Genomic DNA, 115,343 nt, shown 5'->3' on the forward strand with positions numbered 1-115,343 from the left:
AGCTATTTTATACCGAGTTTTTAGGAGCAACTGCATGGACATTTACTTTGACTTTATAAAAGCAATTTATGTACCGTGACCAGTAGGGTAAGTAAGCGGTGATGTTCATTAATGAACATCATTTTTATTAAAGTGTTCGGAACCGCACATGCTGTAATCAATAGGTTTTGATGAAAACCTTATTTAATACAGCATTAAGCTATTATTCTTTACTTTTAAAGCAGGTGGTATAGTAATTGGTCTGCATCTCTAAATTAACTTTATGTTTTCGAACTATTTGAAGATCGCTTTACGTGTTTTTTGGCGTAATAAATTTTATGTTTTTCTAAATATTATTGGTTTAGGATTTGCTATTGCCTGTTGCATCTTGTCCTATCTCAATTATAATTATCGAGAGAACTTTGATTTAAATCATGATCAAACGGCGCATATTTATCGACTAAATACGATTCGGTCGGTAGATGGCAGTCGGCAAATTTGGGGAGTAGTCCCGCAGCCAATAACAGATGTTATGAAAAGTGAAGCATTCACTTTTAAGCAAATAGCCCGTTTTAGTAAAGCTTCCATGGTCGTAAAAATAGGTGAGGAGACGTTCGATGAGCAGATTCATTATGCGGACAAATCACTGTTTGAGTTTTTCAATCTTCCGTTAAAATATGGTAATCTTTCTGGTTTTGATCAATCAAATCAATTGGTTATCAGTGAAACGCTTGCTGATAAGTACTTTGCAAACGTAATTCCTATCGGGAAATCCATTACATTGATCGGCACTGATGGTATCCCTAATGTATACACGATTTCGGCTGTTTCAAAAAACATACCGGGTAATTCAAGTATTCGGTTTGATATTCTTACCTCATTTGAAAATGGTTTGATGAATAATAAGCAGGGGCTGGATGACTGGAAAAATCCAAATCTTATTACAACTTTTGTTCAATTGAAGGATTCGAATGATGCTGGTACTGCAGTCAGCACATTAAATCATTATGTGACTGTCCATAACCGAAACCGAAGTGAGTGGCCAATAGCTGGTTTTACTCTACAACCTTTTTCCGAGTTGGCGCTCAGTTCTGATATTGATATGTCCGGATATGTTTATGGCAGTCAATTGACCGCCAACCCACGCGGCGTATTGGTCATAGTACCCGCAATTATGTCACTGTTTATTTTATTGATTACGTGTTTTAATTTTACAAATATTTCAATTGCATTTGCCAGTAGGCGTTTAAAGGAGATCGGTATACGAAAAGTAATGGGCGGGATGAGACGGCAATTGATCATTCAGTTCCTTACTGAAAACATTGTTCTTTGTATATTTTCAGCCGTATTAGCGTTTTTGTTTGTCACGATATTACTTCCAACCGCTAATCAGCTCACTGAACTTGACCTTTCTCCTGATTATGGGCGTGACTATGGCTTTTGGATATTCTTGTTAAGCATACCGCTAGTCTGTGCGATCCTTTCAGGGTTGTATCCTGCTGTTTATGTAAGCTCCTTTCAACCGGTGTTGATCCTTAAAGGTAAAACGGCTTTGTCAACCTCAAATCGTTTTACTCGCTTTTTATTAATTGCACAGTTCAGTTTGTCTTGTTTTGCGCTGGTGGTCGGTATTGTGATGTCTCAGAATGCTTCATTTCAGAAAAAAGCTGATTTTGGCTATGCTATTCACGAAGTGTCGGTTGTCGCCCTTAATAGTCCTCAGGAGTTCCAGGTGTTTAAGGAAGCAATTTTGCAGTATCCCGAGATCAAAAGTGTTGGCGGAACCGTTGAGCAGATCGGTGACGGTACTTACACGCAAAATGCTAAAACAGAAAAAAATGAAATTGCCACACAGGTAGCAAATATCGGAGGCGAAGCTTATCTGAATACTATGGGAATTACCTTAGTGGAAGGAAGATCTTTTTACAATACCGGTGCTGATGCTGATGCGTCGATTATAGTTAATGAAACTTTTGTGCAAAGGATGCAGCTTAAGCAACCGATTAATCAACAAGTTACGCTGGATAGTACCGAATACACAATTGTGGGTGTAGTGCGTGATTATAAGGAATATGGTCTGCACGGTTTAGTTCCTCCTTGTGTATTGCATATGGCTAAACCCGAAGATTTTAAATTTATGGCAATCCGTGCAGATCGGGATAAATTGTTGGAAGTGACAAAATTTTTGAAAGCAACATGGTCGAAGCTTATGCCGAACACTCCATATCGAGGTTATCTGCAGTCAGACTTGATTGAGAAGGAAATTCGTATGACGGAGGCATTTAAGGCTATTGCGTTTTTTTTAGCGATGATAACTTTATTATTGTCTGCGTCGGGTTTATTTGCGCAAATATCACTTAACATTGATAAACGGAGTAAAGAAATAGGTGTCCGGAAAGTGTTGGGGGCGTCGATTATGCAAATCGTTGGTCTGGTTAGCAGGGAATTTGCACGAATCCTCTTGATTTCATTTATTATAGGAAGCATGTTGGGATACCTTTTTACAAGTAAATTTATTTTTCAGGTTATCTATCAATATCACCCGATTGCAGGGCCATTGCCCTATATTGGAACTTTGCTTATTTTAGTTATTTGTTGTACTGCTATTATTGGAACTAGGGTATTCAGCGCTGCTCGAACAAATCCTGTTGATAGATTGCGGGCAGAATAAAAACAATAAGAAGTGAATAGAGAGCAGCAGCTTTTATTGGTAATTGGTTCTCCTAGTTTTGATGTATGCTGAAATCTATTTTTATTTTATTAGTTATGATAACTAATTATTTAGCTGATATTTGAGTATAAAAGAATCAGCGATGGAAATAGTAGAATTCACCAAAGTAGAACACCAATTGATGCAGGTGCTGTGGAAATTAGAGAAAGCATATTAGGGGTAATTCTAAAAAAGTGATTGATGGTAATTTTACCCATCAATCACTTTTTTCTATTACTTTTGACAATGCAGATTATTATATAAGTACCCTTCTTCTTCTGTAAAATATCCTGCCATGCTGCATTCATTTCGTTTCTTAGAACATCACTACAATGCAGTTGAGAGGGTATAACTTTTCCATTGTTCAACATCATGTTTGATGATATCCATTTTTTTGTAGACAACGTCATAGGCATCACTACCTAAGAACAAATGCACCGGTGGGTTTTCTTTCTTGCTTATCGCGATCAATACATCGGCCGCTTTTTCGGGATCATTGGGCTGGTTACCATCAATGTCATTCAAGTGTGCTTGTTCAGACTGGCGGGCTGCTTCGTAATCTGCTATGGTATGCTGCGGTGTTTTGACCGATCCTTTAGCAAGGAAATCGGTGCGAAAATATCCGGGATATACAACTGTTGCTTTTATTCCGAAACCTTTTACTTCTTCAGCTAAACTTTCTGTTAAACCTGCAACAGCAAATTTAGTGGCACAGTAAATACCCCAACCTGCAAATCCACCTGAATAACCACCTATTGAAGCGATATTGAAAATATGTCCCGATTTATTTTGACGTAAGTGAGGCATTACGTTTCGAATGATATTCAAGGTGCCAAAGACATTGATGTCAAAATTGCTTCTTGATTCCTCGTCCGTTAGTTCTTCTATGGTGCCTATCTGTCCAAAGCCCGCATTGTTGACAACAACATCCAGTTGCCCAAAATGTGCGATACTTGTTGCAATTGCTTTTTTTACATCCTCGTTATCGGATAAGTTTACTTCTATCGGAAGGAATAGATCCGATATAGCGCCGATTTCTTTGATTAATGGCTGTGTATTCCGTGAGGTTGCAATAACCCGAAATCCTTCTTGTAGTAATTTTTTTACTAATGATAAGCCTAAACCTTTCGAGGCTCCTGTTACTAACCATACTTTTTGTGTTTCCATCGTTGTGATTTTTATGATAACACAAATGTAGGGCGACGATGAGGGAAGGGATAACGAAAAGCTAACAATACCTTACGAAATTCTAACATTTCGAAATTGGGTCGGATTAATAGCTAAGTGTTTTTTGAAAAAATTATTGAAATGGGTCACCTCGGTAAAACCTAATGCAAATGCAATTTCAGAAACGTTCCAATCGGTTTGGATTAAAAGAACTTTAGCCTCTTGGAGCAATCGTTCGGCAATGATTTGAGTTGGCGTTTTATGTGTGATTTCTTTTACTGCTCTGCTCAAATGATTGACATGTACAGCCAATTGACCTGCAAAATCTGATGCGGAACGGAAGTGAACTCTTTGTCTTGCATCTTCAATGGGAAATTGCCTTTCCAGTAATTCTAAAAATAAAATAGCAATACGATGTGAGGCATTGATTTCCTGTTTTTCAATCTTTTTTGCGGGTTGCATTTTTAAGGTCTGATGCAAAATTTCAAATACCAGATTCCGCAATGCATCGTACTTGTGCACATAATAGGAATCGATCTCTTCGAACATACTCAGGTAAATATGTTTTATCTTTTCGGTTTGTTCGTCGCTCAGTTCAAAAATAGGGGTTCCATTGGGCTGGAAGACTTCATAATTTCTTAGGTTACCAAAATGATGAAAAAATGAAGGTGTAAATACACAGAAAAAACCGGACTGCTCGTCATCGAGAGATTCCCAATTATAGGGAATCTGAGGATTGGCAAATAGTAGTGCCTGTTTTTTTATCTCGATTTCCTTATCGGCATAATAAATTTTGTTTTTACCAATGATCAAGCTGATTTTATAATAGTCTTTTCTGCTATATGGAACTGGTTTCGCATGGGTACCAACAAAATCATCAAGCCTGAATACATTGAAATGGCCAATCTCTTTTCGGATATTGTCAGGCACCCAATTGAGTTTGGTTTTATAAAAATCTTCGATTGATTGTGTCTTTTCCATTTTTCAAAGTTACAAAAAACAAACATACAGTTTTGTGCTTGTCTTTCGGTAATCATCTTAATGCAAGTAGCCCTCAGAAGGTTACTCTATTCTGAGGGCTATTGAATTAATGTATGGTTACCCGTGACGTTAAAATATAATTTCTTTTAATAAACCGATACTTCTGCCATGGCGGCATTTTGGGTGAAGTCAAATGCGGATTTGAAAACAAGTTTAAAATAACGGAAGGATTGGGTTGATGGTAAGTCAATGTTTTGTGGCACACTATTTTCCTGCAGGGTAAATGTTCCTAAATTGGTCCAGTTTGTGTTGTTCTGACTCACCTGAATTTCAATTTCTCTTACTTTACGAGAACCATTTCTTTGGGTCAGCGTAAAGCCAGAAACCGTTTTGCTGCTCTTCATATCTACTGTAATAAAATAGGGATATGTTTCGGGATTGCTGGACCAGCGTGAATGCCAGAATGTATTGGCATTGCCATCAATTATATTCGCTGCTCTTCCATTTTCTGCACCGGTTTCCTGATTGGTGTAATCGATCACAAGCCACTTATTTTCCCAATTAGGATCATCGGTCTTAGTCGTAAGATCCTCAGTAGGTGTTGGTAAATTGAGATTCTGTATTTCTGTGTATACTGATTCATCGACTTTAAGCCCCCATTTGCGGAAAAAAGCGGTTAGATTTTTACCTGAAATTGTACATGCTTTTAACATAAAATAGCGCATCTTCTGTGCTCTTGTCGTCACATTAGGTTGCTCTATTCTGGTTTCTTTGTGCAAAGTTTGATAAAAAGTATCTCCAAATGCTAACCAGAGTTGCTGGAACATGGCTAAGCGCGCAAATACACTTGTACTTGATGCATTAAAATCTTTTTCAGCATAAGGAATGATGAGATAGTCCATGACCTCTGTCCATACGTTATCACGGGTCAGCCTCGAGTTTTGAGCGCCCATTTTTCGTTCCGCAGCCAAAGAATAAATGTTAACGGTGGTTTCACCTAATTCTTCCCATGTCCAGGCGGACTGCTGATGCATATGTCCCAGTTCATGCCACGGACCCCAGCCGTCATTTCTAGCACCGGTTACTGTGAGCAGTGTATTCATTGTGGAGGTGTAGTAAGCAGTCCGATACCAGGTGGCAACCATGAAATAGTCTGCATTATCGGTTTCGGTCATTAATATTTTATGGATATTCTCATCATGCTGTGCCGCTGAACCGTCTATACCACTGATCGCATATTCTGCTTTGACAATTTCATCGTATGTCTGCATGAGCTGTTCTTGATTTTCCAATCTGTGGTCTAAGGCCTTTGCGCGGGAAGCTACTAACATGGTCTCTTCGCTTTCTAATAGCACATCGGGTGCTTCAGTCCAGGTATTCAGCATGACCTGCCACTGTGCATTGGTTGTTTTTCCCAGTATGTAATGTGGGACAGGTTTATGACCTGCTCTGAATTCTATGCGGGCTTTACCGCTCGGTAAACTGTTGTCATTCGCATTATAACGTATATATAATAAGCCCCCGTACTGATCTGCCTGTATGGTATTGAGGCCCTGTGTCAGCGGAACAACTGTCGGATTCCATTTGTCTTTATAGCGTGAATAGGTTCCTATTAATAAGGTCGGAAGGCCGGTGCCATCTTCCAGCTGGTCTACGTAAATGGATAAAGTGCCACTTGGTGCTACGTAAAACCCGGTAGCGGTAAAATCTGATGCGGGAAATGATTGCCCAAGCCTTTTAGATTCTTTGACTCCCGAGGGCAGTTCATTGAAAACCTGGATGGTATCGTAGCTGATCGCTAAACTATCAAGCGGGATTGTTTCGATAGGAGCTATCGTTTTTTGACAGGCTGAAAGGGTGGCGATGAACGCTATCAGCCCTAATTTGAATGTGTTTTTTATCATAATTAAAGTTTAAAATTTATGTAATTGATCTGTAATCCATGCTGATATCTCCCCATATCTTTCTCGCAAGATCTAAAAAAGGGGCGTTTCTTTTTGAAAAACGCCCCTGATCGCCACTTATAATCTACCTAATTTTCGTTTATTCTCACCTTATTTCAAATAGGATGTTTATCCAGCTTATATCTTAATATTTAAGATCTAATTTAATAAATATTTATGGATAAGATATTTTTTATTTTGTTTTTAATATAATTACCTTGAAAAGTTTGTCAGATCTTTCTTCTCGCATATCTTCTTTTGTAACAGTGTAGTTAAGTTTGTAGCATGAAGTGACTAAAACCTTGATCCGGTTTGAAGCTCAGTGCGATGTGGACAAATTTCTAAGTTTGAATATAAACTCCCGAGGGATGCAGTACCTCGGGAGTTTTATTTGATATACCTATGGGGTTAAGGGTATAATGGTACTGTAGATCATCTTTCCTTCGTGATCGATGCACTGCGCCTGTAATTGTTGTTGATTTAGAGCGAAGTACATGAACCCATAAGTTGAAGCTTCAAACTGGCTATAACTTAAACCTTTTTTGACAGGGGTTACTTCAGATCCGCTTCCAGAGATGAACTGATGGAAACAATTGTCCTGTACTTTTAAGTGTTGCATGGAATGTTCATGTCCAGACAAATACAACGGAATACGATGTTTTTCTAACAGGGGTTTCAAGACCTTTCTCACGGCTAATGTGTCATAATTTTCTGTGCGGGGACCTGCTGTATAGACCGGATGATGACCAACGACGATCTTCCATTTTGCTTTAGAAGATTGCAGTAGATGGTCTAACCACTGCAGTTGTTTTTCTGGTTGCTGCCCCGCGACATGTGGCCCATATTCGCTATTCTGATAGAATTCTGGTATCAAGGGATTCGTATCTATAAAAGCGATCAGGACTTCATCGTTATCCTTGATTTTAAATGTTTTGCTGTAATAGCGCGCTGGCATCTTCCATCGACGGCTGATGTTGCTGTAGCGTACTTGGGCATCGGGATCGGATTTATAATCATGGTTGCCCAATATGGGATACCAGTCCCACTGTAAGGCGAAATCGGTGTAAATATTTTCAAATGAATAATGCCATAAGGGGTCGTGTTCGCTGACAACTCCTGATGGGTAAAAATTATCACCTGTTGAGATAATAAAATCATTTGGATGCTCGGTCGCCCATTTCCCCATCTGCTGTGCCACCTGGACTTGATGATCGGCACCATTACGCCCCCAGTCACCGATCGCTAAAAAATGCAGCTCGTACTCGTCTTTTAGTGAAGATCGGCTGTTGATATCTTCACTTTCTATTCTTTGATTTGCGCCAATGGCTAAAGTCGCTAAAGGTCCGACAGAAAGCCCCGTAGCCACAGCTGTTCCTAATGTACTTTTTACAAATTCTCTTCTTTTCATTCTCAACTGTGCTTAATATCCGCTATTCTGTTTCCATTTTGTGTTGACTTCCATGATCGGTCTGGGGATCGGAAATATCCGGCGAAAGCGTTCGGATAATCCTGCGCTGTATAAGGATTTGAATCCCCAGTCTTCTTCAAATTTTCCATAACGGATCAGGTCATTTCTTCGCCATGATTCATCTGAAAATTCTCGTGCGCGTTCGTCCAATATCGCTGCTAACGTTGGTTGGGCTGTTAAAGCAGGTGCGTTGACATAAGCACGTATCTGATTCATCAGCGACATCGGTGTTTCGCCATTTGTAGGTGCCGCTCCTCGGAGGATGGCTTCGGCTTTCATTAACAAAATGTCGGCATAACGGAAGATGGGTACATCATTGCTTTGGTTTCTATTGTTTGCCGCTGTCACGTTTACATCCATGTAAAATTTAACCGATCGGTAACCCATTGACCGGCCTTTTTGATCATTTCCTGCATTGAGGGTCGGACCTCCATCGGGACGAAGTTTGATTTCTTTTGTTGTTTCCATATGCCAGTCAAACGTTACGTTTGCATCACTGCCTGTGTAGTCCTGGTCGATACCTTTTTTAGAAGTTTTGATTAATAGCGGACGGTTTAAATCTGGCGCATAGTCCGACCAATAGTACTGTAGTCCACCCATGTAAGCCGCATTTCTGTCGTCACCTTGGAGGTTGAATTTGGCTAAGAAAGTAGGTAATACCCGAAATGTACCGCCCACACTTTGTGGCAATTTGGCAAATTGATTTTGTCCGCTGCGGTGTATCCAAAAACGTGCATATGTCATGCCTTGCTGTTTTTCGCGGTCGAAAGGCATGGCAAAGATGAAATCTTTGACCTGAGGACCATTGTCGGGGCGGAATTTTTCCATGAACTTGTGGCTGCTCAGGTTAAATTGACCTGAAGCAATAATATCATCACACATTGCAACGACTTGTGCTAGTTTTTCATTGGGCATATTGGGGGTGTAGGAAGCTACATCGGTAGCGGTATAAACCGACCAGTTGAGGTATAGTTTAGCGAGTAGCGCATCGGCCATATAACGTGTTGCTTTGCCATATGTGGCGGGAGAAACTTCTTTGGGTAAACGATCTCTGACGGCTAGTAATTCACTGGAGATGAAGTTGGCGATTTCGGCTCTTGAGGAGCGATCCGGAATCTGGTCAATCTTTCCTGTGATCAGTGGTGTTCCTCCAAAATTATCCATCAGGATAAAATAAAAATAAGCTCTCATGGCGCGCATAGGTGCAGCCTTATCGCTTTCATTGTCTCCAAAAATAGCCAATACATTATTGGATAGATTGATGCCTGACATGGCGGCATTCCAGACATCTGGAAGAATGGCATTGTCGGGAGTCCAGTTGTGAACATGAAGTTCGCGGAATCTACCGCCGTCATAGTAATCTGTGCCTAATGCAAGACTGACAGCTTCGTCTGATGATAAAGTTTGTGTCATCCAATGGTTGTAGCCCAGTGCACTTCGGTATGCGGCATAAACGTCAGCTGAAATGGCCTCAGCAGCTTTATCCGTGGTTGGAAATTCAGTGTACTGTGATTTGATATCCACATCAAGATCGGTGCAAGCAACTAATGTTGCCGCAAATGTAGTTAAGGTAAATAGGCGGATATATTGTTTTGATTTCATGATTTGTTTTGCTGATTATAGGTTGAAGTTTAGACCGAATAAAATGGTACGGGTACGTGGATAAGTCTGCCTGTTGTCAACACCAGGTGTAAGGCCACCAAGATCTACCTCGGGGTCTACTCCTTTGTAATTCGTGAGCACAAAGACATTGTTCATCGAAGCGTATAGCTTTACATTTTTCAACTGACCACCAATATTGCGGATGTTGTAAGAAAGGCCCAAATTGGCTAAGCGGAGATAATTCCCACTTTCCAAGTAACGGTCTGATAAATAATGTGCGTTGATATCTGTTGCTTTCTCTGTGTCGATTACACTGGCCAATAGATTTTTCTGACCGGCATTGCCTACGACATTGGAGTGTCGGGCGCGAGTCGCATTCATGACCTTATGACCAAATACACCCTGGAACATACCGGTTAAAGCAAAGTTTTTGTAGGTTACGGTATTGTTCCAGCCTAAAGTCAGTTTTGGCTGTGCGCTTCCCGTTACGGCACGGTCTTTATTGGTAGGAGTAATGGTGGTTTCACCTGTACGTTCCTTCGTTTGCGCATCGCGTACATAAAAAGTCGAGATACCGGCATCATTATAACCTGCCCATTCCCAGGTATAAAACTGACCAATAGGTGCACCTTCTTGTAGGCGTTGCTGAAAAGCATTACTTTGACCGGCGCCACCCAAGTCTGCTAAATCCACGTAGTCGGTTGAAAATTCCTGATTCGTAATACGGGTGACCACATTTTTATTGTGCGAGGCCACAATCCCTGTGTTCCAGCTGAAATGTGTCGTTTTTACGGGGACAGCATTTAGGGTCAGTTCAATTCCTTTGTTGTTGATCTCACCGACATTGGCTGTTAGTGAGCGGTACAGATATTTGGTTGTGGACACGGCATAGTCGTAGATAAGATCGGTGGTATTTTTATCGTAATATTCCAAGGTTCCGCTTAATCTATTTTTCAGGAATGCGAAGTCGATACCCAGGTTAAGCATCCCAGTGCGTTCCCAGCGTAGATTGGGATTTGAATTACGAAGTGCAGCCAGAGTACGGAGATCGTTTCCGAAAGCATCGGTGTAGAAACTCGAGGTGGCACCATAGACCTGTCTAGCGGTAAACACATCGAAACCTAATGAATTGCCACTGACGCCATATCCGGCACGCAGTTTTAGATCATCAAAGAAATTCATATCGCGAATAAATGGTTCTTCCGATAGTCTCCATGCTCCTGAAATAGAAGGGAAGGTGGCCCATCGGTTGTTTGCACCAAATGCCGAAGATCCATCACGCCTTACTGTCGCCTGAAAAAGGTATTTATTGTTGTAAGCATAATTTACACGTCCGTAAACAGAGATCATACGCAATGTTGAAAGGTAATAATTGCCAAATCCCAAAATATCGACAACATTGGCCATGCCGGGATTATAATAGCTTAAACCATCATCGTAATAGTCTGAAGTTGTCAGTTGAAACCCATCGTCATTGTTGTTTTCTTCCCACGAATAACCGGCAAGTGCTGAAAACTTATGGACATTTCCAAATGTTCGATCGAAGCTTAGATTCATTTCCATGATCTTTCTTTCGTCTTCTACTGCTGCGCGGATCGATTTTCCATTTTGATTACGTGCTGCCATGGATAAACTCGAGTAGTACTGTGCGTTGTTATACTGGCGGTTTTGCAGGGACAGGTCGATGTTGTAGGTTAGGCTCGGTAATATTTTATATCCAAGTTTGGCATGTCCCTGTATCATTTTGGTTTTGGTATAATTGGTATTCTCCTCTATTAATGATAGCGGATTCACATATTGCGAACGGTCTGTTTTTTCAAACCAAGCACCAGATTCTGTCCGGACAGGGGATACTGGCAAGTAGTAATACATCGCGTCGTATACGCTTAAACCATCGCCAAGGGCAAGGACATCATTTTGTTTAGTAATACTGGTATTGATATTGAAAGAAGCCGTAAGCCGCTTATCCAGCGCGCTTGTTTGTACAAATCCGCGTGCGATCTGACGGCCCAGGTCTGTTCCTTTGATAATACCGTTGTTTTTAAACGTATTGAGACTGGCACTGTATTGTGTTGTTTCGGTTCCACCGATCAAAGAGACATTGTGATTATTGGAAATACCCGTTCGCTCTACCTCTCGTTGCCAATCGGTATCTGCTCCTAGGTCATCGGTCGGTTCCATCGCGAATTTGTTAGCCGCAATATAATTTCGGTACTGTTCACCGTTCATCATTTCATAGCGTTTTGCGATCTTGTCTATCGCTAAATAACCGTTGTAGCTAATGCTTGCCTGTCCTGCTTTACCGCGTTTGGTTGTAACGATAATGACCCCATTTGCGGCTTTTGAACCGTATATCGCTGTTGCTGATGCATCGCGTAACACATCGATCGATTGGATATCGTCTGGTGCTACTAGTGCGAGTGATGCTCCGGGTACGCCATCGATCACATAGTAGGGTTCCATCGCTTCGCCGCTTCTCAAAGTAGAAGCACCTCTTAGACTGACGGATGGGGTTGCATTAGGATTACTGTTGTTGGTTGATATGGTCAGGCCCGGAACCTTTCCCTGAAGCATCTGAGCAGGGGAGGTCATAACACCGACATTCATGTCTTCAGCTTTGACTGTTGTGATGGAACTGGTGAGGTCTTTTCGAGCGATACGTCCATATCCGATAACGACTTCATCGAGTGTTGTGGACATGGGAATAAGTTTGACGCTTAAGGCTAATGGCCTTCCGGGTTGCACACTGTAGCCCGAGAGCGTATCTGGCTGATAACCTACCGAAGAAAATATAAACTGATAAGGACCTCCTTCTGGCAGGTTGTGAAAAGAGAAAAGTCCTTTTTCGGAAGAGCTCGTCGTGAATGTTTTCCCCGATTCCCGATTTAGGGCTTTGACGCTGACGCCAGATAAAAACTTTCCATTTTCATCTTGTGTTGCTCCTTTTACTTGATCCTGTTGCGCCTGTGCGTAGGATAGCCCCGTCGCAAATAGTGCAAAGAATAACACGCTTTTTCTGAATTGGTTCTGTTTGTTAAACATGATTTTAAATAGTGATTGATTTTATGGATTTATAGTTGATCGTTGCTGTATTCATTTTGACGATAGATGGTATAAGAACCATCCGTTTCTTGTACATAGCGCAGGTTATTAATCAGACAGATGACTGCAAGTACGTCTTGTAACTGTTCAAGTTGCGGGTTTATACTGCCAGTGTATTGGATTTTGGAAATGTCCTGTTTGCCTATTTTTATAGGCGTGTTATAAGTCGTGCTGAGGGCAGTAAAAACCTCCGACAAAGGTATATTGTTTAGTTCAAGCAAGCCGTTGGGCTTGTTCTGACTCGGGGACTTGCTCGTACTTGCTTCTTTTTTTACAGTACCGCTGTGATGCGCTACGAGATGCATGTTTGCATCAAAAGACAGGGACTCACCTGCATTTTTTAGGAAAATATTTTTAAATGTAGGAATGGCCATTATAGATGCAACAACAATCTTTCCGGTGTGTAATTGCACAGCTATATATTTTGAGCTGCTGCGCGAATCAATGGTAAAGGATGTACCTAAGGCGGTCGTTTTTGTTGCACTGGCGTATACGCTAAATGGGCGGGAACCATCTTTGTATACCGAGAAATAAGCTTTTCCATTTAAATAGATCTCCCGGCTGTGATCTGTGAAGTACTGCGGGTAACGTATGGTACTCTGCGCAAATAGTTTGACAGTAGATCGGTCGGGCAGGGTATACGTTTGGATTGAGTTTTGGTTATTGGTTACTGAAACCCAGCTCGTATCTTTTTTGAGATCTGTTTTTTCCTTCCGCTCAACTAAAGTTGGACTGTTGTTATCAAAAGCTGGTTTTATCCATAGCCACATGCCCAACGATACGAGTAGCAATGCTGCAGCTGCCGCGTAATAGCTAAATCGCTTGAGGTAAATGTTGTTATTCTTCTTTTCCTGTTTTTGTTTACTTTCCGTGCTAATTTCGTCATGAATATAATACGCCATTTTAGTCGATGGGATAAACTGGTCAGCATCTCCCAGATGTGATTCCCATTCTTGATCGGGAAATATATCATCAATTATGGATGGATCTTTCCATAGTTGCTTCCGTATGTATTGCTTGTCAAGACGATTTTGCTGCTTGCCTGTTTTGTTTTTTCTGAACCTCATAATAGCATTACGTGGTTCAAGGGGATATCCCTAGCGACTTAACAATTATTTAATTTAGGAATTAGCAGGGGGAAGAGCTTTTTGATAGCTATGTGTCTTGTTGTCAGTGTGATGTGTTGTAAGGAAGCGAATTTATTTTTTAATCGATCGCTCGGATATTATTTTATAGCATAATGGAATAAAGATGCTGCTTGAGTTGCATCAAGGCTTTACCAATATGGTGTTCGACCGTTTTTGGAGAAATGGAGTAGAGTTGTGCGATTTCTTTATGTGTTAACCCTTGTTTCCGACTCAGTTCAAATACCAGGCGACGCATTTTAGGCATATTTTCGATATCCTGCTCCATGATCTTCAAGAGATCTTTACTTTCAATCGCAGTAATTAAGCTGTCCGTGAATGGGGTATTTGCCGATTCGCCTTCATATTTAAAACGGTTGGACTCTTTTCGGAGCAGATCGATCATGACTTGTCTGGCCATTCCAAAAATTTGGATATGAATTTCTAGATGATCATTTAATTGCTTACGTTGCTTCCATAGTTTAATGAACGTGAGTTGGGTTACTTCTTCAGAAATGTATTCAGAACGCGTTTTCAGTATAATAAAGCTATAAATCTGCTGGTGATATTGTTCATAGATCTGATTAAAAACTTTATGGTTATCTTCTTTTATCGCTTTAATATGTTCCATACTTGAACAAAGTTAAAATGTCCGAGCTGATTAATGATTAAGCGAATATTATGATTATGTAAACAATCTATCCATTTAATCTTGAGCTATAGGAGTAATCCGTGGTTTTGTGAAATGTCTTGTTGTATACCATAATGGGAGTGAGGATTTTTTTTCTGATCAACTGTATGTTTCAAAATATGTTTATCGCTATTTGCGTATTCTTCTAATTAGATATGGAAAGCGGCTTCATCCTGATATGATATTACGGCAGGTACATGCCTATTATTGGGATGAGCGAAGTTATTATTTAGCTCTAAAACTTTTTTAAGTTCCTTATTAATGTATTATCTTTGAACTTTATGAAAAGAGTACTTTTATATTTCTTATCTACGCTCATGCTTATTCAGGCATGCTGGGGTATAATGATTATAAGTGCTTTTTATATCAATCGTGATTATATAGCGCAATATCTTTGTGAAAATAGAGATGCTCCTCTATTGCATTGTCAGGGTACCTGTGTCTTGATGAAGAAAATGAAAAAAGCACGTGAGGATGAAAGGAAAAATACGGAAAATAAAATAAAGGAATCGCATGTATTTGTTGTAGCACCGGTTGCTGTGCACGCTTTCCCTTCGTATCAAAACAATGCTTTTGTAAAAGCAAATTTTGATATGCGAAAATCACACTATACTTTTGATCGTGTTCATCGTATTTTGCGTCCACCTAGTTGTTAATACCCTCATCGAGTCTTTCTGACTAATAATCTCGCTATCTCTGTTTGAAATAAACCGATAGCTAGGCCCCCTTATTTATTTTGCATTTCTCGTGTTTGATAGTCAATATTCATGACTGCAGCATGCTAATATTTATACCGTTTTTAATGCGCGTTAAATTATCGATACTCCTTGTCTTGGCCATTTTCATACAAGCGACTAGCTGTACCTGGATCTGTGTTGGTTTTGAGCTCAATCGCGAATATATTACAACAGCATTGTGTATAAACAGATTTACTCCTGCAGTGACCTGTAGTGGATTCTGTTATATCGATAAGCAGGTGGAAAAGGAAAGGGAACAACAGGATCCTGCTCCTAAAGCGAAGCAGATCGATCTGAGTGTTTATCTTCCGCTGACCTGTTTTTTAGTGAAGTCTGACGATGATTTTACTGATTTGCGATGCTCCGACGTGTTTTTCCGACGCTATCTCATTTTGGAGGGAACGGATAGCCTTATTTTCAAGCCACCCATTTTGTTTTTTGTTTAGTCGGTTATCTCACTTTACAATTACATTATTTATGGTTATTAAAACAGAAAATATCAATACATTCACATTAAACACTATTGATCCCGATCATATTGGGTTAGTTGTCTTCGATCTTAAAGACGACTACAGCTGTTTACAGCATTTGCATTTGACAAATCGAAGATCATTTTATACGGTCATCTATTTGATATCTGGAACTATGCAGCTCTCTATCGAGGGTTATTTGAGTAAACTGGAATGTCAGCAGGTTATCTCTTTCGGTCCTGGTACAGAACTGCAGTTCCCAATTGAAAAAGAGCAAAAAGAAGGTTGGATCGTTCTATTTGAAAAACCTTTTGTCACAGCACGTTACACTGATCATGTCCTGCATCATTTTAACTTTTTAAAGAAGCAAAAGGTGGAGCCGCAGCATGTTCCATTTTCGGAAGGGCTGGGCTTGTCTATGATTTTGGAAACGATGCAGCGAGAATATGCGTATAAGCATCCGGATGCGAAGGATATATTGCGTTCATATCTCCATATATTTTTAGGAACACTGGGTAGAAGTATCTTTCCTGAAGCTATTGTCGGTGTTAAAAACGAAAAGGAAGAGAAGGTTCTTTCTTTTGAGCGCCTTATTAGCGAGCAATATGCGAAGGAGCGTTTACCTTCTTTCTATGCTGATCGGTTATTTATTACGACCAATTATCTCAATCGCTTATGTCAGGAAAGACGCGGTAAATCTGCGGGTCAATTAATCCGTCAATATGTGTTGCTGGAAGCAGAAAACCTACTGATTCATTCCGGCAAGAATATTTCGGAGATATCTTTTGAGCTGGGATTTGAAAATGTATCTTATTTTATCACATTTTTCAAAAAGAAATTTGGCATTAGTCCAGATGGATTTAGAAAAAAGAATAGTAAGATGTCAAGATCGTAAGATCCTGTTTTAATCGCTTACAATTCCTCAATACACGCTGAAGTTGTATTGAGGAATATTTTGCGCTATCGTGATAAAGGTTGCTGCTTCCTTTATTGATGCTATTGGTTGCAGTTTATTTTTCCTTGATAGAGGAGCTGTAAATGACTATTTGGAATCTTCCTGTCTGAGGTATTCCAGAATTGCTACTGCTTCTTGGGTTTGCAGTCCTAACGCGGTCATTGTTCCGACGTAAGATTTACTGAGTAATTGCGCATCAGGGTCCTCCGCTAACATCTTATCGGGATTCAAGATCATGTTCATCATCCATTCTGGCGTTCTTTTTTTTGTGACGCCATAAAGAGCTGGACCTATTTTATCTTCCTTGATTTCATGACACATCGTGCACTTAACAATGAATAATTTATTGCCTTCATCGGCTAATTTTTGATCGAATGGTTTGTGCTCAAAACTTGTGATGCTCCCAATACCTTTGTTTCCTTGTTTTAGAAAGTCTGTTATCGGTGTTACAGTTGTTTTTTCTTCCGTTTCAGATTCTCCAATTTTAGTCTTGGAGTCGTTGGTGTTGTTGGTCTGACAGGCGATCATACCCAATGTGCAGCAGGATAGGAGCATGAAAAGTGTACTGATAAATTTCATAAGTTATTGTTTTTAGTAATTGCTACAGTTTTTTAATAATATTTTTTTGTGTTAAAAGCTGAAGGACAAATGAGTTAAAAACCGATTGCCAGCTTCAACACGCCCTCCTGCAAGATTTTGATTTAAGGGAGATTGATAATTTCCACCAAATGATATTTTCCCCATATTGACTTCTACACCCACTATACCGGTCGTGGAATTTCCTCCAGATTGTGCGACATCATATTTGCCAAATACGACATCCTGTGGCTGTGTTTCATAGGTGATGCCGGCATTTGGCGCTATGCGTACTTTATTCTTCACATTAAATTTATAGTACGCGAGTGCATTGGCTGTAAATTTATTAGCATACCTGTAATCGTATTTGTTTTCCGTATTCAGTTTATAGGTTGTATTGACATTCACGCCCAGATCCATGAGCCTTACATCATAGGCGAGATTGAACATAAAATCTGTACTGGCAGTTCCTAGTTGGAAATTGTTTGGCGAGTCCTGTGCGGCATTACTGCGTTCGCCGGCATCATACCTTCCAGTGGGGGCTTTGACACCAGCACCTATCCATAGGGAGTGGACGAGCATTTTATTGGATGCGGTGCCTTTTGCCTCTTCAAATATTTTGTAATAGCCCATCGCTACGACATCACCCATTCCATTTTTTTTTCCTTGTTCTCCACTGCCCTTTATGTTGCGCGTATTGAAGTTATAGGGCAAAATTGCCATGACTCGCCAACGCTGACCAATATTCCATGCTCCCCACATTTCCATGCTTTGATAAGTTTCATCGGCGGTAATTGGAGTCCGGTTGCCGGTAGGACCTAAGTGAGAAAGCAGTGATTTATGCTGATATCTTAGCCCTATAAACCGCTTGTTGAAATCGGGGAGGATGCCGATGTAATAACTACCTACGCCACATCCACAGATGTCACAGGCTTTTGATAAGGGGATCATTAGGCCACATGCCATGACGGTTAATAAGGTGTAAATTATTGCTTTACTTTTTCGATTATCGTTATTCATTTGTGTCTTATTTTATGATATTATTCATTAAAATGTATGGTTTAATTGGCTAAGGAACTTGCCTAATTCACAACAAATCCTGATTTTATTTCTGGTTCTGCCAGTAGTTTATTTGTGAGAAAATCACGGTCATCCAATGTTTTTAGAAAAGCGATAAGATTATCCTTCTGCTCTTCTGTCATTTTTATGCCCAGTGAGCCGTCAGCCTGTCTAAAAATAGGATCGAGGGTTGGAGAGTCGACCATGCCTGTACGATAATGTTCAATGACCCGGTTTAAGGTCAGGAAACGCCCATCGTGCATGTAAGGGGCGGTATAGGAAATGTTGCGAAGGCTAGGCACTTTGAATTTATATCGGTCAGCGGCATTTAACGTGACGGAATCACGACCCGTGTCATTTACTCTATTGGGTGCAAGCCCATTATTCCGGTAGCTTCTGTCGGTGAATAAAGGTTCGCTGTGGCATGAGGAACAATTTTTCTGATAGAACAGATAGCCTTTTTCTTCCTGTTTGGTAAAGGCATAACCTGCTTCTTTGCGCATCACATGATCGTATTTACTGTTACTGCTTACAGCCATGAGCATGTATTGCGATAGGGCTTTGAAAAAACGAGCATCTGTTATTTCATCTGTTCCAAATGCTTTTTTAAACAGTGTTGGGTAGTCGGGATGTGCTCTTAATTTTTTGAGCACGTTGGGCACTGTTTCATCCATTTCAACAGGGTTTGTGATCGCGTTTACTGCTGCGAGATCTAAATCAAATACGCCTCCGTCCCAAAAGAATTCTTTTTGCCAGGCCATGTTCATAATAGGCATGGGATTGCGTATGCCTAGCCGATCGTCAATACCATGGCTCACATCGTGACCATGATGGGTGAATGCAGCAGACTGGATGTGGCAACTGCCACAGGCGATGGTATTATTACGGGATAAGCGCGGTTCGAAAAAGAGGCGTTTACCTAGTTCAAATCCATCTTTTGTGATCGCGTTTCTAGTAAAATTATAAACTGGCTCCGGAAAATTATTTGGTTTTACAAAGCCTGTGAAGAGTTCCGGTAGTGCATCTTCACCTTTCTTGCATGCCCATACGAGGACTACAATTCCAATTAGTACGAATATTTTTTTCATCTTTTATAATTCGTCTTCACTCTTTACAAAATTTTCAGTGTGATCATGTGTGAAAAAATGTGGGAAATTATTGGCAATATTGACACTATATTCACTGAACATGACATTGGGATGCTCGACGATGCTGAATGTATGGGGGCCATTGAATATTTTCATGATATCAACAAACAGGTGGACATTACTGCGCAAGCCTGCTCTCACCTGCGCTATGCCCGCAGTTTTAAGATCTACGGTAATTGTCTTGATATTGTTCAAGGTAGGGGCATTGTATCCTCCAAACCCACCGATATGGTATTTGAACTGTTTATTTCCAGTGGGATCTCCCTGTTGATTGTCGGAGATCAAATCGCAGTAACCTTCCATCTTAAAGAAGATATAACCGCTGTTCCATCCCCAGTACATACCTCCACCTTCGTGTCCTTCTTCTGGATTAAAGGACAATACACCAGTCCGCTTTTCGACTGGCATTGTATTTCGTAAACTGTCCACTCCAATGATAAATTCGACTTTTTCATAGTTTCCTTCGGGTACTTTTACTTTCGTAAATCGTGTGGTACGATCTGCTGCATTCACTAAGAAATAACTGTCATCCTGAGGTACTGTATAGCTGCTGCCATCTGCTTTATAGAGTTTGATGTTGCTGATGAAGTATTGTAGTAATTTAATTCTAAAGGATTCTCCCTTTGCATTTTTATAAACCCGGGGTTCGAAGCCTAAAGTTTCTTCACCTACAATGTTGTCAAATTCGATGGAAAACTGCCCGGTCTTTTCGGCATCGGGAGCTGGTGCATCTTTTTTACTGCAGGCAGTTATAAGGGCGATGATGAGTAACATCATCGCTGTAAGTACGATTTTATTGTTTATGTTATTTTTTTCTGTTTTCATTTTTATTCGGATTAGAAAAATTGGTTTCATTTAAAAATATCTCATCTGTAAGTGCCTCCAAGAAGGATTTTATATCGTTCATTTCCCCATCGCTCATTGCTATGCCAGGATTTTCATTTTGATCGTAAAGAAGTCGGTCTGTGACAGGACTATGCTTAATGCCGGATCTATAGTGCTGCAACACCTGATCAAGCGATGTAAATCTTCCATCGTGCATATATGGGGCAGAGCGTGTTATGTTTCTCAGTGTTGGTGTCTTAAAGGCTCCGAGATCTCCTGGATTAAAAGATATGCGATAACGTCCGCGATGTATCCATTCGTTCGAGTCATCGGTAAAGTCATCGTCAATACCATTATTATGGAAAGCATTGTCTGTGAACAGTTCACCACGATGGCATCCACCACATTTTTGTATGACGAGATGCATGCCACGTTGTTCACTTGCTGTGAGCGCCTGCATATTTTGTCCACTTCGATAACTGTCATAACGTGAACTGGCCGATATTAAGGTTCGCTGGAATTGCGCCAATGCTTTTGCTGCACCCTGTGCTGATGGTTTCTCATTAAAAGCTTGCTGAAATAAGTTGACGTAAAGTTCACTAGCCATCAAGCGGTTGGCCAAAGTGGCTAAGGACATTCCCATTTCATCGGCATGTGTAAGCGGTCCAAAGGCCTGTGATTCCAAATTTTTGGCTCCACCGTCCCAGAAAAATCCTTGGTCTGCCCATGCCAAGTTGATTAAAGTCGGGGAGTGTCTCTCCAGCTTCTTTCCAGATACACCAGCCGCAGTAAGGGCCACTCCATCTGCAAATGCTCGTTCTTGATGATGACAGCTTGCACAACTGACCTGCATATTTGCAGATAACAAAGGGTCATAAAACAACTGACGACCTAAATGTACTCCTTCGACTGTGAGTGGATTATCAGGCATTTCGATTGGTCTGGGGAAATGTGGCGGAATTTTTAATAACAAAGGGGTAGGAGCTTGGTCATTTTCCAGGGTGCCCTGTTGCTCTTTTTGACAAGATATCATCAATACACTCACTACAAAGCAAATGATGGCTCCTATTTGTGATCCTTTGTTTTTATTCATCTTATTTCTTGGTTGCGGTAGCAGTTGTGCTTTTTAAAGTGATAGCCTTTGTCAGCAAATTGTTTTTTAGCTGTGTCATCAGCTCTTTTTGGGAAGCACTGATCAACCTGTTGGACCAAGGGTTTTCAATGTCGATTACTTTTTTAACATCCATTTCTAGGTTGATATTGGTCGTCATTTGAGCATTAATCGTGATTGCTTTGTCTAGCTTGATCTCTTTTTCAGCATAGAGATCATTGGAAGCGAAGTCCCAAAAGAATGTTTGTAAAGCCGGAGCTTCTGGAGATGCTTTTACCCAGGTCATTTTTCCATTTAAGACAAAGAATTTGTAACTGGTGAGCCACATCCAGCTTTCAAAAGCCATACCATTGAGAGCGGATAATTCTCCAGCGCGCAAGGTCAGATTGTCGTTGTATTTTGAATCAACTCCGATAGCAAATTTTACTGCCGTATATTCACCGGCGGGTATCGCTGCGATTTTAATCTCCTCTCTTTTATTTGCAGGATATTTCTTACCGAAGGATCCGTCCTGTACTGGAATTTCAACATTTTCCTCGATGAGATAGTAGGATTCGGGCACTTTAAATTCTTCACCAGCAACATTGACTAAACGAACGTTGCTCACCCAATAGCGCAGTTGATTAAATTCATATTTAAAGTCGAATTGTCCTGTGGTATTGGTGAATTTATAATCATATGCTTTGTTCAATTCGAAGTCAGCATCACCATATCGGGCATCAAATATTAAAGTGGTACTACCTGATGCTGCATCAATGTTAGGTTGAACGACTGTTTCTTTTTCACAAGCTGTTAATAAAAAGATGCACGAGAGGAGACTGCATACTCCTTGTTTTAAATAGTTTTTCATTTTCTTTGATTATTTTTTTGAATAGGATTGCTCTTTATTTTATCTTGATCGGGTAAATTAGGCTATCCTGAGCTACGGATTCTCCATTTTTAAGGAGCTTTACTTTTACGGTCCATTCGCCAGGCATCGTGAAATTGACTATTCCAGAATAGCGTCCGTTACCTTTATTTACCGCATTTTCATTCTCTGAAGAACCGTGTTTCATTGCGGGCATAAATGTTTCTACGGCTATGGTATAGTCATTAAGCTCTGTGAAGTTTTCCCTGTCCATTTTATGTAAGGCAAATTCGATCTTGTGTTTTCCTGCCGGCAGTTCAGGAGGAAGTAAACAGGATACAAATACTCGATCATCTGTTGCTGTACCAGTAGGTATTGTGCGTGGTATAGTAGTTTGTTGGACAGGTAGCGCAAAAGTTAGTGTATCCGTTTTATCTTTGCCTTTGAGAAAGGTTTTAAATAACCAGCCTTTGCCCATATCTTTCATGTTGGCCATGATAAATACCACATCCGCTTGATAAATACCTCTACCCTTGTTTACGAGAGGGGAATAAGGACCGCTATGTGCCATCATACCCATATCCATCTTAATTTCATAGTCCACTGCTAGATCCGATACCGGATTTCCTTTTCCATCTTCAAACTTCAGGTATAGGCTTTCAAATTTATTGGTCAGACTATCCGGGGTCCAGAGCGATACCTGATGTCCTTCAAAGGTTGTATCTGCTAGCATGATCATCTTAGATAGATCGGAATTATCAGTAACACTCTGATTTTCTATCTGAGATGGATTGGGTTTTGTGGCGTTATTACAGCTGTATACGGTTGTCAGTCCCAGAAATATGAGTGTGTTTAGTTTTATTGTATGCATATTTATTGATGTTATTTTAATCGGTTAACGTTTGTCTAATAATAGCTGAATGTCTTGTATTGCAACTTTGACTGAGTCCATTTCAATACCACTGTATACACCTCGCACATGACCTTTTCCATCTACGAGTGTAAATACTCCACTATGGTCAAAGCCCCCTGGCGATTCAGGGCTTTCTGTTGCGAATGAAAAATAACCTGCAGCTCCCGCGATATCATATACTGTTGATTTTGGGCCATTAACAAATTTCCACAAGTCTGGTGCACCCAATTTTTGTGCATAAGTTTTCAGAACCGACGGTGTATCATGATCGGGATCGATGGTATGAGATATAATAGCGAAGCGTGGTTCATGCTGAAAATGCTTAGCCACCTCCAGCATGTTTTTTGACATGATCGGACAAATGGTCGGACAGCGGGTGAAAAAGAAATCGGCAAGGTATATTTTACCAGTTAAATCTTCGTTGCTGATCCAGTTACTATCTTGATCGACAAAGCGAAATTCAGGTATATGATGGTATAGGGTATCCATTTGTGTAATACCATCTTTTGAAGTGGAAATAATTTCTTGCTCTCCTAAAATAGGCAGTTCTCTATTTTGGTTAGCTGATGTGCATCCTACTACACCCATGAACAGCGCAATAGATACACAGCCAAGAAGTGTATGTTTATATTTTGATAACATTTATCTTCGTGTTATGACTAATGATTTTGTATATGGCTAATCTGTGCAAGAGCTATTGCTCAAAATGAATACGATACAGCGTATCTATTCAAAATAATGAATAGCGTGTACTGGATAGCCTATATAGGTATCAATTAATGTGAAAAATGAAAAGACTCAAATGACAGATGATGTCACTTGTTTTTTTGCAACTAGATGGAAAAGAGGGGTGGGTGGAAGATTGTTTCTGCAAAAAGGAAAGTATAGCTCATATCTTGTGGATAGTGCTTGGTAATACGTCGTGAAATGCGGTTATTTTTCGGAAATTCGAAGGTGTCAAGATGATGAATAGAAGCTAACTGTTCTAAGTTAACGGTTGCTTGTTTTGCTTCTTTTTCAGCCTGCTTCTTCAGTTTTTTCATGAGTACGCATTGCCCGTTGCAGTGTAGAAGCGGTTTATCAATGTTCTGACAGGATTTAAGGTATTCGATCCTGTTTAATTTGTAATCAACGAGCATACCTATTTTGCTAAACGTCTGGAATAAGAACGTCATCAAGAGTATGGATATGGTCAATTGTTTCAAATCTGTAAATTTTAAACAAATATACCGGCCTTTTACAGATTGTAATTATGTTTTTCGTGCACATTGTATTGTGTTTCGGGACATCGTTCGGTTGTGGTAACCGTTATTCTGTAAAACTATTTTGAAATCGACCGTAAGTGCGATGTGATTTGTTAAGTGTTCTGTGAAGTATGACATATTATCAAATACATTGTTTGGGGTTTGCACCGTGTTGGTGATCTTTGACTAAAGAATACTGGGATTGAATGAAAATCCTACTGTTGTGCAGATGTTCATTAAGTGACATTTGAGGTATTTATTGTCCTAGATCAGGTAGTATGCCTGCAAACTTTGCTTTGTTCGAATTGTTATCTCTGTCTATTGTCATCCATGTTTACTTAAAGGATTTTTAAAATGGAAAATAAACGGAATATACTCATGATATTGAGCTCCCATGATAGAATGGATGGGACAGATAGTAAAACTGGGGTATGGTTAGGTGAAATGACAGACCCTTATTATAAATTTGAAGAGGCCGGATATCAAGTTCTTTTGGCCAGTCCATTGGGAGGTGAACCACCTCTTGATCCGATGAGTAAGTTAACCGAACACTTGACTAGTGATAACCGTAAGTTTCTGGATGATGAAAATGCACAGCAAAGATTTAAGAATACCGTTCAATTGGAAAGCGTTCAATCTTCTGCCTTTGATGGTGTTTTTATTCCAGGGGGGCACGGTCCTTTATGGGATCTGGCTCGACATCCTGAGGTGTCACGTTTACTGGCGGACTTTATCAAAGAGCATAAACCGATCGGGGCTGTGTGTCATGGTCCTGCGGCTTTAGTCGCCCTTGCACAAACAGATCCTGATTTCTTGGTTGGTAGGCACGTGACTGCTTTTACTAATATGGAGGAAAATCTCGTAATGCGAAGTGATTATATCCCTTTTAAATTAGAATCCAGATTAAAAGAATTGGGAGCTTCATTCAGTTCGGCTCCGGTACCTTTTGTACCGCATGTGGTGCGCGATGGAAACTTGGTTACCGGGCAGAACCCACTATCCGCTGGTCCAACAGCGACGAAATTGATTGAAGTGCTTCAAGAGATAAGTCCTAAAGATATTTAATCGTAAAGAAATGATAAGATTAGGGATGAAAGGGATGCTGTGTCAGTTAGAACGTTATTATCCTGTAGTTTTTTTTCAATGCAGTAATTGTATCACGGGTAATACAGAAACTGCTTTTACTTAAACAATTACTTGAAGAAAAATATTCCGCGGCCGCTGAAGCCAAAGATATTTTTATTCTCTAAATTTTGGGAGCTTTTATTTTTTCAATACTTAAAGTTCTAAAGGTTCAATCGCGGTGATTGAACCTTTTTTATGAAAATAATAGCGAACATTGTTTCATATATTTATTCGTTCCCCTAACTTTTTTTACATAAAGCTTCGTTAATTTTATTAAAATTATCAATGTTGTCCCCGCAGTTTTAATGAAAAATTCTGTCGTAAATCAATATAATAACTTTCATTCAAGCTTTTCTAGAGCGTTTTAATCGCATCTTATTGTTTTGGAAAGTGCTTATGCTCTTAATTGATATTTTAAAATAGTTAGCTTCTGAAAATTAGGTAAAGAAGTGCTACAGCAGGGAAGATGAATATGCCCAATATGACAGAACTGATGGGTTTTGCAAAATTCAATGTGTATCCGTGTATACTCGAGCGTGTTTTTGGTACTAATAGACGAGGGTCTGAAGGGTTATAATAGAATACACCGAACTTATAATTTTTTAAATTATCCATTGTTTGTAATTAATGATTTATAATTATGCGTGATAAAGCCTTTAAGTACAGCCCTAAACCCGCTTTTGGTTTCATACTAAAGGTAATATATTTCAAGGTTAATTTCAAATTTTGTTGCATTTTAATAGATTATGGCCATTGTAGAAGTAGACTTTTGTGCAAAACGGCAGAAGATATACTTTCATAAATACTCTTTTAAAATGAGGTGATAATGTAAGGGAATTTTCATAGTATGAATATGGGTCATTGATTAGATTGTTCGATTGTGAACAGGTAGTGTCCGATTATGGTTAACCTGTTGTTCTTATTATTCTTCAATAATCTGGTAATGAGTGAAATATGTTTTTGGTAGAATAGTTGGCATTGAGATTCATGAAAAATATAAATTAAAAATGATTATTCAATTTATTGACTCTACTCTTGGAAAAATCGCTAATCATGCATTGATTATTTTATTCAGTTTGTTGTTCATGCTAGCATATGATCAGCAGGAAAAAACGATAGCGAGCACAAAACTTGATGAAGGAGTTGAAATACTTAATTTTTTCTTGAGGGGCACTTATGGATCTGATCCCAGTTCTGAAGCTTCTCGAAATATTGATCGAATTGTTGAGGATGATGCATCTTATGAGAATCAAGACCTGATAAGCTTTTTTTCGCAAATAAGGGAGGGAAATAGCATTGACTATAATGCTGTGATGAGCCTAAAAATATATTATGATTATGATTTAAATTTAAAAATAGTTTATAACGATGGATCGTCTGAAGCACAATGGAATAATTATAACGCGATCAAGTATTTAAAGTTATTGCAGTATTTCATGGTAGGTGCGTTTTACTGAAAGTGATATAGTTGTGGCGTTATTGTGATATATTGAAGATGTTACGATCAACGATGCATTACTTTTTGTAGATATTGTTGAATTCAAGTTAGTAATAATTGATCATCTATCGATTTTGTTTTTTGTATCTTACAAGTTATAAAAATAAACTTTTTGTGTTGTTAACGTGCAGGAGCAGGTTGGTACGGGACAGTTATTGTATCAATAATGGTTATATTTGGTCTGTTTGCATACTATTTGGAACCCGTTTTATCTACGTCTAATTATAATTTGCTAGCATAATCTTTTTGAGGTTGATGTCTTGGAACGCGCGTTCCTATAGCTAATCTGAAAAATTGATAAATCTAAGCCAATGATGCATACAAGTCATACGCATATTGAAAAGATGAATAACAATAAATCAAGAATGAAAAATATACTATTGCTGGTGGGCTTATGTGCTTCCTGCAATCTTTATGGTCAGAAAAAGGGAGCTAACTTTGAACCTATCGCACTTCAATGCGAGCATCTGGTCAATCCATTGGCTATTGATGTGGAGCAACCCAGATTTACCTGGATGCTGAAAGACGATCGGCATGGGGCTAAGCAAGTGGCCTATCAAGTTGTAGTGGGAACTGACTCATTGTCAATCGTCAATAATAAAGGAAATATCTGGGATACTGGCAAACTGATGAAAGACAATATTCTTGTCCGTTATGCAGGTAAAGATCTTCATGCACTGACACGATATTTCTGGAAAGTTACAGTATGGGATAAGGATGGAAGACCAAGTAGTTCGGGCGTTGCTTCTTTTGAAACGGGCATGATGTCAAGGTTCAACTGGAAAGGTGCATGGATTAGTGATCATGCCAACGAAAATGATAAACCCGCACCATATTTTCGTAAAAAGTTTACAACGAATAAAACGGTTAAGTATGCTCGGGCTTACATTGCGGCAGCAGGTCTTTATGAGCTTTCCTTAAATGGAGCTAAAGTTGGGAAAAACGTCCTCGATCCTATGTATACGCGCTTTGATAAAAGGCTGTTGTATGTTGTCCATGATGTGACTGCGCAGATTAAAAGTGGAAATAATGCAATCGGAGTGGTACTTGGAAATGGTTGGTACAACCATCAGTCACTTGCTGTATGGGATTTCAACAATGCGCCGTGGCGCACCCGTCCTACATTTTGCATGGATTTACGTATTGTATATACCGACGGGACGGAAGAGACAATCTCATCAGAGCGCGATTGGAAAACTTCTTCAGGACCGATTATATTCAATAGCATCTACACCGGTGAACATTATGATGCGAGATTGGAGCAGAAAGGATGGGATGAAGCGGATTTTGATGATTCAAAATGGAATGGTGTGCGGTATCGCAGTGCACCTGCTGATTTGATTGTGGCGCAGCAGACGGTTCCAATTCGTATGGTAAATACTTTTACCCCAAAAAGCGTTAAAAGAATAGATGATAAAACCTACGTTTTTGACCTGGGGCAGAATATGTCAGGCATCACTAGAGTGAAAGCCAGTGGGACAGCAGGAACGGTATTAAAGATTAAACACGGGGAACGATTACATCAAGATGGGCGCCTGGATCAGTCTAATATTGATGTTTATTTTAGAGGTGACAAAGAGACTGATCCTTTTCAAACGGATATTTTAATACTGAGTGGCAAAAAGCAAGATGAGTTCATGCCAAAGTTTAACTATAAGGGGTTCCGTTACGTAGAGGTGTCCAGTAGTGAACCATTGGACTTAAAAGATCTGCATATTACATCGTATTTTGTCCATAGTGATGTGGCTGCAAAGGGTGAGGTTAAGACGTCGTCAAAGTTGGTCAATGATCTTTGGAAGGTTACTAATAATGCGTATTTATCCAATCTGATGGGGTATCCTACGGATTGTCCGCAAAGGGAAAAGAATGGCTGGACAGGTGATGGCCATCTGGCAATCGAAACAGCATTTTATAATTTTGATGGAATTACTGTCTATGAAAAATGGATTGCCGATCACCGTGACGAACAACAGCCCAATGGTGTTTTACCAGATATTATTCCAACAGGTGGCTGGGGATATGGTGATGCAAACGGGCTGGACTGGACCAGTACAATCGCAATTATTCCATGGCAGGTATATATGTTTTATGGCGATAACAGGCTTTTGGAAGATTCCTACCAGAATATTAAGAATTATGTCGATTATGTGGACCGTATCAGTCCGGAAGCATTGACTACTTTTGGGCGTGGAGACTGGGTACCTGTTAAGTCTACTTCAAATTTAGAATTGACATCGTCCATCTATTTCTATGTGGATGCGACAATTCTAAGTGCTGCCGCGAAAATGTTTGGAAAACAGGATGACTATGAGAAATATGATCGCTTAAGTAAGAAAATCAAAAAGGCGATCAATGAAAAGTTTCTGAATGTTTCTACAGGAATTTATGGAAGTGGAACGCAGACTGAATTGAGCATGGCCCTGCACTGGGATGTTGTTCCTGAAGATGTGAAAACAAAGGTCGCTTTTAATCTGAATAAAAAAGTTGAGGAATCCGGTTTTCATCTAGATGTTGGTGTTTTGGGAGCAAAGGCATTGTTGAATGCGCTCAAAAACAATGGTTATGAGGAGTCCGCTTATAAAGTAGCTGTTCAAGATTCTTATCCATCTTGGGGATGGTGGGTCGTTAACGGAGCTACTACGTTACTGGAGAATTGGGATCTTGATGCTAAGCGAGATATATCGGATAACCATATGATGTTTGGGGAAATAGGGGGCTGGTTTTTTAAATCTTTGGGTGGGATTTTACCAGATCCTGAACAGCCTGGATTTAAACATATTCTGCTGAAGCCCATATTTCCGAAAACATTGGATCATTCCGAGATTACACATGCTTCGCCGTATGGTGATATTGTATCTAAATGGAAAAAGAATAAGAATATTGTTACTTATGATGTAACAGTTCCGGCCAATGCAACAGCGACCTTTTTTCCTCCTAGTAATGCTAAAGAAAAGCAATCTATGGCGCTTGAGGCAGGTAAACACCGCATAAAAGTACAGCTATTATAGACAGAGATGCACCGGATGTTACTTTTTTGCTTTTAATCTATATCCGGATACTTGTACTGTTACTAGCAATTATGACCGATTTGATTATTCCAAACGTTATTGAAGTTATGAGCACAGTATGGCGGAGTTGTTGTCGAAAGGTATGTGATTACTTATCGTTTTGGAAGTTCTAAACTGTTCTGTCATTCAGAATAAATACGCTTATCTATGATTTGGTAAGCGTATTTATTATAGTAGTTTTTTAAATTTGCGGAGCTATTTAAAAAATGTGTAGTTAACAGGTTTGAAAATGAATACTTCATTGCCCACATTTCCGCTTGAATAGCCATGAAGTGTAGGCGTCATCTTCATTTCAAAAGATTGCTTTCTTTAATGATTCTTCTGATTTCCTGTTCAAAATGATAGGCAATATCAAAATTTTCATTCCCTACATTTTCCATTATGATAACACTGGTTTTTGTTTTTGGATAGTATAAATTAACCGCCGTAAAACCTTCTGATGGGTGAAATCCTGTATGGCCAATTTCAGCAATACTGTCTTTATCATTTATTCGCAAACCATAGCCGTAACCAATAGGATTTTTACTGAAAAGCTGATGTGTGTTGGTTATAACATAACTTGTCATCACTTTGTAGGTGGTAGGTTTTAGAACTTTTCCCTGATGTAAACATGCGTTCCATTTTGCAAGATCGGGTGCAGTAACAATTAAGTGACTGCCAAAAGTATGGCTAGCATCAAAACTTAATTGTTCGTTGCGTCTAAAAGTTCTGTCTTGTAGCACGGTATGTCCTTTTGTTAGTAATTGGCTATTGATTTCATTTGGATAATAGCTATCGTTCATGTGACAATTTTTAAATAGCGCTGTCACTAAAGCTTCAAAACTTTTCCCACTTTGCTTTTCAAGAACAAGTCCCGCAACATAATAACCCACATTAGAATAATTGAATGAAGATCCTGGTTTAAATTTCAATGGTTTGTCTATATCGTCGCTGTATAATCCTGAAGTGTTGTTGAGCAGTTGATGGACGGTGACGGTATCCGCCCAAGTATATTTCAAATCAGGCAAATATTTACGAATAGGTTTTTTCAAATCAATTTTCCCCTTTTCTACTTGCTGTAAAATAAGTGCTGCGGTAAATTGTTTGGCTATGGACATGGTAGAAAACTTGTCGTCCATTTTTAAGGGGATCTCTTTGCTGAAATCAGCTCGTCCATATGCTTTTGCATATTTTGTTATTCCATTTTGTTCAATGTAAACTACTCCATTAAAATCTCGTGGACTTTTAGTTAGCAGTAAACTATCAATTTTTGTTGAATAGATGTCTTTTAATTGTGCTGATGAATGGCAACTTGTCAATAGAACTGTTGTTGCAAGAAATATTAGTTTTAAAATTGGCTTCATTTAGCTTCGGGATATAAATATCAAAGTCTAGTTTTTAATGTCGGTCGATAATAGGTACTGAACGCGAATCAGTTCTAAAAAAATGGTTCTAGTATGCTCTTGATGTTATGATTAATAGTTGCGCTCTTTGTTTTGCTTGTGATCATCAATGGTGTAATTGTCTAATAATTACCTTTTAAGATCTTGTTGATCAATGCCATTGACAGTCTTGCCAGTCTGTTAACATATGAAAGAGTAAACCAACCGCAATAATTCGAGTTTTCGGAAAAAAGAGTAAGATAAAGTATACTGCAATTGCATAATAGGAGTGAAGTGGATGAAAGCCTATACTGCAACGATCTGGTGCGAATATTGGAGTCGCTAACAAATGATCGAGATCAACCAGCATTGTAGCAATCATGATTAACCAGGCACGTTTCCATTGTTTTCTAAAAAACACATAAGAAAGTAATCCTGGAGCTAAAAAATGTAAGGTATAATGAATGAATGTCTGTAGGTAATGTAATGTCTCAATATTCATTTAATAAACAAAATAAAGTGATAGATGTAGTTTTTCGGCCTCTCTAATTTCTGCAAATATAAGGATCAAAAAGTGAAATATTGAAGGAAATCACATCCCGATTAATGGTCTTTTTTATTGGAAGAAAGACTGCCAAAGATGACGTTTGATCTTTCAGCTTGTCGGATTTTTATTGAAGTGATCAGTGGAATTGTCGTCCTCATTAATCGTTTCTTGTATAAATTTTGGAAAGTATCGCTATTTGGCGCAATTGCAATTCAGGTTGATGTCCATATTTTCACCTATAAATTCCCTGTATTCACCGAGTTTTTCCTGAGCTTAGTCTAAATGTCATCGTGTTCGATTGATTTACAAACTATTTTTGAATCAATAAAAGAACGACTAACCATCAATATAAAATAAAGACATTATGAAAACTTTAGCAAACACATTCGTAGCAGTAGCCTTGATCGTAGTATCGACTTTCACTATGGCAACCGCAAAACCAAAAGTACCGAATAAAAAAACAGTTGTCAATCTATCGACAGCAGCGCTAGCTATCGACCATTACGTAGCGATTATGACTGCGGGTGAATCAGCAGGGCTGGAAAAACTTTTTACTTCAGATTTCACCCAAAAGATAAACGCAAAAGAAGGGCGGACCAATAGTCGTTCAGAAGTCGTCTCATTCTTAAAAAAACAAAAAGGAGATCAACTGAACTGTAAAACGAGTACCATAATCGTAGAGAATTCCGCTGATTATAAAGTAGCGAGAATAACAATGCAATTTGAAGGATTTACTAAGAATGATCTTGTAACTTTGGTCAATGACGGCGGTAACTGGAAAGTCTCCCAATCGATTACTACATATCAGTAATTCATTTGCAAATCATAAAGGAATTCAGTGTTCAATTTTTACTTTTAGCCAAGATAAATATGATGATTATAAAACCGCTCTCCCTTACAATTATTCTCGGAATGTTGGTAGGAACTGCTTCTGCACAGACCCACATGACGATTCAGGAAGGTATTTCCAAGGTCGAAGCTGGATTAATCCCACCAGTCCGTTTTGAGGGCGAAGCTTCTTGGGATATCGTTTCCCGGATGCAGTTTTATAACGTTCCAGGGGTGAGTATAGCTGTTATCAAAGACTCAAAAGTTATTTGGAGTAAAACGTATGGCTATGCAGATCTTGATTCTAAAACGCCAGTAACTTCAAAAACACTTTTCCAGGTAGCTTCGATGAGTAAGCCTGTAAGCGCTTATGCGGCTTTGAAAGCCGTGGAAGAGGGAAAGTTAGACCCTGATAGTAATGTTAATGTATATCTGAAGTCATGGAAAGTTTCTGAAAATGAATGGACTAAATCGAAAAAAGTTACACTAAAAAATATTGTGAGCCATACTGCTGGTTTTACAGTAAGTGGATTTCCTGGTTATAAGGTAAGTGATCCTCTTCCTACTGCTGCTCAAGTGTTGAATGGCGTAAAACCTTCCAATACCCCTGCAGTTTTTGTGGATAAGCTTCCAGGGGCTAATTTTCGATATTCAGGTGGTGGATATACGGTGATGCAACAGATGCTTTCGGACCTCGAGGGGAAAGATTTTACGACTATTATGCGTGAAAAAGTGCTTCTCCCTCTTGCTATGCACAACAGCAGTTTTGCACAGCCACTTCCAGCAGCACAAGCACAGTTCACAGCTACAGCCTATGGTGTCGATGGACGTAAAGTGGAGGGACGATACCATATTTATCCGGAGCAGGCTGCTGCGGGTCTGTGGTCTACGGCCGAAGATTATGCTAAGTTTGTCATCGATATTCAAAATACACTTAGTGGCAAAAGCAGTAGGGTAATTTCCAAAAAAATGGCAGAAGAATTTACGAGTCCGTTTATTGAACCTTTTATAGGTTTGGGCATTTTTCTAGAAAATTACAACGGAGAGGTTTATGTGACCCATGGTGGTTGGAATGAGGGGTTTAGTAGTAGCTTTATTGGAAGTAAAACAAGCGGTGACGGAGTTGTGATTCTTACAAACACCAACAAACCCCTGTTTATCAATGAGCTCGTGAGATCCGTTGCATTAGTCTACCATTGGCCCAATTATATTGCACCAACTAATCAAATTCTGCCGTTAAGTCAGCATGATTTAAATGCTCATTTAGGGAGCTACAAGTTTGAAAAATATGGTTTTATCAAAGTCTATAAAGAAAATGGTAAACTGATGACAGTTCGCAATGTGGATGCTCCGGTGGAACTTATCAAAGTTGGAGAAAATACATTCGCTATGCGAGACTGGAATTTCAAGGTGAGTTTTGATATGGATTCAAGTTCTGGTAAAAAAGAACTTGTACAGACTTTAGCTGATAAAACTGTTCGATCTAAAAGTCCTCAGATCGGCAGCGATGAAATTATACCCTTAGCATTAATTTTAGAAGGTCATTTTGAAAAAGGTGTAAAGGCATATCAAAAGGCAAAACAAGAGGATAGCCAACATGAGCAGCTTTCAGAAGGCTTTCTGAATGGTACAGGATATGAACTGCTCCATCAGAAAAAAAATGCTCAGGCTATTGCTGTTTTTAGCATCAACACGATCTTGTATCCAGAGAGTGAAAATGTCTACGATAGTTTAGCTGAGGCTTATCTCAAAGACGGACAGAAAGGAAAAGCAAAGCAGAACTACCGAAAAGTACTTGAAATCAATACTAAAAATGAAAAAGCCCGTAAAATCTTAGAAACGTTATAATCTTGAATGCCATAGTCAGGAAATTAAATTTAAGACTATGGCATTTAAACCTGTTTTTATGATTATGGTCTTAACGTGTAAGTAACTATATTTTCTATGTTTACGTGTTTGTTGTTATAAGTCTGGTTTTCAAATACAAAATTTAGCTTTTTCAATATTGCTACAGAATTGCTATTATCTGATGAAGGAAATGCCGTAATTACTGCTGCCTTCAAATTATTGAAAGTGAATCTAATAACGGCCTGTAAAGCCTCTTTCATATAGCCCTTTCCCTGAAATTCTGGTAACATTTCATAACCAATCTCGACCATATCAGATTCATGATCAAAGTTCCAGCAACAGACCGAACCGATTAAAGTATCATTGTTACTTAAGGTGATCACCCAGTACAGACATTCTTTCTTTTTTACCATTCCATTGATTCTTTCAATGTAATTGACTGCCTGTTTTAAAGTCGTCGCATTGTCCCGGCCAACAAAATTGTTTGTAACTGGATCGGAATGTAGTTTATGAATGAAGTTATAATTCTTCCTGAGTATTTTTTTTAATGTTAACCGTTCTGTATGCAGCGTTGGAAAATCTGTAAAATTTAAGTTCAGCATATGTTCTGTTGAAATGATTAAAAAGGGCTTTTTAGAATTTCTTATTTAATACATGTATTGGAAAACTTTTTTTTATGATAAAATCAAACGTTATTATTTTTTGTGCTACTTATGAAATACCAAGAGCTTTCATTTTTATTAAAAATTCTTCTTGAGAAATCTCTCCAGAACCAAATCTGTGTTGCAAGAGCAGCTTATTTTCATTTTCAGTCATAGGTCTTTTATATAGATCTTCTACTCGTGCTTTTTCATTTAATAATGGTGTAGTTATGTGCTGTAATTTGGCAAAAGCCTCATAATATCGAACCCCTAATATTCTTTGAGATTTTGCATCGAAATGAAGCTGATCTTCATTTGCAGTCAAATTTTTGGCTGTTACATAATAACAATGTGCGTGTGATTGTGCATACTTTAACAATTCTTCATTGACTTTGGGGTAGCTTGTAAAATATTGGCCATAAAGCCCGTTTGTTAAGAAGTTTCCAATCTCACCAATAATCAAAGGCAGATGCGGAGCGTCCAATTGTGAGCGTAATTCAGCTATTATTTTTTCAAATTTATCACTATAATGTGCCGCAGTGTGGGCAAAACTATCGTTCTCGCCCTGATGCCAGAGTATGCCTGCTAATTGGCTGCTGCGCATCGCTAACTTGGCTTGCGCAACTGCATGATCAAAAAGTGCACCCCCAATAGACCAGTCATCTAGGCTTGTGCCGCCATCTGCACAGGGGATGAGTCCAATTTCAAGTTCTATGTTGTGCGCTTGCCATGAGGCTGCGAATGAAGAACTAAGGCCAACCCCTGCGGTAGAGCGGTCATTATGGATAGGTTCAAACATGATCTGCCACCTGCCATTCCGTAAAACTTTAATATTTTCATTTAATATCTGAGGTACATCATTTACGTAACCTCGGCCTGCCATATTTGATTGGCCAATGAGTAAAAAAGACTGTATCATTTGACTGTATTCAATTATTCCTTATTATTATATCAAACCTATAGGAAAAATACGACATAAATGTAATAGCGATGAATTTTTTAATCGATAAAGATGGTAAAGTAATTGCAAGGAACTGAACTGATGCATGTATTGGAAAAGGTTTTGAAAGTAAAATAAAAGGTGCGGAATATATTATCCCGCACCTCGTTAATTGTTTACATCGTATTAATAGTTCTCACTTATTAATACCTGACTTGCAATGCGATCTCACCTAAATCAGCTAGGTCGGTCTGAGTTGTAAATACAACGCGACCTTTTTTAGACAGTACTTCCCAAGCGATATTGCTAACAATATCATCTATGGCATCTTCTTGGTTCGCATCATCAACGAGATCAAATGTTCTTTCGTCTGTCATGACTACAGGCTGCGAAAAATCATTATTAATAATTAGAAGTTCCCCGCGACCATCCAGGGAAGCTTGATAGATTTCTTGCAAATCCGTCAGTACTTTACCTGTTCCTACGGCTTCTTTCATCTGACTGATGGCGTCGGTACGTTGCTGTTTTTGTAATGTTTCAATAATCTCCCAAGATTGCTTTACAATTTCATGAGGAGCAACGTGGTTATAATTTATTGGAGCATGTCCAATATAGGCCGCTGGTATATCAGCTACTTCTTGTAATTTGACATAATTATCTTCTGTACTGATGACCACACAAGCCAATCCGGTATCGTGATGCAGTTTTACGAATGCCTTATCGACGGTATTTAAATATTCACGCACCATATTATCTACTTTCCGGGCATTACTGGCTTGATCTGCGTTGGCCACCTGAAGCGTATTCTCCGGAAAGGGAAAGTCATCATTCTTTATTTCAGTAACTATGCTATCATTTACGGCTTCATAAATTTGTACACCACTTTGTGATAGTAACATCAGCAAATAGTTTGTACTTCTATTATAGGATTTGATAAGTGAGCGAACAGCGAATCTTTCGGAGATATGTACGCCTTCACGACTTGTTTCCCATGCTGATTTTATTATTTCTTCGGTATCATTAGAGAGAAAAATATGGAGACTGTCCAGATTATAATTGAGATCGATCTGCGTAGTTATCGTTTGTATTTTTTCCAATAGGGGGGCTATTGTTTTTTTATCAAACGTTGTTGTTAATCTATCTTCGGCTTCTTTAAGTAAATTCTTCAAGGAAACTGCATCTGTGAGGTTATCCGGGTGAGTACGATGCGTATTCAGCGAGATGGTTACACAAGGATTACTTTTTACATTGGCGATTTTCTGTAATTGTTCTTTTAATATCATAACTTTTACATTTTATTTATCAGAAATTTAATTTGAAACTGATAATTGTTGAGTGTTTTGTTAAGATAGTTAAAAAATGTTTAATATCAAAGAAATCAGGGTACAATAATCACATTTCAAAGCTTGAAATTCTATTATCAAACTATCTGAAAATAGCATTTTTATGTGTTCCAGGCCAATTACATCATGGACTATAGAGCTTCATACAGCCATGCATGCAGGATATGGATTCTGTGTGGTTGGTCTTATTGATGTAGCAACTGATAAAGCATTGTTTTTGAGGGTGTAGGAAATGTGGGAAATACAATTGATATATTTCAATTTGCTATTTTTTTTGCTTTTTTGGAATAAAATATGGTTCTTTATGTATTAAATGTCTTTAAGACAAATAAACTAGAATGATGCACACCCTTTGTATTATCGCTCGATCAACCAAATTAACCAACAAATTTTAAACAATTATGACTAACACATCAAGAAGAAAATTTATTAAGAACTCGACAGCTGTCGTTACAATAGCTGGTCTAACTTCTATATTTCCTAAGCTATATGCTTCAGTGGGTGCAACGCAAAAAATTCGTGTTGGTGCCATTGGTATTAATGGTATGGGATGGTCCGATTTGAATGCGATCCTTAAACATCCAGATGTTGTCTGTACAGCACTTTGTGATGTGGACAACACTGTTTTACAGAAGCGGATAAAAGAGCTTGAAGGAAGAGGTATTTCGGTAAAAGGTTTTAACAACTACCGTGATTTATTAAAAAGTAAAGATGTGGATGTCGTGGTTATCGGTACGCCTGATCATTGGCATTGTTTACAGATGATAGAAGCTTGCCAGGCGAGGAAAGATGTTTATGTTGAGAAACCATTGGGTAATTCGATCGCTGAATGCAGGGCGATGGTGGATGCAGTAAAGAAAAGTAAATCCATTGTTCAGGTAGGGCAGTGGCAACGCAGTCAACAACATTTTCGAGATGCAGTGGCATTTGTGCATTCCGGAAAGCTGGGTAAGATCCGCTTGGTAAAAGCTTGGGCATACCAAGGTTGGATGAAAAGTATTCCTGTTAAACCTGATGGGCCGGTTCCAGCAGGTGTGAATTATGACTTGTGGTTGGGTCCTGCAAAGAAACATCCTTTTAATCCGAATAGATTTCATTTTGATTTTAGGTGGTATTGGGATTATGCTGGTGGCTTAATGACAGATTGGGGTGTTCATATGCTTGATTATGCACTGCTAGGGATGAAGGCGACTAAACCGATTTCAATTATGGCATCTGGAGGGAAGTTTGCTTATCCTCAAGATGCAGCCGAAACTCCAGATACGTTAACCACGGTATATGAGTTTGAGGGTTTTAATGTGCAATGGGAGCATGCTACAGGTATTGACGGTGGTCCTTATGGAAAGGATCATGGCGTGGCTTTTATTGGAAACAATGGTACTTTAGTGCTTAACCGAAGCGGTTGGGAGGTCATTCCTGAAAAGGGGCGCATGGATGGCATTGCTTTTCAGCGTTCAGTTGATGACGGTTTGAATCTGCATGCGGTTAATTTTATTGAAGCAGTGAAAAGCAGAGATTCATCGACTTTGAACTGTCCTGTGGAGGATGGGGCTGCAATCGCGATATTTTCGCAAATGGGGAACATTGCCTATCGTACGGGAAAGAAGATTTATTGGAACCAAGAAACCTGGTCTTTTGGTACTGAAGATGCAGATAAATTAATATCGGCATCTTACCATAATGGTTATAAGCTACCTACAATTTAAAATATTATGATCAATATATTTTTGTAATGCCAGCATACAGTGCTGATAACAGTAAGATGTTGTATGCATTTGAATCTATTAAATGGGGGGCATTGAACATGAAATTAGGGACCAGGTACTTCCGGCTTTAACTAAACCATATTTTTCGATGTGGTAAATAGATTAGAATGTTTATAATTGTTACTTGGCAATAGAACGCGAGATGTTGATGGCTCTATAAAAAAAGTTTTATAATTATCCTACTAGTGTGTTTATGTTAAACTTTTGTGATATAAATTTAACTATAAATTTTATTGATTGTCAATTTGTTATCATGTTTAAAAGGTGTTGATTAGGTCTTTAGAATATTAATTTTATATCTATATATTTGTGTCAAAATTGTTGGAAATATGAAAAAAAAGGTTGTGCTTATTCAGGATGATGAAGATATCCTTGAAATCATGGATGAAGTTTTGACGGATGAAGGCTTTGATGTTACTTCATCATTAACAACCGAACCCATTGAAAATATCGACAAGATCGAACCCGATGTTGTGGTAGTAGATGAGCATATTCGGGGAGGGAAGAAAGGTACGAAAGTGATAGAAGAGTTGAAAAGTGATCCAGAAACAGAGGATTTATCGGCCGTGCTTACTTCAACATCATATGATTTGCCTCAAACAGCAAAAGATTGTAAAGCTGATGATTATATCGAAAAACCGTTTGATCTGGATCATATGGTTGATGTTGTCAAAAATAATTCTTAACGGCGGAAAATTTAAAGTTTGTTCCTGACATCATTTTATATACAACTGATTTGAACGTTTTATTGTAAACATATTAATCTGTTGAAATTTAAGTAAGTTCAAATGGCTTATGATAGAAAAAGGAGATACAAATAGTATCTCCTTTTTCTATTTCAGGGGTATACTCCAAACTGAAAGGTTTTTATCATTTTCCATCAAAATAACTTTCTTATTTCTTAAATCGTGTCTTGTTACTAAGCTTGTGGACGTTAGGTAAAATTGTACTGCTAATAAATGGGCAAGGGATGCGATTTTAAAATCTATATAAACCTTTTACGTTTATTTAATAATATAAGTTCATCGAATTTTAGTAAATCATTTTACGATCTGAAAGTACAATACAATAAGGGAAAAAAGGGAATTTCCTATCTGACCAAGTTGTGCTCTTAATGATTGTATAGCTCTTTGGTGTAGCTTATAAGTACCTTTTATTGAAATTTCCAAAATTTCGGCAATTTCTTCAAATGAAAGCTGTTTCACATATTTTAGGTACAGCATTTCCTTTTGTTTTGGGGTAAGATGACGGAAAGCGTCTTTCAACTGTTTATGAATTTCCAATCGTTCTTCTTCACGAATAATGGTAGATTCTATAGGTAAATCCAATTGAAATGAATAATGCTCTTCGTCAATAGGCTCATGTAGGTACTGTTTGGAGTCGCGCTGACTATTTAGGAGAAGGTTACGCAAGGCCCGGTGCAGATAACTGCGTGGGTGCTTAATATCCTGAAGTGACTTTCTGTTTTCCCATAATTTAAAAAACAGGTTTTGGATGATATCTTTAATAACCTCATGATTGTCTGTAAAGCGTAAACCATACAGAAATAAACTGTTGAAATAATTCTCATAGATCACTTTAAATGATGTACGGTTTCCCGCACAGAAATTATTCCACTCATGATTATCGTGTTCTAGTAGTTTCATTAAAAATAGATGCTTAAGCTTCTTTTATCAGCCAACCAAATATAAGAATTTATATGATTTCGATCTGTTATCTGATGTGTTGAATTATTTTTGCTTGATAATCAGTGTGATATGTTTTTTTTAATGATTGGGTGGGGTAAAGTTTGAGATCTTGTGTCTTTTAATAGTACGATGTACAAATAGTGAGAAGAACCTAAATGACTTAAATGAAACTACCTGAAGAAGATGAGCTTTTGCATGATTTGTATGAAAATCAGGAATTCTGTAAACTATTAGCACGTTCCGAATTTGTCGAACAAGATGAATGGGAGCAATGGTTTGCCGAACGGCTAGCGTATAGACCTGTTTCTTACTTAGCTAGAACTTTGTATGAGCTGCAGTATTTTGAGCAATCCGTGTTTAATGGCGATGCGTATGCATCAGAGGTTTGGTCGGCCGTCGATGACTTTGTTGAATATTCGGATTCACCCGTATCTCGAACTTCATTCTTGAAGCGGATGGTTAGCAGTTGGATTCCATATGCAGCAATGATCTTCGCTATATTATCGCTTTCGATATGGTTTAATATGCCTTTGGATTATAAATCTGTTGATACTATTGCAATCGTTTCTGCAATTGACCAACGTTCTGTATCACTTCCGGATGGCAGTCGGGTCATCTTAAATAAGGGTAGTCAGATTAAATATCGCGAAGATGAACAGGGAAGACATCTTGAGCTTGAGGGAGAAGCTTATCTACATGTTGCAAAAAAAATAAAAGATAAAGTTCGGGTACCGTTTACAGTTAAAGGAGATGGATTTGAGGTGAAAGTTCTTGGAACGCGTTTCAACATGATCAATAATAAACATGTCAAGTTAATTGCTCTGGATGAAGGTCGTGTATCAGTTAATCAGTTTGATAAAAAGGTCATCATGGCACCTGGACAAGTGGTCAAAAGTGAAGGAAATGAATTGAAATTGGTGCCGATTAAAGCGGTTCTCATGAATGCTTGGCATACGGGCGTGTTGCAATTGAATAATACGAGCCTGCATGAAATTGTAACCTGGTTAGAAATCACACAAGGCGTAGATATTGTAAATAATCTACCAAAGGAAATACAGGGCTTCACGATGAGCGGCGAGATTGATGTTCGGGACCAGGAAAATCTTTACCGCTCTATAAGCAGTATTTATAACATTGAAATTGTTAAGGAAAATGACCAAATAATCTTTAAAAAAAATAATCAATAAAACCATAAATCTCAAAATCAAATTATGAACCGCAACTGGACCAAACAATTCGTCTTGATGTGGCCTGGCCTTCTTGTGCTTAGTCCGCATACAGCCCGTGCTGCAGGCATTTTTAGTGAAACGAATATAATCGTCATCAGTGAACAGCTTAATAATAGCGGCAAAGTCAGTACGATGAAGTTAGATGAGCTTTTATCCCTGATTTCAAAACGGGAAAAAATCTATTTTGTATATGCTGATCAGGTGCTTAAAAATCAATCAATAGAAAATTTTGACAGTGCTTCGATAAGATTGAAAGATCTTCATATTTTATTAGCTCGCATAAATCTGAAAGCTGAAAAAATTTCTAGCAATCAGTATATAATAGCGTCAAAAGCAACATCAAAACGGCATATTGTCAATAAAGAGGTTGAGTTGCTTAAAACGTCACAAGAGAAGAAGGTAAAGGGCGTGGTGAAAGATGGTCAAGGAGGCACACTTGCTGGTGTAACGATTAAGAAAATGGATAGTGAAGTTGCGACGCATTCGGATGAATCGGGGACATTCGAAATTAATGCTGCTGAAGGGGATAAATTACAGATTAGTTTCATCGGTTATGAAACACAGGTGGTGACGATTCTTCAGAGTGGAAATCTGACGATTACATTACAGAGTGTTGTTAATAATCTGGACGAAGTTGTTGTTGTGGGATATGGTACACAGAAGAAATCGGATCTTACTGGATCGGTTGGTGTGGTAAATGTTGGAAAAGCATTAAAATCTAAACCCGTCACGAATGTACAGGAGTTGTTGGCTGGAACTGTCCCGGGGCTCAATATAAGTAAAGGAAGTGGAGCAGTCGGTAGTGGTGCTACCATTAATATTCGGGGGACATCCACTATTGGAGGAAGTTCTGGCGCACTGATTTTGATTGATGGTGTGCCAGGAAATATCAATACGCTCAATCCTAATGATATCGAAAGTGTTTCTGTATTGAAAGACGCCGCTTCGGCATCGATATATGGCTCTCGTGCCGCGAATGGGGTGATCCTGATTACGACCAAAAGTGGTCAGGAGTTGGATAAATTAAGGATAGAACTGAATAGTTCAGTAGGTATACAATCGCCACAATTTCAGATTGATTTTGTAGGCTCTGAAGATTTTATGAAGCTGTGGGATCAAGCTTTGGTTAATGATGGTAAGACACCTCTTTATGGCCAGAAAGGATTGGAAGATCTTAAAAATGGAAAATATGCAGATGTAAAATGGTACGAAGAGATTTATAAACGTAATACTTTGATCACCAATAACTATCTGGCTTTTTCCGGGAATACAGAAAAAATGAAATATAGATTTTCGGCATCGCACGATTATCAGAATGGGACGCTACCGAATAATAATTACAACCGTGTGATCCTTAAACCCGATATGACATTTAAACTTTCGGATAAATTAACTGCGCGAGCTAATATTCAATATACAGAAACTTATATCAATACACCCCAGGGAGGAGTTGAATCCTGGCAAAGTCAAGCTACGCGTATAGCACCGATAAATTTTATCAAAAATTCATTTGGTCAGTATGGAACAGGTTCTGCTATTGCGAATAATCCAATTGCGGGTGTACAGGAAGCTGGTTATAATAAACAAAAGTATAAGGAGCTGATGGGCATTTTTGAAGTGGTATTTAGACCGATTCAAGATCTCGAGTTTAAAGGGAATTTTTCACGTTATACCTATGATAATTGGAGTAAAGATCGGGTCTTGACTTATAATCTTTACAATGATAAGGGGGAGGTCGCTTCTGTGCAGAATAGAATAACAGGCTTGACGGAAGGAGTGAGTAATAACTACCGAAATATGCTCCAATTTACAGTAGATTATAACAAGAAAGTTGGTGATCATTCCATCAAATTGTTAGGTGGATTCTCACAGGAATATTTTAATACATCAGACTTTTCCGCATTTAGAGAGAATCTCCCTTTTGGAGAAGTCGATGTGCTTAACAGTGGTAGTCAAATAAATATGAGATCTGCTGGACAGGCTAAAGATGTAGCCATTCAATCGTTATTTGGACGTTTAAATTATGATTATAAAGGTCGCTATCTTTTGCAGGCAAATATAAGAGGTGATGGTTCATCACGATTTGCTAAAGGTTATCGTTGGGGTATTTTTCCCTCTTTTTCAGCCGGATGGAATATCCATAAGGAAGATTTTTTTCATTGGGATTTAATTTCCTCTTTAAAATTAAGAGGTTCTTGGGGAATATTGGGTGATGCAGAAAAGGTGGGTAACTATGCAACTGCTGCTGTGTTGGCCTATGAGCCTGCGATGTACGGGTTTAATGGTTTGGTTGTCCCGGGGGCATGGAACAATGTGTCGATCAATCCCAATATCAGTTGGGAAGAATCGAAACAGACTAATTTTGGTCTGGATCTGGGAATCGCCAAGACAATCAATTTCAGTATTGATTATTTCATAAATAATAGGGATAAGATCTTGTATGCTCCTCCAGTACCTTCAGAATTTGGTTTAACAGGACCGTTAGACAACCTGTTGAAACTGAAGAGCTCTGGTTTAGAAGTTTTGGTTGGATACAAGGATCACAAAAATGATTGGAACTGGGCCGTGGACTTTAATACTTCTTTTTCCAAGAATAAAGTCCGGGATTTAGCAGGAACAGGACCTTGGATTGGTTCCTCAACCTATACCGAGGTCGGGCATACCTTCAATCTTCCTTATGGATATCAAGCTATCGGACTGTTTCAATCTGAAGATGAAATTCAGAACAGCGCATCGCAGGGGACAAATGTTTTTCCAGGGAACATCCGTTATCAAGATCAAAATCATGATGGCGTAATCAATGGGGAGGATCGTGTGATTTTGCGGGACAAGCCCAGTATTCGATTTGGTATGAATATCAGTTTGGGATGGAGAAATTTGGATATGATGGCTAATTTTTATGGAACACTACAAAATGTACGTTACATCAGCGGTTATGAAGGCTGGGCATTTTTTCTAACACAGAATGCAAGGCCTATGCATCTGGATAATTGGACAACAACGAATACCGATGCGAGTTATCCAAGATTGTCCTTACAAAATACTTCTAACGATCAGCAGTATTCTGACTATTGGTTAAGAAAGGCCGACTATCTCAAGATTCAGAATGTGCAGGTGGGATATACGTTTCCGAAACGTCTTATGGATAATTGGAAACTCAACGGACTTCGGTTATTTCTGTCGGGACAGAATCTGGCAACGATCACTGCATATCCTGGGTTTGATCCAGAGGGAAGTTATTATCCTCTATCCAGAACGTTTTCATTTGGTGTTAATCTTAACTTTTAAAAAAGGATGAAATGCTTGTCCGTATAACATGAAAACAAGTACTGCAGGCTGTTTCATTGCCTTTAAAAATATACTATCATGAAATTTAATTTTATAAGCAAAATAATAATCTGTGCATCTATTCCGGTGCTTTTTAGCAACTGTGAAAAGTTTTTGGATAGAGATCCATTATCTGAGGCTGCAGAAAAAAACTTTTGGAAAACAGAAAATGATGCCCTGGTGGGGCTTAATGCAGTATATACAGCATTACCTGGAGAACGGGACTTTTGGCGTGATTGTCAAAGCGATAACTCTGTTATGACCAATGCTTGGGGTGAAGGTGGCCTCGGGTATATCAGTATGGGTAATCATAATGCGGCGACTGCTTACGTTCAGGAGGAGTGGAGATATGATGATATTCGGAAATGTCTTTATTATTTGCAACAGTTAAGTAAAATGTCTTTTACGCAAGATGTAAAAAATAGACTTGAAGCGGAGGCTCGGTTTATTTTAGCATTGCGTTATTTTAGAATGGTGCAACATTACGGTAATATCCCATTGATCAAAGATGAACCGATCAATCTTGATGAAAGTGCATTACCGCGGACAGATAAAAACCTGGTGTTGGACTATGCTCTTGAAAATGTGGTTTATGCTATCGATCATTTGCCGGAACATTATACTGGAGCAAACTTGGGAAGAATCAACAAGGGGGCAGCCTACATGTTAAAAGCAAATATCTATTTACATCAAGCCAGTATCAAACAATATCATGAAGGTGCTGCAGATCCACAGTTGTGGAAACAGGCCTATGAGGCGGCATCCGAAGTTTTAAAAATGGGATATGGTTTAGTCGACGATTATGCGGAGGTGTTTAAGCAGGCCAACAATCTCAATACGACTGAAGTAATCTTGGCAAGACAGTACGTGGAAGATAAAATAACCCATATGTTACCAGTACTGGCTTCTCCGGCAGGAACGGGGATAACAGGAAATGGTTGGGCAAGTTTTTGTCCGACCCGCGAATTGGTTGATTCTTATCTCTGTACCGATGGTAAAGACATTCGCAGTTCCAATTTATATGATCCGGCAAAACCTTGGGAAAACAGGGATAAAAGGTTGAAAAAAACATTTATGTTACCTGGTGAACCTGTATTGCGTCCAAATGGCAAATATGCGGCTTACCAACCTCACCCAGCTTACAATATGGGTGAAAAAATCAACAGTGAGGGCGGGGGAATTACGGGGTATATGTACCTGAAGTTTAACGAACCGGAGTATGTTAAAACAGATGCTGGTTTTGCCAATTGGCCTATTTATCGCTATGCTGAAACCTTACTGATCATTGCTGAGTCATTGAATGAGTTTAAACCTGGTGATCTGCAGATCAAAACCATGATTGATCAGATTAGAAAGAGGGCAGGCCTACCTTTGTTAAGCAATAGTGATTTGTCAGATCAGGCTGTTATGCGTAAATTGATTCGGGAAGAAAGACGGCATGAGTTTGTTGCAGAACATAAGCGATATTTTGACATATTACGCTGGAAAATTGCGGAAGATGTACTGAATAAAAATGCAGAGGGTATCAACAGTAATCAGAATGATCTGATCGGTGACTGGACTAAACCGAGATTTCTTGCTCAAAACCGAAAATTTGAAAAGAGTAAACATTACCTATGGCCAGTACCACAGAGTTCAATTGACAAAAATAAAAACCTACTGCCTCAGAACCCAGGATGGTAATTAGGCATGATAAACCGTAAATAATGAACAGAAGAAATTTTTTAAGGAATTCAAGTTTAATCAGCTTGGGTGTTTTGGCGACACAGTTTCCGGCATGGTCCCGCAGCATTTTTGCATGGGAACAACCAATTCATAATATTGAAGCCGATAAGGCTATAGATCCCCAATGGCTAGCTTCACTATATGAGCGTGGAGAAAAAATCAAGTACTTTAAAAGTAAAAATGAGCTCAAATATATCGGTATGCCTATTGGAGGACTTCATACTGGTACTGTGTATATCGGAGGGGACGGCCGGTTGTGGCTGTGGCAGATTTACAACGAATCTTACGATGGTATGAAGGAAGGTGTAGAACCGAAAATAGTGCTATGGAACAACGGTAAAGAACAGGTTCGGATTCGTCCAAGAGATGGTTCTGCTTATATTGAGCCGGCTATTGCAGATAATCTACGCATACTGGAACAGGGATTTGCAATCTCTGTGTATTATAAAGGTAAGCAGTTGATAAAAGAGCTCCGCGAAAACCATTGGGACGAAATTGTATTTGAACCCTCGTACCCGACATGTACAGTAACTTACAGTAGTGCTGATTTTCCGGTTGATGTAAAGCTTACGGCTTATTCTCCTTTTATTCCGTTGGATATCGAAAATTCTTCACTGCCTATGACTACGCTGCATGTTGAAGTCGTTAATAAAACTGATCAACCATTGGATGTACTGATTAGTGGCTGGCTAGAAAATGGGGTTCATAAGAATAGAAAAGACTTTTCATCGGTCCGTAAAGTGTCGGTTTCGAAAGATCTTATTGATGGGAAAGCGTTATTTTTCGAATGTCAACAGGTTCCGGAGAAAGATCTTATAGCCAGTGATTATGGCTCTATGGCCATATCGTGCCAGCACAGTGATGCGATTGCTGTAGCGCAAATTAAAGAATGGCCTATAAACCCTGCTGATCTAATCAGTGAAGCAGGGTCTAGCAATATCGGTTTTAATGAGTTGCAGGTGGGGAGTCTTACTGTTAAAAGAAAGATACCTGCTACTACAAAGGTTAAAATCTCTTATGCGATAAGTTGGTATTTTAACAATGTTCATCCTAAGCTGAAGGAAAGAATTAAAGATGCTCAAAATGGTTATTGGTACGGAACAAAGTTTAGTAATGCTTATCATGTACTGGAGTATTATAATCAGGAGAGAAATAAACTGGACGAAAACACATTATTATGGGCTGATACGTGGAATGACTCGACGCTTCCGTACTGGTTCCTGGACCGCACTTTTGTTAATATCGGAACTTTGGCTACAGCCAATACGTATCGGTTCGCAACGGGCCGTTTTTGGGGCTGGGAAGGTATCGGTGCATGTGCAGGAACCTGCACACACGTCTGGCAGTACGGACAGGCCATGGGACGTATATTTCCTGAGCTGGAGCGTAATCTGCGTGAGGTCACGGATCTTGACATTGCCTTTAAACCAGAGACTGGGGCGATTATTTTTAGAGCCGAATATGAAAGCCGTCCTGCTATAGATGGGCAGGCAGGTGTTGTACTTCGTTTTTACCGGGATCATCAGATGTCTAGCGACAATGTTTTTTTGAAGAGAAATTGGGCTAATTTAAAAAAAGCGATCCAGTTTATTATTGATCAAGACAAGAACGGCGACGGTATGACCGATACACCTATGGAAAATACGCTCGATGCGGTCTGGGAAGGTGAGATATCATGGATTGTAGGTCTTTGTCTGGCTGCTGTACAAGCTGGAGGGGCAATGGCTACGGAAATGGGAGACAGGAGTTTTGCAAAATTGTGCTACGATTATGTCAAGAAAGGCTCAGTGAATATGGATAAAGAACTCTTTAATGGTGATTATTATATTCATCGTCCCAATACAGAATCTGGCCGTAAAAATCTGGGTTCTTACAACACTTGCCATATTGATCAGGTGTATGGACAGGCATGGACTTTTCAATTGGGGATGCCCCGTATCAATGATCAAAAACAGACATTGGCGGCTTTACGTGCTTTATGGAAGTACAACTTTACAATGGATGTAGGTCCTTATATCAAAACGCATTTGAATGGTCGTCCTTATGCTCTTGCCGGAGAGGGGGGGATGGTGATGAATACCAACCCTAAAAATGAAGCGAAAGCTTATGGGGAAAATGAAACCTGGCAATTGGGTTATTTTCATGAATGTATGAGCGGATTTGAACATCAGGTAGCCGCGCATATGATGGCAGAAGGTATGGTGGAGGAGAGCTTAGTTTTGACCCGGGTCATTCATGACCGTTACCATGCTGCAAAGCGGAATCCATTTAATGAAATAGAATGTAGTGATCATTATGCCCGTGCCATGGCAAGCTATGGTACATTTGTGAATGCTTGTGGATATGCGTATCATGGTCCTAATAAATACTTGGCTTTTGCACCGAAGGTATTGCCAGAAAAGTTCAAATGCCCTTTCACAACAGCAGAAGCATGGGGAAGTTATGAACAGATTCAACAAGATACTGAACAGACAAGTCAGCTGTCTGTCGCTTATGGAAATTTACAGTTGCAGAAGTTTTCGATAGGTAAGGTCAGAAATGAGCCTGTGCAAAAGGATCGACTAAAAGCAGTTCTAAATAATAAACCCCTAAAATTGTCGAGAGTAGAGGATGCTTCGGATAAATTAACGGTAACATTTCAGAAGGAACTGCAACTGAACAAGGGGGATTTACTTCAGATTAGCTGGTCATGATAAGAAAATTGAGAACTATAATGGTATTGCTGCTGATACTTTCTTTAGTCGCTTGTCAACCCGCCAGTGTTCAGCAAAAGGGAAGCATAAACAATAAGGATTGGCAACAAAGGTTAGAAGAGCAGCTGCCTTTGTTGGGACATCGGAACTGGATTTTGATTGTTGATAAGGCCTACCCAGCACCTCATAATTCGGATATTGTGATGATCAATACGGGAGCAGAAATGATGGATGTGCTGCGCGAAATGGACAGTATATTTCAGGTGCAGGCTCATATCAAACCGATTATCTATCAGGATGCAGAACTCAATTATCTGGATGAGGGTTTAGTAAAAGGTGTAGATAAGTATAAAAAGGAGGTTAAAGCCCTCTGGAGTAAATATACTGTTCAGGATATTCCACACGAAGCGATATTCAAAAAAATAGATGAGGCATCAAAACTGTTTAAAGTGGTTGTTCTTAAGACGGAATCATTACAACCTTACACCTCGGTATTTATAGAGCTTGACTGTGGCTACTGGGATGCTAAACGGGAGGACTCATTAAGGTCACGTATTCATTAAGTTGGCGTGTGCGATTCGGGAAAAAAGGAGATTCTTTATGGAATCTCCTTTTTTTTTGCTGATGTGCGAAATAAAATAAACATCAGTACTTCATATGGACAGAGATGTCAATCTAGTGTGATATGGATGATAGAGATCAGGAATCATTATTCTTACTTACATCTCTCTTTAATGGAATTTATTTATATATTTGGCACGTTAATTTTAATGAGTCTAAATAGTTCGCTCGATTATGTCACGAATTATTGATCAATATTATTTAATTTTTTGAAATAACTATACCTCAATTTAAACAAATAACAAAATGAACTACGGAAAGTCTCTCCATAGCTACACCTTAAAAAGCACGTTGCTTATAAGCTGTTGCTTGAATTTATGGATGACAGCATCACCTATATATGCCAAGGAATTAAATAAGCATATTGATTTGAATACTGTTGACGTTACTAGTATTCCTGTTAAGCAAGCTTTTGGGAAGGTAGAAGGGATTGTTAGCAATGCTCAAGGTGCCCCGATTTCAGCAGCGTTAGTAAACATTGAAGGTTTAGGAAGTACAAAAACAGATCCTCAGGGACGATTTATCCTAGATAAGTTACCATTCGGTCATTACAAGTTGATCATCAAAAGTTTAGGTTATTCAGAGCTTTCGGAAGATATAACCGTTTCGGCTGTAGCTTTGAGACTCTCAGGTTTGGTGCTTGTTGGTAAGGATAATAATCTTGATGAGGTTATTGTCACGGCTAGCCGATTGGTTGAACGTATCGATGAAGTACCTTCTTCTGTTACTTATATCAGTCCTGCAGCTATGGAAGTGCAACGTCAGATCAATGATAATCTTCCCAACATGTTAATGCAGAAAGTGCCCAGTATTTCACCGAGTGAGGAGAGTCAGAATAACTTTATCGCAAAAATTCGGGGGCGTAACTTTTTAGTGCTTATAGACGGAATTCCTCAGTCTACTCCCTTGCGTAACGGTGGCCGTGACCTGCGTTCTATCGATGCGAGTGCAATCGATCATATTGAGGTAATCAACGGTGCGTCGGCAATGTATGGTAACGGTGCAGCTGGCGGTATTATCAATTATATTACCAAGAAACCAAAAAAGGAAAAATCATTTAGTTCATCTACTTATCTTAACAACGCGATCAACCTTGTCAAGCCTAGTGAAACGTACGGTTATAATTTGGCACAAGTTTTTTCTGGACAGGTGAATAAGTTTGATTATTTGGTTCAAGGCAAGATTGCTAATTCGGGTGTCATCCGTTCCTCAGATGGTGAAGTTGTAAGTCCTTTTTATGGCTTAGGTGAAACACGTTCTTATAATACCCTTGCAAAGATCGGATACAACATCAGTGATAACCATCGCATAGAGGTTATGGGTAATTATTACCGGAGTTTACAAGATAGTAAGTATGTGGGAACAAAAGGAGAGTTTGGAGTTTCTCCTGCTATCGGGATACCATTAGATACAGTGATCAACGGAGGTACCCCCTACAATAAAGCCTTGAATATTAAGTATGATGGTAAGTATGGTAAAACAGATGCTAATCTTAGTCTTTACTATGAAGATATGAATACAGTGTTTGAAACCTATAATCAGATTTATTCGGATCATCAGGGAGCTCGTCTCAATTTTAACACTCCTTTTGATCTACAACGAGAGAACAAGTTAACATTGATCTATGGTGCAGATTTTCTGAAAGATCATACTGTGCAAAAGGGAATGAAAAATGAATTTGTTACCCCTGATATGAATATGAACAGTGTCGCCTTTTATTTACAGAGTAAGTTTAATCTTGCTCAATATTGGATATTAAAAGGAGGTGTTCGCTATGAAAGTCTTCGTTTTAAAGTTGGAGATCTAATGAAAGGTGATAAATTAACTGTTGGTGAAAAGAATAATTCCGATGCATTTGTATTCAACTTGGGATTGCGATATAATAAACTAAAGTACCTGCAGCCCTTTGCATCTTTCTCTCAAGGTTATTCTATTGGCGATGTTGGTTTGGTTTTGCGAAATGGAGTGCCATTAAGTTCTGTGAATCCAAAGCCTGTGCTGGTGAATAATTATGAAACAGGTATCAATGGTCAATATGGTCAGTTAGATTATCAGTTGACAGGGTATTACAGTACCTCAAAAAAGGGGAGTACATTCGCTGAAATCGGAGCCCCTGGTAACTATGAACTTATACAGGTGCCACAGCGGATCTATGGTCTCGAGCTTGTCGCTAATATCAAAGCTACCGATTGGCTCGCTCTGGGTACAGTAATCGGTTATATGGACGGTAGACAGGATCTTAAGAATGAAGGCAAGTATAAAGATAAATTGGACAATTCTATTATATCTCCTTTTAAACTTAATTTTAATGCTGATTTTAAGATCACAGATCAATGGAATGCCTATTTGCAGATGCTTCATATAGGTGGACGAGATGCGTTTCCGGTCGAAGCTTACAATTATGGAAAGTATCCGATAAGTGGTTATGATATTCTGGATTTTCAGACACGATACAAATTTAAAAATATGGCATTGACGTTTTCTGTTAATAATTTGCTCAATGCAAACTATTATCCGGTACACGCTGAAGTCCGCGGTGCGACAAACGAAGGAAGGTATTATATAAAAGGTAGTGGGGCTGTAGCTAATCTAGGTATCGCTGTTCACCTTTAGCATCAAGCTCAGCAGACTTGTGCTACTCTGCGTTTCATTACGATTTGGAGTTGAGCACACAAAAGCCACTTCTTTATAAAGAAGTGGCTTTTGTGTGCTCAACTGTAGGAAAAATGAAGTTCTTCATGAACGTAAGGATTTCGGGGTTACTGTTTCATTTTTTTTATAGCTTCTTTTATCTCAGGTAAATCCGTATTGTACTTTTCTATATTCCATCCAGGTACATATTCTACCATGGGTGGAAGTCCCATAGCAGCTCTTCTTTTGTCAAGATTATTAATGTCCATAATTGGATAAATAAAATTTTTCTTAGTCTTTTTGTCGGTAAATCCCTGACTTCCGTACGGCTGTTCTTGGCCTTTTCGGACGGCAATTCTATCTTTTAAGATGGCCAAATTACTAGAAAGGGTTTTACCGTTCTTTTCAGCCTCCTCGACTATTGGTAGATACTTTTCCTGAATAGTTAAATTTGCATGCTGAATAACTAAAAATAGACCTTGACTGGCAAACATACCGATGTCCTGTGGTCCCATCCAGCCATCATGGTCAAGTATTTTTGTAACTGTTATCAGATTGAGCGAATCGGCAATTCGAATATTATTGGATGCAATGGCTAATTCATTTTTATCAGCACCATTTCTAGCAAGTTGTATATACTGTTTTCGATATTCTTGATCTTTAAAGAAGATCGAATCCAATTCCAATGCTACCTCTTTTTTGAATTTGGTGCTGTCAATGTTAAATGAAGTCACCTTTGCATATGAATTTGAAAACCCTAAAATGTAACTTGCTAAAAGTAATATTATTTTTTTGTCCATATATATGTTTATTTTAATTGATCAAAGGAGCTTTTTACATTTATGTTGGGAAGGTGATCGTTTCAATTTATGCATTGCTGTCAAAAATGATATTTTTATTTATGATTTTTATGCCATAGGTCAATAGTTCGCAGTACTGATTTAGGATTCAATCTGAAGTGCAAGTATTGTTTTTCCATTATTTGATCTGTAGACTAAAATGCTGGAAAGAACTAAATCTGCTATATCATGCCCCCATATTCCGTATTTACCATCTGTTTCATTTCGATTGTACATGGTCGTTCTTTTCTCTAATGGAACCGTTTTCACCGTAGCACTATTTTCTTCTTCCTCATAGAGGATGTAATATTGTTTACTGATTGCATGTAATAACTGTTCTCTGGTAAAACCCTTTTCTGATGTTATCGTGAACTTATATTCCTTGTTTAAGGGATAGTCTATAAGTATTTCTACTGAAGAGTTGTTCAGTACAATTTCATCTTTATTATGAAGATTGGCCATGTCTGCATCGGGTTTTTCTAACTGTATCCAAGGAATGAAACCATCTTCATAATCATTTACATTATCTGTTTTTACTTGAAAATTAATCGTGTAAATCAGCTCTCCAAGTGTTGAATAGTCTTTGTTTAATGATAACTGTTCTTTTTTCTCTATGATTTCTGCTGGATCTTTAGAGTTAATTGCATGATGTCCATGACAACTAAAGAATATAACAAGTGAAATAATATAGAGCAGGTTCTTATAGTTAAACATGTTACTTGATATATAATAGGTATTATAAGCTATATAAATATAGCAATTGATTTCTTTAAAAATCACAAGACCATGAAATTAAGTTTGTAATTGTAGGGGAGTGAAAAATAGCAGCTTGTCAATGGTTGTATCTCAAGTTAAGACGTTAACTTCAACGATTTCTCTTGAACAATATGGTGTTTTTAATTGTTAATACTCTAAAGTATAATTATGGAAGAAGATAAATTAAATATGGACACCCGTATTATCGCTTATGATAAGCATTATGGGTTTGTTGAAAATCCGAATGATTTCAACTTTGGATATAATCCCCATCGTCTCATTGTCAAAAACTATGCTTTGAGAAAGAATGATAGAAAAGCGTATGAGAGTTATCTGACCACTTTTTTCCCGGAACTGGCTGCGATCGAACTAAAGAATTTTGATACAGAAGTTAATTACATTAGACATTTTGACAATGAGGAGCTTGCTGCCTGGTTGGCTAGCAACGATATACAAGTCGTAGAATCTGATATTAGTTGTTCAGATCCTGATGCAATCTTTAAAATGGTTTATGTGCCTGAGTCTGAAAGCCCCACGTCATATGTTATTAAAGAGGAGGACTTTATATTGAATAGAATATTGCCGGGAGACCTCATTAAGGAACCGAATAAAACATGGATCAACATTAAAAAACCTAAATTCTAATTTTTTTACATTAAAACCTTTTCTTTAAGGAGTATATTTGAAAAGTGAATTAAATTAACCACTTTTCAAATATACCCTATACCTAAATATGACAGGATTCTACATTACATGTGATGATTCCGGTTAATTCAGATGGACAACATCGCTTAATCCCACTTTACATTCAGGTTGTTTTCGGTTGCAAATTCTTTTCCTAGCGCTACTAAAGAGTTTAATCTTTTTTCAAACTCAGCATTGTATTTTTGTTCTATTGAATTTGCTATTTTATCTTTTTGCTCTTGAGGAGCTTTGGTGTCACAAAGCTGCGCATAAGCAGTATATTCATTTTTATATACCGGCAATACAAATTCATATAGTGCAATGGCTTGTTTTTTGATTTCTTCTCTATCATCACTATTGGCTGATAGTGCATTTAGATCCTTAAGTACTTTTTCCAAATAGAGAATCTTATTTTTAATAATATCTGTCGCTTCATTTCCGTTCTTTTTGCTGGAAGGAATATCTGGATATTCAATTGTATTATCATTAAGTTCTTTTGTCAGTCTCGGTGTTCCAAAATCGGAAATCATGTTACTATTTAAAATAGCAACACCAAAGAATTTATCTGGTGTTTCCGCACAGGATTGTAATAGGATAGAAAATGTTAAAAGGAGGGTGCATACCTTAGCAAATAATGATTTAAAAGTACTCTTCATGTAATTTTTTTTTTAGTTTTTAATGAATTATCTGTTTTAAAACAGAATCTACCTGATAAATCAAAAACTGAGCCATCTACTACTATAATTTACAATGATCAGGATACACTGTTTATAATAAGTGCTTTTCATTTTGAAATATAATTCGACCAGTTATAGCTGGAAAAATATTTTAGGACTTCAATGAGCTGAGATTGTCACTCGAGATATTCATAATATTTCGCAACGTTATTTTAAATGTTGATTAAGATAGTGATCATTTTTGTGTAAACCGGATAGGTTGATGAAAATTTCAATTATTTTTTCGGAATAGTAAACAAATTCTAAATTTCTTCTAAATCTCGCCATTGTTTTGCTACAAATAAATGCCAGATGAACAATTATGTTATTAATAACTGTATCAAGCTCAAATACGCTTTACTTATTACACCTTTGTTTTTTTTAACAGCAATAATTTTATTTCTGTATTTAAAGAATGCCTTGCAAGTTGATCAATACATTCTTATTCAGAGCGATTTTTTCTATTTTTTGAATGCAACGTTATCGCAGTTTCCTACTATTATAGTTAACCTTACGCAACTTGGAGATGAAATCGTTATATTATCCTTATTAAGTATTTTCGTACTTTATGCTCCTAAGGTATGGGAGGCTTTAATTTCCTCTTCACTAGTATCCTGCATATTTACTAGCTCATTAAAAAAAATATTTGCTGTACCACGACCCGCTGCAGTATTTGATCCTCATTCTTTCGTGATTATCGGAAAAACACTCAATGGACATAATAGTTTACCTTCTGGGCATTCGGTTACGATTTTTACTATACTTACGGTATTATTATTTGCTTTTATGCCCAAGAAGTTAAATTATAAAATACTGTGGTATTTATTTATTATCGGGATGGGATTGATTCTCGTATTGACGAGGGTCGGCGTAGGAGCGCATTATCCGCTTGATACCGTCATTGGTGGTATTATTGGCTATGTTTCGGGACTATTAGGTATTTTTATCAATAAAAAATATGCGATATGGACATGGGTTAATCAGAAAAAGTATTATCCGATTTTTATACTATTTTTTTTGATCTGCATCATGTCAGTTATCAGTAAAATAATGGATCAAAATCTGTTTATTTTTTATGTTGCACTTGCTAGTTTAATTATCTCCTTATACAAAATCATCTATGTTTACAATAAAAAATAATTTAAAAATAGCTCATTTTGCTATACTTATGAGTATAATGAATTTTATATTCTTTCATTATGCATTTTTTACCTTTGTTTTCAGTCATGTAGATTATGGCAGTGTGAACAGTGTGATACTCATCACGAGTTTAATTATTCTTATGTTGGTGCTTAACGCTTTTGTTTTTTACCTGATCTGTTCTCTATCACGTTATGTTGGAAAGTTTTTACTGATCTTATTCTTTAATATTAATGCTATTGCAGTTTACTTTGTGAATACTTATGGTGTCATTATCGATAAAACGATGATTGGTAATATAAGCAATACGAACTATGCTGAATCAAGTAGTTTCTTTTCAATGAAACTGATTTTTTATATAATAGTATTGGGAGTTATTCCGAGTTTTTTCATTTTTAAAATTAACATTATCACTGTAACATGGAAGAAATTTGCAGTTACTTCCTTGTTAACTCTCTTGTTTATTTTTGCGCTGGTCCTCGCAAATGCGAGCAACTGGTTGTGGATTGATAAAAACTCAAAAGTATTGGGAGCATTAGCAATGCCCTGGTCTTATTCGGTTAATACGGCTCTTTTTTATAGTGACAGATATAAGAGTAATGAAAAGGAGATTTTGTTACCAGATGCTAGATTAAAAGATCATCATAAATCTGTAGTGGTTTTAGTCATCGGTGAATCAGCAAGGCGAGAAAATTTTTCACTATATGGCTATAACAAAAATACGAATCCCTTGCTTTCAAAAGTGTCCAATTTATTTCATTTTGATGCAAACTCAACAGCAACGTATACCACTGCAGGTGTAAAATCTATTTTAGAGCATACCAATACCGATAAGTTGTATGAGATTTTGCCTAATTATTTATATCGAAATCAGGTTGATGTCATTTGGAGGACGTCTAATTGGGGTGAACCACCCGTGCATATTAAAGAGTATCAAAATAGAGAGGTTTTATTAGCAAATTGTAAAGGAGAAGGATGCAATTACGATGAGTTGCTCCTTACAGGACTTAAAGAACAGATTTTATCCAGTAAAAGAGATAAAGTATTGATCATACTGCACACCAGTACTAGTCATGGACCTACTTATAGCACCAAATATCCAGCTCATTTTGAAACTTTTAAACCAGTATGTAACAGTGTTGATTTGGGGAAATGTTCGCAAGCGGAACTGATCAATGCATATGATAACACCATAGTCTATACAGATTATATGCTAAATAAGGTTATTGAAGATTTAAAACAGTTACCGAACTATCATAGTGCCATGATATTTGTTTCAGATCATGGAGAGTCTTTAGGAGAAAAAAATCTATACATGCATGGTGTACCGATGAGTATTGCTCCTAAACAACAGTATGAGATACCTTTTATTGTTTGGGTATCTGATGGTTCTAGACAGGTTAAATCGAATAAAATGCTATCTCAGAATCATGTTTTTCATAGTATTCTGAATTTTTTAAGTGTAGAGAGCCCTATCTATAAGGATAGCATGAGTATTTTCAATTAGGTGTTGGATATTGATTTGTTTCAATAGGATCTTTAGCACAGGTTGTTTTTGATTTTTTAACCCATCTTATTTTTAACCTTTAAAATAATGCTTCGCAAGTATAGCCCATTCTTTCAAGACAAAAAATAACCTTGTGATTTGCTATTTCAAAATTCTCAATCCGCAAGATATTGTCGCAGTCATCAAGATCGAAATTGATTTTATACTCCGGATTTTCGTTGGAAAGAATGACAGTTAGAAGTTTTGCTTCTTTTTGGTTTGTTACATTTGTTCTAAATATCTGTACCATAGTTATTGTATAATTTGATAACCAAATATAAAATATTGCGTTCTTTTTTTGCTGTAAATAAATGCAGAAACGGACAAATTGAGGGTTGAAACGGCTAGTAGATTTGAAATTTAATATCGCTATCAGCTAAGCAAAAATATTTTTGACCGTCCATCGTGATCATGCTTATCCTTTTATGGGAATAGGTCTTGAGGAGTTTTACTCTATCCTGAGGCTACTCCAATAAGGGTGTCGTAAGGTTGATGGTAAGTTAATATTGGCGTAATATCTTCGACCTATCTTTGTCAGGTCATGTCTACCCAAACCAAGAAGGAAATCCTTTATTTGTCTCGATTTAAAAATGGAGATCCACGAGCTTTTACCTATTTTTTTGATTCTTACTGGGAAGAGTTATATACAGTAGCTTACCGGCATTTGCAGGATGAAGCGATTTCGAAAGATATCGTTCAGGAAGTATTTATTCAGATTTGGGAAAAGCGCCACCTGCTTAAGGAGGATTACGAATCGTTAAAACCTTATTTTTTTAAGGCAATCAAGAATAGGATCTTAAATCATTATGCAACAGAGAAGGTACGTGAAAATATCATGGAAAAGATGCTGTATCGGATGGATAAGTTTACAGCCCTGAGCGATACTACACATGCGCAGTACCAGGAACTAGAAAATATAGTAGATCGTTCTGTAGCCAGGTTACCCAAAACCATGCAGGCTGTATATCTTTTGAGAAATGATAATTACTCCATTCAACAGATTGCTCAAAAACTGAGTATTGCTGAGCAGACGGTAAAAAATCATCTGTATGAAGCAAAGAAAATATTGAAGCAAGATCTGACGCAACGATTCGCCGACCACGATGATATCTTTTTAGTTTTAGCAAGTGCTTACCTGTTTCATAATTTCTTAACCTAAAGAAAACAGTTTCTTAAAGTATTTTGAAGCTCTTCACCTGTAGTAAGTAAAACAACAGGAGAAAAGTGAATTTAGAAGAGTTTAAAAATATAATACAGCGTTACCTTGAAGATAAATTGTCTGAAGAGGAAAAAAATACCGTGGATAGCTGGTATGATGAGGTGTCTTCTGGTACAGCAGATCCATTTACAGATGAACAGCATAAAACCAAAGTAAAGGAAGCGATATTTGCGGCATTTCCTCCTGCCATTCAAGCAACTAAAAAACAGGCGCGCGTGGTACGGCTCCGCTGGATTTCTATTGCGGCTTCAGTTTTGATCTTCGGTATTTCAGGTTTGTTAATCTATCAAAGGTCGCAACCCTTCCGTCAAGATACCACGGCGGCTTCAATTGTGTTCACACAGATTTCGACGCGCCCAGGTGAACAAATGGAGTTGCAACTTCCAGATCATTCCACCATAATGCTAAATGGAAATACTCAGGTTCGCTATCATGAACAGGAGTATCTGCAAAGCCGAAAAATTTACCTGGATCAAGGAGAAGCCTTTTTTAATGTGCAACGCGATACCCTACATCCGTTTTCTATCGAAACGGGAGCATTGACCATTGCTGTGCTCGGTACTTCTTTTAATGTCAATAATTCCGAGCAATCAAAAAATATTACGATCGATGTTAAAACGGGACGTGTGCGTGTCGGGAGCAAGATAAATCCATCATTACACGTGCTTACAGCAGGAAAAAGTTTACAATATGAAAAAAATCTGGGGAGCTATATACTGTTTGATACTAATGCTGATCATGCCGATATCTGGACACGTGGAGGTATTTTAATGTCTGGCGCTAATTTTCAGGAATTGCAGGAACTTATTTACAACCGTTATGGCTTGATCTTACGCAGCGACAGCTTGGATACAGATCGTTTTAGTTATTCGCTGCTTTTACCGCAGGTAAAATCGGTCGATCAGCTTCTTCATATGATCTGTCATATTCATCAAATTAATTTTAGAAGGGAAGGAAATGAAATAATACTACATCAATAAACTTAAAACAGTTAAAGTTGGGAAACTTGGGGAGTTTCTCAATAAAAAGTGCTCATCTGGCAAACCGCAAAATCGACCAGTGAGCACCCTTAATTCATGTTAAATGATAAACATTAATGCAAATATATGTATAAAATTACGAAGCTCAGCACATTGGCTGCTGCATTAGCTTTCAGCTCATTTGTATCGATCTCTGAAGTTACAGCAACTTCAATTCATGCCCATAGCAGGCAAGTTAAATCAGAAGGAATCAATATCCATCTAAAAGCAGGTAATGCTTCGCAGGCGCTCATGCTTCTATCGCAGCAAACTGGTCTCGGTATCGGTTATGACAAGCAAGTTTTACAATTGGAGAAAGTCCTGGTAAAAGAGCGCACTTTTCAAAATGCAAGCTTTGAAGAAGTATTGCGCTATATTTTGAGAAATACCAATATCCAGTCAAAAAAGGTAAATGGTGCTGTTGTTTTGGTGACCGAAGAAGTGCAGCAGACCTTTAACGTGCGTCTGCATGTCAGCGATAATGCACTCAAGCCAATTGCTGGAGCATCTATTAAAATTAGATCTAGCGGTCAAAGTGTGCTGACCAATGCTAAGGGAGATGCCCAATTGAAAGTTCCGGCGGGTACTTATAACATCTTGGTTAGCCATATTTCTTATGGAACCAAGGAAATAAGTGCGCTAAAGATAGATGCCAATTCTACTGGGGTACAGTCTGTCATTTTAGAAGAAAATAAAAATGAACTGGGAGAAGTGGTCGTCACAGCTCTGGGAATCAAACGGCAGGACCGTTCACTTGGGTATGCTGTAGGTACAGTGAAGGGGGAAGATCTGAATCGGGTGAACAATGATAATTTTATGATTGCGATGGCAGGAAAGGTTCCGGGGGTTACGATCAGTGCCACGGGTCCTACAGGTTCTTCGGTGAGTATGGTGATTCGTGGTGCTTCATCTTTAAGTACCGATAATCAGCCTCTATTTGTCGTTGATGGGGTGCCGATCATGAATCAGCTTAACAATATCGGTCAAATCGGTGATGATAATAAAGTCGATTATGGCAATGCGATATCCAATATCAATCCAGAAGATATTGAAAATATTTCTGTTTTAAAAGGACCCAGTGCCGCGGCTCTGTATGGATCGCGAGCTGGTAATGGCGTTGTTTTGATCACAACCAAGAGCGGTAAGAATGCGGAGAAAATGACGATAAACGTGACCAGCAATACCGTTTTCGATATTCCTTATCATTACATTGACTTGCATAACAAATTTGCAAGTGGTACCATGCCCTGGAAACCTGGAGATCTTGCCGGCGATCTGAAGATTGAAGAGGAATCCAGTTATATGGTGGGGCCTGCTTTGGATAAAGGGTATAAGGCCATCCAATGGAATAGTCCACGTGATGCCGATGGAAATCAGATCCCGACAGAACTAAAGTCTTACCCGAATAATATTAAAAATTTTGTACAGACTGGAATAACGAGTACCAATGGCATTTCGTTGGCTAATCGCAGTGAGCGACTCGATTATCGTTTTTCTTATTCTAATATGAACAATAGAGGTATTGTACCTAACGCCGATTTGTTTAGAAATACGTTAAATATTAATGCAACGATGCGTCTACGGCATAATCTTTCATTGGGAATGTCTCTGGATGCTAGTCGAAACAATTCAAATAATCGTCCGGCTACCAATCGCGGAACAAATCCTTTGCAGGCGGCATATGAAGTTGCACCTCACATCAATATCTTAGATCTGAAAGATTATTGGATGCCTGGACAGGAGGGGTTACAGCAACGCTCGCAGTCAATTGGAAATTTTAATAACCCTTATTTTTTAGCCTACGGTGTCAATAATGGTTTTGTGCGCGATCGTGTATTCGGAAATTTGCGCTTGGATTGGCACATTCGGAAGGATTGGAATATGATGGTGCGCTATGCGACAGATGTGTACTGGGAGAATCGGGAGACTAAAATACCCTATAGCTATACCAATGAACCACGAGGTGCCTATGGTATTGTCAATCTGATGAATATGGAACAGAATATTGATTTTCTGACTACTTATAATAAAAAGGTAGGCGACTTTCATGCAACAGGATCGCTTGGTGGTAATCTCCGTTATTCTAAATCAAATTCGGTACAAAATGCCTCTAAGAATGGTGCTGGCCTAACCACTCCTGGTTTGTACAGTCTTTCCAATATCAGTCCGCTGAACTTGGATTTTGCAAGTAGTCTTTCAGAGCGTGCTGTCAATAGCGTTTATGGGTTGATCAATCTTAGTTATCGGGATTTGGTATACCTGGATTTGACAGGTCGAAATGATTGGTCAAGTACTTTACCCGCCGCCAATCGTTCTTACTTCTATCCGTCAGCATCCCTGAGCGTATTGGTCGACCGTGTTTTTACGTTGCCAACGGCTGTGAGTCTCTTCAAGTTGCGGGGTGGTATCGCCCGTGTAGGAAATGATACCGGAAGCTACAATTTGTTTAATGTGCTGAGTAATCCCGGAAGCTGGGGTGATGTGTTGCGTATCACACGTTCTGGAAAGCTTCTTTTACCCAATCTTAAGCCAGAACAGGCTACTTCTTACGAGGTTGGTACTGATCTCGGAATTTGGAAAAACAGATTAAAATTTGAAGGGACCTATTATACGTTAGACAATAAAAATCAGATCATTTCTACGACATTACCGAGCTCGAGCGGATTTAGTTCGAGAAATATTAATGCGGGACTACTGAGTAGTAAGGGGATAGAACTGGCATTGTCTGGACGTCCCATTGAAAAGGAAAACTGGACCTGGGATTTAGGTGCTAACTGGTCACGTAATCGCACACGTATCAATGAGCTCTCGGAAGGTGTTGAATTTCATACTTTCTGGACAGATGGTCGAGGTGGAGCACGTACCTATGTAGGAGAAGAGATAGGTGATCTGTACGACTCTAAACTCGTGACTGTTGAAGATCCATCATCTCCCTATAACGGTTATCCTATTTTAGATAAAAATGGTTCTTGGCAGGCTGTACGTATTAATAATAGCCGTAATAAGATCGGCAATTTTAATCCTGATTTCAGTATGGGTATCCAGTCCTCACTGCGTTATAAAAAATGGACAATTCACCTTGCCGCTGATCTGCGTTTTGGAGGTAAATTTATGTCTCAAACTTACCGCTATTTTGAATCGAACCTCACTACACAACGATTTTTGGATCAGTTGATCAATCCAAATGGACTGACAGGAGAGTCATTGCGGAATTATTTGATTGAAAATGACCTGGTTCGTGTACAAGGCAATCGTTATCCTATTGTTGGAGGGCCAGGTGATGAATATGGGGGCTATCCTGTCAATGTGGGTGGAAATGTTGGAAACTTCGGCGTATTCAATCCAGGAGTTATTGCTGAATACGATGCTCAGGGTAATATCAAAGGATATAAGGAAAATCTCGGAGGTGAGGGGACAAAGTATATCGCTTATTCAGACAATTATCCTTGGGATTTTATGAATGCAGCCACATTTGACGCATCATTTATCAAATTAAGAGAACTGTCCTTTAGTTATGATTTGAAAGGAAAATGGCTTACCCGTATGGGCATCGATGGTGGAAGTGTAGGGGTCTATACGCGTAATTTACTTTTATGGACAAAGGCTAAGGTCGGAATTGATCCAGAAATGGCATTTCAATCTGAGGTCGGAGTCGGTTTTAAGCAGGGGATAGAGCGTTACAACGTGACTCCTTGGGCTATGCCTATCGGATTTAAAGTTAATATCACATTTTAATATAAAGCCAACAATGAACAATTATTTTAAAATTATAAAAATAGCATTATTTGTATCCGCCATAAGTTTTTGCTTGTGGAGCTGTAAAGATCTCACGGAAATCAATATCAATCCAAATGGTGTTAGTGAGGAAGACGCAAATCCAAATTTACTTTTACCTACGATACTTGCTGGTGCAGGAAGTAAATATAATGATCTCAGTTTTACTGATCTAGGTGGTGTAGTTCAATACACCCAACTGGATGCCTGGTTTGATTCGCACAATGATTATGAGTGGACTGGGGGGATATTAAGTTGGGATGCTTATTATGGATTCTTACGCGATAATGAATTGATGCGTCGCCGCTCTGAAGAATTGGGGCTTGATTTTCATCATGGAGTTTCACTGGTCATGCGCGCTTATCTGTTTGGCTTGATCACAGATTTGTGGGGCGATGCCCCTTATACCGATGCGTTGAAAGCTGAACAGGGCGGAGTGCAGTACAACTTCCCAAAGTTTGATCGACAAGACGTGATCTACAAAGGAATAATTGAAGAACTGAAACAGGCAAATACCCTATTTTCAAAACCAAATGGCCGTTATGACGTTTTGGCAAGTGCAGATATCTATTTTGGGGGTAACGTCGCAAAATGGCGCCGTTTTGCGAACTCATTGGCGTTGCGTTACTACATGCGAATCGCTGAAAAAGAAAATACATTTGCTAAGCAAGGAATAGAAAATATGCTGGCTCATCCGGCTGATTTTCCCATAATTACATCTGCAGAAGATGAGGTTTTGATGAGTTTTATGGGAAATAATGCATCAGATTCTTGGCCTTCGAATACCGTTTATGATGCAAGTGGGAGTAATTTTCGCCGGATGAAAATGTGTGCAACACTTGTTGATCGCTTGCAAGCTCTTCATGATCCACGCATTGCAGTTTGGACCAAAAAGGTGGAAATCCCGATTGAGGTTCGTACGACTGAACCAAATGGAACGGATAAAATTGTGAACGGTGTACGCATTGTTTCGCCCGATGTGGTGAAAGGTATTGCGGTGGATGTGGATGCTCAATATGTAGGGTTACCACCCAGTGGTTCTAAAAATCCATCGGCTTATAATCTCAATCCGAGCCCTGGACAAACGTCGGTGAATCCGCATGTTTCTTACCTCAATGATAGCTATAAAGCAGCTAAGGGGGGAATACTGAAAGCTCGACTACTGGCGGCATCTGAAGTGAGTTTTATATTAGCTGAAGCGGCATGGAAGGGATGGGCATTGCCAGAGTCTGCAAAGGCCTATTATGAGCAGGGTGTACGCAATTCGCTCGCTACCTGGGGCAAAGAAGATGCGTATAACGTATATATCCAACAACCTGGTGTCGCCTTTAATAACACCCAAGCACAGATTATGGAGCAGAAATGGATTTCTAACTGGTCAACAGCAACGCAGGCTTGGTTTGACTATAGAAGGACGGGCTATCCGCAATTGAAAGCTGGGCCTGCTGCGATTCGTTCTCAATTACCATTACGTATTCCATACATGCAGAATGAAATGAGTGTGAATCAAAAAAATGCAACAGAAGCATTGGCTAGAATTGAAAAAACGGCCTACTCACAAGCAGATAATGAAAATAGTGCATGGTCTAAATCTTGGTTGTTACAAGGAACGAACAGACCATGGTAATTTTATATGTACACCATTAATATTGATGAAATGATTTTAAAGAATTTAATTTTATCCTTGAGTCTGTGCTGTGCCCTATATACAGGAACAGCACAACCGAGCGATCGAGGCCTATATCCTGATCGTATCACGTTGACTTGGTCAGATCAACCATCAACGACACAATCTGTAAGTTGGCGGATAAATGGTTCTGCGACTAAAGCTGTGGGGCAGGTTGTAGAGGAGCAGAGCAGCCCTGATCTGGAGAAATCTGCACAGACAGTATTAGGTGTAACGAGTCCATTGACAATTGAAGGTCAGACTGCGGATAACTATGGACAGGTTTCGTTTCAAGGCCTAAAGCCTGGTACAATCTACACCTATCGCGTAGGGGATGGTAAGAATTGGAGTGCGTGGAATCAGTTTCGTACGGCTGATGTAAAGGGTGATTTTTCATTTATTTACCTGGGCGATGCGCAGAATGATTTACGCTCGAAATGGTCCCGATCTATTAGAAAAGCTTTTCAACAGGAGCCTAATGCACGTTTTATTGTCCATGCTGGCGATTTGATAAACCGTTCAAACAACGATAGCGAATGGGGGGAATGGCATGAAGGAGCTGGATTTATCCATCAGATGATACCTGCTGTACCCACACCAGGCAATCACGAATACCGTAGAGACTCTATGGAGCAGCTGGTCTTAGATCCGCATTGGAAAAAGCATTTTAATCTTCCTAGAAATGGACCAGTGGGAATGCAAGATGCGGTGTATTATTTAGATTATCAGGATGTGCGCATGATCTCTTTAAATTCGCAATTGATCATGCTGGATTCTATTGCTGCTAAAAAACAGGAACAATGGTTAATGGAGGTTTTGGCATCTTCAAAAGCCAAATGGAATATTGTGGTGATGCACCATCCGGTTTATTCAACCGCAAAGAATAGAGACAATACCATTCTTCGAGAACGTTTTAGACCTATTTTTGAAAAATATGGCGTAGACTTGGTTTTGCAGGGACATGATCATACCTATGCACGAGGAACAGCTGGTAAAGTTCGTCCGGTATATCTCCTTTCTGTAGCAGGGCCAAAGATGTATGGTTCCGATTCGGAACGTTGGATGGAAGTGTCAGGTGCGCAGACGCAGCTCTACCAAGTTATTCGGGTTACGGACAGTAAACTTATCTTTTCAAGTTATAAATTGAATGGACAATTATTTGACTCATTTGAACTAACTCACAAATAACATGATACATGTATTAACTATTTTTCGGGTTCTGTTAATTGTTTTAAGTATTTTGTTTTCAGTTGCTTATGGTCAATCTGGTCGTTTGCTGACCAAGCTGTCGGAAAAAGAACAGCATATTGCTGCTCACCGCGGGGCGCATAAGGAATTTCCTGAGAATTCAATCGCCTCCATTTTGGAGGCGATCAGGTTAGAAGTTTCTGTTGTTGAAATCGATATTCGCAGTACCAAAGATGGTGTGTTGATCTTGATGCATGATGCAACGGTAGATCGCACAACAACAGGTAAAGGAAAAGTGAGTCAGCTGACCTATGCTGAAATACAAACCTTGTATTTACGGGATACTCCAGCAGGTGCTGCCTCTAACTGTCATATTCCAACGCTTAAGGAAGTACTACGCTTATGTAGAGGTAAAATTATATTGGATATAGATTTTAAGGAAGAAAACGAAAAATATGTGGCAAAAACTTTTGAATTGATTGCTGCAGAAAATATGGAAGATGAAGTTCTGTTCTTTTTATACGATCACCGACTTATCGAAAAGTTTTATAAGCTCAATCCTCGTATCACTCTTTTTCCTCGTGCACGGAGTATGAAGGATCTGCATGAGATACTAAAATCCAAACGAACTTCCATTGTTCATATTGATGAGTCTTTCGATAATTATAATGAATTAGTAAAGCTTAAAGATCAGGGTGTTATTTTGTGGATGAATACGTTGGGCGATACAGATGAAAAAGCTCTTCGTGAAGGAAGTACTGTTTACGAGATCTTCCTGAAAAAATACCCTTATGTTAGGATTATACAGACGGATAATCCATCTCTCTGGAAAAATATGCTTTCTGGAAAGCATCGTCAGTAAAGATTTTCGTAGGATGCGATTTAACAGCTAATCATTTGCGCTATTATTTTTTGATTCAAATGCATCATGCTCTTGTTGCAGTTTCAATGCTAATGAAAAAGAATATAAAATACACAAGGATCTGCGGATGCTTGTGTATTTTTGCAAAAAATAAGTTCAATGAGCGCAATACTTCGATATTTAAATCCACACGGTAAAATAAACTATAGAGTAGAGATTTTGGCAGGATTGACTGTAGCGATGACCATGATTCCAGAATCATTGTCATTTGCTATACTAGCTGGTCTTTCTCCTTTGACGGGTCTCTATGCCGCGTTTATAATGGGCATGGTCACGGCCACTTTGGGTGGGAGACCGGGAATGATTTCTGGCGGTGCAGGAGCAACTGTCGTCACACTCATCGCGTTGATCAGCATGCATGGTGTTGAATATTTGTTTGCTACTGTTGTACTGGCAGGTATTTTGCAGTTTATGGTAGGAGCTTTCAAATTTGGGAAGTTCGTCCGACTGATTCCGCAACCCGTGATGTATGGCTTTCTTAATGGTTTAGCTGTAATTATCTTTATGTCTCAGGTCGAGCAGTTTAAGACTGTAGATTCTTCAGGAGTAACACATTGGTTATCGGGTGCTTCAGCCTATATTATGTTAGGGCTTACTTTATTTGCAGCATTAGTGGTCTATCTATTCCCTAAGATTTCTAAAGCGATTCCAGCATCATTAGTAGTCATATTGGCCACCTTCTTGCTCGTGTATATTTTTAAGATCGATACCAAAACAGTGGGCGATATCGCTTCTGTTAAGGGTAACTTACCGGCATTTAATATTCCTTCTGTACCCTTTACTTGGGAGACAATAACTATTATCTTTCCATTTGCGCTGGTTATGGGCTCGGTGGGGATGATTGAGTCGCTTTTGACCCTATCAATGGTCGATGAACTGACAAATACGAAAGGAAACGCTAATAAAGAAGCTATGGCGCAGGGAACGGCGAATCTGGTAAATGGATTTTTTGGAGGGATGGGAGGCTGTGCTATGGTGGCACAAACGCTAGTTAATATTAATGCAGGGTCCCGTTCACGACTTTCCGGTATTATCGGTGCCCTCACAATATTGACGATCATCCTGATTGCTTCTCCTTTTATTGAACAGATACCGATGGCTGCTTTAGTGGGGGTAATGATGGTGGTGGCTATAGGAACTTTTCAATGGATTTCTTTCCGTATTATCACTAAGATGCCGAAGTCTGATGTAATCGTCGGTATGCTTGTCGCACTAATTACGATTGTGTTGCACAACTTGGCTTTAGCTGTACTGGTCGGTGTGGTGATTTCGGCACTTGTATTTGCTTGGGATAATGCAAAACGTATTCGAGCTCGAAAAACGATTGATGAAGTCGGAAATAAGGTGTATGAAATTTATGGTCCGCTATTTTTTGGGTCAGTAGCTGGATTTTTAGAGAAATTTGAAGTCAATGAAGACCCTGATCTTGTGATCGTTGATTTTAAGGAAAGTAAGATTACAGATATGAGCGCTATAGATGCCGTTAATAAACTTGGATATAAATATCAGAGTCAATCTAAAACACTTCGCTTACGCCATCTGAGCGAGGATTGTAAAGCCATCATGAGGAAAGCAAACAGTCCGGTAGAGATTGAGGCTTCTGAAAATGATCCGACTTATAAAGTAATGCCAAAATAATTTTTTACTGCTGACAATAGGCTGTCACTATTGCTTGTAATTTTGATTTATCAATTAAAAATAAAGCGATATGAATACAGCAGCAGTTATTACCAAAGAAGAATTATTGAAACATTGGTTAGGTCATAGAAACCTGACTAGAAGAACGATCGAGAAGTTTCCTGAAGCAGAGCTTTTCACTTATGCTGTGCCGGGTATGCGTACATTTGGTGAATTGGCAAATGAACTGATATCGATTGCTGTTCCCGGTTTAACGGGCATAGTCAATAGACAGGTGGAAGCATATGCTGAAGCAAATAAGTATACAAGCAAGGCTGCCATTTTAGAAGTGTGGGATCAGCATACGGAAGAGCTTAAGCACTTATGGGGGCAACTTAAAGAAGAAAATTTTCACGAGACATTTAATTTGTTCGGTCAATATGAGTTTCCTGTCATTGAAAATATTTTATATTTTATCGATAATGAGATTCATCACCGAGCGCAAGGATATGTTTATTTGAGAAGTTTGGGGATTGAGCCTCCATTCTTTTGGGAGCGTTAATACCGCTAAAACTTACGACCTCCAAGGAGCAAGCTGCTCTCTGGAGGTTTTTTTATGCCAGTCGTTCTGCCTGAGATTTCAGTAAGGACCTTACCGTGTCTTTTAAAGATTGGGGGCTAATAATGTCTGCACGGTCACCGAACATCATATACCAGCGTGCGAATCCCATGTCAGCATTTTTGACATCAAATACCATTTCGACCATACCATCATTCAGGCTTTCTTTTTTAAAACCAAAATATTTACGTTCCCAATGTAGATAATGCGCAAATTGTGGATCGACATGAAGTACTACGCGCGTAAAATTAGCTTCCTTTTCTCGTTCTGCGAGATATTGTTCAAGATCAGGATGTTGTTTAAATTGTAATTGATCCAATATTCTAATGTTAGAGATGCGATCTGTACGGAACTGTCTATAATCGTTTCTTACCAAACAGAAAGCATAGATGTACCAATAATTACTTTCATGAAACACACCGATGGGTTCTATGTCACGTACGCTAGGTTCTTGCTGATAGGTAGCCTGATAGCTAATTTCCAATACATTTTTCTGGGCGATGCATTGAAATAGAGTCGTCAAAGTATTGGGAAGTGCTGAGCTCAGCTGATTATGCGAAATAGATTTCATGACCACATGTTTATCAATAGTTTCCATCCAATCCTTATCGGAACTCCGTATAATCGCCTTCAGCTTATAGATGGCCGAAGAGAAATGATCTTTCATTTCCTTATCGATAAATTTAAACACCAGCTTCTCAGCGGCTACAAAACTCGTGATTTCTGCTTTTGTGAACATCATTGGAGGAATCTTATAACCCTCAACCAGTTCGTAACCTAATCCTGCTTCACCAATGATTGGAATGCCTGCCGCAGTCAGGCTTCTAACGTCACGGTAGATGGTCCGTAAACTGACTTCAAAACGGCTTGCTAGTTCTTGTGCTTTGACCGTTTTTTTGGATTGAAGTTGAATTAATATTGCTAGTATGCGATCAAATCGATTGAGCTGTTCCACTGTGATGTTTTCTTCTGAATGCTATTAAATATGGGTTTAAGATATAGAATAATTTTTGAAGACAACGATTGAAAGGGATAAATTTATTCGAACCTTTTGGTACACATCCTATTGAAAAAACAAGGCATCACATGTGATGCCTTGTTTCAATAGGAATGCTGTACTACCTTATTTTTTGATTGTTGTTTCTTCCAGATCCTTGATGATAGCAGTAGCATAATCTTCACCATTAAGTTCTGATGCCTGTAGCAATGCGCCAGGACTAAAAACGTTGATTTCCATTATTTTGTCACCGATAATATCCAGTCCTACGAAATACATCCCGTCCTGCATCAGTTTGTCGGCCACTTTCTGTACCATTTGCAGTAGTGCTTGACTGATCTCAGCAACTTGGGCTTTGGCTCCCTGGTGGATATTGCTCCTCAATTCTCCCGCTGATTGTACTCTGTGCACACTGGCGTATTTTCCATTAACGAGCAGGGGTTTCCCATTGAGTAGGAAAAAACGGATATCGCCATATTGTGCATCGGGCAAATATTCCTGAGCGATTAAATAACCGTCGCGACAGATCACCTCAACAATCTGTTTGAGGTTTTTACTTTCCTGCTCATTGACTAGGAAGACATTTTTTCCCCCCGAACCCTTTAAAGGTTTCAGGATGATTTTATTGCTTTGCTCTTCAAAAAACCGCTTCACGTCATCGTAATTTCGCGTCACGATCGTGTGGGGACGGATTTCTTCGGGAAAGTTTTCGAGGTAAAGTTTATTTTCCGCATCAACGAGAGCGCGTGGATTATTAAGTACGCGTACACCAAGATTTTGTGCGAGCTGAGCAAACTGTAATCCCATAGATGCTGCCCAAGGCCTATTGATCATGTCAAGAACGGGGTCAAATCGCAGCCAAATAATATCTAGCTCCCGTAACGATATTTTTTCCTTGGCGGTAGACCGTAATTTATCAATCAATTGATCGGTATCTGCTATACCATCGATCTGATGTACAGCACGGGCATGAGCGGCTATTTTATCCTGATCCAGGTAAACAAAATCAGCAAGACCGATGTAATAGACGGAGTGGCCACGTAGGAGCGCTTTGTAAGCTAACAATGTTGTTGTGAAACTGGCCTTTTCTTTGTGTGTCTGATTGATGATGAATGCGATTTTCATATAGGAAAGTGCTTTTAATGATTTGAAAGGTTGAAAATATTGTCTCCTGATTTGATTTTTTCTAAGTTCTGTAAATAAGGTTCTGCCAGATAGCGTGGTTTTAGGATCGGATTGTTTAATAATCCTCTTTGTGTTAATTCTTCAACAATGGGGATATAGTCTTCCCGGATTTTACCAATGAGCAAAGGAGAGAGCTCTCTTCCCTCACGGATATAGGTAATGATGCTCATGAGGCCTTTTAGATAGAGAGCATCTTTTGTTAAGCCACCACCGCGGTATACTCTGGTGCAGATATGAAAGGCTATTTCTTCTGTGAAATGATAATGATCTACCAATAAGAAGAAGGTATCGCTGAAATTATGCCCTGCTAGCATATGGTGTACTGCCACTACACGTGCAGCTATAATCCTTAGACGGTCTCCGCTAAGCTCGTTGACCATGTATTCGGAGAATACAGCAAGTCCTTCCTGCAATTGCTCATAACCGGGTACACCCAGGCTGAACAGTTTAAATGGCTGCGACTTGCCATTGAAATAGGTAACAATGTGGGTACCTACTTCATGCTGTATGAGGGCAATGGCCCTGCTCGCTTCAACCTCATAATATTTGCTGATGTTCAATACACCTCGGTTGACCATGATGCCTGTGATATCTTCGCGGATCCGGACGCCGGTCTCCAGTGAAGGAAATTGTTGTCTGAGATAATGAAGCTCTTCCTTTGCCAATTTGGCGAATTCGGTTGCATTGATCATTTTTTTTGGAGGTGCCGGCTTCTTGCTGTGTTGTTCGTATACCAGTAGAATAGCCTTTGCGGTCTCCAGTAAATTGTCATTGACATTTCCGAATACTTGGAGGCTGCCGTGCATAAAGCCTTCATTGCCACGATCAATCAGCATGGTCATCATAGCATCAAGTTCCTTACGTTTATCTCTAAAAAGATAAGCGATAGTCGGATCATCAATATCTTCAATACGTAGATTATAAAGATTGCGTTTCACCAGCTCCGGATCTATTGGCATGGGTCTATATCTAAATTTTGGTGATTTTAAAAATTTATCTTTCTTAAATTGTAACCATGCTTCACGGGTATTTAAAGGACTGACTAAGAGCAAAAAGTCGAATTTCTGACTTTCAGAAGCTAAATTCTGATCGATTTCCATAATAAGGGGTTGCAGTTCAGTTGTCTTGAGCATCCTGAACTGTGATACCTTTAATGATGTATATAGTCTGATAAATTCAAGAAAACTCTTGCGTAAACTTTTTGTAAATATTTCCCGATAATTGCGCAGAATGAGCGGATATACCTTTCCAGTTGAGACATCATTATAATGCGGTTTCAGTGCAATACCCATGTAAAGTAATTGTTTAAATTCCTCTGCCAATGGATTGATAATAGGAGTTATATCTCTATTTTTTGGTGACTTTGTCTCTTTTTTTATAGCAGTAGACAAGAACATATTCTGTTCATCTGATTCTAAATCTTTGATAAATTTTTGAGCAATAGGAAGTGCTGATTTCTGTGAAATATGGATGGCGACGTCTGTATCCATCTCTTTATCCTGCCAGATTTCAATCAATTGACATGCACCAAATTCATCTATAAGCTGTCTTATTATTGGCGTGATCACCGCATTGAAATCCAGATCTGATGATTTGCCTACTAAAGAACAAGATTCCGATTTAACCAAAGTGGATATCATCTGATCTTTGCCTTCTACAGGGATCCGATAAACCAAAAGTAGCGGAATGATGCGTTTGAGAACAAGTTTACTATCTTTCGAAAACTGTATATGAACGGGCTCTTTTTGTATGATGGATGTAACTGCTTTCGTAATCGCTTTACTTTGATCCATAGTGACTTTGGTAGCTGTTTTTGATATACGATACAGAAGATCGTAATAGTTTTTTTAATGACTCGATATGATCAAGATTAGGAGTTCCTGTCCATTCATTCATAAAGTCTTTACGAAACTCAATAGAAAGTACACATCCTTTCTGACCATATTTACTGGTGACCCATTTGGAAAGATAACCACCTGAAAATTTGACGTTCTCACGTACGTCGATCTGGTTTTCATTTATATTGTGTTCTTTCAAGTATTTTACAAATGAGTCGATCAAAGGCCTCCAAATACCTTTATTGTTGATCGTTCCAATATTTATCTCTGGATTTGCGTAGGTGTCGACTGTTTCATCAGGACCCGATCGTTTAGCATTGTAACTATGGATATCATAAATGATAAAATACCCATTTTGCTGAATGCTTTTTTCAATCATTCCCGAAAGAACTTTTTGAATATAATGATAAGATTGTTTGAGTTGTGCTAAGATTGTCTTAGTAGGAGGTTGCTTCCATACATTAAGCCCCCATGCCTGATCAGGGCGTAGATATACGGAATCTTGAATAGGTCTATTAAGGTCTACTTGGAATCTGGAGGTTTTAATAATCAGCCGATTAGTGTCTAGATCTGTCAGCATACCCGTGTAAGGATCCTCCTCTCGTAATCGTTCGGATTCTGAAAGACTCATGATAGGTGATAGTTGTGGGGCAATCTGATGTCCATCATGTATAGCTAACGCTAGAACTGGTCCACCTTTTTCTTCCAATACATATTCTATTTCCATATTATTCTTTGCTTAAATTAAGTAGATCGTATATCTAGTAAACAATTTCGTGGACAAATAGTTTGAATAGTTGCTCATCAATATGCGATGTAAACTAATTCGCGGCATGCTTGTTATTAGAAATATATGGGATTGATAACTTTTACTAATCGCGGTATTTATTGTAAACAAGGTGATTTTTACGTGGACCCCTGGTTGCCGGTAGATTATGCTGTAACCACGCATGGACATGCAGACCACGTGCGCTGGGGCAATAAATACTATCTGTGCCACCATTTGACAAAGGCGATTATCAAATGTCGTATAAGCGAGGATCTGGTTGTCGAATCAATGGCATATGGGGAGAAAGTTTTTAGAAATGGTGTTCAGATTTCTTTTCATCCTGCTGGACATGTGATTGGCTCTGCTCAGGTTCGTCTTGAATATAAAGGTGAAATCTGTGTAATTTCTGGAGATTATAAAGTAGAATTTGATGGCATTAGTACGGCTTTTGAACCGATTAAATGCCATACGTTTGTTTCTGAAAGTACATTTGGACTTCCTGTATACAACTGGTTGCCTCAAGATGTCCTATTTGACGATATCAAGCATTGGGCAGCACAAAATAAAGAAAATAATAAAACGACCGTGCTTATTGCTTACAGCTTGGGGAAAGCGCAGCGTTTATTGCATAACCTAGCAGGATATCTGCCGATCTACGTGCATAATAGTATTGGTCGACTCAATGTAGCTATTGAACAGGCCGGAGTTACATTGCCTCCCTACAAAACAATAACAGCGGATATGAGCAGGGATGAGCTACAAGGGGGTATTTTAATTGTTCCACCGGTCATGCGAGATAGCAAGTGGATCAAAAGTTTGCAGGGTGCTGCTGTTGGTATCTGTTCAGGATGGATGCAGGTGCGTTCGCATCGAAGATGGCAGAGCGCTGATGCGGGATTTGCACTGAGCGATCATGCCGATTGGAATGGATTGATCACGGCCATAAAAGCAACTGAAGCTGAAAAGGTTTATGTAACGCATGGTTTTACATCGGTCTTTTCCCGCTATTTGACCGAGCAGGGAATACCAGCTGAAGCCGTGACAACACAATTTGGCATTGAGGATGAAGAAGCGGTAGCGGAGAAAGGGGGTGATCTTTGAGAAAGTTTAGCCGTTTAATTTCCAGACTCGAACAGAGTAATAAAACTAATGATAAATTAACTGCTTTGGTTGACTATTTTTCTGAAGCGGAGGACGCCGATAAAATTTGGGTTATTGCTTTGTTTACGGGCAAGAAGCCTAAAAGAACGATCAGTACTAACTTGTTGAAAGAGTGGATCACCGAGATCACTGGATTACCCACCTGGTTGTTTGTAGAAAGTTATCACAATGTTGGCGACTTGAGTGAAACGATTGCTTTGCTTTTGCCTCCTTCTACATCCACATCCGATATTCCATTGCATCAATGGATATTGGCTTTGAAGAACTTGTCGGATAGTAGCAATGAAGATAAAAAGGAATTTGTTTTCAACGCTTGGGAAAAACTGAGTACGCAAGAAAGATTTGTGTTTAATAAGCTGATATCAGGTAATTTTCGTATCGGTATCTCATCTAAAAATTTAATTCACGCGCTTGCAAAATTATCAGGTCTGGATACCAATCACATCACGCATAGCATTATGGGAAAATGGGATCCTGAGAAAATTTCTTTTGGTGACTTGATAGGTGGTTTGCATGTTAATACTGATAGTTCCTGGCCTTATCCTTTTTGTCTGGCATATCCGATCGATGTGCCTGTCCATGAGTTAGGATCGGTGGATAATTGGCAGGCAGAGTGGAAATGGGATGGAATCAGAGGGCAGATTATTAAGCGGAATGATGAATTATTTATCTGGTCACGTGGGGAAGAACTGGTAACAGACCAGTTTCCAGAATTGCACGTTGCTTTATCTGGTCTGCCAAACGGTACCGTAATCGATGGTGAAATATTGGCTGTACGTGAAGGCGAAGTATTATCGTTTAGTACTTTACAGCAACGGCTCAATAGAAAAACAATCAATAAAAAGCAACTGGATGAGGCTCCTGTCGCCTTCTATGCCTATGATGTATTGGAATATGGCGGTATGGATTATAGAGCTGAACCGCTCCATAAAAGAAGGGCTGTGCTCGAAAAGTTATTGCCAATAGCGGAGACAATTTTGACGGCTCCGATTGTTCCTTTTGATTCTTGGGAAAATTTAGTTGTAGAACGGAAAAAGTCTCGCGAACTGAATAGTGAAGGCATTATGCTGAAACGTCAGGATTCTTTGTATCATAGCGGTAGAAAGAGAGGAGATTGGTGGAAATGGAAAATAGAACCTTTTACCATAGATGTGGTGATGATTTATGCGCAAAAAGGAAGCGGGAGAAGAGCTAATTTTTTTACAGACTATACTTTTGCAGTACGCGACGGAGATCAGTTTATTACGATCGCGAAAGCTTATTCAGGTTTGACGGATAAAGAGATTAAAGAGGTCAATAGTTTTGTGGTCAAAAATGCCATAGAGAAATTTGGCCCTGTACGGACTGTAAAACCAGAACTGGTATTTGAGATTGCTTTTGAAGGAATAGCAGTTAGTAAGCGTCATAAAGCAGGGCTTGCGCTACGTTTCCCCCGAATTGTGCGCTGGAGAAGAGATAAAAAAGTAGATGACATCAATACGCTGGAAGATCTGCAGATACTATTAGAATCAACTATGAGGGATAGTGAAAGATGAAAAAAACGGTAGGCTATCAAAAAGTTGTGAAATGGTTGAAAACCCGGAAAAGAAAACCATTTCCCTTTCAAGAAGAGACATGGGCATCTTACTTGGAGGGATATAGTGGTTTAGTCAACGCACCTACCGGATTTGGTAAAACCTATTCTGTCTTTCTGGCACCCATCATTGCTTATCTGAATGAGGAGGGCAATGGAAGTAAAAGAAAAGGGAAATTGGGCTTGCGTGTAATCTGGATCACACCATTACGTTCATTGGCCAAAGATCTGGCACGTGCGATGGAAGAAGCTTTATTTCAGCTTGATGTTGACTGGAGGGTCGGCGTGCGGAACGGCGATACTTCAGTATCTGAAAAGCAGAAACAAAAACGAGCCATGCCACAAGTATTATTGATCACACCAGAAAGCTTACATTTACTTCTGGCTCAGAAAAATAACGATAATATCTTTGATGATCTAACCTGCATAGTTGCAGATGAATGGCATGAATTATTAGGCACTAAAAGAGGTGTCATGGTTGAGCTGGCGCTATCCCGAATCAAAGGTATGGTAAGTTTTAGAGAAAACAGGACGCTTCGCATCTGGGGAATTTCGGCGACAATCGGTAACCTCGAAGAGGCTTTAGCGGTTTTGCAACCTGATCATCAAGTGTTGAAAATAATTGTAAAAGCAGCAACTGAAAAGAAGATCCAGATTCAATCAATTATCCCTGATACCATCGAAATGTTACCTTGGGCCGGGCATCTGGGGATAAAATTGGCCGATAAATTAGTTCCTGTTATCAAAAAGAGCAAAACGACCTTGGTTTTCACGAACACCCGAAGTCAGGCAGAGATCTGGTTTCAGCATTTACTGAAGATCCATCCCGATTTTGCGGGTCAGATGGCGATACATCATGGTTCGATAGATTATGAATTACGCAACTGGATTGAAGAAGCATTGCACACGGGAGTATTGAAAGTTGTGATCTGTACCTCATCTCTTGATTTGGGCGTGGATTTTAAACCGGTTGATACTGTGGTGCAAGTAGGGTCACCAAAGGGTGTAGCACGTTTTTTACAACGTGCCGGAAGAAGTGGACACTCACCCTTTGAAACGTCAAAGATCTATTTTATGCCGACCCATGCGCTCGAACTGCTAGAAGTCGCTGCGATTAAAACAGCGGCTAAAACACAGCAGATTGAAAGTAGAGAACCTTTTATCTTGCCTTTTGATGTTTTGTTGCAATACTTGGTAACTTTAGCTGTAGGAAATGGATTTGATAATAAAATAATTTTTGAGGAGGTTAAGAATACCTATGCCTTTTCTGAATTGTTGGCTGAAGAGTTTGACTGGTGTATGCAGTTTATTACACAAGGAGGCTCAAGTCTGCAGGCTTATCCTGAATTTCACAAAGTGGTGTTCGACGAAACAGATGGCTTATGGAAAGTAACCAATAGGCAGATCGCAATGCGTCACCGCTTGCATATAGGTACTATTGTGAGCGATGCTATGCTGAAGGTTAAATTTATGACCGGAGGTTATGTGGGTATGGTTGAAGAGTATTTTGTGTCAAAACTAAAACCGGGTGACCGTTTTAATCTCGCAGGTAGAAGTTTGGAGTTTGTAATGGTCAGAGATATGCTTGTGCTTGTTAAAAGAAGTCAGCATAAAAAAACCATAACACCAAGCTGGCTGGGGGGCAGATTGCCCTTGAGTTCTAATTTAGGTGCTATCCTGCGTCAGAAATACAGTCAGGTATTGGTCGGAGAACATGAAGAGGAAGAGCTTAAGGTGATGAAACCCTTATTCGAATTGCAGGAATCGATTACACATGTACCTAGGGCGGATGAGTTTCTAGTAGAATTAATACATACGAAAGAAGGATATCATCTTTTTGCTTATCCATTTGAAGGGCGATTGGTACATGAGGTTATGGCGGCACTTATAGCCTACCGAATTTCAAGATTGATACCTATTACTTTTTCAATAGCGATGAATGATTATGGTTTTGAATTGCTGAGTGATCAAGAAATACCGATGGATGATGCTATTGTCTATGACGTTTTTTCTCCCGATAACCTAAGCGCAGATATTAGTGCCAGTATCAATGCCACGGAGATGGCAAAGAGGAAGTTTAGAGATATTGCCTGTATTTCGGGACTGGTATTTCAGGGTTATCCCGGTAAATATTTAAAGAATAAGCAGATTCAATCTTCTTCCGCTTTGTTCTTTGATGTTTTTGAATCCTATGATCCCAAAAATCTCTTATTGCGTCAGGCTTATGATGAAAACTTTCATTATCAGCTCGAAGAGCCACGTTTGTTGCATGCGCTGAATAGAATACAGCAAAGTACCATCGTTTTAAAGTGGGCAGAGCGTTTTACTCCATTTTCTTTCCCGATCAAAGTGGATAGTATGCGGGAGAGCATGAGTTCTGAAGAACTCGAAGCACGAATTGAAAAGATGAAGGCCGCAGTGTTTAAAAACTTGGATTAAGATGTACAGAATTATAAAAAGAGGAAAAACGATCATCATGGATAAAGACCGGGCTCTCTATATACCGGCATATCACATGCTGGTCATCAGTGATATTCATTTAGGTAAATCCGGACATTTTAGGAAGGAGGGATTACAGATTCCTAAACAGGTGTCCGATACCGATATGCTGCGTCTGGATAAACTATTGGAAGTTTATAATCCCAAAACCTTATTGGTAACAGGTGATATGTTCCATCACGATCATAATCTGGATCTGGAAACATTTCGTGAATGGAGAAAGAAGTATGCATCATTAGAGATTATTCTAGTGAAGGGAAATCATGAAAGATTATCCGTTCTATTCTATGAGGAACTCGCCATAAAACTGTTTTCAGATTACTATGAACTGGGTGAGTTTTGTTTTGTTCATAATAGAAAAGATGCACCAGATCGGGGGAAGTTTATATTTTCAGGACATATACATCCAGGTATCTTGTTAAAAGGGAAGGCCCGACAACGGATAAAATTACCTTGTTTTGTCTTTGATGATACGGCGGCACTTTTACCTGCTTTTAGTTTGTTTACAGGATTGTCTCTAATCGAAGTTACTAAAGAACAGGAAGTTTTTGCGATAACAGCTCAACGTGTACTCCCAATGGGAACACGCAGAGCTGAAATTTGAATAAACTGACCTCACTAATCTTATTGCTATTCTATTTCTGAGCAATGATTTCACTTAAAAATAAAGGGTAACTCAAATTAACCCTTATCAAAATAATAGATCGTATTTCTGATTTGATGTAAATTATTTATAATATTATTTACTTCTCAATACCTGTGTTTTTTATGTCCCTATAAAAAATAGCAATCAAAACCTGTCGCATTTTAAGTCAATTAAATCCTTTTCGAAGAGTAATAAGAAATAAAAATGTTTGGAGATATGAAAATTTGTTTATACTATTGTAGTAGGATAGAATAGTATAGACTCCTGTGCTACTTCATCTCATAAACCAACTATAAAATAATAACTAATTATGAACGATTATTTGTATCATCAATTCTGTAAATGGCACAGATTAGGTATTGTCTTTTTTTTCTTACTCATTTCTAACCTTGCATGGGGTCAATCACCATCATTTGAATTAAAAGGTATCGTACTGGATAGTGTGAGTCAATTGCCAATTTCAAATGTTACCATTGCAATAAAAGGAAAAAAAGCATTAGTATCCACAGATTCGCAAGGGCAATTTTTAATTAAAGAAGCGCATATTGGCGATGTTTTGCAATTTACTTCGGTCGGATTTGAAAGTAAATCCGTTAAAGTTGAAAATCAAACTAGGTTAACCATTTATCTCGCATCTTCGAGTTCTAGTTTGGATGAAGTGACTGTTGTTGCCTATGGCACGCAAAAGAAAACCAGTATGGTTGCTTCGATCACTTCGATCAATCCCAAAGAAATTAAAGGTCCCACTTCCAATTTGACTTCTATGTTAGCGGGGCGTGTTGCCGGTTTGATCGCTTACCAGCGAAGTGGTGAGCCCGGTAATGACAATGCATCTTTTTTCATCAGAGGTGTTGGATCATTTGGAGCAGGAAAAAAGGATCCACTGATCCTGATTGACGGAATGGAATCTAATACAACAGCATTAGCAAGGTTGCAACCAGATGATATTGCCGGGTTTTCAGTTTTGAAAGATGCCGCAGCTTCAGCATTATATGGAGCTAGAGGTGCAAATGGGGTTGTGCTTGTCAATACAAAAAGTGGTATCGTAGGAAAGGCTAAATTTAATGCACGATTTGAAAATTCAATCTCGACCAACACGCGTAATTTTAAATTTGCAGATAATATTACTTACATGAAGATGGCCAATGAGGCTGTCTTAACGCGCGATCCTAGAGGTACACTTCCTTATAGTCAAAATAAAATTGACCATACTGAAAATGGTGACGATCCACTTCTATATCCGAACAATAATTGGATAGATCAATTAATAAAAGATCACACCAATAATCAACGTTTTAATTTTAACGTGTCTGGTGGTGGAAATTTAGCGCAATACTATGTTGCAGGTACTTTAAATAGTGATAAAGGGATTTTAAAAACGGAACAAGGGAATAGTTTTGATAATAATATTAATTTAAAGAATTACTCGCTACGTTCAAATATTACGCTTAATATTACGCCTACAACGACAGGGATTATTCGTACATCTGCTCAATTTGATGATTATACCGGTCCATTAGGTGGATATGATAAATGGGGTAATTTGATCAACGGCGGTCAACGTGTCTTTCGCGAAGCGATTTGGTCTAATCCGGTGATGTTTCCAGCCATCTATCCGTCGTCTTATTTGCCTTATTCGACACATCCGTTATTTGGTAATAATTATATTCCAACAACTAAGACCTTGTATAATAACCCATATGCTAATATGGTAAATGGTTTTCAGGAGTACAATAGTTCAACTGTTAATGTACAACTTGAACTAAAGCAAAACTTTGACTTTCTGACAAAAGGTTTGTCCGCGAGATTAATGGCTTACACGCAACGCTACTCTTATTTCTCCGTTATGAGAAGTTTCAAACCGTTTTACTATAATTTAGTCAAGATACCGGGAACTGATAATTCGATATTAAGTCTGCTGAATGAAAATGAAGGGACAGAATATTTAGATTATAATCAAGGTAATAAAATATTGAATACGACTACCTATGGAGAGTTTGCTCTTAACTATAACCGTACGATAGGTGAAGATCATGATCTAACCGGGATGTTGATAGGTATTATTCGGAATTATCAAACAGCAAATGGAGGAGATCTGCAAGCTTCTTTGCCCGCACGAAACCTTGGTGTATCGGGACGTGGTACATACGCCTTTAAGAATAAATACCTTTTCGAGTTTAATTTCGGTTATAACGGATCGGAGCGTTTTTCTAAAGATCATCGGTTTGGATTTTTTCCATCATTTGGTGTAGGTTGGAATCTGCATGAAGAAAAAATGTTTGATTTTATGACTTCTTCTGTCTCGAGATTGAAATTTAGGGCCACATATGGTTTGGTTGGTAATGATCAGATTGGAGATGAAAATGACCGGTTCTTTTACCTGTCTCAGGTCAATCCAAACAATAGCGGTAAGGGATATTCATGGGGAAACAACTGGGATTATTCTAGACCAGGCTATTCTATATCGCGTTACGAGAATCGTGATATTACCTGGGAAAAAGCAACAACATTTGATGCCGGATTTGATCTGAACTTAAAAAACGGTTTAGGTGTCGTGTTTGATTATTATGATTCAAAACGGACTAATATCTTAATGGTGCGTTCTAATATTCCTTCGACTACTGGTTTTCAGGCAAATATCCATGCCAACTTAGGTAAAGTGCAAAGTAGGGGATTTGATCTAGCATTAGATTACAATAAATCTTTTGAAAACACGTGGTGGACACAGTTAAGGGGAAATATGACGTATGCCACTAACAAATTATTGGTCAATGAAGAGCCTAATTATCCTGATAATCTCAGTTACCTCACACATTTAGGACTTCCGATAAAGCAGGGATATGGATTAATTGCAGAAAGATTATTTGTTGACGATATGGAAGCCGAAAATTCGCCATTGCAAAACTTTGGTGGTGCTTTTAGAACAATGGGAGGTGATATCAAATACAGAGATGTAAATGGCGATGGTAAAATAACAGATCTGGATAAAGTGCCAATTGGTTATCCTACCGATCCGGAAATCATCTATGGTATGGGATTTTCAGTTGGTTTTAAAGGATTTGATATAAGTGCATTTTTACAGGGTTCTGCACGGTCTTCATTTTTTATTGATCCGGGTAACATAACACCATTTGCTATAAATGGGCCTTATCAAAATGGACTGTTACAAGAAGTGGCGAACAGTTACTGGTCCGAGGACAATCAAGATACTCGTGCATTCTGGCCTCGGTTGACGGATGGTTTTAATAATAACAACAATCAGTTTTCAACATGGTGGATGCGCAATGGTGCTTTTCTGCGCCTAAAATCTGTTGAGCTGGGTTATAATGTATCGGATAAGTTTCTGACCAGACTAAAGATGTCAAATGTTCGCTTTTATGTCAATGCGATGAATCTCGCAGTATGGAGCAAATTTAAAATGTGGGATCCGGAAATGGGTGGTGAGGGCTTAGGATACCCAGTGCAAGCAGTTTATAATGTGGGTATTAATATTGGATTTTAAAAAAGAAATGTATCATGAAAAAGTTAACTATATTAAAATCAGTGATTGTGTCAGGGGTATTGTTTCTTCAATCTTGTAGTTATTTAGATGTTGTACCCGACAACGTTGCAACTATTGATAATGCTTTTACGATGCGAAGCGAGGCCATTAAATATTTAGCAACCTGTTATTCTTATTTGCCTCATGATGGTGATCCGACGCGTAACCCGGCTTATATGGCTGGAGATGAGTTTTGGTTAGACTATCCGACACTCAGTATTGATGGGACGAACTGGAATATTGCCAGAGGTAACCAGAATGTCACGAACCCCTATGTCAATTATTGGGATGGCGCAATGTTTAATGGGATTCGTGACTGTAATATTTTTTTGGAAAACATACGCAATCCGGAAAAGGTACGGGACTTAACCCAAGATGAAAGAACGACCTGGGAGGGAGAGGTCTTGTTCCTAAAAGCTTATTATCATTTTATGTTGATGCGCCATTATGGCCCATTTCCGATTATGGATGTCAACTTAGATGTAAACACGTCTATAGAAGCTGCTAAAGTCAAACGTCAATCGATCGATGAAGTTGTTGATTATATTGTTAAAGTATTGGATGATGCTATAGTCAAGCTTCCCAATACCGTACAATCGCCTGTTACTGATTTAGGTCGTATTACCAAACCTATTGCTATGGGAATAAAAGCCAAGGTACTTTTGTATGCGGCTAGCCCTTTATTTAACGGTAATAAAGATTTTGCCAATTTTAGAAATGTCGATGGCAGTCTATTTTTTAATCAGAGTTTTCAAATCGAGAAATGGCAAAAGGCAGCACAGGCTGCAAAAGAAGCAATTGTAGCCTGTGAGAGTTTAGGAATTGGTTTGTATAAATTTCCAGGAACGGTATTCCCTTTGTCAGATACCACAATAACGCAGATGAGCATCAGAAATGCTGTGACTGAAAAATGGAATAAAGAAACCATTTGGGCTAATCCAACTTCTCGTGCTTGGCAGATGCAGTATTCTTCAATGGCACATATTGATCCTAATAATTCTGGAAATAATAGTGTTCATGGTACTTTAGCACCTACAATAAAAATAATTGAACAGTTTTATACGAGTAATGGTGTGCCTATAGAAGAGGATAAAACCTTAGATTTTTCTAATAAAAATCAGCTTCGGAGAGGTAACCATAGTGAACGGTTCAATAATATTGAAAATTACCAGACGGCACGTCTGCACTTTGACCGTGAAAATCGCTTTTATGCAAATGTTGGATTTGATGGAGGCGTATGGTTTATGGAAAATAGTCCGAGCCGTAGTGACGAAAATACATGGACAACTCAACTACGCTTAGGGTTATTCGGAAGTGGGATTTCCATCCCCATCACGACATACTACCCAAAGAAACTTGTTAACTGGAAATTTGCTTTTAAGGATGGCAACAGCTCTCATATAGAGGAATACCCTTGGCCAATATTAAGACTGGCAGACCTTTATCTGATGTATGCAGAGGCTTTGAATGAAAGTCAGGGTCCTGCTGAAGATGTTTTTTTGTATTTGGATAAAATTCGAGCTAGAGCGGGATTGAAAGGTGTTAAAGAATCTTGGAGTCAATATTCATTTAATAGTAATAAACCAAATACAAAAGACGGTTTGCGACTGATCATCCAACGCGAACGAAATATAGAGATGAGCTTTGAAGGCTCAAGATATTGGGATTTAAAAAGATGGAAGCTCGCGGCGCAGGAACTGAATAAGAATATAACCGGCTGGGATCGAAACCAAGATAAGGACCATCCCGAATTGTTCTATAAAGAACTTACTTTCTTTCAGCAGCGTTTTGTGGCACCGCGTGATTATTTCTGGCCAATCCGCGAAAATAACCTGCTTGTTAATCCCAATTTAGTACAAAATCCAGGATGGTAGTATGATTTTAAATCTGAAGAAATTATGAAAAATTTAATATATGTCAAAAATATAGTGCTCTTGATAGCCTTACTATTTGCTGTAAGTGGCTGTAAAGAGGAAAAAGGTTGGAACCTGCTGGAAGATGATCAAGCTAAACCGGGTGTTATCACAAACGTATCCGTGACCAACGGTTTTGGTAATGCCACGATTCGTTATTCTTTACCAGAAAGCGATAATTTGCTTTATGTCAAGGCAACTTATCAAATGGCCAATGGCGAAAACCGCGTCGTTAAATCATCGCAGTACAAAAATGAAATTCTTATTGATGGATTTCCCGATACACAGAAGCATGTTGTTAAACTATATGCTGTCAGTAAAGCTGAAATTGCATCTGACCCCGTTGACGTTACCGTTGAACCAAAAACGCCAATTTTTGATCTCGTATACGGTCAGTTAAAGGTTGTTGAAACATTTGGTGGTGTTCGCATCACTTCTATCAATAAGGAAAAAGGAAATATTGTTATTGTTCCTATGGTGGATTCTCTAAATAATGGGGAGTTCCTTCCTTTGGATAATTATTATAGTCAAGATTCAGTAATACTTTACAATATACGCGGATTAAAATCGAAGGAAATGAAATTCGCATTTTACATTCGTGACCGATGGCTCAATACATCAGATACGCTCTATAAAACGTTGAAACCGCTGGAAGAAAATCTTTTTGATCGTCAGCAGTTCAGTTCATTGCGTTTGCCGGGTGATGCTCAAGTTTTATATGGTACAGTTGAAAGTATGTGGGATGGTAATATGAATCCTTCAAGATGGCCTTCTCTTTATACAGTAGAAAGTGCCGGTACTCCGCAGTCTTTAACTTTCTCGGTCGGAAAAGAAGCAAAGATGAGTCGGATTGTCGTGTTCCCGAGGAGAGAGAACGGATTCTATGATAAGGGGAATCTCCGTGATTTTGAAGTTTGGGCAAGTAATAATCCAAATTTAGATGGTTCTTGGGAGTCTTGGACCAAATTGGCAACTTGCACAGTTCGAAAACCTTCTGGAACACCATCAGGCACAAATACCAATGCAGACGAAGTCTATGGTATAGCGGGCTGGTCATTTGACCTTCCAGAAGATGCACCTAAATATAAATATTTAAGGATTAGAAATCTTCGCAATTGGAGAGGTAGTTATTTTATGCAGATCGCTCAAGTACAGGTCTGGGGTGTTTATTGATAATTTAAAAAAATAAAGAATATGAAACTATATATATTCGTACTATCCTTATTTGGTGCTTGGATGTTGGCATCCTGTTCTAAAATGGATGATTTTACCAAGTACACAAATGGCCAAGAGCAAATTTATCCTGCGAAATTAGATTCCATTAAAGTCCGATCAGGTAAATATAGGGTACAGATTGAGGGTGTTTTCCGGGTGAGTACAGGAATCTCCGAAATCCGTGTCTATTGGAACAGTAAACAAGACTCCATGCGATTTCCGGTTCAGCTGAAGAACGCAAATGATACCGTTCGTTGCTTGATCGAAAACCTGCCTGAAGGACCGATGAATTTTGAAGTCAGAACATTAGATCCTCAAGGAAGATTATCGATACCAACAAATCTGGTGGGATCAATCTATGGCGAGCGATATCGCGAAGGATTATTTCAGCGTTCTGTAGTGCAACAAAATTTTGTTGCAGGTCAGCAGTTGCAATTGGTAACACAGGATGTTGCCGCTACTATGGGAGCTGACGCTATGCGTATCAAGTACAAAAAAGATGATGGAAAGATGATCGATACTTTAGTGAAAACAAAATCCCAGAATGCACAAATACTTCTTTCTCATTACGCACTTTATAGTGAACTGTCTTATCAGACTATTTTTAGACCGGATAGTAATGCGATCGATACTTTCGTGGTACAGCCCACGAAGTTAATACCCAAGGGAGATATTACGGCCTGGTATTTAAAAAACTTTAAGAAACCTTTTACATCTGTTGCTTATGATGGAAACCGATGGGGTACGCTGAATGATTGGATAACAAATTCAAGTATGAAAAATCACAATGGTTTTGGTGGTTTTGCTTCTGATGATGGGGGAGTGGTCAATGTGGAAGCTGGATGGGGAGCTCCTGCTATTGTAAATGGTAAAATTGAACAACAGGTTACACTTCTTCCTGGAAAATACAGATTTTTCTGTACTTTGTCAGCAACAAATTATGATCAACCTCCTGCATATCTGGTAATCAGTAAATCGAATAAAACTATCCCCGATTGGGAACAGATTAATGATGCACTATTGTATACAGAAGTGAAATCTGATGGAATTTATTTTGATATTAAAGAGAAAGTAACGGTCAATATGGGAATGCTGCTTAATTTTCAACCTGATCATTATATGAAAATTGATGCTTTTCAAATCACATTACAATAATAGATGATATAAATTATGAAAAAAATTTTAGGAATATTTTTAATACTCGCCACTTCGCTTCAGGTACAGGCTCAAATATTTGAAGTAAAAAAAAATGAACTGGTATTTAAATACGACCGAGGAACAGGGAAATATAGTGTGTCCCAAAATAATAATTTGATTATAAAAGATGCTGTTTCTTATGCAGTTCTTTCAGATGGCACGCGTGTCAGTTCTGAAAATCTGAACGGAGTTTCAAAAATAAGTGAACAAGTTGTTGCTGATGCTTTAGGAAAAGGGAAACAGTATACGGTATCTTCAAAAACTAATTCCGGTATAGAGATGAAGCAACATTTTTTTCTATACGACCAGAAACCGATTATTTTAGTTCAATTGGAAATTAACGGAAAAAACATAGCAAGTAATGATATGTCTCCTTTATATATGCAGGCGAATATAAGTGGACTTGGTAAAGCATTATATCAAGTTGCTGTACCTTTTGATAATGATACTTTTATTTCTTATGAAAATGAGTCCCTTTCAAAAACAAATAAAGTAAGCGCTGAAGTGGGTGTTGTTTATGATAAGAATAGTAATCATGGATTGGTTATCGGTTCCTTAGACCAGTCTGTCTGGAAATCGGGTATATCCATTGGAGGAAATCAAAATAATTATGATTTTCTTGCAATAAAAACAGGATTTACGGATGTTAATATTACCCGAGATTCTATGGGACACGGGTTTATAAAAGGCAATCGTATTATTTCGCCGAAGTATTTGATTTCTTATGTGAAAGATTGGCGTGTTGGAATGGAGGACTATGCAAAGATCCATCGCCAACTACAAACACCTTATGTACAGCAGTGGACAGCTGCTACGCCTGTTGGTTGGAACAGTTGGGGCGTGATTCAGGAAAAAATTAATTTTCAGAATGCTACCGCTACAGCACAATATTTTGAAAAAGATATTCCTCATTTTCGCAATGCAGACGGTGATGCTTTTATTGATTTAGATTCTTTTTGGGACAATATGACACCAGGAGGTATGTCGGGAGATTATAGTCAACTTGAAAAATTTGTACATTATTGTGACTCTTTGGGTCTTAAACCAGGTGTATACTGGGCTCCTTTTACCGATTGGGGACATGGCAGTGGACCTAACCGAACAGCGGAGGGAAGTTCTTATAAATTTGGTGATATGTGGACCAAAACGAAAAGTGGCTATCACAACTTGGATGGTGGACGTGCTTTGGATCCTACGCATCCGGGTACATTGGCACGTATGGATGTCATATTGGGCAAACTGGTTGCGTGCGGATTCAAGATGATTAAAATAGACTTCTTGTCACATGCTGCTATTGAGTCGACAGGGTTTTATGATAAAAATACGTCTACGGGAATGCAAGCCTATGCTGTTGGAATGAAACATCTGGTAGATGTCTTGAAAGGCAAAATGCTCATTTATGCGGCGATCTCTCCATCATTAGCAACGAATCAATTTGCTCATATGAGACGCATAGCATGCGATGCATGGAAAACGCTTGACCAGACTGAGTATACACTGAACAGTGTGAGCTACGGTTGGTGGCAAACGTATCTGTATGATTTTATTGATGCTGATCACCTGGTCTTTCATGACGAACCGGAAAATGTAAACAAGGCAAGATTACTTTCCGGTATTGTTGCAGGTACGATTATCCTTGGCGATGATTTGTCGAAGAAAGAAAATTGGCAAAAAAACATGAATGTTTATCTCCAAGATTCAGAAATATTAAAGGTCATAGCAGATGGTAAAAGTTTTAGACCAGCTGGATTTGTGGAGGGAAAATCTGCAAACCAATGCTATTTTAAGAAATCGGGTAAGTATCTTTATGTTGCTATTTTTAATTTTAGCAATGAAAAGCAACATGTTGCTGTGGATTTCACACCTTTAGGTTTGAATCCTGCGCAACAGTATGTAGCAGAAGAATTATTTACCAAAACAAAGCAGAACATAAAATCTGATTTGCCAATTGCATTTAATGAAGGAGGCGGTAAACTTTTTAGAATCACCCTTTAACTCCTATTTAGTATTTATATATGAAAATATCCAAAGAAGAAAATAGTGCAACTTTAATCGCGCGGATAAAACGGTTAGAATCATTAAATACACTTTCTAAACATGAGTGTATTGTTCAAGGAGTGCTGGATGCTATCGATGCAAATGAGCTAGAAGTGCATTCCAGTCTTCCATCAGTCAATAATATGATACATTACCTCGGATATGCCAGAGAAACTTTTTCAAAGGCATACCGGGATCTTATAGCGCATGGAGTTGTTGAGTCTAAAAATAGAAAAGGATATTTTGTCGTAAGTAATAACACCCAGATGAAACAAAAAGTGGCTGTCGTGTTGTATGCTTATGATACATTTCAAGATACGTTAGTATCGGAATTGCGTGCAAATCTTCCAGAAGAAGTATCCATCGATTTATTTTTCCACCATAATAATATGGAGACTTTTGAGGATATTTTTAATCGTATCCAGGGAAAATATACGGTTTATATTGTAGCTCCGATTGAAAATAAAGCTTCGGTCCAGCTACTAAGGTCCATATCTCCTTCAAAGCTTTTAATAATTGATCGTTTATTGGATCTAGGCGAGGAGTATTCGTACATAGCTCAAGAATTTGAGAACTCTACTTATAAAGTTTTTGAACAGCTGTATCTTAAAATAAAAAAGTATAAAGAAATTATTTTTTATTTTAGAGAAAATACAGCAGAACCCAATGAAATCAAAAATGCATTTCTGAAATTTTTGGATAAGTATCAAATAAAGGGGCATATTGAAAAACAATATAAGCCCGGTAATTTGGAAAAGGATACGCTTTATTTTACGATTCACAATCCAGAACTGTACCTGATGCTGAAAGATATTTTGCAAAAGAAATGGAGATTAGGAAAGGACCTGGGGATTCTTTCTCATAATGATGATGTCATCAAAGAAATCATCAGCGGGGGGATTACAACATTTTCCACCAGTTTTCATACGATAGGTCAAGAAGCTGCAAAATTTGTTTCACAGCGGGTCCCTGTAAAAATGATTGTACCGACTGAGCTGGTAGATCGAAAATCACTTTAACAGATAAGGTAGACAAATTGATATGATAGTTGCAAGTTTTTGCTTTTTTACGGTTTTAGTAGCATTATGGTCTCTGTTAAAGTATAAATCGTATTATACGACTACATTAAGCGGTTTTTTTCTAGCCGGTAAAAGTAATAGCTTCTGGATGGTTGGATCTGCACTTCTGTTGACCAACCTAAGTGCAAATCAATTTATTGGTGAAAACGAATCTGTTTATATAAACAACTTATCTGTTATTGGATGGGGGGTGAGTTCGGTGGTCGCCATGTTAGTCGTTTCGGAGTTTCTGTTACCGATTTATTTCAAACATGGTTTTCGAACCATACCCGATTTTCTATCCCTGAGATTTAATGCGAAGACTAAGTTAATCGTTTCCGTACTTATCCTTGTTGGCTACATCGTGAATTTGTTACCTCCAGTTTTGTATGGAGGGGCGTTAAGTTTGGCAATCATGTTTGATGTACCTGCCTATTTTCAGATTAGTTATTGGCAAAGTATCTGGGTACTTGTCTGGGCTTTAGGAATTATCGGTAGCCTTTATAGCATATTAGGTGGATTGAAATTAATTTCTTTATCTGATGTCAGTTTAGGTTTGGGACTGTTTTTACTTGCTCTGATAATTCCAGTATATGCATTCTGGTATCTGGGCAGTGGAAACATATGGGAAGGAGTTCAGCAAGTATTTCTTAATAAAACAGAGCACTTGAATGCTGTGGGAGATAAACACGATGCGGTACCTTTTTCTACGCTCTTTACCGGCATGTTACTGATCAATTTCTACTACTGGGGTATGGAGCCATACATCGCGCAACAAACTTTAAGTGCAAAAAATTTAAAGGAAGCACAGAAAGGAATGACACTGGCCGCAGGGGGCAAATTATTGATGCCCTTGCTTATTAATCTTCCAGGACTTCTAGCCATACATCTATTGCCAAAAGTTGAGCCCTCGGCATCTGTATTTCCTAATCTGATTGTTCATATTTTCCCTGATATTCTTGTTGGTTTTTCACTGGCACTTGTTTTTGGTGCCGCTATGACGACATACACTGCGGGATTACAAAGTTGCGGTAGTTTATTTATATTTAATATCTATAAACCTTATCTGGAGCAATGTAATATCATCGTGTCGGAAAGCCAGCTCGTAAAAAAAGGCAAATATTTTGAACTCATCATTTCTTTGTCAGCCATGTTTATTGCACCTTTTATCCTTTTTGCACATGATGGTTTCTATACGTATTTGCAGACGGTTTCAGGACTTTTTAATATGCCTATTTTTACAATCATGATGATGGGTATTTTATCCCAAAGGGTAACTCCAGCGATGGCTCAACTGGGACTGTTTTTATATATGATCAGCTATTTTACCCTTGTGTTTATTTGGAAACTAGACCTGCATTATTTGCATTTATTTGCCTTATTATTTGTCATTATAGCAATTATTATCTGGATAGGCAGTAAATTAACACAACCTCATTATAAATCCACTTTTCAATTTGAATTTTCAGGATTGGATCGTACTTCCTATTGGAAAGGAAGGCATTTGGTCGGTACCATCCTAATTTTAGTGATGATAGCGATTTACATTGTTTTTTCACCCTTGGGCCTAGCCCAATAAATCTATTTTTTATGTTAAAATCACAAAGAGCATATATATTCATTCTAGTATTGATATTTTTTGTAAAAACGAATGTTTATGGTCAGCAGTATTTTCTATGGGATGATCAACCTGCTAAGGATTGGATGACTGAAGCTTATCCGATTGGAAATGGTCGTATTGGTGCCATGATATTTGGAGGAGTGAATAAGGAACATATTCAATTTAATGAGAACAGTTTATGGACCGGTAACGAACAGGAAACCGGGGAATATCAGGCTTTTGGTGAGGTGTTTATTGAATTTGGACAGGTTGGAGCAAAACCTTTCTCAAACTATAGCCGAAAATTAGATTTAGATCAGGCCTTACACCATATCACATACAATCAAGGTAATCAAAAAAGAAGTCGCAGATACTTCGCCAGTAATCCGGACCAGGTGATGGTAATGGAATACACAAATGAAAATAAAAAATCATTAAATGCAACCATCAGACTTAAAGATAGTCACGGCAAACTAACAAAATCGATAGCAGGCGATTTGGTGTTCAGCGGTGTACTTTCGAATGGTATGGAATATGCTGCACGCCTCCACGTAAAAACGGAAGGGGGAGAGGTTTTGGAGACAAAAGGAGAGGATGGCGAAATATTTATCCAGGTTCAATCGGCAGATAAAATAGTTATACTTTTGAGTGCGGCAACAGATTATGCCAATACTCGGTCTACGAATTGGAAAGCAAATGAAAAGCCATTAGAAGCGAACAAGAGATATATTCAAGAGGCTGCTAAATATCATTTTGATCAATTACTAACTAGACACTTAAAAGATTATCCATCACTTTTCGCTCGAGTACAGTTACAATTGGGGACTGAAGATTTATCGCAGGAGCTAACGACAAAAAAACTGCTGCAGCACTATAAGCAAAAGCCATCACCTGCGCTAGAATCTCTGATCTATCAGTATGGGCGCTACCTGCTTATAAGCTCTTCTCGTAAGGGCGGATTACCCGCCAATTTACAGGGATTATGGAATAATAGTAATACCCCTCCATGGCGATCAGATTACCATTCCAATATCAATGTGCAAATGAACTATTGGCCTGCTGAGGTTGCAAATCTAAGCGAATCTGCATGGCCATATCTGGATTACATCAATAGTATGCGCGAAGTAAAGAAGGAAAATACACAAAAAGAATTTCCAGGTGTTCGCGGTTGGACGGTTCGTACTGAAAATAATATTTTTGGAGGAGAAAGCTTCTCCTGGAATACACCAGGCAGTGCATGGTACGCGCAGGCACTTTGGGAACACTATGCATTTAATCGTGACAAAGCGTATTTAAGAGATTTTGCTTATCCAATATTAAAGGAAATATGTCAATTTTGGGATGATAGACTTGTTCGTCGTGATGATGGAACTGTAGTGGCCCCCATGGGCTGGTCACCTGAACACGGACCTACCGAAGATGCTGTGAGTTACGATCATCAGATCATTTTCGACCTTTTTACGAATTATGTTGAGGCCTGTCAAATTTTACAAATTGATAAAGCATATGGCAAGCATATCGAAACACTTCGCAATGCATTATTAAAACCAAAAATTGGAAAATGGGGGCAGTTGCAAGAGTGGGAAACCGACCGTGATGATCCTAATGATAAGCATAGACATGTTTCTCATTTGTTTGGCCTATATCCAGGACGACAAATATCTAAATGGGAAACTCCAGAATTAGCTAATGCGGCAAAAGTAACACTAAATGCGCGAGGAGATGAATCTACAGGATGGTCTATGGCTTGGAAAGTAGCATTTTGGGCTAGGTTACAAGATGGTAATCATGCTTACCTGATCTTGAAAAATTTTATTAATCTCGTAGGAGGTGAAGGGATAGATTACGATAACGGCGGTGGGGTATACGCGAATCTGCTTTGCGCACATCCACCATTTCAGATTGATGGTAACTTAGGTTATGTTGCCGCTGTTAGTGAAATGATCGTACAATCACAGAATAATATGATCGAGTTATTGCCAGCATTGCCAGATAATTGGAAAGATGGTAAAATTAAAGGATTGAAAGCTAGAGGAAACATTTTGATTCACGAATTGATATGGAAAAATAAGCAGGTTGAATCTGTTGTTTTAAGATCTTTAGAGCATCAGACTATTCAGCTTTTAAGTGCAACTGCACTTAAAGACGCAAAATTGATCAAGGAAGTTAACGGTAAATATATTTACCAACTGCAATTAAAACCTAATCAGAAGATTAATTTAAAAAGGGATGTTGTAAATTAATGATAATGTTTATTTGTTAAGAATGTTTAAGGTATTTGGTATAATATTTGGGTGTAGAGCTGTAGAAATACATACACTGTTGGTCTTTCAATTATCATGTTGAGAGTTTAATGTAGCAGTGTTTAAATAAAGTGATATATGAAAAGCATGATTTTTATGGCAGCTTTCCCTTTGTCTATCTTCGCAAGCTGTACATCTGCGAACAAAGGAAGCGATGATACTAAAACGGGTGATTCCCTAACGGTGGAATTTATTGGTTCAACACCGTTAAATATAAAAAATCCAGAAGGTAAAGTACAGTTGTATGCTGTTGCAGAGAATATAGCTGATGTCCCTGCGACACTACTAGAAGAAAAAAATATTCAACAATCTGGAGTTCCTTTTACGATTGACTTTGTTTTACCAAAAGATCATAAATCACATATAAAACCTGCTATAGCCGCCCATGAAGGAGTCAAATATTATGTTACCGTCAAATGGGATTCAGACGGTAATGGAAAAGTCGAAAAGGGAGATATTACAATTGACTATGACAGACAATTTCCGAACGTAAAACTAGGAGCAGGAAAGCAACAGGTCTATTTAACGGTTATTAAGTAATTAAAAGCAGTACAGGTTTTAAAAAAACTGTACTGTTTTTATGTTTAATTGACTAAACAGTTGTTATTTCATGAGCTGGGGTTTTTAGAAATTATAATTATTTTAAGAAATCTGTTAATAACTTTAATATCAGAAAATATGAAAAAAATAATCGCAGTATCATTTGTCCTTTTGACGATGATCAGTTGCCGAAATAGAGATTCTAAAACTGAAAGTGTTAACACAGCTGTCCAAGAATTGACAAATAAGACTGTTACTTTCTCAGAACCGGCGTGTTATGTTTATGATGATGGTAAAAATCATATTTCTATGGAATTTACCGAAATAGGAGCAATATGTAAAGGAAACTTAACTTATGCATTTGCAGAGAAAGATAAAAATATCGGAACTTTCATTGGAAAATTGGAAGGAGATATATTACTTGCAGATTATACATTTCAATCAGAAGGAATGGAGTCTGTTAGACAAGTTGCATTTAAAGTAAGCAAGGATACTTTGATAGAAGGATATGGCGATATGAATGCTGAAGGTACAGCTTTCAAAGATATAAAGCATTTGAATTTTACTTCCACTATGCCTTTGGTAAAAAGTGATTGTGCAGAACAAAAAGATGCTTGTTTGTTTGAAGAGGGAAAATCATATTCTGAGTTGGAACAGAGATGTATTACATTAGCGACTTTAAAAACTACCTTAAACCCCTTAAAAGAAGGAACAAGAACTGACGGTAAAAAAGCCTATGTGTACTTTAGTTCGGACAATGCTAAAGCTGAAGTTTTTTTACCTAATTCCAATAAAGGTATTGTATTGGAAAAAAAAGGTGAAGGCAATTGGGTTTCTGAAAATTATATCCTCATGGCATGGAAGGGATATGTGTTACAAGAAAAAGGTATTGCTATCTATGGCGGATAGGATATTAATCTTATCAAAAGTAAAGTGGGTATTGCAATTCTGTAATAAATGGATCATAAATTTTAAAAAAATATTTTTATGCAATACTATTGCATGAAAATATTTTCTACATTTGATAACATAATGAGATGGATAGCAACTATATTACTAATTTACATTGCAGCACTTTTTAGTGTTCCGTGCAGTGATGCAAGTAATAGTTGTAAAACCTCAAATAATTCTTCTCAAGAAGCACAACACAGTCATGATGAAGATCGAGATGATTATTGTGCTCCTTTTTGTCAATGTTCATGTTGTGGTATTACTATAACTACATTTAAATTTGACTTACCACAATTTGTTATTCCTATACAAGAATTTAAAGTTAAAAAAATCATTATAGGTAACTATTTCGTTGTTTCCGGTTTCTCAGGAAGCATATGGCAACCGCCAAAATTTAACGCTTAATTTTTTTTAGATTATTTCAGACCACTGTGTACTATATGTGTAAAAGCGTATGGTGTAATGTATGTATTCACCCAAAATCGCATAGCGATTTGCTGAATTCTAAAGCTGTGCTTTGGATTGATCTTTCAATTTTCCCATCCTAGGAAAAGGATTAATTATTTTATTAAGCGTTAAAATAACTAAATACATTGTGTTAGATCGTATTATTAAATTTAGTATCAAGAACAAGATCATTGTAGGTATAATGACTTTGTTGCTTATCATATGGGGAGCGTGGAGCGCAACAAAATTACCCATAGATGCTGTTCCTGACATTACAAACAATCAGGTTCAGATATTTACCTCCTGCCCGACATTGGCAGGACAGGAAGTCGAACAGCTAGTCACATTTCCTATAGAACAAAGTATCGCTACAGTTCCAAAAATAGAAGAAATACGTAGTATTTCCAGATTTGGTCTTTCAGTAATTACGGTCGTTTTTGAAGAGGATGTCGATATCTATTTTGCAAGACAGCTTATCAATGAACGATTAAAAGAAGCTGTTGATAAAATTCCTCCGGGTATTGGAAGTCCAGAAATGGCACCCGTAAGTACTGGACTAGGAGAGGTTTATCAATATATCATTCATCCTAAAAAAGGAAGTGAAAAAAAATACAATGCAAAAGACCTGCGTACGATGCAGGATTGGATCGTCGCTAGACAGTTATATGGTACTCCAGGCATTGCTGAAGTAAATAGCTTCGGAGGGCAATTAAAACAATACGAAGTGGCCGTTAATCCAGACAAACTGAAAGCCATGGGAGTTAGTATTCCCGAAATTTTCACAGCACTGGAAAAGAATAATCAAAATACAGGTGGTGCATACATTGATAAAAAACCAAATGCATATTTCATTAGAGGAATAGGTTTGGTCACTTCATTAGACGATGTTAAGCAAATTGTCGTCAAGAGCTCGGGCGCCGTACCTATATATGTGCGTGATGTGGCTGATGTTAGATTTGGCAGTGCCGTGCGTTACGGTGCGCTGACTTACAACGGTGAAGTAGATGCTGTAGGAGGTGTGGTGATGATGTTGAAGGGCGAAAATAGTAATGAGGTTGTTAAACGTATAAAGGAAAAGCTTCCCACGATCCAAAAATCGCTACCTGATGATGTCACGATTGAACCGTATTTGGATCGAACTGATTTGGTAGGTCGTGCCATCAGCACTGTCGAGAAGAATTTGATTGAAGGTGCATTGATCGTAATTTTTGTACTGGTACTATTCCTTGGTAATTTCCGCGCAGGATTAATTGTGGCTTCTGCTATTCCACTCGCGTTGTTATTTGCATTAGGAATGATGAATGTTTTTGGTGTAAGTGCCAATCTAATGAGTTTGGGCGCGATAGATTTTGGACTTATTGTCGATGGAGCCGTCATTGTGGTTGAAGCAACCATGCATCATCTAGGACTTAGAAAGTCGGTGAATAAGCTCACGCAAAACGAAATGGATGATGAGGTTTTTTTATCAGCATCTAAAATACGAACTAGTGCAGCTTTTGGAGAGATTATTATCTTGATCGTATACATTCCCATTCTTACTTTGGTCGGAGTAGAAGGTAAAATGTTTCGCCCAATGGCGCAAACAGTTGGTTTTGCAATTTTTGGAGCATTGATACTTTCTTTAACATACATTCCAATGATGTGTGCTTTAATTCTTTCAAAAAAACCAAATCACAAAAAAACATTTAGTGATAAAATGATGGATATGTTACAAAGGTTATATCAACCATTGTTACAGAAAGCAATCAGAATCAAGTATCTAATAGTGGGATCTGCAATAGGATTATTTGTGCTTTCACTTGTTGCCTTCAGTAGAATGGGGGGGGAATTTATACCGCAACTACAAGAAGGTGATTATGCTTTTCACTGTATACTCCCGCAGGGAAGTTCATTGAATCAAAGTATAGAAACTTCCATGCAGGCATCCCGTATAATTAAGCAGTTTGATGAAGTCAAAATGGTGGTGGGAAAAACAGGTGCTGCCGAAGTACCCACCGATCCTATGCCGCCAGAGGCAACCGATCTAATGGTTGTACTGAAGCCGCAAAGTGAATGGAAATCTAAAAGAACATATCCTGAATTGGCGGACGCCATCATGGAAAAACTTGAAGTTATCCCAGGGGTGTTTTTTGAAAAGAATCAACCCATTCAAATGCGTTTCAATGAGTTGATGACAGGAATAAGACAAGATGTTGCGGTCAAAATATTTGGCGAAAATATCGATACACTAGCCTCATATGCGCAACAGGTAAGTACCGTGATTCAAAGTGTGCAGGGGGCGACTTCTCCACAAGTGGAGCGTGTAGGTGGTCTTCCTCAGATCAACATTGAATATGATCGTACAAGAATCGCAAATTACGGACTGACCATACAAGATGTAAACGATGTGGTCAGCACTGCTTTTGCAGGAAAGAGTGCTGGACAAGTATATGAAAACGAAAGACGTTTTGACTTGGTTGTTAGACTCGACAGTGCAAATAGAGGTAATATTGAAGATGTAAGCAATCTGATGATTCCAACAGCTAAAAATATACAGATTCCACTGTCCCAAGTAGCCAATATAAATTACAAGTTAGGTCCAGCTCAAATAAGTCGTGAAGCAGGAAAACGTAGAATTGTAATCGGATTTAACGTCTCGGGTAGAGATGTGCAAAGTGTAGTCCAAGAAATACAGCAGCAGTTATCCGTAAAAATTAAGCTGCCACCTGGGTATTATTTCACTTATGGTGGGCAATTTGAAAACCTGAAGAAAGCAAGTGATCGTTTACTGATTGCAGTACCGATATCCTTGATGCTTATTTTTATGTTACTGTATTTCACTTTTCATTCATTTAAACAAGCAACATTGATCTTTACTGCAATTCCGATGAGTGCTATCGGAGGTGTTTTTGCTTTGATGTTGCGAGGTATGCCATTTAGTATCAGCGCCGGAATTGGTTTTATTGCACTGTTTGGTGTCGCGGTACTTAATGGTATCGTCTTGATCGGCACTTTCAATCAATTAGAAAAAGAAGGTATGATGGACGTCTTTCAGCGGGTTAAAGAAGGGACTATCGCAAGGCTTCGTCCCGTATTGATGACTGCGATGGTGGCTTCTCTCGGTTTTTTACCGATGGCTATCAGTACAAGCGCTGGTGCGGAGGTTCAAAAACCGTTGGCAACAGTTGTCATTGGTGGATTGATCACAGCTACTTTTCTAACATTATTTGTATTGCCATTGTTGTATATCATTTTTAATTCGAAATTAAATATGAAAGGAAAAAAGAATATGAAAACCTCAGTACTGATTTTTGTACTCGGGTTAGGAAGCATTTCATCTGTTTATGCACAGCAACGAATTACCGTTGATAATGCTGTAAGAACAGCATTGATTGGAAATCGTCAATTGGAAGTCAATACGGCTCAGATACGTAGTGCTTCATTAAATATAAAAACAGCTAACGATATTCCTAAAACTGGCGTATTTGCAGAAAATGAAGATTATCGTCCATCTGACAAAGTTGGTGTTTTAAAAATTGGGGTGTCTCAAAGTATTGCATGGCCAGGATTATACGCGGCTCGTAAAAATTATTTCAAACAGCAACTGAAATCTACAGAGCTCAATACGAATGTGCTCAATACGACTATAAAAAGAGATGTTAGAACGGTCTATTATCAACTTTGGTATTTGCAGGATAAAGAAATTCTTTTTCAAAGGTTAGATAGTATTTATTCTTTGTTATTTAAAACGACAGAAGTACGGGTTAGAACCGGTGATGTTGCCAAATTGGATCAGATAGCAGCTGAAGCAAAGCTTCGGGAACTGCAAGCTTTTATTGCTCAAAATAAAAAGGAAATGACCGTGCAACAGCAGCAGCTCATGATGCTTTTAAACCAAAACGAATGGTTGTTGCCACTAGCACAGCCACTTGAAAAAATTAATATAGAGTTGTCGGAAAATAGTGGATTACATCCCCTTCTGGCTGTGCAGGAGCAAAATGTAAATATTGCGGCTTCTAATATTAATATTCAGAAAAACACCAATAAACCGGAGTTTTCAGGTCGTATATTTAGTCAACGTTTATGGGGAGCTAAAAATCCATATACAGGATTTTCTGTCATGGCTTCTTTTCCTGTGTTCGGTACTGGAGCATATCGTAATAAAGTAAAGGTGGCTGTTGCGGAAAAAGAAATCGAAGAAAAAACGCTTTCCTACCAAACGCAACAGTTGCAAACACAAAGAACATCTGCTATCGCTGAAATAGAGAAAAATCTTTCCCTGTTAAATTTCTATGAAACAATGGGGTTGCGGCAATCTGAAGAAATAATCAATGCTGCTAGCCTGAGCTACAGAACAGGGGAGATCAGTTTTGCTGAATTGGGGCAGTTCTTTAATCAAGCGATAGGCATTCGCCAAAATTACCTGGATGTATTGAATCAGTTCAATCAATCAGCTATTCAATTCAATTACTACGATAACAAATAAGAAACAATGAAATTCATAGGAAAATTATTAGCTACAGCTATTCTCATCACATTTCTTAATAGTTGTGGGGATAAAACTCAAAAAGGAGCAGACAGTACTAAGGTGTCAGAAGTAAAGAAACCTGAGGCACCGAAAGAAGAAGGGCATGGCGATGAAGAATCTTCAACTATAGCATCACTCACACAGGATCAGATCAAAGCTGTAGGAATTACACTTGGAATAGTTGAAGATAAAAACCTTACAGCTACAATAAAGGCCAATGGTGCGTTGAGAGTGCCAAATAATAAGAAAGCGAATGCAACATCACTTTATGGTGGTGTTATTAAAAGCTTACGTGTTCAATTGGGAGATTATGTACGCAAAGGTCAAGTAATTGCTACCATTGAAAATCCACAATTTATACAATTACAGGAAGAGTATATTTCAATTGATAGCAGAATCACTTTGGCACAGCAGGAATTACAGCGTCAAAAGGAACTAAACCAAGGTAACGCTGGAGCTTTGAAAAATCTTCAGTCTGCTACAGCTGAGGTCAGTACATTATTGGTACGTAGAGCATCCCTGCAAAAACAAATACAGTTGATGGGTATTAATCCTTCTGGTATTACTGCCGGCAATTTAAGAGCAGCGTTAGTAGTCACAAGTCCTGTTAGTGGAACAATAAGCAATGAATTTGCGAAGATCGGTAGCTATGTTGATGTCTCTTCACCAGTTGTTGAGATTGTAGATAATAGCTTGTTACATCTTGATTTACAGATTTTTGAGAGAGATCTTCCTTACATGAAGATTGGACAAATGGTCAATTTTAATGTGACCAACAATCCGCAGCTCAATTATAGCGCTAAAGTGTTTAGTATCGGTTCTTCGTTTGAGAGTGAAAGTAAAACTATTGCTGTCCATTGTACTATTGTAGGTAACAGCAAAGGACTGATTGATGGGATGAACATAATAGGTATGGTCAGTATAGCAAATACTATGGCATCTACAGTACCTAATGATGCCATAGTGGAAGCCGATGGAAAGTTTTACGTATTTGTTCATACGGATAAAGAAGCTGAAACCGGTCACGAAGAAAGTGATCATGAACAAGCGAATCACACACATCAGGAAGGTAAAAATCATGACTATAGTAGTGAAAAGGAGCATGCGCATCAAGCTGGTGAAAAGCACGATCATGTCGCAGAAAATAAGGGTCAGGAATCAAAAATGAATTTCGAAAAAATTGAAGTAGCAAAAGGAATTTCAGAACTGGGATACACGGTGATCACACCAGTGACCACAATTCCTAAAGATGCCAAGATCGTTACGAAAGGTGCATTCTTTATCAATGCTAAGTTGAGTAATACAGGAGGACATGAACATTAAGTTTGAAACAAAAAAGTGAGTTTTGATATTGGTAGTAAAATAGAAAAACTTAGATATAAGTTTTTCTATTTTACCACTATAAATGAGGTTGTTTGAATAGATTGGGAAAATAAGACAGTACTAATTGTATTAAATTTTAAATGGAGGGATCAATTACTAGTAGCTGGTTTCCCAGTCTTGATCTAGTCAGTAACAGACTATATTTTTTCACTTATTAAATTGTTTTTATGTTATTAAACAAAAAAATATCCATCTGGTATTTTATAAATGAAATCAAATCTCAGTTCTTGGTGATCTGTGTCTTTGGTGTCACCATGGGATTGTTAGATTTGCATCCGATATTTAGAAAAGTATCATTACCCCTTAGTGTTCCCGCTATGGTAGGGACAGTTGTTTCCTTATTAATGGCATTTAGAACAGCACAATCTTATGAAAGATGGTGGGAAGCGAGAACAATTTGGGGTGCTATAGTAAATGACTCTAGAACGCTAATCAGACAGTTTATTCAATTTGTAACCGAAAATTCGAAAGAGGAAGTTAAGCAATTTGCGGAAAGACAAATTATCTGGACTTATGCTTTGGGACAAGCTTTACGTAAAGAAAAGTTTTCACGAAAGATTCAATCGTACCTCGATATCCACCAAATCAGAGCTGTAAACATTCCTAATGCTTTGCTGGATAAGCATTCCGAAACTATCAAAAAACTGTCTTCTGAGGAAATAATAACAGAATTTAGACAAGTACAACTCAATGAAACAATAGCTCGTTTGTGTGATAGTATGGGTAAATGCGAACGTATAAAAAATACCGTTTTTCCAAGATCTTACAGTCTGCTGGTACATACCCTAATTTATGTTTTTGCGACCATTCTGCCATTCGGATTAGATGATTCACAGCTTACTGTTGAAATAGTCATGACTGTTTTAATGCCGACCCTGTTTATCGCTATTGAAAAGACAGCGATCATTATGCAAGACCCTTTTGAGAATACTCCTGTAGATACGCCGATGACAGCATTGGCGCAGACAATCGAGATTAATCTATTGGAAATGATTGGAGAAAAGGAAATACCAGTAAAAGTGCAGAGCGACACTTATTATGAAATGTAATATCAGAATTTTATCGTTGTGATGCATTCAATCGTTCCCCATATAAAGAGCGTATTAAGAACCATCACTGAAATCATTTTGCGCTATTAAAATGCAAAATATTATAAACTAAATTAAAGAAAATTTATGGAACATAAACACAAATACGATGCACAAGGCAGACAAGTCTGTTGTACGCAAACGGAAAAAGTGTATAAGAATGCAGGAGCACAAAACCTGCTAAAAGAAGGGCATCGACAAGACGATGGGCATGATCATGGACATAGTAATGATGATGGACACAATCATGCAGAGGGAGAAAGTAGTATCTTCAAGATGTTTCTTCCGCCTGTTTTATCCTTGATCTTATTATTACTGGCAATCTCATTTGATAACTGGATTCCACAGCAGTGGTTTGAAGGCTCTGTTCGATTTATATGGTATCTTCTTACTTATGCAATCGTGGGATTTTCCGTTGTTAAAGATGCTATTTTAAGTATTCTGAAAGGAGAGATATTCTCCGAGTTTCTACTTATGAGTATTGCTACGATCGGTGCTTTTTTTATCGAAGAGTATCCCGAAGGTGTCGCTGTTATGCTGTTTTATGCTGTGGGAGAAGTATTTCAGACACTAGCCGTGTCTAGGGCACAACGTAATATCAAAGCTTTATTGGATCAGCGTCCCGACGAAGTAACCATTTTAGAAGATAATAAGCCGAGAGTGATTAAGGCTGAAGAAGCTCAGCTGGGCGCTATACTTCAGTTGAAACCAGGAGAGAAATTAGGTCTTGACGGTGAATTATTGACAGATAATGCTTCCTTCAATACTGCAGCCCTCACCGGCGAAAGTAAGCCCGACACCAAGAATAAAGGAGAATCTGTATTGGCAGGAATGATCAATTTGAATACGGTGATTCAAGTCAAGGTGACGACAGCATATCAAGATAGTAAGCTTAGTAAGATTTTGGAACTGGTACAAAATGCAACTTCCCAAAAAGCTCCAACAGAATTGTTTATCAGGAAATTTGCAAAAATATATACCCCCATTGTTGTATTTATGGCCGTAGCAATTTGCTTAGTGCCCTATTTCGTCGTTAGCACCTATATTTTTAATGACTGGCTTTATCGGGCTTTGGTATTCCTCGTTATTTCCTGTCCATGTGCTTTGGTAATTTCTATACCATTGGGATATTTTGGTGGAATCGGTGCCGCGAGCCGCAATGGTATATTATTTAAGGGAAGTAACTTTTTAGATAGTATAGCAGTGATTCAGAATGTGGTAATGGATAAAACAGGTACAATGACAGAAGGAGTTTTTAAGGTGCAGGAAGTTGTTCTCAATCCAACATTTGATAGAGAGGAGATTCTTAAGCTTGTAAATGCCATTGAAGGGCTCAGTACACATCCTGTGGCGACTGCCATACACGAATTTGTTGGTGAAATCGACAGTTCCATTGCATTACATGATACAGAAGAAATAGCGGGTCATGGGTTGAGAGCTTCCAGCAATGGTAAGGAACTTTTGGTTGGAAACTTTAAACTTATGGATAAGTTTAGTATCAACTATGATATTGATCCGGCATCTATAGTTTATACTACTATAGCCATTGCTTTTGGTGGTTTATTTGTCGGGTATATCACGATTGCAGATAGTATCAAAGAAGATTCGAAAAAAACTATTGAACAATTGCACAAGCTAAATGTTAAAGTCACCATGTTAAGTGGCGATAAAACAACAGTAGTGAAATATGTTGCAGATCAGTTAGGTATAGAGAATGCACTTGGAGACCTATTGCCCGAAGATAAAGTCAACAAAGTAAAAGAGATCAAAACCAAAAATGAAACAGTAGCTTTTGTGGGGGACGGTGTCAATGATGCACCTGTGGTTGCACTAAGTGACGTAGGGATCGCAATGGGTGGCTTGGGTAGTGATGCTACTATTGAAACCGCCGATGTTGTTATCCAAGATGATAAACCATCAAAAATTCCAATTGCCATCAATATTGGTAAAGTAACAAAAAAGATTGTTTGGCAAAATATCACGTTGGCATTTGTGGTAAAAGGCATTGTATTGATACTTGGGGCCGGCGGAATCGCTACAATGTGGGAAGCAGTCTTTGCTGATGTTGGTGTATCGCTGATCGCCATATTAAATGCTGTTAGAATACAACGTATGAAGTTTTAGTCTTTCCAATATTCCTCTATTTTTTTGAGAGGTTTTAAGATTCATGATCAGTCAGAAGATCATTGAGATGACGAATAATTTCCTTTAACGGTACATTTTATCTCTACTTTCCAATTTACGGAGAGCAGGGATAAATATGTTTTTTTTAATATTACTAACATATAAAACAAATGACTTTAAGCAAGATCCGCGTATTAATTACCATAACCATTTTAAATGTAGCAACCTCTTTCTCCCAAACACCAGACAGCAAAAAAAATAACATACAGATGGATTCTTTGAAATATAGGAATGAGTCACATAAACTCACTTATAAAAAAATGATTATCCCGCTAGGGTTGATTACAGCAGGAGCAATAAGTTTTGCGATTCCTGCATTAAAAAAAATGGACCTAAGTACCAAAATAGAAGTATCTCATGAACAACCAGCACAGACAGTATGGGATAATTATACGCAGTATTTCCCCGCTGTAATGGTCTATGGACTTAACGTTTCGGGAGTTAAAGGTTTACATAACTTCAAAGATAGAACAATCATCTATACCGCTTCGCAATTAATTTCAGCGGCTATAGTTACACCCGCCAAAAACATAATTGCAGAAGAGCGTCCTGATGGATCGAACAGGAAATCATTTCCTTCAGGTCATGCAGCTACCGCATTTTCCACTGCGCACTTTATGTACAGAGAATACCGAGATTACAATACTTTACTAAGCTTATCAGGTTATCCCTTTGCTATTTTTACAGGAGTTTACAGAATTATAAATAATAAACACTGGGTGACTGATGTTGTAGCGGGGGCAGGAGTAGGAATTCTTTCTACAGAGCTCGCTTATTGGCTATACCCGAAGGTAAGTGCTGTATTTAATAAACAGTATCGAGACAAAGAACAGATTATACTTCCATATTATCAGTCCAGGGCATTTGGGCTTTCTTATGTATTGATATTTTAAAATTTTGTAAAATGAAACAGGTAAGAAAAATTCAGAGTACTAAAAATAAAGTTCCTAGATCAAAACAACAGCATAAAAATAAATATAATATAATTAAGAAAGTGTTGCTCATAGTATTGAGTGTAATTTTAATTTTAGCAATTATGGAGCGCATAAAAGATTATTACATTCATATAAGTGGGAAAGCACATAAAACCAATGTGCGTAAGACACGTTGAGTTTATGTTATGATTGAAAGCTATTCATATCATAATAAAAGATATTTAATTACAAGTGTCTCAGTGTTTGAAATAATCTCTTTGAAATTATAATTATTAAACCCGTTGTGCATTTTAAATAGTGCTAATTTTTAAATTATTGATATTTCTGTTGAATATATTTTTGTTGATGTACTGAATGACAGTCATCGCGGTAATCTTTGTTAAAATTCTGGTCTTGAACCCTTCAATGATTTGGCGTAATTTGCTAGTAGGCTGTTCATTCTAAATCGTTTTGCCGTAAAAACAATTTACTGATTATCAGAGTATGAACAACTTATTTATAGCCCTAAATCATAATGCACAACGGTTTTCTTTAATTTATTAAATCTGTTTCAAAGGTCGTAACTCCAGTTTACATTCACCCTGGAATAATGACACATGATACCGCTCAAACCTTTATATTACCCAGGTGCATACTGTCTGTATTACCACCACCATAGCTCTCTACAAAAAAGATAAACACTTCATACGTCACTTCCTTTTTAAGTTTCGGGATTTTAACATTCTGTTTGCCGGATATTAAGCTGTCTTTCGAGTCGTTCATCAAAAGTGGATATTCAGCCCCATTATCTTCTGCATTATACAGGATTAAGAAGGAATCGTAAGACCTGGTGTTAAACTTCTTCTCCAGATAGAAATCATATTCCCAGGTAACCCGAATCACTTGATTTTCTTGATCGAAATCCATCGTGTAGGAAGTGATGGGATTCGGGCTTCCTTTGGCAATCATAAATTTCTGCCAGTCAACTACAAAATCGTCTTCTTTTTGAATAAGTGCTTCGTTCAAATTATAAGACATCGCCACATCATATGCCCGCTTAGGATAGCTGTATGCCTTATAACCAATATTGATAACGGAATTTAACATACTAATATGCGACCTCACAATTTTGAAGCGTGTTCTACTGAGCAGCTGCTCAGGTGTAGGTGCCCGTTTTTTAACGCGGGGGAGAGAACGCACATAATTTCCTGTTTTCGTTAAGACAAACACAACAGAACCTGCTTTCCCGGAAACAGTCCCATTAACGCCATTTTTGATGATTGCCATAGTTACCTGATTAGTTTATAGATAATTAAGATAAACATTAAAACGGAAACATCCTAATACCAAATTTTAATTAATAGCACTTTTTACTCAATTTTTATACAGTAATCAGTCAATATTGATACAATCTACACTGAGTGATTACTGAGCAAGAACTGAATAAGCACTGAACAAATAATGTTAAAAGGTATAATTTGATAATCATCTGATCTTCGTTTGCTGCACCTAAAAATTAAAGAGAGGAACCTCCGTTTGTGTAACAAAAATATTCTGGCTGAAACTCATTGCACTTAGCAAAACTGATGAAATGGAAGAAATAGGCATGAGCCTGCTTTGTTACGATGTCTATTTCCATGGTTTTCCAGTTTATGTTCATTAAATTCCGGCAGAAATCTTTTCGATACCGATAGGACAAAAACTCAGGCTGATCTCCTCAAGATCGCTCAGCGAAGGGCGCCTGCGTTGCATGGGTAATTGCCGCTCTGTTGATATTTCTCTTAAAACTCCCAATATTCTTTCGTAATTTGCTAATAGGTTGTTAATTCTAAATCGTTTTGTCGTAAAAACAGTTTACTGATTATCAGAGTAATGAACAACTTATTTATAGCCCTAAATCATAATGCACAACGGGTTTATTAATAGAAAGAGTAGTATTTATTTTTAGACCTGATTCTAAAGAGCAATCAAAAGAATCAGGTTTTTTGCTTTTCAACGATACAATTTTACAAACGATAACAAACATTTGTGTCTACATTTTATAACTAATAATAATAAGATTTAGTGAAGAAAGATAATAGATAATTTTCCCTTCTGACTTTTGACAGAGAATTGTCAAATAAATAAAAATAGCGAATTAAACGTAAGTTTTAATTTTAACTTAGACGTGCGCTATGTTAGCGTTTGAGATTATGGATCGTCGAATTACATTTTTTACTTTAAAGGAGTTTGTTGCCGAGCAGATGAACAAACAACAGTATGAGGGGTTTACTATCTGTCATTTGCAGAAAAGTAATATGACTGATATTCGTTCATACGAGCCTATGCGTACCGATAGCTTTGGCATGAGTATTATCCTAAAAGGAACGCTCGGCATGCGGATTGGTTTTTCGGAACAGGAAATCCACGAAAACATGGCTTTTTTACATTCACCGACAACAATTATTGAATTTTTGGAAATGAATGATGACTTAGAAATGATCAGTTTTATGTTTTCCTTAGATTTTGCGAAAAAAATAGGTATGTTTTTTCAAGGCAAATCCTCATTAGACTTTCTATTCGACAATTATTTAAAAGTATTTTCTTTACGCGAACCTGTAGTTAAGCGATTTGTAGTTTATCTTGAACATTTAAGAGAGGTAAATCTAAGTCCCACACCAACCAAACATCAGGCAGAAATTATTAAAAGTACTTTCGCATTGCTCAACTATGAAATAGAATCCGAACTTATGGATCATGTTATCGGCCAGGTGGTACTTAGTGGCCGCAAAGAAAAATTATGCTTGGATTTCATTACTCTGGTTGTAGATCAATTTCATACTCACCGTTCTGTTCAGCACTATGCGGATTGCTTATTTGTGAGTCGAAAATACCTCAGCAGGGTTATAAAAGAAGTTACAGGGTTAAGCCCGCTGCAGATTATTGAACAAACGTTGATGGCTGAAGTGACAGCTAAATTACGGTCTAATTTTTACTCAATCTCAGATATCATGCAACAATTGAATTTTAGTGATTTACCTACTTTTAGCAAATTCTTTAAAAAGAATACAGGTCAATCCCCGATTCTGTATCGTAAAGAATTATTAACTTAAATTTATCCCGAACTAATTTAGTGTCTTTTTGACAAGTTAAAGCTCCCTTTAGACTTTTTAACCGATTTAGTCAGATATATATTTGTATTAATTGTACATGAGGAGAAAAGATGGGGTCTGAAGTCCAATATTTTAGTGACTAACCCTTCTTTTCGAATCTTTAAATATAGCGAGAACATAATATATTTTAAATGAATCGGAAATTAGTTGTTCAATCAACATTGCTAGGCTTAAGCCTAGGATTCCTAACAAGTTGTGGTCAAAAACCAAACCAGGGAGGGGAGGCACCCGCAGCCTTAGAAGTTCCAGTGATGATACTTCAAGAAGAAAATGGAATATTAACAAAAACTTATGCAAGCAGCATTGAAGGAGTTGTAAATGTTGAAATCCGTCCACAAGTTTCCGGTTATCTGGCTAAGATCTTTGTTGATGAAGGTGCATTTGTCAGGGCTGGGCAGACTTTATTTCAAGTGGATGATCGTACCTATAAAGAGCAGTATAAAAATGCGCAAGCATCTATTTTAGCAGCAAAGGCGAATCTGTCCAATGTTAAAATAGATCTAGATAGGAAAAAAGAATTAGTAAGTAATAAACTCGTATCTAATCTACAGGTTGACCAAGCACAGGCAACGTACGAAGGTGCCCAAGCGGCTTTAGCGCAGGCAAATGCCGTTTTTGAAACAGCGAAAATTAACCTTGAATTCTGTACAATCAAAGCTCCGGTCAGTGGCACTATAGGTCGTATTCCTTATCGATTAGGAAGTCTCATTAATCCTGCTGCAGTCGAACCCTTAACGCTCTTATCAGATACGCATGCCGTATTTGCATATTTCTCAATGAGTGAAAACGATTTTGTTAATTTTCAGGCAGCATTACCGGGAAACTCTGTTGCTGAAAAGTTGAAGCAAGCCGCTCCTGTAACTTTAAAAACAGCTAATGGACAGGACTTTCCACATTTAGGAAAAATTGATGCTATTGAAGGTCAATTCGACAAGAATACAGGTTCGATCAGTCTTCGGGCAAAATTTGAAAACCCGCAAGGACAATTACGAACAGGAAACACAGGGAAAATAGCATTAGATCAACATATTGAGCAGGTTGTTGTGGTTCCGATCACAGCAACGACAGCCATTCAAGATAAAATTTATGTCTTTACGATCAGTAAAGAAGGAAAGGCGGTACAGACGCCAATTGAAGTAAGCGGTAAACAAGAATCTCAATACTTCGTCAAATCAGGTGTTACAGCAGGTGATCAGATAATTACAAATGGACTTAGTTTCCTTCAGAATGGTATGCCTGTTAAGGTGAAATCCGCAACCACAGTAAAAGATAGCGTGAATAAATCTTAACAACCATTTATCCTTAGTCATTATGTTAAAAAAAATAATTAAAAGGCCAGTATTGGCTACAGTTATATCCATATTGCTGGTTATTCTGGGAGTCGTGGCTATGCTCGGTTTACCCATTACCAAATTTCCTGAAATCGCCCCACCAAGTGTGACCGTAATGGCGACTTACCCAGGTGCCTCTGCCGAAGTAATTGCAAAGGCAGTAGCACCTCCATTAGAAAATGCCATCAATGGTGTAGAAAATATGGACTTTCTTACTTCTACATCCAGTAATGACGGTAGTTTGATGATTACTGTTGTTTTTAAATTAGGAACAGATCCGGATCAGGCCGCAGTAAACGTACAGAACCGAGTATCGCAAGCAACCAGTATGTTACCTGCAGAGGTTAATCAGATCGGTGTAAGCACACTAAAAAGACAGAATAGTATGGTGGCCATGGTTACGCTATACTCCGATGATAATAAATCAGACGAACTTTTTATAGAGAATTATGCTAAGATTAATATTGTTCCAGAGTTGAAGCGTATCACAGGAGTCGGTGATGCACAGGTATTCGGTAACAAAGATTACTCGATGCGCGTTTGGCTCAATCCAGCTCAGATGGCTTCCTATGATATCACGCCGCAAGAAGTGTCTGCTGCGATCCAGACTCAGAATATTGAAGCTGCTCCAGGAAGATTTGGAGAGAGTACCAAGGAAGCTGTAGAATATGTCATCCGATATAAAGGAAAGCTGGCTGAAGCAGCCGATTACGAAAATATTATCATACGCGCAAATGCAGATGGTTCCGTGTTGCGTCTGCAGGATGTGGCTAAAGTTGAGTTTGGGTCTTACACCAATACGGTTGCCACAGCGTATAATAAGAAACCGGCGATTATGATTGCCCTTTATCAGACAGCTGGTTCAAATGCTAATGCAGTCGAGATAGAGATGCAGGAACGTTTACAGGAGCTTTCAAAGTCGTTTCCCGCAGGTATTAAATATACTACGCCGTACTCTTCGAAGGAATCTTTAGATCAGTCTGTTGCTCAAGTTATCACCACCTTGCTAGAAGCTTTTGTACTCGTTTTTATTGTTGTATTTATCTTTTTACAGGATTTTAGATCGACATTAATTCCAGCGATTGCAGTTCCGGTTTCTATTGTTGGTACATTTTTCTTTATGCAACTGTTTGGATTTTCGATCAATCTACTGACCCTTTTTGCACTCGTACTTGCGATTGGGATCGTTGTCGATGATGCCATCGTTGTCGTAGAAGCAGTACATGCTAAAATGGAGAAGAAAAAGTTAAATGCAAAAGCGGCGACAATGTCTGCAATGAGTGAGATCACAGGCGCTATTATATCCATTACGCTTGTGATGTCGGCAGTATTTATACCCGTTGCTTTTATGGAAGGCCCTACAGGTGTGTTTTATCAACAATTTGCTTTGACCTTGGCAATGGCAATTCTGATCTCAGCAGTTAATGCACTAACCTTAAGTCCTGCATTATGTGCGTTATTATTAAAATCACACGATGGGCATCATGAGGAGAAGAAAACAAATTTTAAAGAACGTTTTTTCGCAGGATTTAATGCAGCTTTTAATAAACTGACATTTCGTTACGGTAAATCTGTCCTTTTCTTAATAAAACGTAAAACTGTGGCATTCTCAGGACTGGCTGTGCTATTGGTATTGTTTGTATGGATGTTCCGTACCACACCGACAGGTTTTATACCCGATGAGGATCAGAGTTTTTTAATGGCCATGGTCAATACGCCACCAGGTGCATCTTTAGATCGGACAACTAAAGCCATAACCGATGCAGAATTAGAAATTCAGAAACATCCTTCTGTAGAATCGGTGATCAGTATTTCGGGTTTAAATATGATGAGTTTTAGTACTTCTTCTTCTGCAGGGGTATTGATGATCCGCTTGAAACCACTCAAAGAAAGGGGAGAAGTTAAAGATATCAATCAAATTTTAGTTGCTCTTCAAGGACAGTTACAAGGAAATCAAAGTGCAAACTTCTTTGTATTGGGTATGCCGACTGTATCGGGTTTTGGTAATACTTCAGGATTAGAAGTTGTTCTACAAGATAAGACCGCTGGCAGTTTAAGTAAATTCAGTGAAACGGCCA

At 38.4% G+C, this 115,343-nt stretch carries 86 protein-coding genes and 1 pseudogene (1 of these 87 cut by a window edge); 53 read left to right on the top strand and 34 right to left on the bottom strand.

What is annotated here, in order from left to right:
• Positions 1–262: 262 nt before the first annotated feature.
• The gene (locus tag JAZ75_RS17770; protein WP_208697178.1) at positions 263–2,650 is read left to right on the top strand and encodes an ABC transporter permease; all 2,388 of its coding nucleotides are present in this window, start codon (positions 263–265) and stop codon (positions 2,648–2,650) included.
• A gap of 366 nt (positions 2,651–3,016) precedes the next feature.
• On the opposite strand, the gene JAZ75_RS17775 is transcribed toward JAZ75_RS17770, so the two are convergent.
• The 8 genes from JAZ75_RS17775 to JAZ75_RS17810 form a co-directional block, all read right to left on the bottom strand.
• Positions 3,017–3,856 carry an SDR family NAD(P)-dependent oxidoreductase gene (locus JAZ75_RS17775; RefSeq protein ID WP_208697180.1) on the bottom strand — a complete coding sequence of 280 codons (840 nt, stop codon included), beginning with the start codon at positions 3,854–3,856 and terminating at the stop codon, positions 3,017–3,019.
• 72 nt (positions 3,857–3,928) lie between these two features.
• On the bottom strand, positions 3,929–4,837 hold the full coding sequence (locus tag JAZ75_RS17780) for a helix-turn-helix domain-containing protein (protein ID WP_208697182.1): 909 nt from the start codon (positions 4,835–4,837) through the stop codon (positions 3,929–3,931).
• 146 nt (positions 4,838–4,983) lie between these two features.
• The gene (locus tag JAZ75_RS17785) at positions 4,984–6,741 is read right to left on the bottom strand and encodes a M60 family metallopeptidase (RefSeq protein WP_208697184.1); all 1,758 of its coding nucleotides are present in this window, start codon (positions 6,739–6,741) and stop codon (positions 4,984–4,986) included.
• Positions 6,742–7,180: 439 nt separating this feature from the next.
• Positions 7,181–8,188, bottom strand: a complete 1,008-nt coding sequence (locus tag JAZ75_RS17790) for a purple acid phosphatase family protein (protein ID WP_208697186.1) — start codon at positions 8,186–8,188, stop codon at positions 7,181–7,183.
• Positions 8,189–8,200: 12 nt separating this feature from the next.
• The gene (locus JAZ75_RS17795; RefSeq protein ID WP_208697188.1) at positions 8,201–9,850 is read right to left on the bottom strand and encodes a RagB/SusD family nutrient uptake outer membrane protein; all 1,650 of its coding nucleotides are present in this window, start codon (positions 9,848–9,850) and stop codon (positions 8,201–8,203) included.
• Between the two features lie 15 nt (positions 9,851–9,865).
• A complete protein-coding gene (locus JAZ75_RS17800; RefSeq protein WP_208697190.1) occupies positions 9,866–12,892 on the bottom strand; it encodes a SusC/RagA family TonB-linked outer membrane protein in 3,027 nt (1,008 codons plus the stop codon).
• A gap of 29 nt (positions 12,893–12,921) precedes the next feature.
• Entirely contained in the window at positions 12,922–14,019 is a 1,098-nt protein-coding gene (locus JAZ75_RS17805; RefSeq protein WP_208697192.1) for a FecR family protein, read from the bottom strand.
• 163 nt (positions 14,020–14,182) lie between these two features.
• Positions 14,183–14,707 carry a sigma-70 family RNA polymerase sigma factor gene (locus JAZ75_RS17810; protein WP_208697194.1) on the bottom strand — a complete coding sequence of 175 codons (525 nt, stop codon included), beginning with the start codon at positions 14,705–14,707 and terminating at the stop codon, positions 14,183–14,185.
• A gap of 341 nt (positions 14,708–15,048) precedes the next feature.
• Here JAZ75_RS17810 and JAZ75_RS17815 point away from each other — a divergent pair, with 341 nt between their 5' ends.
• From JAZ75_RS17815 to JAZ75_RS17825, 3 genes are all read left to right on the top strand, one after another.
• Positions 15,049–15,423, top strand: a complete 375-nt coding sequence (locus JAZ75_RS17815) for a hypothetical protein (protein WP_208697196.1) — start codon at positions 15,049–15,051, stop codon at positions 15,421–15,423.
• A gap of 146 nt (positions 15,424–15,569) precedes the next feature.
• Positions 15,570–15,950 (top strand): hypothetical protein, encoded by a 381-nt coding sequence (locus JAZ75_RS17820; protein WP_021192078.1) that lies wholly within the window; start codon positions 15,570–15,572, stop codon positions 15,948–15,950.
• A 31-nt stretch (positions 15,951–15,981) separates the two neighbouring features.
• Positions 15,982–16,869, top strand: coding sequence for an AraC family transcriptional regulator (locus JAZ75_RS17825; protein WP_208697198.1), 888 nt, complete (start codon positions 15,982–15,984; stop codon positions 16,867–16,869).
• Positions 16,870–17,016: 147 nt separating this feature from the next.
• On the opposite strand, the gene JAZ75_RS17830 is transcribed toward JAZ75_RS17825, so the two are convergent.
• From JAZ75_RS17830 to JAZ75_RS17870, 9 genes are all read right to left on the bottom strand, one after another.
• The gene (locus tag JAZ75_RS17830; protein WP_232789251.1) at positions 17,017–17,508 is read right to left on the bottom strand and encodes a c-type cytochrome; all 492 of its coding nucleotides are present in this window, start codon (positions 17,506–17,508) and stop codon (positions 17,017–17,019) included.
• 51 nt (positions 17,509–17,559) lie between these two features.
• Positions 17,560–18,525 (bottom strand): transporter, encoded by a 966-nt coding sequence (locus JAZ75_RS17835; protein ID WP_317192266.1) that lies wholly within the window; start codon positions 18,523–18,525, stop codon positions 17,560–17,562.
• 62 nt (positions 18,526–18,587) lie between these two features.
• Complete coding sequence (locus tag JAZ75_RS17840; protein WP_208697207.1) at positions 18,588–19,652, bottom strand: cytochrome-c peroxidase; 1,065 nt, start codon at positions 19,650–19,652, stop codon at positions 18,588–18,590.
• Positions 19,653–19,655: 3 nt separating this feature from the next.
• Positions 19,656–20,537, bottom strand: coding sequence for an MbnP family protein (locus JAZ75_RS17845; protein WP_021192083.1), 882 nt, complete (start codon positions 20,535–20,537; stop codon positions 19,656–19,658).
• Positions 20,518–21,630, bottom strand: coding sequence for a cytochrome-c peroxidase (locus tag JAZ75_RS17850; protein ID WP_208697209.1), 1,113 nt, complete (start codon positions 21,628–21,630; stop codon positions 20,518–20,520). Before JAZ75_RS17850 ends, JAZ75_RS17845 begins: the two co-directional genes overlap by 20 nt.
• A gap of 1 nt (position 21,631) precedes the next feature.
• Positions 21,632–22,498, bottom strand: coding sequence for an MbnP family protein (locus JAZ75_RS17855; RefSeq protein WP_208697211.1), 867 nt, complete (start codon positions 22,496–22,498; stop codon positions 21,632–21,634).
• A 34-nt stretch (positions 22,499–22,532) separates the two neighbouring features.
• Positions 22,533–23,366, bottom strand: a complete 834-nt coding sequence (locus tag JAZ75_RS17860; protein ID WP_208697212.1) for a FixH family protein — start codon at positions 23,364–23,366, stop codon at positions 22,533–22,535.
• 24 nt (positions 23,367–23,390) lie between these two features.
• Positions 23,391–24,050, bottom strand: coding sequence for an SCO family protein (locus tag JAZ75_RS17865; protein ID WP_208697214.1), 660 nt, complete (start codon positions 24,048–24,050; stop codon positions 23,391–23,393).
• A 191-nt stretch (positions 24,051–24,241) separates the two neighbouring features.
• Positions 24,242–24,451: a hypothetical protein gene (locus JAZ75_RS17870; RefSeq protein WP_208697215.1), complete on the bottom strand. Its 210-nt coding sequence runs from the start codon at positions 24,449–24,451 to the stop codon at positions 24,242–24,244.
• Positions 24,452–25,006: 555 nt separating this feature from the next.
• Here JAZ75_RS17870 and JAZ75_RS17875 point away from each other — a divergent pair.
• Entirely contained in the window at positions 25,007–25,717 is a 711-nt protein-coding gene (locus JAZ75_RS17875; RefSeq protein ID WP_208697216.1) for a type 1 glutamine amidotransferase domain-containing protein, read from the top strand.
• 483 nt (positions 25,718–26,200) lie between these two features.
• Here JAZ75_RS17875 and JAZ75_RS17880 read toward each other — a convergent pair whose 3' ends face one another.
• A complete protein-coding gene (locus tag JAZ75_RS17880) occupies positions 26,201–26,392 on the bottom strand; it encodes a hypothetical protein (protein ID WP_084825366.1) in 192 nt (63 codons plus the stop codon).
• 392 nt (positions 26,393–26,784) lie between these two features.
• Between JAZ75_RS17880 and JAZ75_RS17885 the strand changes: the two genes are divergently transcribed.
• Both JAZ75_RS17885 and JAZ75_RS17890 read left to right on the top strand, forming a co-directional pair.
• Complete coding sequence (locus tag JAZ75_RS17885; protein ID WP_208697217.1) at positions 26,785–27,234, top strand: hypothetical protein; 450 nt, start codon at positions 26,785–26,787, stop codon at positions 27,232–27,234.
• A gap of 352 nt (positions 27,235–27,586) precedes the next feature.
• On the top strand, positions 27,587–30,283 hold the full coding sequence (locus JAZ75_RS17890; protein ID WP_232789252.1) for an alpha-L-rhamnosidase: 2,697 nt from the start codon (positions 27,587–27,589) through the stop codon (positions 30,281–30,283).
• Positions 30,284–30,630: 347 nt separating this feature from the next.
• Here JAZ75_RS17890 and JAZ75_RS17895 read toward each other — a convergent pair whose 3' ends face one another.
• Positions 30,631–31,686 (bottom strand): serine hydrolase domain-containing protein, encoded by a 1,056-nt coding sequence (locus JAZ75_RS17895; RefSeq protein ID WP_208697218.1) that lies wholly within the window; start codon positions 31,684–31,686, stop codon positions 30,631–30,633.
• 190 nt (positions 31,687–31,876) lie between these two features.
• Positions 31,877–32,206, bottom strand: coding sequence for a DUF6122 family protein (locus JAZ75_RS17900; protein ID WP_132767578.1), 330 nt, complete (start codon positions 32,204–32,206; stop codon positions 31,877–31,879).
• Between the two features lie 117 nt (positions 32,207–32,323).
• Between JAZ75_RS17900 and JAZ75_RS17905 the strand changes: the two genes are divergently transcribed.
• The 3 genes from JAZ75_RS17905 (at position 32,324) to JAZ75_RS17915 (ending at position 34,927) form a co-directional block, all read left to right on the top strand.
• The gene (locus JAZ75_RS17905; protein ID WP_208697219.1) at positions 32,324–32,533 is read left to right on the top strand and encodes a hypothetical protein; all 210 of its coding nucleotides are present in this window, start codon (positions 32,324–32,326) and stop codon (positions 32,531–32,533) included.
• An 82-nt stretch (positions 32,534–32,615) separates the two neighbouring features.
• A complete protein-coding gene (locus JAZ75_RS17910; RefSeq protein WP_132767580.1) occupies positions 32,616–33,062 on the top strand; it encodes a nuclear transport factor 2 family protein in 447 nt (148 codons plus the stop codon).
• A gap of 59 nt (positions 33,063–33,121) precedes the next feature.
• Positions 33,122–34,927 (top strand): serine hydrolase, encoded by a 1,806-nt coding sequence (locus JAZ75_RS17915; protein WP_208697220.1) that lies wholly within the window; start codon positions 33,122–33,124, stop codon positions 34,925–34,927.
• Between the two features lie 62 nt (positions 34,928–34,989).
• On the opposite strand, the gene JAZ75_RS17920 is transcribed toward JAZ75_RS17915, so the two are convergent.
• The 3 genes from JAZ75_RS17920 to JAZ75_RS17930 all read right to left on the bottom strand — a co-directional run bounded on the left by JAZ75_RS17920 (position 34,990) and on the right by JAZ75_RS17930 (position 37,791).
• The gene (locus JAZ75_RS17920; RefSeq protein ID WP_208697221.1) at positions 34,990–35,529 is read right to left on the bottom strand and encodes a GNAT family N-acetyltransferase; all 540 of its coding nucleotides are present in this window, start codon (positions 35,527–35,529) and stop codon (positions 34,990–34,992) included.
• A 109-nt stretch (positions 35,530–35,638) separates the two neighbouring features.
• Positions 35,639–36,487 (bottom strand): sialate O-acetylesterase, encoded by an 849-nt coding sequence (locus JAZ75_RS17925; RefSeq protein ID WP_208697222.1) that lies wholly within the window; start codon positions 36,485–36,487, stop codon positions 35,639–35,641.
• A 224-nt stretch (positions 36,488–36,711) separates the two neighbouring features.
• Positions 36,712–37,791: a hypothetical protein gene (locus tag JAZ75_RS17930; protein ID WP_208697223.1), complete on the bottom strand. Its 1,080-nt coding sequence runs from the start codon at positions 37,789–37,791 to the stop codon at positions 36,712–36,714.
• Positions 37,792–38,252: 461 nt separating this feature from the next.
• Between JAZ75_RS17930 and JAZ75_RS17935 the strand changes: the two genes are divergently transcribed.
• Together JAZ75_RS17935 and JAZ75_RS17940 are read left to right on the top strand one after the other, a co-directional pair.
• Positions 38,253–39,557 carry a Gfo/Idh/MocA family protein gene (locus tag JAZ75_RS17935; RefSeq protein ID WP_208697224.1) on the top strand — a complete coding sequence of 435 codons (1,305 nt, stop codon included), beginning with the start codon at positions 38,253–38,255 and terminating at the stop codon, positions 39,555–39,557.
• A gap of 389 nt (positions 39,558–39,946) precedes the next feature.
• Positions 39,947–40,303 carry a response regulator gene (locus JAZ75_RS17940; RefSeq protein ID WP_132767591.1) on the top strand — a complete coding sequence of 119 codons (357 nt, stop codon included), beginning with the start codon at positions 39,947–39,949 and terminating at the stop codon, positions 40,301–40,303.
• A gap of 354 nt (positions 40,304–40,657) precedes the next feature.
• Here JAZ75_RS17940 and JAZ75_RS17945 read toward each other — a convergent pair whose 3' ends face one another.
• Positions 40,658–41,263 (bottom strand): RNA polymerase sigma factor, encoded by a 606-nt coding sequence (locus JAZ75_RS17945; protein ID WP_208697225.1) that lies wholly within the window; start codon positions 41,261–41,263, stop codon positions 40,658–40,660.
• A gap of 206 nt (positions 41,264–41,469) precedes the next feature.
• Here JAZ75_RS17945 and JAZ75_RS17950 point away from each other — a divergent pair, with 206 nt between their 5' ends.
• From JAZ75_RS17950 to JAZ75_RS17975, 6 genes are all read left to right on the top strand, one after another.
• Positions 41,470–42,492, top strand: coding sequence for a FecR family protein (locus JAZ75_RS17950; protein WP_208697226.1), 1,023 nt, complete (start codon positions 41,470–41,472; stop codon positions 42,490–42,492).
• Between the two features lie 24 nt (positions 42,493–42,516).
• The gene (locus tag JAZ75_RS17955; RefSeq protein WP_208697227.1) at positions 42,517–45,822 is read left to right on the top strand and encodes a SusC/RagA family TonB-linked outer membrane protein; all 3,306 of its coding nucleotides are present in this window, start codon (positions 42,517–42,519) and stop codon (positions 45,820–45,822) included.
• Between the two features lie 78 nt (positions 45,823–45,900).
• Positions 45,901–47,544 carry a RagB/SusD family nutrient uptake outer membrane protein gene (locus JAZ75_RS17960; protein ID WP_208697228.1) on the top strand — a complete coding sequence of 548 codons (1,644 nt, stop codon included), beginning with the start codon at positions 45,901–45,903 and terminating at the stop codon, positions 47,542–47,544.
• 23 nt (positions 47,545–47,567) lie between these two features.
• Positions 47,568–50,279 carry a GH116 family glycosyl hydrolase gene (locus tag JAZ75_RS17965; RefSeq protein WP_208697229.1) on the top strand — a complete coding sequence of 904 codons (2,712 nt, stop codon included), beginning with the start codon at positions 47,568–47,570 and terminating at the stop codon, positions 50,277–50,279.
• A complete protein-coding gene (locus JAZ75_RS17970) occupies positions 50,276–50,842 on the top strand; it encodes an RbsD/FucU domain-containing protein (RefSeq protein ID WP_208697230.1) in 567 nt (188 codons plus the stop codon). The genes JAZ75_RS17965 and JAZ75_RS17970 overlap by 4 nt, the downstream gene beginning before the upstream one ends.
• 304 nt (positions 50,843–51,146) lie before the next feature.
• Complete coding sequence (locus JAZ75_RS17975) at positions 51,147–53,513, top strand: TonB-dependent receptor (RefSeq protein WP_208697231.1); 2,367 nt, start codon at positions 51,147–51,149, stop codon at positions 53,511–53,513.
• Positions 53,514–53,659: 146 nt separating this feature from the next.
• On the opposite strand, the gene JAZ75_RS17980 is transcribed toward JAZ75_RS17975, so the two are convergent.
• Both JAZ75_RS17980 and JAZ75_RS17985 read right to left on the bottom strand, forming a co-directional pair.
• Positions 53,660–54,331 carry a DUF6624 domain-containing protein gene (locus JAZ75_RS17980; RefSeq protein ID WP_208697233.1) on the bottom strand — a complete coding sequence of 224 codons (672 nt, stop codon included), beginning with the start codon at positions 54,329–54,331 and terminating at the stop codon, positions 53,660–53,662.
• A 141-nt stretch (positions 54,332–54,472) separates the two neighbouring features.
• A complete protein-coding gene (locus JAZ75_RS17985; protein ID WP_132840399.1) occupies positions 54,473–55,084 on the bottom strand; it encodes a hypothetical protein in 612 nt (203 codons plus the stop codon).
• A 210-nt stretch (positions 55,085–55,294) separates the two neighbouring features.
• Here JAZ75_RS17985 and JAZ75_RS17990 point away from each other — a divergent pair, with 210 nt between their 5' ends.
• Positions 55,295–55,771 carry a hypothetical protein gene (locus tag JAZ75_RS17990; RefSeq protein ID WP_208697235.1) on the top strand — a complete coding sequence of 159 codons (477 nt, stop codon included), beginning with the start codon at positions 55,295–55,297 and terminating at the stop codon, positions 55,769–55,771.
• Positions 55,772–55,917: 146 nt separating this feature from the next.
• On the opposite strand, the gene JAZ75_RS17995 is transcribed toward JAZ75_RS17990, so the two are convergent.
• Positions 55,918–56,466 carry a hypothetical protein gene (locus JAZ75_RS17995; protein WP_208697237.1) on the bottom strand — a complete coding sequence of 183 codons (549 nt, stop codon included), beginning with the start codon at positions 56,464–56,466 and terminating at the stop codon, positions 55,918–55,920.
• A 372-nt stretch (positions 56,467–56,838) separates the two neighbouring features.
• On the opposite strand from JAZ75_RS17995, the gene JAZ75_RS18000 reads away from it, so the two are divergent.
• Both JAZ75_RS18000 and eptA read left to right on the top strand, forming a co-directional pair.
• Positions 56,839–57,666: a phosphatase PAP2 family protein gene (locus tag JAZ75_RS18000; protein WP_208697239.1), complete on the top strand. Its 828-nt coding sequence runs from the start codon at positions 56,839–56,841 to the stop codon at positions 57,664–57,666.
• A complete protein-coding gene (eptA, locus tag JAZ75_RS18005) occupies positions 57,647–59,173 on the top strand; it encodes a phosphoethanolamine--lipid A transferase EptA (protein ID WP_208697241.1) in 1,527 nt (508 codons plus the stop codon). Before JAZ75_RS18000 ends, eptA begins: the two co-directional genes overlap by 20 nt.
• 79 nt (positions 59,174–59,252) lie before the next feature.
• On the opposite strand, the gene JAZ75_RS18010 is transcribed toward eptA, so the two are convergent.
• Positions 59,253–59,462, bottom strand: a complete 210-nt coding sequence (locus tag JAZ75_RS18010) for a methyltransferase type 11 (protein ID WP_208697243.1) — start codon at positions 59,460–59,462, stop codon at positions 59,253–59,255.
• Between the two features lie 291 nt (positions 59,463–59,753).
• Here JAZ75_RS18010 and JAZ75_RS18015 point away from each other — a divergent pair, with 291 nt between their 5' ends.
• The 8 genes from JAZ75_RS18015 (at position 59,754) to JAZ75_RS18050 (ending at position 71,179) form a co-directional block, all read left to right on the top strand.
• Complete coding sequence (locus tag JAZ75_RS18015) at positions 59,754–60,371, top strand: RNA polymerase sigma factor (RefSeq protein WP_208697245.1); 618 nt, start codon at positions 59,754–59,756, stop codon at positions 60,369–60,371.
• Between the two features lie 65 nt (positions 60,372–60,436).
• Positions 60,437–61,411 carry a FecR family protein gene (locus JAZ75_RS18020; RefSeq protein ID WP_208697247.1) on the top strand — a complete coding sequence of 325 codons (975 nt, stop codon included), beginning with the start codon at positions 60,437–60,439 and terminating at the stop codon, positions 61,409–61,411.
• A 126-nt stretch (positions 61,412–61,537) separates the two neighbouring features.
• Complete coding sequence (locus JAZ75_RS18025; RefSeq protein ID WP_232789254.1) at positions 61,538–65,185, top strand: SusC/RagA family TonB-linked outer membrane protein; 3,648 nt, start codon at positions 61,538–61,540, stop codon at positions 65,183–65,185.
• A gap of 13 nt (positions 65,186–65,198) precedes the next feature.
• The gene (locus tag JAZ75_RS18030) at positions 65,199–66,851 is read left to right on the top strand and encodes a SusD/RagB family nutrient-binding outer membrane lipoprotein (RefSeq protein WP_208697249.1); all 1,653 of its coding nucleotides are present in this window, start codon (positions 65,199–65,201) and stop codon (positions 66,849–66,851) included.
• A gap of 30 nt (positions 66,852–66,881) precedes the next feature.
• Positions 66,882–68,078, top strand: a complete 1,197-nt coding sequence (locus JAZ75_RS18035; protein ID WP_208697251.1) for a purple acid phosphatase family protein — start codon at positions 66,882–66,884, stop codon at positions 68,076–68,078.
• 1 nt (position 68,079) lies between these two features.
• Entirely contained in the window at positions 68,080–68,940 is an 861-nt protein-coding gene (locus JAZ75_RS18040) for a glycerophosphodiester phosphodiesterase family protein (protein ID WP_208697253.1), read from the top strand.
• A 159-nt stretch (positions 68,941–69,099) separates the two neighbouring features.
• On the top strand, positions 69,100–70,638 hold the full coding sequence (locus JAZ75_RS18045) for a SulP family inorganic anion transporter (RefSeq protein WP_208697255.1): 1,539 nt from the start codon (positions 69,100–69,102) through the stop codon (positions 70,636–70,638).
• A gap of 70 nt (positions 70,639–70,708) precedes the next feature.
• Positions 70,709–71,179 carry a DinB family protein gene (locus tag JAZ75_RS18050; RefSeq protein WP_208697257.1) on the top strand — a complete coding sequence of 157 codons (471 nt, stop codon included), beginning with the start codon at positions 70,709–70,711 and terminating at the stop codon, positions 71,177–71,179.
• Between the two features lie 52 nt (positions 71,180–71,231).
• Here JAZ75_RS18050 and JAZ75_RS18055 read toward each other — a convergent pair whose 3' ends face one another.
• The 4 genes from JAZ75_RS18055 to JAZ75_RS18070 all read right to left on the bottom strand — a co-directional run bounded on the left by JAZ75_RS18055 (position 71,232) and on the right by JAZ75_RS18070 (position 75,983).
• Positions 71,232–72,191: a helix-turn-helix transcriptional regulator gene (locus JAZ75_RS18055; RefSeq protein ID WP_206368235.1), complete on the bottom strand. Its 960-nt coding sequence runs from the start codon at positions 72,189–72,191 to the stop codon at positions 71,232–71,234.
• 168 nt (positions 72,192–72,359) lie between these two features.
• Positions 72,360–73,358, bottom strand: coding sequence for an ATP-grasp domain-containing protein (locus tag JAZ75_RS18060; RefSeq protein ID WP_208697259.1), 999 nt, complete (start codon positions 73,356–73,358; stop codon positions 72,360–72,362).
• A gap of 14 nt (positions 73,359–73,372) precedes the next feature.
• Entirely contained in the window at positions 73,373–75,211 is a 1,839-nt protein-coding gene (locus JAZ75_RS18065) for a flavohemoglobin expression-modulating QEGLA motif protein (RefSeq protein ID WP_208697262.1), read from the bottom strand.
• Positions 75,198–75,983 carry an N-formylglutamate amidohydrolase gene (locus tag JAZ75_RS18070; protein WP_021191141.1) on the bottom strand — a complete coding sequence of 262 codons (786 nt, stop codon included), beginning with the start codon at positions 75,981–75,983 and terminating at the stop codon, positions 75,198–75,200. Before JAZ75_RS18070 ends, JAZ75_RS18065 begins: the two co-directional genes overlap by 14 nt.
• Positions 75,984–76,109: 126 nt before the next feature.
• Here JAZ75_RS18070 and JAZ75_RS18075 point away from each other — a divergent pair, with 126 nt between their 5' ends.
• The 21 genes from JAZ75_RS18075 (at position 76,110) to JAZ75_RS18175 (ending at position 108,979) form a co-directional block, all read left to right on the top strand.
• The gene (locus tag JAZ75_RS18075; RefSeq protein WP_132767633.1) at positions 76,110–77,126 is read left to right on the top strand and encodes a ligase-associated DNA damage response exonuclease; all 1,017 of its coding nucleotides are present in this window, start codon (positions 76,110–76,112) and stop codon (positions 77,124–77,126) included.
• Positions 77,123–78,721 (top strand): ATP-dependent DNA ligase, encoded by a 1,599-nt coding sequence (locus JAZ75_RS18080; RefSeq protein ID WP_132767634.1) that lies wholly within the window; start codon positions 77,123–77,125, stop codon positions 78,719–78,721. Before JAZ75_RS18075 ends, JAZ75_RS18080 begins: the two co-directional genes overlap by 4 nt.
• Positions 78,718–81,198, top strand: a complete 2,481-nt coding sequence (locus JAZ75_RS18085) for a ligase-associated DNA damage response DEXH box helicase (RefSeq protein WP_208697264.1) — start codon at positions 78,718–78,720, stop codon at positions 81,196–81,198. Before JAZ75_RS18080 ends, JAZ75_RS18085 begins: the two co-directional genes overlap by 4 nt.
• A gap of 1 nt (position 81,199) precedes the next feature.
• Positions 81,200–81,862, top strand: coding sequence for a ligase-associated DNA damage response endonuclease PdeM (pdeM, locus tag JAZ75_RS18090; protein WP_208697265.1), 663 nt, complete (start codon positions 81,200–81,202; stop codon positions 81,860–81,862).
• 352 nt (positions 81,863–82,214) lie between these two features.
• Positions 82,215–85,406: a SusC/RagA family TonB-linked outer membrane protein gene (locus JAZ75_RS18095; RefSeq protein ID WP_208697267.1), complete on the top strand. Its 3,192-nt coding sequence runs from the start codon at positions 82,215–82,217 to the stop codon at positions 85,404–85,406.
• A gap of 14 nt (positions 85,407–85,420) precedes the next feature.
• Positions 85,421–87,319, top strand: a complete 1,899-nt coding sequence (locus JAZ75_RS18100; RefSeq protein WP_208697269.1) for a RagB/SusD family nutrient uptake outer membrane protein — start codon at positions 85,421–85,423, stop codon at positions 87,317–87,319.
• A 24-nt stretch (positions 87,320–87,343) separates the two neighbouring features.
• Positions 87,344–88,531: a DUF5000 domain-containing lipoprotein gene (locus tag JAZ75_RS18105; RefSeq protein WP_132767644.1), complete on the top strand. Its 1,188-nt coding sequence runs from the start codon at positions 87,344–87,346 to the stop codon at positions 88,529–88,531.
• A 21-nt stretch (positions 88,532–88,552) separates the two neighbouring features.
• The gene (locus JAZ75_RS18110) at positions 88,553–89,728 is read left to right on the top strand and encodes a DUF4998 domain-containing protein (protein ID WP_084825391.1); all 1,176 of its coding nucleotides are present in this window, start codon (positions 88,553–88,555) and stop codon (positions 89,726–89,728) included.
• Between the two features lie 15 nt (positions 89,729–89,743).
• Positions 89,744–91,765: an alpha-galactosidase gene (locus JAZ75_RS18115; RefSeq protein WP_208697270.1), complete on the top strand. Its 2,022-nt coding sequence runs from the start codon at positions 89,744–89,746 to the stop codon at positions 91,763–91,765.
• A gap of 20 nt (positions 91,766–91,785) precedes the next feature.
• Positions 91,786–92,826 (top strand): GntR family transcriptional regulator, encoded by a 1,041-nt coding sequence (locus JAZ75_RS18120; RefSeq protein ID WP_208697272.1) that lies wholly within the window; start codon positions 91,786–91,788, stop codon positions 92,824–92,826.
• A 22-nt stretch (positions 92,827–92,848) separates the two neighbouring features.
• Positions 92,849–94,444, top strand: a complete 1,596-nt coding sequence (locus JAZ75_RS18125) for a solute:sodium symporter family transporter (protein ID WP_208697274.1) — start codon at positions 92,849–92,851, stop codon at positions 94,442–94,444.
• An 11-nt stretch (positions 94,445–94,455) separates the two neighbouring features.
• Entirely contained in the window at positions 94,456–96,708 is a 2,253-nt protein-coding gene (locus tag JAZ75_RS18130) for a glycosyl hydrolase family 95 catalytic domain-containing protein (RefSeq protein WP_208697276.1), read from the top strand.
• Positions 96,709–96,846: 138 nt separating this feature from the next.
• Positions 96,847–97,308 (top strand): hypothetical protein, encoded by a 462-nt coding sequence (locus tag JAZ75_RS18135; RefSeq protein ID WP_021191149.1) that lies wholly within the window; start codon positions 96,847–96,849, stop codon positions 97,306–97,308.
• 138 nt (positions 97,309–97,446) lie between these two features.
• Complete coding sequence (locus tag JAZ75_RS18140; protein WP_208697278.1) at positions 97,447–98,217, top strand: hypothetical protein; 771 nt, start codon at positions 97,447–97,449, stop codon at positions 98,215–98,217.
• Positions 98,218–98,310: 93 nt separating this feature from the next.
• Positions 98,311–98,664, top strand: a complete 354-nt coding sequence (locus JAZ75_RS18145; RefSeq protein WP_021191151.1) for a DUF6660 family protein — start codon at positions 98,311–98,313, stop codon at positions 98,662–98,664.
• Between the two features lie 190 nt (positions 98,665–98,854).
• On the top strand, positions 98,855–103,171 hold the full coding sequence (locus JAZ75_RS18150) for a CusA/CzcA family heavy metal efflux RND transporter (protein WP_208697280.1): 4,317 nt from the start codon (positions 98,855–98,857) through the stop codon (positions 103,169–103,171).
• Positions 103,172–103,177: 6 nt separating this feature from the next.
• Positions 103,178–104,536, top strand: a complete 1,359-nt coding sequence (locus JAZ75_RS18155; protein ID WP_208697282.1) for an efflux RND transporter periplasmic adaptor subunit — start codon at positions 103,178–103,180, stop codon at positions 104,534–104,536.
• 227 nt (positions 104,537–104,763) lie between these two features.
• Positions 104,764–105,645 carry a bestrophin family protein gene (locus JAZ75_RS18160; protein ID WP_208697285.1) on the top strand — a complete coding sequence of 294 codons (882 nt, stop codon included), beginning with the start codon at positions 104,764–104,766 and terminating at the stop codon, positions 105,643–105,645.
• A 126-nt stretch (positions 105,646–105,771) separates the two neighbouring features.
• Positions 105,772–107,808: a heavy metal translocating P-type ATPase gene (locus JAZ75_RS18165; RefSeq protein ID WP_208697287.1), complete on the top strand. Its 2,037-nt coding sequence runs from the start codon at positions 105,772–105,774 to the stop codon at positions 107,806–107,808.
• Between the two features lie 170 nt (positions 107,809–107,978).
• Complete coding sequence (locus JAZ75_RS18170) at positions 107,979–108,761, top strand: phosphatase PAP2 family protein (protein ID WP_208697288.1); 783 nt, start codon at positions 107,979–107,981, stop codon at positions 108,759–108,761.
• Positions 108,762–108,772: 11 nt separating this feature from the next.
• Positions 108,773–108,979, top strand: a complete 207-nt coding sequence (locus tag JAZ75_RS18175) for a hypothetical protein (protein WP_021191155.1) — start codon at positions 108,773–108,775, stop codon at positions 108,977–108,979.
• A 114-nt stretch (positions 108,980–109,093) separates the two neighbouring features.
• Here JAZ75_RS18175 and JAZ75_RS18180 read toward each other — a convergent pair.
• Together JAZ75_RS18180 and JAZ75_RS18185 are read right to left on the bottom strand one after the other, a co-directional pair.
• Positions 109,094–109,207 (bottom strand): annotated as a pseudogene (locus JAZ75_RS18180) (IS982 family transposase); the annotation flags it as partial.
• A 202-nt stretch (positions 109,208–109,409) separates the two neighbouring features.
• Positions 109,410–110,069, bottom strand: coding sequence for a DUF6266 family protein (locus JAZ75_RS18185; RefSeq protein ID WP_208697290.1), 660 nt, complete (start codon positions 110,067–110,069; stop codon positions 109,410–109,412).
• A gap of 887 nt (positions 110,070–110,956) precedes the next feature.
• Between JAZ75_RS18185 and JAZ75_RS18190 the strand changes: the two genes are divergently transcribed.
• The 3 genes from JAZ75_RS18190 to JAZ75_RS18200 form a co-directional block, all read left to right on the top strand.
• Positions 110,957–111,874 (top strand): helix-turn-helix domain-containing protein, encoded by a 918-nt coding sequence (locus tag JAZ75_RS18190; RefSeq protein WP_208697292.1) that lies wholly within the window; start codon positions 110,957–110,959, stop codon positions 111,872–111,874.
• Between the two features lie 191 nt (positions 111,875–112,065).
• Entirely contained in the window at positions 112,066–113,223 is a 1,158-nt protein-coding gene (locus JAZ75_RS18195; RefSeq protein ID WP_132767659.1) for an efflux RND transporter periplasmic adaptor subunit, read from the top strand.
• Positions 113,224–113,245: 22 nt separating this feature from the next.
• Positions 113,246–115,343, top strand: partial view of an efflux RND transporter permease subunit gene (locus JAZ75_RS18200; RefSeq protein ID WP_208697293.1) — the 5' portion only. Its footprint extends 1,067 nt past the window's final position; 2,098 of the gene's 3,165 nt are visible here — the first part of the coding sequence; the start codon lies at positions 113,246–113,248; the stop codon falls past the right edge of the window.

Origin of the sequence: Sphingobacterium sp. UDSM-2020 (genome assembly GCF_016132525.1) — a bacterium.
Classification (GTDB): Bacteria; Bacteroidota; Bacteroidia; order Sphingobacteriales; family Sphingobacteriaceae; genus Sphingobacterium; species Sphingobacterium anhuiense.

Excerpts from the sequence above, each read along its gene's own strand:
- JAZ75_RS17770 (WP_208697178.1), top strand. The coding sequence starts at position 263 with ATGTTTTCGAACTATTTGAAGATCGCTTTACGTGTTTTTTGGCGTAAT.
- JAZ75_RS17775 (WP_208697180.1), bottom strand. The coding sequence starts at position 3,856 with ATGGAAACACAAAAAGTATGGTTAGTAACAGGAGCCTCGAAAGGTTTA.
- JAZ75_RS17780 (WP_208697182.1), bottom strand. The coding sequence starts at position 4,837 with ATGGAAAAGACACAATCAATCGAAGATTTTTATAAAACCAAACTCAAT.
- JAZ75_RS17785 (WP_208697184.1), bottom strand. The coding sequence starts at position 6,741 with ATGATAAAAAACACATTCAAATTAGGGCTGATAGCGTTCATCGCCACC.
- JAZ75_RS17790 (WP_208697186.1), bottom strand. The coding sequence starts at position 8,188 with ATGAAAAGAAGAGAATTTGTAAAAAGTACATTAGGAACAGCTGTGGCT.
- JAZ75_RS17795 (WP_208697188.1), bottom strand. The coding sequence starts at position 9,850 with ATGAAATCAAAACAATATATCCGCCTATTTACCTTAACTACATTTGCG.
- JAZ75_RS17800 (WP_208697190.1), bottom strand. The coding sequence starts at position 12,892 with ATGTTTAACAAACAGAACCAATTCAGAAAAAGCGTGTTATTCTTTGCA.
- JAZ75_RS17805 (WP_208697192.1), bottom strand. The coding sequence starts at position 14,019 with ATGAGGTTCAGAAAAAACAAAACAGGCAAGCAGCAAAATCGTCTTGAC.
- JAZ75_RS17810 (WP_208697194.1), bottom strand. The coding sequence starts at position 14,707 with ATGGAACATATTAAAGCGATAAAAGAAGATAACCATAAAGTTTTTAAT.
- JAZ75_RS17815 (WP_208697196.1), top strand. The coding sequence starts at position 15,049 with ATGAAAAGAGTACTTTTATATTTCTTATCTACGCTCATGCTTATTCAG.
- JAZ75_RS17820 (WP_021192078.1), top strand. The coding sequence starts at position 15,570 with ATGCGCGTTAAATTATCGATACTCCTTGTCTTGGCCATTTTCATACAA.
- JAZ75_RS17825 (WP_208697198.1), top strand. The coding sequence starts at position 15,982 with ATGGTTATTAAAACAGAAAATATCAATACATTCACATTAAACACTATT.
- JAZ75_RS17830 (WP_232789251.1), bottom strand. The coding sequence starts at position 17,508 with ATGAAATTTATCAGTACACTTTTCATGCTCCTATCCTGCTGCACATTG.
- JAZ75_RS17835 (WP_317192266.1), bottom strand. The coding sequence starts at position 18,525 with ATGAATAACGATAATCGAAAAAGTAAAGCAATAATTTACACCTTATTA.
- JAZ75_RS17840 (WP_208697207.1), bottom strand. The coding sequence starts at position 19,652 with ATGAAAAAAATATTCGTACTAATTGGAATTGTAGTCCTCGTATGGGCA.
- JAZ75_RS17845 (WP_021192083.1), bottom strand. The coding sequence starts at position 20,537 with ATGAAAACAGAAAAAAATAACATAAACAATAAAATCGTACTTACAGCG.
- JAZ75_RS17850 (WP_208697209.1), bottom strand. The coding sequence starts at position 21,630 with ATGAATAAAAACAAAGGATCACAAATAGGAGCCATCATTTGCTTTGTA.
- JAZ75_RS17855 (WP_208697211.1), bottom strand. The coding sequence starts at position 22,498 with ATGAAAAACTATTTAAAACAAGGAGTATGCAGTCTCCTCTCGTGCATC.
- JAZ75_RS17860 (WP_208697212.1), bottom strand. The coding sequence starts at position 23,366 with ATGCATACAATAAAACTAAACACACTCATATTTCTGGGACTGACAACC.
- JAZ75_RS17865 (WP_208697214.1), bottom strand. The coding sequence starts at position 24,050 with ATGTTATCAAAATATAAACATACACTTCTTGGCTGTGTATCTATTGCG.
- JAZ75_RS17870 (WP_208697215.1), bottom strand. The coding sequence starts at position 24,451 with ATGAAAAAACTGAAGAAGCAGGCTGAAAAAGAAGCAAAACAAGCAACC.
- JAZ75_RS17875 (WP_208697216.1), top strand. The coding sequence starts at position 25,007 with ATGGAAAATAAACGGAATATACTCATGATATTGAGCTCCCATGATAGA.
- JAZ75_RS17880 (WP_084825366.1), bottom strand. The coding sequence starts at position 26,392 with ATGGATAATTTAAAAAATTATAAGTTCGGTGTATTCTATTATAACCCT.
- JAZ75_RS17885 (WP_208697217.1), top strand. The coding sequence starts at position 26,785 with ATGATTATTCAATTTATTGACTCTACTCTTGGAAAAATCGCTAATCAT.
- JAZ75_RS17890 (WP_232789252.1), top strand. The coding sequence starts at position 27,587 with ATGATGCATACAAGTCATACGCATATTGAAAAGATGAATAACAATAAA.
- JAZ75_RS17895 (WP_208697218.1), bottom strand. The coding sequence starts at position 31,686 with ATGAAGCCAATTTTAAAACTAATATTTCTTGCAACAACAGTTCTATTG.
- JAZ75_RS17900 (WP_132767578.1), bottom strand. The coding sequence starts at position 32,206 with ATGAATATTGAGACATTACATTACCTACAGACATTCATTCATTATACC.
- JAZ75_RS17910 (WP_132767580.1), top strand. The coding sequence starts at position 32,616 with ATGAAAACTTTAGCAAACACATTCGTAGCAGTAGCCTTGATCGTAGTA.
- JAZ75_RS17915 (WP_208697220.1), top strand. The coding sequence starts at position 33,122 with ATGATGATTATAAAACCGCTCTCCCTTACAATTATTCTCGGAATGTTG.
- JAZ75_RS17920 (WP_208697221.1), bottom strand. The coding sequence starts at position 35,529 with ATGCTGAACTTAAATTTTACAGATTTTCCAACGCTGCATACAGAACGG.
- JAZ75_RS17925 (WP_208697222.1), bottom strand. The coding sequence starts at position 36,487 with ATGATACAGTCTTTTTTACTCATTGGCCAATCAAATATGGCAGGCCGA.
- JAZ75_RS17930 (WP_208697223.1), bottom strand. The coding sequence starts at position 37,791 with ATGATATTAAAAGAACAATTACAGAAAATCGCCAATGTAAAAAGTAAT.
- JAZ75_RS17935 (WP_208697224.1), top strand. The coding sequence starts at position 38,253 with ATGACTAACACATCAAGAAGAAAATTTATTAAGAACTCGACAGCTGTC.
- JAZ75_RS17940 (WP_132767591.1), top strand. The coding sequence starts at position 39,947 with ATGAAAAAAAAGGTTGTGCTTATTCAGGATGATGAAGATATCCTTGAA.
- JAZ75_RS17945 (WP_208697225.1), bottom strand. The coding sequence starts at position 41,263 with ATGAAACTACTAGAACACGATAATCATGAGTGGAATAATTTCTGTGCG.
- JAZ75_RS17950 (WP_208697226.1), top strand. The coding sequence starts at position 41,470 with ATGAAACTACCTGAAGAAGATGAGCTTTTGCATGATTTGTATGAAAAT.
- JAZ75_RS17955 (WP_208697227.1), top strand. The coding sequence starts at position 42,517 with ATGAACCGCAACTGGACCAAACAATTCGTCTTGATGTGGCCTGGCCTT.
- JAZ75_RS17960 (WP_208697228.1), top strand. The coding sequence starts at position 45,901 with ATGAAATTTAATTTTATAAGCAAAATAATAATCTGTGCATCTATTCCG.
- JAZ75_RS17965 (WP_208697229.1), top strand. The coding sequence starts at position 47,568 with ATGAACAGAAGAAATTTTTTAAGGAATTCAAGTTTAATCAGCTTGGGT.
- JAZ75_RS17970 (WP_208697230.1), top strand. The coding sequence starts at position 50,276 with ATGATAAGAAAATTGAGAACTATAATGGTATTGCTGCTGATACTTTCT.
- JAZ75_RS17975 (WP_208697231.1), top strand. The coding sequence starts at position 51,147 with ATGAACTACGGAAAGTCTCTCCATAGCTACACCTTAAAAAGCACGTTG.
- JAZ75_RS17980 (WP_208697233.1), bottom strand. The coding sequence starts at position 54,331 with ATGGACAAAAAAATAATATTACTTTTAGCAAGTTACATTTTAGGGTTT.
- JAZ75_RS17985 (WP_132840399.1), bottom strand. The coding sequence starts at position 55,084 with ATGTTTAACTATAAGAACCTGCTCTATATTATTTCACTTGTTATATTC.
- JAZ75_RS17990 (WP_208697235.1), top strand. The coding sequence starts at position 55,295 with ATGGAAGAAGATAAATTAAATATGGACACCCGTATTATCGCTTATGAT.
- JAZ75_RS17995 (WP_208697237.1), bottom strand. The coding sequence starts at position 56,466 with ATGAAGAGTACTTTTAAATCATTATTTGCTAAGGTATGCACCCTCCTT.
- JAZ75_RS18000 (WP_208697239.1), top strand. The coding sequence starts at position 56,839 with ATGAACAATTATGTTATTAATAACTGTATCAAGCTCAAATACGCTTTA.
- eptA (WP_208697241.1), top strand. The coding sequence starts at position 57,647 with ATGTTTACAATAAAAAATAATTTAAAAATAGCTCATTTTGCTATACTT.
- JAZ75_RS18010 (WP_208697243.1), bottom strand. The coding sequence starts at position 59,462 with ATGGTACAGATATTTAGAACAAATGTAACAAACCAAAAAGAAGCAAAA.
- JAZ75_RS18015 (WP_208697245.1), top strand. The coding sequence starts at position 59,754 with ATGTCTACCCAAACCAAGAAGGAAATCCTTTATTTGTCTCGATTTAAA.
- JAZ75_RS18025 (WP_232789254.1), top strand. The coding sequence starts at position 61,538 with ATGTATAAAATTACGAAGCTCAGCACATTGGCTGCTGCATTAGCTTTC.
- JAZ75_RS18030 (WP_208697249.1), top strand. The coding sequence starts at position 65,199 with ATGAACAATTATTTTAAAATTATAAAAATAGCATTATTTGTATCCGCC.
- JAZ75_RS18035 (WP_208697251.1), top strand. The coding sequence starts at position 66,882 with ATGATTTTAAAGAATTTAATTTTATCCTTGAGTCTGTGCTGTGCCCTA.
- JAZ75_RS18040 (WP_208697253.1), top strand. The coding sequence starts at position 68,080 with ATGATACATGTATTAACTATTTTTCGGGTTCTGTTAATTGTTTTAAGT.
- JAZ75_RS18045 (WP_208697255.1), top strand. The coding sequence starts at position 69,100 with ATGAGCGCAATACTTCGATATTTAAATCCACACGGTAAAATAAACTAT.
- JAZ75_RS18050 (WP_208697257.1), top strand. The coding sequence starts at position 70,709 with ATGAATACAGCAGCAGTTATTACCAAAGAAGAATTATTGAAACATTGG.
- JAZ75_RS18060 (WP_208697259.1), bottom strand. The coding sequence starts at position 73,358 with ATGAAAATCGCATTCATCATCAATCAGACACACAAAGAAAAGGCCAGT.
- JAZ75_RS18065 (WP_208697262.1), bottom strand. The coding sequence starts at position 75,211 with ATGGATCAAAGTAAAGCGATTACGAAAGCAGTTACATCCATCATACAA.
- JAZ75_RS18070 (WP_021191141.1), bottom strand. The coding sequence starts at position 75,983 with ATGGAAATAGAATATGTATTGGAAGAAAAAGGTGGACCAGTTCTAGCG.
- JAZ75_RS18075 (WP_132767633.1), top strand. The coding sequence starts at position 76,110 with ATGGGATTGATAACTTTTACTAATCGCGGTATTTATTGTAAACAAGGT.
- JAZ75_RS18085 (WP_208697264.1), top strand. The coding sequence starts at position 78,718 with ATGAAAAAAACGGTAGGCTATCAAAAAGTTGTGAAATGGTTGAAAACC.
- pdeM (WP_208697265.1), top strand. The coding sequence starts at position 81,200 with ATGTACAGAATTATAAAAAGAGGAAAAACGATCATCATGGATAAAGAC.
- JAZ75_RS18095 (WP_208697267.1), top strand. The coding sequence starts at position 82,215 with ATGAACGATTATTTGTATCATCAATTCTGTAAATGGCACAGATTAGGT.
- JAZ75_RS18100 (WP_208697269.1), top strand. The coding sequence starts at position 85,421 with ATGAAAAAGTTAACTATATTAAAATCAGTGATTGTGTCAGGGGTATTG.
- JAZ75_RS18105 (WP_132767644.1), top strand. The coding sequence starts at position 87,344 with ATGAAAAATTTAATATATGTCAAAAATATAGTGCTCTTGATAGCCTTA.
- JAZ75_RS18110 (WP_084825391.1), top strand. The coding sequence starts at position 88,553 with ATGAAACTATATATATTCGTACTATCCTTATTTGGTGCTTGGATGTTG.
- JAZ75_RS18115 (WP_208697270.1), top strand. The coding sequence starts at position 89,744 with ATGAAAAAAATTTTAGGAATATTTTTAATACTCGCCACTTCGCTTCAG.
- JAZ75_RS18120 (WP_208697272.1), top strand. The coding sequence starts at position 91,786 with ATGAAAATATCCAAAGAAGAAAATAGTGCAACTTTAATCGCGCGGATA.
- JAZ75_RS18125 (WP_208697274.1), top strand. The coding sequence starts at position 92,849 with ATGATAGTTGCAAGTTTTTGCTTTTTTACGGTTTTAGTAGCATTATGG.
- JAZ75_RS18130 (WP_208697276.1), top strand. The coding sequence starts at position 94,456 with ATGTTAAAATCACAAAGAGCATATATATTCATTCTAGTATTGATATTT.
- JAZ75_RS18135 (WP_021191149.1), top strand. The coding sequence starts at position 96,847 with ATGAAAAGCATGATTTTTATGGCAGCTTTCCCTTTGTCTATCTTCGCA.
- JAZ75_RS18140 (WP_208697278.1), top strand. The coding sequence starts at position 97,447 with ATGAAAAAAATAATCGCAGTATCATTTGTCCTTTTGACGATGATCAGT.
- JAZ75_RS18145 (WP_021191151.1), top strand. The coding sequence starts at position 98,311 with ATGAAAATATTTTCTACATTTGATAACATAATGAGATGGATAGCAACT.
- JAZ75_RS18155 (WP_208697282.1), top strand. The coding sequence starts at position 103,178 with ATGAAATTCATAGGAAAATTATTAGCTACAGCTATTCTCATCACATTT.
- JAZ75_RS18160 (WP_208697285.1), top strand. The coding sequence starts at position 104,764 with ATGTTATTAAACAAAAAAATATCCATCTGGTATTTTATAAATGAAATC.
- JAZ75_RS18165 (WP_208697287.1), top strand. The coding sequence starts at position 105,772 with ATGGAACATAAACACAAATACGATGCACAAGGCAGACAAGTCTGTTGT.
- JAZ75_RS18170 (WP_208697288.1), top strand. The coding sequence starts at position 107,979 with ATGACTTTAAGCAAGATCCGCGTATTAATTACCATAACCATTTTAAAT.
- JAZ75_RS18175 (WP_021191155.1), top strand. The coding sequence starts at position 108,773 with ATGAAACAGGTAAGAAAAATTCAGAGTACTAAAAATAAAGTTCCTAGA.
- JAZ75_RS18185 (WP_208697290.1), bottom strand. The coding sequence starts at position 110,069 with ATGGCAATCATCAAAAATGGCGTTAATGGGACTGTTTCCGGGAAAGCA.
- JAZ75_RS18190 (WP_208697292.1), top strand. The coding sequence starts at position 110,957 with ATGTTAGCGTTTGAGATTATGGATCGTCGAATTACATTTTTTACTTTA.
- JAZ75_RS18195 (WP_132767659.1), top strand. The coding sequence starts at position 112,066 with ATGAATCGGAAATTAGTTGTTCAATCAACATTGCTAGGCTTAAGCCTA.